This is a genomic window from Mobilicoccus pelagius NBRC 104925 (assembly GCF_000247995.1).
Lineage (GTDB): Bacteria > Actinomycetota > Actinomycetes > Actinomycetales > Dermatophilaceae > Mobilicoccus > Mobilicoccus pelagius.
Genome location: NZ_BAFE01000027.1, coordinates 115,344 through 198,366 on the forward strand (window position 1 = coordinate 115,344; position 83,023 = coordinate 198,366).

The window sequence follows — 83,023 nt, forward strand, 5'->3', positions numbered from 1 at the left end:
GCTCGGCGACCTCGCGCGTCGTCTCTCCTCGCGCCTGCGCGCCACGGCGGGGGGCCTGCGCGTCTCAGGACCGGCGGACGCACCCGTCCGTCGCATCGCCGTCCTCGGCGGTGCGGGCGACTCGCTCTTCGATGCCGTGCGGGCGTGCGACGCCGACGTGTACGTCACCTCCGACCTGCGACACCACCCCGCGCTCGAGGCGCGCGAAGAGGCCCGGGGCGGCACCCCGTACCTCGTCGACGGCGGCCACTTCGCGACGGAGTACCTGTGGCTCGCCGACGCCTCGCGTCGTCTGCGCGACGCCCTCGCCGGGCTCAGCGAGGCGGGCGCCGTCGTCGAGCATCACGTGAGCACGCTCGTCACCGATCCGTGGACGTTCACCGTCGGCGCCCGCGACCTCGCCGACCTCGACGCGGACGACGACACCGGCAACTCCGACGACCTCGCCGGGAATTGACCGGACTGCGTCGCCACCCGGCCTCGGACCGCCCGCACCGGAGCCATCCGAACCGCATCCCCGTCCGTCTCCCACGGACACGAAAGGACCCTTCGTGAAGGCCGACCCCGCCTCCCAGCTCCGCCTCCTCGACCTGCAGGAGGACGACACGCGCGAGGCGCAGATCGCGCACCGTCTCGCGACGCTGCCCGAGAACGCCGAGGTCGACGCCGTCACCGGCGAGCTCGCGGCGCTCGACGCCGAGCTCGACCGCGCCCGCGCGGAGGCCGAACAGGTGCGGCGCGAGGTCGCGGCGGCGGAGGCCGAGGTCACCCAGGTCCGCGAGCGGGCGACGCGCAACCGTGCCCGTCTCGACGCCGGCCAGGGGTCGGCGAAAGACCTCCAGGCCCTCACCCAGGACCTCGATTCCCTCGCCCGGCGCCAGGACGAGCTCGAGGAGGTCGAGCTCGAGGTCATGGAACGGGCGGAGGAGGCCGACGGGCGGGTCACCGCGCTCGAGACGGACCGCGAGCCGATCGTCGCCCACCTCACGGCGGCGAGGGAGGCCGCGGCCACCGTCACGGCGGTCCTCGACGCCGAACGTGCCCAGATCGCCGCCCGCCGTGCCGACCTCGCCGCGGGCGTCCCGGAGGATCTCCTCGCGCTCTACGAGAAGATCCGGGGTCTCTCGGGGACGGGGGCGGCTCCGTTGCGTCGACGCCAGTGCGAGGGCTGTCATCTCGAACTCGGACCGAGCGACCTCGCGCGGGTGGCCAAGGCCGCCGAGGACGACGTCGTCCGCTGCGAGGAGTGCCGTCGCATCCTCGTGCGCACGACGGAGTCGGGCCTGTGAGCGCGATGCGTCGTCTCGTCGTCGAGGCCGACGGCGGTTCCCGCGGCAACCCCGGCGTCGCCGGCTACGGCGCCCTCGTGCGCGAGGGCCGTTCGGTACTGCGGGAACTCGCGGCACCGCTCGGCAAGGAGAGCAACAACGTCGCCGAGTACACCGGCCTCATCGTCGGCCTGGGTGCGGCGCTCGAGATCGCCGCGGGCGAGCCCGTCGCGATCGACGTGCGGATGGACTCCAAGCTCGTCGTCGAACAGATGAGCGGACGCTGGAAGATCAAGCACGCCGACATGCAGCGGCTCGCGCGGGAGGCGCGGGCCCTCGTCGCCGACGTCGTGGCTAACGGCGGGTCGGTCGACTTCACGTGGATCCCCCGCGCCGAGAACAAGGCCGCCGACGCCCTCTCCAACGAGGGCATGGACGGTCGCCACGTCGACCGCACCCCCGGGGGTTCCGCGCCCGGGGGCTCCGGGGACGAGGACGACCCGGGCGAGGCGGCACCCCCGCCGGCCGGATGGCGTGAAGTGCTCACCCGGCGGTCGGGCGTGCAGGAGGGGGCCGCGACCACGGCCGGGACGGCCGAGCCCACTGGGGCGTCCGAGGCGACCGTGCACTCCGTCTCGGGAGGGGCGGAGGACGAGACGACTGCGATGACCGGGACGCCGGCTCCGACGGGCGCGGCGGCGACGCCGGCGGCGACCCCGGCGCCGGACCTCTCCCCACCGGTCCGCATCGCACTCGTGCGTCACGGTGTCACCGAATACACCCGGCAGGGGCGGCTCGACGGACGAGGTGGATCGGATCCGGCGCTCACCGCGGAGGGGACGGCGCAGGCCCGCGCGGCCGCCCGCGGCGTCGAGGCGTTCCTCGGCCGGGGGGGTGTCGTGCGGGTCGTCACGTCGTCGCTGCAGCGGGCGCGACAGACGGGGGCGGCCGTCGCCGCGACCCTCGGCGTTCCCGCCGAGGTGGAGGCCGACCTCGATGAGCTGTGCTTCGGTTCGTGGGAGGGGCGCACCGTCGCCGAGCTCACCCGCGAGGAGGTCGACTCGCTCCAGCGGTCCCGCACCGCCGAGGACGTGCCCCCGCCCGGCGGGGAGAGCTATACCGACCTCGCCGATCGCGTCCTGCCCGCGATGCGTCGTCTCGTCGACGAGCTCCGCGACGAGGCCGCCCGCACCGAGGCGGGGGGAGCACCGGCGGTGTCGCCGACGCTCGTCCTCGTCACCCACCGGGGCCCGATCGGCGTGATCCTCGCCGACGTCCTCGGCCTCCCGCGTCCGCACGTGTGGCGTCTCGCGACGGCGCCGTGCTCGCTCACGTCGATCCGCACGTGGCGTGACGGCGGTGTCGTCGTCGAGTTCGTCAACGACACTTCCCACCTGCGTTAACCCCGCCCGCAGGGAAGCGCGTCTCCTAGGCTGGACGCATGCCGCTCCCCAGCTACCGCCTCGCCGGTGACGACGCGACCCTCGAGGCGGCGTTGGACGCCGTCCGTACCGAGTTCGACGTGCCCACGGCGTTCCCGCCCGAGGTGGAGGCGGAGGCGGACGAGGCCGTGGATCGGGCGCGGGCCGCCGCAGCGGAGCTGCCGGACGCCACCGAGCTGCCGTTCCTCACGATCGACCCGCCCGGGAGCATGGACCTCGACCAGGCGATGCACCTCGAGGCCGACCGCGAGGGGTTCCGCGTGCGCTACGCGATCGCCGACCTCTCGGTCGTCGTGCGTCCCGGCGGGGCGATCGACGCCGAGACGCGCCGCCGCGGCCAGACGCTCTACCTCCCCGACGAGCGGGCCCCCCTGCACCCGGCCGTCCTCAGCGAGGGCGCCTGCAGCCTCCTGCCCGGGGAGATCCGCGCCGCGTACGTGTGGGACCTCCGCCTCGACGCGGTGGGTGAGCTCGTCGAGGCGCACGTCCGGCGGCAGCGTGTCCGCAGCGTCGCCCGATACGACTACGGGCAGGTCCAGGCCCTCCTCGACGGGCACGGCGAGGCCGTCGACCCCCGCACCGACGCGCAGCTGCCCCTCCTCGCCCGCATCGGCGAGCTGCGGGCCGTCGGCGAACTCGCCCGTGGTGGAGCGAGCCTCCAGATCCCCGACCAGGAGATCGACCGGGAGCCCGACGGCAGCTACCGCCTCTCGTTCCGTCCCCTCGTACCCGCCGAGGACCACAACGCCCAGATCTCCCTCCTCACCGGCATGGCCGCGGCCCGACTCATGCTCGACGGGGGAGTCGGCCTCCTCCGCACGATGCCCGAGCCCGCGGAGAAGGATGTCGCGCGGTTCCGGCGGCAGGCCGAGGCCCTCGGTCTGCCCTGGCCCGCGGACCTGTCCTACGGCGCGTTCCTCCGGACCCTCGACGGCTTCCGACCGCGCGATCTCGCACTGCTCCACGCGGCGACGGGCCTGTTCCGCGGAGCCGGGTACACCCCCTTCGACGGTGCCCCGCCCGAGCAGGATCGCCACTCCGCGATCGCCGCGCCGTACGCCCACGTCACCGCCCCGCTGCGACGACTCGTCGACCGGTTCGATCTCGCGATCTGTGAGGCGCTCGACGCCGGCGCCGAGGCGCCCGCCTGGGTGCGGGAGGCGCTGCCGGAGCTGCCACCCCTCATGTCCGACAGTGACCGGCGCGCCTCTTCCGTGGCCCGGGCCTGCACCGATGCCGCCGAGGCGGCCGAGCTCGCCCACCGCGTCGGGGAGACGTTCGACGCCGTCGTCGTCGAGGACCGTGGGGAGAAGGGGCTCGTCGTCCAGCTCGCCGACCCGGCCGTCGTCGGGCGGGCCGGCGGCCACGCCGATCTCGGCGCCCGTGTGCCCGTCACGCTGCGGGAGGCCCGCATCGCCGAGCGTCGGGTGCGCTTCGAGGTCGCCGCGCCCGGCAGCTGCGCCTGACCGACACGCTCCGGAGCGGAGACCGGTCCTCCGCGCGTACCGAGGCGCGGGAGGGGATCTCAGCCCAGGGTGGCGAGGATGAGGTCGGCGAGGGCGGCCGCGCCGCGGGGCGTGGGGTGGACGCCGTCCTCGACGTAGTCCTCCGCGTCCTTCGCCACACGGGCGACGAACTCGAACCACCGGACGAGTTCGATCGTCCCGTCAGCGGCGGCGCGTTCGAGGGCGAGGCCGAGGATCGCGCAGTTGCGCATGTCGGCCGATCGCGCCGAGGGGCGGCTCACGTACGGCGTGACCCAGACGAGACGGCGCTGTCCGACGATCGCGCGGGCCCGATGGATCTGCTCCTCGAGGTGCCAGGGGTCGAACACGTCGTTGCTCCCGCAGACGACGAGGACGGTGGGGGCGAGGCGACCCGCCGCGGCGGAGTCCGCGAGCCGGTCCAGGGCCGGGGCCGTGGGGCGCCCGTTCCAGACGTCGTGGGAGAGGGGGCGGGGGGAGAACCGCTCTCTCAGCACGGGGAGGAGACGAGCCCCGATCGAGTCGCCGAGGAGGTGGACCCCGTCACCGGCGGCGGCGGCCACGTCGGTCGCGGCATCGGAGGCGTCGTGGCGGGAGCGCCCCCAGTTGCCGAGCGCACCCGAACCGAACGGCTCCTGGGCCCGTGTGCCCGGTGGTGGCGGTGCGGGTGGGTGGGGGAGCCCGGCACCGCGGTGCGCCGCGGCGGCGGGCGGGGCGGCACTCGCGGTGTCACCGGCGACACGACCGGCGAGGAACGCGCCCGCGCCGAGGCCGCCGAGGAGCAGCACGGAACGACGCGACGCCCGGGGGTCGTCCTCCGGGAAGGTCGCGCGCCACGGGGCTCGCTCGATTCTCATCGTCCGCCCCATCGGCTGCCGGGAAGCGATCACAAGGAGTCCGGGAGACGAGTTTCCGCTGAGGCGAGGCGAATCGAGGGCGCATCGGCGTGCCTACCGGCGCGTCACCTGCCGGTCGGTGCGTCCCGGCGGGGGCGGGTGAGTCCCTTGAGGACGTGCGGTAGGGCCTCCCTCGCGAGGGCGAGGAGATCTTCCTCGCCTGCGAGCATGGCGTGCTCGATGGACCGCGAGGCGACGGCGACGACGGTCTCGGCGACGGTCTCGAGGGCGACGGCGGGTTCGAGGCCCAGTCGGGCGAATCCCTCGGCGAGGATGTCGTGGATGCGGGTTCGGGACATGCTCTCCGCCACCGCGCCGATGCGGGCGAACTCCGGTGTGCGCAGGGCGAGGAGCGTGATCTCCGCCTGGAGGAGGAACATCTCCCGGTCCGGGTCCTGGGTCGCGAGGATCGCCTCGATCGTCGCCTCGAGGGTGTCGCCGGGGCCGATGCGGGTACCGGCGTGCACGGAGTCGAACACCCGGTCCTGCTCGCGTCGGACGAGGGCGAGGACGATCTCGTCCTTGTCCGCGTAGTTGGAGTAGAAAGCACCGCGGGTGAAGCCGGCCGACTCGCAGATCTCCTCGACGCTCGCCCCGTGGAACCCCTTCGTCGCAACGACGTCACGGGTCGCGTCGAGGAGTCGGTCGCGCGTCGCCTGGCGACGGGTGGAGACCGGTTCGTTCCTCTGCGACGATGATTCGCGTGCCGGTCGCGTGGCCGCGCCGTCGTCTGCCGCCATGGGTGGGGCCTTTCGTGCGCACGGGGGACCTGCTGACGACTTCACGATACACAATCGTATCGAGTACAGTCGTGAATTCAATACGGTTCTGTATCGAGCCATGTCCGCGAGGAGCTGCACGTGTCGTCATCCCTGTTCGAGCTGGGGCGGTTCTGCTACCGGCACGCAGGCCGCGTCATCGGCGCCTGGCTCGTCGTCCTCGCGCTCCTCGGCATCGCGGCCGGAGTGATCGGCGAGGGGACGAGCGAGGTGTACGAGGTCCCCGGTTCGCAGGGGCAGGAGGCCCTCGACTCGCTCCAGGGGCGGTTCCCCGAGCTCAGCGGGGCGGCGGGACAGATCGTCGTCGTCGCTCCCGAGGGGCGGACGGCCACCGACTCCGGCACCCGCGCCGACGTCGACGCCCTCGTCTCCCGCCTCGAGAAGGTCGACGGCGTCTCCGAGGTCGCTGACCCCTACGACGACGGCATCGAGGGCGCTCTCAGCGACGACGGGCGCGCCGCGCTCGTCAACGTGCAGCTCGACGGGCAGGCCGTCGACGTCACCGACGAGACGCGCGACGCCCTCACCGACTCCGTCGGGCCGCTCCGCCGCAAGGGCTACACCGCGGAGGTCGGCGGGTCGGCGTTCATGTCCCCGCCGCCCACGATCTCCTTCCTCGAGGTCGTCGGTCTCGTCGTGGCGATGATCGTCCTCTACGTGATGTTCCGGTCGCTGCGGGCGGCCGCGTTGCCGCTCGTCTCCGCCCTCGCAGGGGCGGGCGCGACGGGGGCGGTCATCATGACGGTCACGGCCGCGGTCGACGTGCCCGGCACGGCGCCGCTCCTCGCGCTCATGATCGGTGTGGCCGTCGGCATCGACTACGCGTTGTTCATCCTCGCCCGGCACCGGGAACAGCTCGCGGGGGGCTCCGACCCGGAGGAGTCGGCGGCGCTCTCCATCGCGACGGCGGGCGGCGCTGTCGTGTTCGCCGGTCTCACCGTCCTCATCGCGCTCCTCGGTCTGTCGCTCGCGGGCCTGCCGTTCCTGTCGACGATGGGCGTCGCGGCCTCCGGCGGCGTCGCGATCGCCGTGCTCAGCGCGATCACCCTGCTGCCCGCGCTCATGGGGAGGCTCGGCGCCCGGCTGGTCCCGCGCGGGGCCCGCGACGGTGATGGGACGCACCACAGCCGCTGGGCACACGGGTGGGTCCGCGCCGTCACCGCCGCGCCGCTCGTCACCGTCGTCCTCGTCACCGCCGCGCTCGTCGCCCTCTCGGTGCCGGCGCTCGACCTGCGTCTCGCACTGCCCGACAACGGCTCGATGGCCCTCACGGAGTCCCCGCGCCGCGAGTACGACCTCGTCGCCGAGCACTTCGGCCCCGGCGACAACGGGCCGCTGCTCGTCACCGCCGACATCATCGACTCCGACGACCCCCTCGCCCTCATGGACGACCTGGAGGAGGAGATCGCGGCCGTCCCGGGCGTGGAACGGGTGACGCTCTCGACGCCCAACCGCAAGGCCGACACGGGCGTCGTCGTCGCGATCCCCGAGACGGGACCGACCGACGCGCGCACCGCCGACCTCGTCCGCGACCTGCGTGACCGCCTGCCGAGCCTCGAGAAGAAGTACGACACGAAGCTCGCCGTCACGGGCCACACCGCGATTCAGATCGACGTGTCCGACCGGCTGGCCAGGGCGACGCTGCCGTTCGCGCTCGTCGTCATGGGGCTCTCGCTGCTCCTGCTCACGATCGTCTTCCGGTCGCTGCTCGTGCCGCTCACCGCGACGCTCGGATTCGTCCTGTCGACGACGGCGGCGTTCGGCGTCATCGCGGGGGTGTTCGAGCACGGGTGGTTCTCCGACGTGTTCGGCGTGACGCGGCTCGGGCCCGTCATCAGCTTCATGCCGATCATCGTCATGGGCGTCCTCTTCGGCCTCGCGATGGACTACCAGGTCTTCCTCGTCTCCCGCATGCGGGAGGCCCACGTGCGCGGCGCCTCGCCCAAGGACGCCGTCGTGCGGGGGTTTACGTCCTCCGGACCCGTCGTCGCGGCGGCCGCCGCGATCATGGTCGCCGTGTTCGCGTCGTTCGTCCCCCACGGCGACGCCAACCTCAAACCCATCGCGCTCGGACTGGCCGTCGGCGTCCTCCTCGACGCCTTCGTCGTCCGCATGATCTTCATCCCCGCCGCCCTCGCGCTGTGCGGGCGGCACACGTGGGAGTTCCCGGCCGTGCTCGACCGGACGCTGCCCCACATGGACGTCGAAGGAGGTGTCGTGCACGACCATCTCGAACGCAACCGTGAGGTGCGGGAGCACCCGAACCGGGTCGTCGAGGCCCGCGGCGTGACGATCCGCGGCGGTCGGGGCGTCGTCGTCTCCGATCTCGACCTCGCGTTCGACGAGCCGGGCGTGTGCCTTGTGCAGGGGCCCGACGGGTCGGGGAAGACGTCGATCCTCCTCGCCCTCGCGGGGCGGATGCCGTTCGAGCAGGGCGTCGTCGAGGTCGCGGGGTACCTGCTCCCGGAGCAGGCCGCGGCGGTTCAACGCCGGGTGGCCCTCGCCGAGATGCACGGCATCAACGACCTCGACGACGCCCTCACCGTGGCGGGGCACATCGCCGAGCGCCTCAGCGCCCGCACGCTCATGCCGTGGGCGCGGCGCCGCGACATCGACCGCGTCATGAATCGGTTCACGGCGGCCCTCGTCGCGGCGCGAGAGGTGAAGGGGGCCGTCGTCCCGCGCACGCAGATCGACCCCACGTGGTACGTCGGCGACCTCAACAGCGTCGAGCGCGAGCTGCTCGGCGTCGTCCTCGCGCTCGTCGAGCAGCCGCGGGTCCTCGTCCTCGACGAGAACGGCGAACTCCGTTCCGAAGCGGACCGGTGGGCCGTCGTCGCGGGCGTCGGCCACCTCGTGCGGTCCGCGCGCGAGACGGGCCAGACGGTCTCGGTCATCGGCGCCTCGACCGAGCCCATGGCCCGCGAGCACATCGCCCACCTCGCCGGTGTCCCGGTCGAGGAGGTGACGATCGTCGAGGTCGGCCGCCACCAGGTCGGTGGCGACGCCGAACCGCGCGGTGCACGGCGTCCGGTGACCGCGCCCGCCCCCGGCGTCGGCCCCGGCGCCGGTGCCGCCTCCGGGGCGGCGTTCGGGACCTGGTCCGACTTCTGGGAGGGGCGGGGCGACGATCCCGCAGCAGAGGGCCGACGACGCCCGGCCCCGGAGGAGGCGCCCGCCGCGGCGGCATCCGGGGACGCCACTCCCGGAAATGCGGGGGACCTCCCGCGTGTTGACGAGGGGGGCGACACGCGTCGTCACGAGGGATTCGACACGGCCACGAGGCCGTTCACCGGAACGCCCCTCGTCCACGTCCACGACACCCGCGAGGAGGGCTCCGACGAGGCGCCCACCCGCGTCGTCCACACCGTCCACGGCATCCCGGACGCCACCCGCGTCCACGACGTCCCGGCCGGGTCCGCTCCGGAGGCGGAGGCCGGACAGCCCGTCCACGGCGGCGACGCCCACGGCGACGAGGCCGCTCCGGACGACACGCACGACCACTCACCGAAGGTGACGCCCTGATGTCCTTCCTCCCGTCCCTCTCCAGCGCGGAGTTCCGACGATTCTCCGGCTCCTGGTTCAGCCGCATCGTCCTCGTCGCGATCATCACCGTGCCGAGCCTCTACGGTGGCCTCCTCGTGTGGGCCAACCGTGACGTGACGACGCACCTCAACGGCATGTCCGCCGCCGTCGTCAACAACGACGAGATGGTCGAGATCACGGGCGACGACGGCAAGAAGCAGCCGGTCATGGTGGGTCGTCTCGTCGCGTCCAAGCTCACGACGAGCACCGACAAGCAGAATCTCGACTGGGAACTCACCGACGCCGACACCGCCAGCAAGGGGCTCGAGGACGGCACGTACTACGCCGTCCTCACGATCCCCGAGGGTTTCTCGTCGGCCGCGGTGTCGACGCAGGACGCCGACGGGGTGCGTGCAGCGACGATGGACCTCAAGACGAACGATGCGGTGAGCTACCTCTCGGGCAACATCGCCTCGACGATCGGGCGTGTCGTCGCCGGTGAGGTCGGCAACCAGCTCAGCGAGCAGTACCTCGACAAGGTGTACGTCGGTCTCAACACCGTGAAGAAGAGCCTCACCGACGCCGGCAACGGCGCGGGCAGGCTCGCGAAGGGCTCGAAGGACCTGTCCTCGGGCGCCGGCCAGCTCGACCAGGGCACCGAGCGACTCACCGTCGGCCTGTCCGACCTCGCGAACGGCGCCGACAAGCTCGCCGCCGGCACGGGCGACCTCTCGGGCGGCATCGGTCGTCTCTCGAGCGGCGCCGGTGACCTCGCCGACGGCGCGGGGACCCTCGCGAGCGGCAACACCCAGCTCGCCCAGGGTCTCGGCCAGCTCGAGTCGTCGACGGCGGCCCTGCCTCAGCAGGTGGGGCAGCTGTCGGCCGGTGCGAAGAAGGTCGCGGACGGCAACCGTCAGCTCGCCGACGGCGCCACGAAGTTGAGCGACGGGCTCAAGCGGGCGCAGGCGCCCGTGTCCCAGCTCCCCACGCAGACGAAGGCCCTCGCCGACGGCGCGACGAAGCTCGCCGACGGCGCCACCGCCCTCGGCAAGGCCGGGCAGCAGCTCACGCCCGCCGCGGGGCAGCTCACGACGGGTGCGGCCGGCCTGCGGGCCGGCGCCGACAAGCTCGCGGACGGCGCGGACCGCCTCTCCGCCGGCACGAAGACCCTTGCGACCGGCGCGCAGGACCTGTCCGCCGGGGCGACGAAGGCCTCCGAGGGGGTCGGGCGGTACACCGGCGCGGTGTCCCAGCTCGCCGCCTCGTGCGAGAAGTCGGGTGCGGCTCCCCAGTACTGCGAACAGCTCGCCGCCGTGGCGGCCACCGGGCCGCAGCTCACCGAGGGCAGCGACGCGGTCGCGACGGGCGCGCAGCGTCTCGCCGTGGGCGCGGCTCCCCTCGCCAAGGGCGCGGGTGACCTCGCCATCGGTGGGCAGGCCCTCGCCGACGGTGCCGTGAAGTTCGCCGACGGCGCGACGAAGTACGCCGACGGCGCCACCCGTCTCGCCGACGGTGCGACCCGCCTCGGCACGGGCGCGACGCCGCTCCGCGACGGGCTCACCAAGCTTGCCGACGGTATCCCCGCCCTCGCCAAGGGCATCGGTGACGCCTCGACGGGTGCCGACCGTCTCGCCACGGCGACGGGCCAGCTCGCCACCGGCTCGGAGAAGCTCTCGGCCGGACTCGACAAGTTCGCCGCGGCCACCCCGCAGCTCGTCGGTGGCATCCAGCGAGCCTCCACCGCGGCCGACCAGCTCGCGCAGGGCGCGACGAAGCTCTCAGCCGGGGCGACGCAGCTCTCCACCGGTGCCCGCAGCGCGGCGCAGGGCGCGCAGAAGCTCGACGACGGCGCCAGCAAGCTCGCCAAGGGCACCGCCGACGCGCAGGACGGCGCAAGCAAGCTCAACGACGGCACCGGCAAGCTCGTCGACGGCAGCAAGGAGCTCGCGAAGGGCAGCGACGAGCTCGCCACCGGTCTTCAGGACGGTGCGAAGAAGGCGCCGTCGTACTCGAAGAACGACCGCGAAAAGCTCGGCGAGGTCGTCGCCGACCCAGTGCGTGCCGACGTGAGCCGCATCAACGCCGTGCCCGGTTACGGTCACGGACTCGCGCCCTACTTCATGGCGATCGGCCTCTGGGTCGGCGCGATGGGCATGTTCTTCGTCATCCGTCCTCTTCCCAAGCGGGCCATCGCCTCGACGGCGGCGTCGTGGCGGGTCGCCCTCGCCGGGTACGCCACGCCGGCGCTCCTCGGCATCTGCCAGGCGATCCTGCAGGTGCTCGTCGTCCGGTACTGGGTCGACCTCGACGTGGCGCACCTGCCGGCGCTGTTCGCCCTCGCGGTGCTCACGTCGCTCGCGTTCATCGCGATCAACCAGGCGCTCGTCGCGGCGCTCGGCACGAAGGGACGGTTCGTCGCGCTCGTCCTCGTCGTGCTGCAGCTGTCGGCGGCGGGGGCGACCTACCCGATCGAGAGTTCGCCGGAGTTCTTCCAGAAGCTCCACCCGTGGCTGCCGCTCACGTACGGCGTCAACGCGTTCCGGTCGCTCATCGCCGGTGGTGGGCTGCACGTCGGCCCCGCGGTCGCCTCGCTCACCGCGTGGATCGTCCTGTCGGGCGCGGTGACGATCTACGCGGCGCGGTCGCAGCGCACGTGGACGCCGCAGCGTCTGCGTCCGCACCTCGCCCTCTGATCGGGACGGCATTCGGCGGGGTCACCCCGTCGGTGCCCTGTCGACACGGAGCCGTCGGTCCCCTCGCGGGGTCGGCGGCTCCGTCGTGTCACCGCCGGGGCGCGCGCCCCGGGTCCTGCGGGGTCGGGCGTGCGGCGTGCGGGTGGTGAGCGGGGGAGTGGCGGGCCGGTAGACTCGCGCGTGGATGAGTCGGCCAGGCGGTCGCGTCGGCACCTTCGGGTGTCGCCGAGGAACGTCCGGGCTCCACAGGGCAGGGTGGTGGCCAGCAGCCACCCGGGGTGACCCGCGGGACAGTGCCACAGAAAGCAGACCGCCCACGAACCACCCGTACGCGGGGAGGCGTGGGTAAGGGTGAAACGGTGGTGTAAGAGACCACCAGCGCCCCCGGTGACGGGGGCGGCTCGGTAAACCCCACCCGGAGCAAGACCAGACAGTGTGCGTTCGAGGGCTGCCCGCCCGAGCACACGGGTAGGTCGCTCGAGCCGTGCGGCAACGTACGGCCTAGATGGATGGCCGCTCAACGACAGAACCCGGCGTATCGGCCGACTCATCCACCCACCCCTTCGGACATGCCCCGGCACCGGTGACGACCGTCCCGGACAGCAGGCGCGGGGGTCGACGGCCCTCCCCGCCCCGGGTCGCGCTCCGCACTGCTCTCGCCGCCGAGTGACGTCGGTGTGCCGAGGCATGTGCCCACGTTCGCCGTCCGCCGTCGACCACGGCGTCCTCGGCGGTCATGCACGCATGTAGGTAGACAGCCTGACTAGTTAGCCGTACGATCTAGTCATGGCCGATCAGACCTGGCCCGGGGACTGGCTCCGGGGACCGCTCGTCCTCGCGGTGATGCGGATCCTCCTCGACGGGCCCACCTACGGGTATGCGATCGGGACCCGGCTCGAGGAGGCCGGGCTCGGGTCGATCAAGGGCGGCACGCTCTACCCGCTCCTCAGCCGGCTCGACGCCTCCGGGCTCGTCGTCACGCAATGGGAGCAGGGAGAGGGCGGGCCCGGCCGTAAGTACTTCGAGCTCACGCCGGAGGGCCGCGCAGACTTCGCCGCTAGATCGGCGCAGTGGTGCGAGTTCGCCCGGCTCACGACGACATTCATCGGAGAAGCAGGATCATGAACCACAGCGACACCGACACCCGCCGGTGGATCGACGACATGGTCGTCGAACTCCGCCTCCGCGACGTCAAGGGCGCCGCCATCGGCGACGCGGTCGCCTCCGTCGAGTCCCATTGCGCCGACAGCAGCGAGACACCCCGCGAGGCGTTCGGCGACCCGAGGGAGTACGCCGCGTCCCTCACCTTCCCCCAGGAGGATCGCACCGGCGACACCATCCGCGAATGGGCCACCGTCATGGCGCCCGTCGTCGTCGGCCTCGCCGGGTTCTCCCTCACCACCGGAGCCGTCACCGCGCTGCTCGAAGGCGAGGGGGTCCCCGTCACGTGGGGCGGGATCGCCGCCGCGGTGTTCCTCGTCGTCGCGGTCGCCCTGCTCGTCCGGTATCTGCGGGCGCTCCTCGACCACGGCATCGGCGGGGCGCTCGCCCTCGGCGGCACGATCGCCATCGCCGCGATGTTGCCGGTCCTGTGGCGCGACCCGGCGTTCGCCCTGCCCGCCACGGTCGCCGGTATCGGTGGCCTCGTCCTCCTCGCGGCCTCCGTCGTCCTCGGGCGACGCGCCCGCAGGCTCGACGACCCCGTCGTCGACCCCGTCGACCGCAGCGACCGCTATGCCTCCAGGCGGCCCGTCCTGTCCACGCTCGTCACAGGGGAGTGGATGTTCGTCACGGCGACGATCGTCCTCTCGCTCGTCCTCTGGGTGCTCCACGCGACCCTCGCCTGACCGACGCACCCGACACGCCTGCGCGGACGACGGAACCCGTCACCGATCCGCCCCGGTGTGCTCGGGTGCGGCGCTGCGCGGTCGACAGGAGGGGCATGAGAGCAGCCGCCCCGTCGTCGCCCGAGAACGCCGACACCTCAGCCCCGCTCACCCTGAGCGACGTCGTCGACGTCGACGAACGCGTCGCGGTCGGCGGCGAGGCCGTCCCGACGCACGTCCGCTTCGTCCTCGGCTTCGACCGGGCCCCGAGCGAGGACGAACTCGTCGCCGTCGCCGACCTCCTCGCACCCTTCGACGTCGTACAGAGCGTGACCCCCGACGGGGTCGAGATCGTCACGGCCAACCGAGACGAACCGGCCCGCCAGGTGCCCCACATCAAGGACACCGTCTCCCGCGCGAGCGAGGAGGCGCAGCGTCGCGAGGCCGCCTGCGCCGAGCAGGAGGCCGCGAAGGAGGAACGCTCCGGCGGACTTCGCGAGGAAATCGGCGCCGTCGTCGACGGCGCCTGAGGCTGCCGGCCGAGCCGCGCGCGGTGTGCTCAGCCGAACTGCAGCAATCCGAGTCGCTGGGCGGCGTCGGCGGCGAGCAGGAGGCCGACGATGCCGAGGACCCAGCCGAGGATGTCGTCGGCGTTGCGGTCGAGCCACGTCCCGAGCCGCCGCAGGAGCGGGTCGAGGGCACGGCGAGCGACCAGGCGGAGCGCGAGGAGGGCGAGCGCGGGGGCGACCATGGCGAGGACGTACGCGAGGAGCACGCCGGCGACGGTCACCGGCCCGGGGTGTGCCGCGGCGATGATCCCCACGGCCGCCAGATAGGGCAGCATCGATGCGGCCTCCACGAGCCCCGCACCGAGGGCGACCGCGACGACGACCCGCGCGCGCGGCCGGTCGTCGACGAGGGCGGCCTGCCACCTCTCCCGCCGGGTCGGGCCCGTCTCGACCCCCGAGGCGGCGCGGCGTGCCGTGCGCCGGCGGGTGGCGTTCCCGTCGACGGTCCAGCTGAGCGCGAACAGCGTCACGCCCGCCGCGAGTTGGGCCCACCCGAGCACGGGCAGGTCGGCGACTCCCGCGAGTGTGCGGGTGAGCATGTCCGCCCCGCCGAGGAGGAGGAGGCCCAGCGCCCAGTAGAACCCGGCGAGGGTCGCGAGGAAGAGCAGGAATGCCCGCACGTGGACGCGCTCGCGGGCGAGGAGGAACACCGGGATGCCCAGGGTGCCGAAGCTCGTGCTGTCGACGAGGGCGAGGCCTGCGAGGGGCACGAGGTCGGTGGGGGTCATCGGAGCCCCCCGGCGGTTTTGGCACGGCTGTGTGAAAACATGGCCGCACAGTTGCATGAGAAAGGGTCGCAGTGCAAGTGTGCGAGAATCCGGTCGTGCCCAAGATCGTCGACCACGCCGCGCGCCGCGAGGAACTGGCGCGGTCCGTCTGGGCGCTCGTCGGCCGCGAGGGGATCGAGGCCGCCACGGTGCGTCGCGTCGCGGCCGAGTCCGGCTGGTCGATGGGCGCGGTGCGGCACTACTTCGCCACCCAGCAGGAATTGCTCGCCTTCGCGGGCGAGATCATGGCGCAGCGGGTGGGGGAGCGCATCGCCGGGCTCTACGCCGGTGTCGACGCGCGAGACGCCGGGCCGCGGGCGGAGCGTCTCGACCGGGCGTGCCTGGTCCTCGAACAGTTGCTGCCGATGGACGAGGAACGCGCCGTCGAGGTCGTCGTGTGGCTCGCGTTCATGACGCGCGCCCGCACCGATCCAGGACTCGACGGGCTGCGGCAACAGGGGTGGGCCGGCGAGCGGTTCGTGTGCCGATCGGCCGTCGCCGACGCGTGCGGCCTGCCGCTGCCGACCTCGCTCGACGCGCGCCTCGACGGCGCGGGGGAGGAGGCCGTCGACCGGCTCCAGGTCGGCGTCGAGGGCCTGTCGCTCATCGCCTCGACCCATCCCGAGCACTGGCCCGCCGACGCCCAACGCGCCGCGATGCGACGAGTCCTTCTCGACGCCTGCCGCGAGATCGAGAGGGGCGCCTGAGGCCCCCACCACTTCCCGACCCAGATCGCAGCCGGGGAAGCGGCCCGGCGGTCGCCGTGCCGAGCCCTCACCTCATCCTCGCCCGGTGGCCCGGTGGCCCGGTGGCCCGGTGGCCCGGTGGCCCGGAGGTTCGTGAGCCGAAGGGATGTCGGTGCGCGGTGTCAGGGTGCTCCGCATGGCAGGCGGATACCCCAATCGCGGCGCGCTCGGCGTCCCCATCGGTGATCGGAGCCCCGGCGCGTCGGGAAGCTCCGGTGCGTCTCGGCCACCCGCTTCGCCGACCGCCGCCGGCGCTGCTCCGAGTCGCCCCGCGGTGCCGTCGAGGTCGGCCCGGCCTGCGACGTCGGTCCCGCCGCGGCGGCGCCCGTTCGTGTTCGTCGGTGCGGAGGGCGCCCCGGGGCTCGTCGTCGAGCAACGGCGCACGGAGTCGGGCTGGCAGGTGCTCGTCGCGCTGGTCGACACGACGTCCGACGGTGGATCAGGCCTGGCCGTGCGGTGGTTCGACGCCTCCCACCTACGGCCCGCGGGCACCTCGGCGGCAGTCGACACGCCGGGGGAGCCTGCCGACACCGCCGCCGGGACCTCCCGTCCCCCGGGTGCGGCGCGCGATCGGCGTTCCTAGGGTGGCGGTATGACGATGCGAACAGAGACAGACAGCATGGGTGCCCTCGAGGTGCCTGCCGACCGCTACTGGGGCGCGCAGACGCAGCGCAGCATCGGCAACTTCCCCATCGGACGCGACACGTTCGTGTGGGGCCGCTCGATGATCCGCGCGCTGGGGCACCTCAAGCTGGGTGCGGCCCGCGCCAACCGCGAGCTGGGTGAGCTCTCCGCCCTCGACGACACAGCGCTCGACGCGCTCGAGCAGGCCGCCCGCGAGGTCGTCGCAGGCGACCTGGACGAGCACTTCCCGCTCGTCGTGTTCCAGACGGGTAGCGGCACGCAGTCCAACATGAACACCAACGAGGTCATCTCCAACCGCGCCATCGAGATCCTCGGCGGCGAGATGGGCTCCAAGAGCCCGGTCCACCCCAACGACCACGTCAACCGCGGCCAGAGCAGCAACGACACGTTCCCGACGGCCATGCACATCGCCGTCGTGCTCGACCTGCACGAGTACCTCTACGACAACGCGACCAAGCTGCGCGACACGCTCGACGCCAAGGCGAAGCAGTTCGCCGACGTCGTCAAGGTGGGTCGCACGCACCTGCAGGACGCCACCCCCATCACGCTCGGCCAGGAGATCAGCGGCTGGGTCGCGCAGCTCGACTTCGCCCTCGCCGGTGTGCGTGAGGCCGAGAAGGGTGTGCTCGCCCTGGCCATCGGCGGCACCGCGGTCGGCACGGGCCTCAACGCGCACCCGGAGTTCGGTGAGCTCGCGGCGAAGAAGATCGCCGAGGAGACCGGCCACGAGTTCCACCAGGCCGACAACCTGTTCTCCTCGCTCGCGGCCCACGACGCGCTCGTCGCCCTGAGCGGCGCGCTGCGCGTGCTCGCGATGGCGTCGATGAAGATCGCCAACGACGTGCGCTGGCTGGCCTCCGGCCCCCGCAACGGCATCGGCGAGATCACGATCCCCGAGAACGAGCCGGGCAGCTCGATCATGCCGGGCAAGGTCAACCCGACCCAGTGCGAGGCGCTGACGATGGTCGCGACGCGCGTCTTCGGCAACGACGCCACCGTCGGGTTCGCCGGCAGCCAGGGCAACTTCGAGCTCAACGTGTTCAAGCCGGTCATGGCGCACGCGGTCATGGAGTCGATCCGCCTGCTCGGCGACGCGTTCGGGGCGTTCACCGACCACTGCGCCGTCGGCATCGAGCCCAACACGGAGCGCATCGAGGACAACCTGTCGCGCAACCTCATGCAGGTCACGGCCCTCAACCCGCACATCGGGTACGACAAGGCCGCGAAGATCGCGAAGAAGGCCCACAAGGAGGGCACGACCCTCAAGGAGGCCGCCCTCGCGCTCGAGTTCCTCACCGAGGACGAGTTCGACGCCTGGGTCGTGCCGATGGACATGACCCACCCGCGCACGGTCGACACGGAGGGCTGAGACGTGGCCGATCCCATCAAGGATCCGGAGCTGTACGAGAAGCTCCGCGAGGAGGGCAACTCCAAGAGCAAGTCCGCGGCCATCGCGAACGCGGCCGCGAACACCTCCCGCGAGCACGTCGGCCGCAAGGGCGGCAAGGCAGGCTCCTACGAGGACTGGACCGTCGAAGAACTGCGCGATCGCGCGCGGGAACTCGACGTCGAGGGCCGGTCGACGATGACGAAGGACGAACTCGTCGAGGCGCTCCGGAACACCTGACCGGGCGCCGGGCGAGGACGACCGCGGAGGCGGGGCGCGTGATGCGTCCCGCCTCCGTGCGTCTCGTGGTGCCCACCCCGCCGGGCCGACGTCAGGGGCGCGTGGCGTCGACGGTGGCGCGGGAGTCCGCCTCGACCGTATCGGTCCTCGCCGTCCGCACACGGCGGTCGGCGACGAGGCTCGTCACCGTCGTCACGGCGAGGGCGCCGACGATGACGCCGAGCGAGGCGAGCGTCGGCACGGTCGGCACCTCCGGCCACACGCCGTGCGCCCAGTGGAGGACGAGCTTGACGGCGATGAACGCGAGGATCACGGCGAGGCCGTACCCGAGGTGCCGGAGCCGCCCGAGCGCGCCCTCGAGCACGAAGTAGAGCGCGCGGAGGCCGAGGAGCGCGAACGCGTTCGTGACGAACACGAGGTAGGGGTCGCCGGTGATGCCGTAGACGGCGGGGACCGAGTCGACGGCGAAGACGACATCGGTGCCGAGGATGGCGATCGCGACGAGCCCCAGGGGGGTGAGGGCGCGGCGTCCGGCGTCACGGACGGTGAGGCGAGCCCCGCGGTAGTCGTCGGTGACGGGCACGAACCGGCGCGTGAGGCGGACGATCGGGAGCTGGTCGACGTCGACGGAGTGACCGCCCTGGTGCGCGTCCCGCAACACGCCCCACGCGGTGACGAGGAGGATCACGCCGAAGAGGAGGAACATCCACGAGAAGCGTGCGATGAGGGCGGCGCCGACGGCGATGAAGACGGCGCGGAGCACCAGCGCCCCGATGATCCCGATGAGGAGCACCCGCTGCTGCAGCACCCGCGGCACGGCGAAGGCCGAGAGGACGAGGATGAAGACGAAGAGGTTGTCGACCGAGAGCGACTTCTCGACGAGGTAGCCGGTGAGGTACTCGAGCCCGGTCTCACCGCCGTGGGCCCGCCACAGCCAGGCGCCGAAGAGCAGGGGGAGGGCGAGGTAGAAGACCGACCAGCCGACGGCCTCCCTCATCGTCACCTCGTGGGGGCGGCGGGTGAGGGCGACGTCGAAGGCGACGAGGCCGAGGATGCCCGCGAGGGTGATCGCCCAGAGGGTGGGGTCGGCGATGGTGGTGACGCCGGTGGTCGGCGGCGCCGCGGAGGACAGGGGCGCGGCGGGCAGGGTGGACGGAAGGGGGGTCATGCACTCCTCGCATCGTGGTCGACGGTGCGAGGTCTCCTCCACCCGGATCGGGCGTGCGCCGAACGGGACGTGTGGTCCCGCGCAATGACCGGCGGCAGCTTGACGGAGTACTCCCCTCGGGAGTTCTCAGCCTAGAAGAGCGGTGGGGGACGCGTCAACCACCGACGTCAGCGTTCGGCGCGGCCCCGGCGCCAGTACGCCACGGCGTCGAGCAGTGCGCGCTCGACGCCCGCCTCGGTGAGGAGGTGCGTGCGCAGCGTCGTCACCGCCTCGGCCTCGGCGCCCACCCAGACGACGACGCCGGGCCCGGCGGTGCGCAGGTGGGGTGCGAGGCGGCCGACGAGTTCCCCGGTGTCGCCGTCGTGCTCGGAGTGCAGCCACCACGTCACGTCGGTCGTCGCGGGGGAGGGGAGGTCGATCTTCTCGGCCTCGTCGGCGACCTCGACGTGGACCTCGGCGGAGGCACCGGCGGGGAGCTGCGCGAGGATCTCGCGGAGCGCGGGCAGGGCCGTCTCGTCGGCGACGAGGAGGTAGCGCGTGTGGCTCGGGTCGAGGTGGAACTTGCCCATCGGCCCGGAGAGCACGAACTCGTCGCCCGGCTCGACGCGCTCGACCCAGCGTCCGGCGATGCCCTCGCCGTGGCGGACGAGGTCGATGGCCGCGGTGCCCGCGGCGGGATCGAGGTCGCACAGGGTGTAGGTGCGGCGGCGGCGACGCGCCCCGGCGTACTCCTCGGACTCGACGCCCTCGGGCCCGAACGTGCGCCCCTCGGGCAGGACGATCGTCGCGCGCTGGGCCGGGCTCACCGACTCGACGCCGACGAGGTCGTCGCTGCGGAACCGCACCCGCCGCAGGCGGGGCGTGAGGTCGACGACCTCGGTGACGACGCAGAGCCGCGGCGCCCCGGAGCGACGCATCGACCCGTGGCCACGGGCGGACGTGGACGGATCACCAGGACGTGGCACGAGGTCTCCCTTCGTCGGACCCGGCCGCGCTCTGCACACCGACGCGTGCCCGGGAGTGGAACTCGCCGATGGTACGGGCTCCCGCGGAGGTGAACGAGCTGCGCACCCCCGAGACGATACGGTCGAGGAGGTCCTCGACGCCTCCGGCGGTGGGGTCGAGGTACATGCGCGAGCTCGAGATGCCCTCCTCGAAGAGTGCGGACCGCGCCCGGGCGGACGACGACTGCTCCTTCGTGCGGGCACGGACGGCGCGGCCGACACCGACCCTGACGATGTCGGCGTCGCCCTCGGCGAGATCGTGGGTGCTCTCGGCGGCGACGACGTTGCCCGCGGCGACGGGGATGCGGCGACGGGGACGGGGCAGCCGGTGCGGGCCTCATGGGCGTCTCGAACCGCGACGGCGGCGGCGAGCGCGTCGAGCATCTTCTCCTGGCGGCCGTGGGCCGTGTCGACGACGAGGACGTCGACGCTCCCGGCGAGGAGTCGCTCCGCGCGTCCCGAGACGTCACCGTTGATGCCGACGGCCGCCCCGAGCACGAGTCGCCCCTCGGGTCGAGGGAGGGGGGAGGGGGGAGATCGCCGAGCGGAGGATGCCGGTGCGGGTGAGGACATCGACGAGCCGGTCGTCCTCGAAGACGGGCGCGAGGCCGAGGTGGTTCGACTCGAGCGCCCCGTACGCCTCGTCGAGGTCGACGCCGGCGAGGAGGGTGAAGAGGTTGCGCCGCAAGACGTCGGCGACCGTCGCGTACCGGTCGACCTCGTGGCAATCGCGTTCGGTGACGAGGCCGACGGGCCGGTGGTCCGCATCGACGACGAGGGCCGTGCGGTGCGTGCGTTTGCCGAGGAGGGAGAGCGCGGTGGCGATGGGATCGTCCTCGGTGACGACGATCGGGGCCACGAACGGGCGGGCGCCTGGTCGGCACCCGCCCCTTCGTGGGGCTTTCGTCGGCATGGGTCGACCGGCCGACGGGAGCGCAGGATCAGCGTCCGGGCCGGCCGGCCTTCTGCGTCGCGATCCACGCCGCGCCGATGATCCCCGCGTCGTTGCGCAGGGTGGCGGGGACGATGGGCGTACGGATGTCGAGGAGCGGCAGGTACTTGTCGGACTTCTTGGAGATACCGCCGCCGATGACGATCAGGTCGGGCCAGAAGAGGTTCTCGACGTGGCGGAAGTACCGCTGGAGTCGCTTGGCCCACTTCTCCCACGAGAGGTCGTCGGCCTCGCGGGCGCCGTTGGAGGCGCGCTTCTCCGCGTCGTGGCCGTCGATCTCGAGGTGGCCGAGCTCGGTGTTGGGCACGAGGATGCCGTCGACGAAGAGGGCGGACCCGATGCCGGTGCCGAGCGTGACGACGAGGACGGTGCCCTGGGCTCCGCGACCGGAGCCGTACTGCATCTCGCCGACACCCGCGGCGTCGGCGTCGTTGAGGAGGTGGACGGGGCGGCCGAGCGCCTCGGTGAGCATCGCGCCGGCGTCGGCGCCGATCCATCCCTTGTCGATGTTGGCGGCGGTGTGGACGACGCCACCGGAGGTCACGGCGGGGACCGTGACGCCGACGGGGCCGTCGCCGCACTGCGACTCGAACTCGCCCGCGATCTCCTTGACGATCTTGATGACCGCCTTGGGGGTGGACGCGCCCGGCGTCTCGATGCGGATCCGGTCGGCCGCGAAGGAGCCGGTCTCGAGATCCACCGGGGCTCCCTTGATGCCGCTGCCGCCGATGTCGATACCGAGCGGGAGGGGGCTGCGGGTCATAGGTCGTGACTCCTCGATCGTGGACGTGAGGCGAACAGGATAGGTCGGCAAGGTGACGAGACGTGCCGTCGTCGTCGTCAAGCGGTCCGGCGCGCTCGGCATCGAGCCGCGCGGGCGCGAGAGTTGCTCTGCCCGAACGGGTTCCATCGGCTTCGTCCGGAGACGTGATGCCGACCACGCGGACCCCCCGGAGGGGGTGTCGATCCCCGAGCGCCGGTCCTCGACGGGCGGCCCGGTCGTGTCCGGTGCGTACGGAGGTGGCGGCCGTCAGTCGACGAGCGTGAGGACCTCCGCGCCACGCTCGGTGACGAGGAGGGTGTGCTCGAACTGGGCCGAACGACGACCGTCGGCGGTGAGCGCCGTCCAGCCGTCGTCCCACTCGGTCGTCTCGGGCGTGCCGAGGTTGAGCATCGGCTCGATCGTGAACGTCATGCCGGGCTCGATGATCGTGTCGTACCCGGGCGCGGCGTCGTGGTGGGGGATGACGAGCCCGGTGTGGAACGCGGTGCCGATGCCGTGGCCGGTGTAGTCGCGGACGACGCCGTAGCCGAACCGCTTGGCGTAGCTCTCGATGACGCGGCCGATGACGTTGATCTGACGGCCCGGCATGACGGCCTTGATGCCACGGCGCAGGGCCTCCTGCGTGCGTTCGACGAGGAGGTGGGACTCCTCGTCGACGTCACCGACGAGGAACGTCGCGTTCGTGTCGCCGTGGACACCCCCGATGTAGGCGGTGACGTCGATGTTGACGATGTCGCCGTCGGCGAGGGGACGGTCGTCGGGGATGCCGTGGCAGACGACCTCGTTGACGCTCGTGCAGCACGACTTGGGGTAGTGCCGATAACCGAGGGGAGAGGGGTAGGCGCCCTCGCCGATCATCGACTCGTGGGCGATGCGGTCGAGCTCGTCGGTGGTGACGCCCGGCGCGACGGCCGCTCCGGCGGCCCCTAGGGCCCGTGCGGCGACCTTGCTCGCGTGCCGCATCGCCTCGATCGTGGCGGCGTCCTTGACCTCACCGTCCGTGTACGGCGCGGGCGCGTCCCGGTCGACGTACTCGGGGCGGGGGATGGAGGCGGGGACGGGGCGGCGTGGGCCGACACGGCCGGGGGTGATGGCGGGGCTGGGCATGGGCTCCACTGTAGGCGGACCCTCCGACACGGTGTTCGCCCTGTTCCCGCGCCCCTCGCGGCCTACAGTGGCGGGACGAGTTCGCATCACGAGAGGCGGGATCCCCATGTCGTTCTGGTTCAACATCAAGACGCATCAGGTGGAGGACGACGAGCACACCTCCCCGAAGGAGAACCTCCTCGGCCCCTACCCCACGCGGGAGGCGGCGCAGAACGCCCTGCAGAGCACGGCCGATCGTACCGCGGCGTGGGAGGAGGAGGAGCGTCTCGAGCGCGAGGCGAAGGAGAAGGAGAAGGAGTTCTGACCCGGCGCCGCGGCGACGCGGCGAGCGAGCCGGTCGAGGTGACCGGACTCGGTGCGGCCGGTGAGGACGCCCACACCGGCAGAACGTGCGAGACGGCCGACGGGCCTGCCCCCATCGTGGGGCAGGCCCGTCTCGCGTCGGAGGGGTCAGCGTTGGACGAGGCGGTCGAGCGCCGTCTCCCAGCGTCGGGTGAGGGCCTCGCGGTCGGCGGAGGCGTCGAGATGCTCGTGGCGGAGGGTGAGCAGGCTGCCGTCACCCTCGTTCTTCATCCGGAGGTCGACGAGGGTGGCGGGCGCGTCGTCGTCGGCGTGCCAGGAGACGCGGATCTGCTCCTCGGGGTGGTAGCTGCGGGTGACGCCGTACGTACCATCGGCGGCACGCCAGGGGTCGCCCTTCCCACCGAGCATCGCGCCCTCGCCGAGGAGGGCCTCGATGCCCTCCCTCTTCGTGAGCCGTGCCCAGACCTCACCCACCGGGTGGGCGACCTGCCGGACGACCTCGACCGCGTCGTCGCCTGCGGGCGTCGCCGCCTCCGTGTCGTGCTGAAGAGACATGGGACCTCCTCGTTGACGTCCCGTCGAGGCCATCCCTCGACGGGGACTTGCTCGTCCCCCCACGAGACCATCCCGGGGGGTCCCCAGTCCATGACCTTGGGCCCGCTTTTCCGCAGGAGGCTGCGATTCCCGGCGCTCCGACGCCCTGCCGTGTCCGTCGGCGACGCCGGGAGGGTGTCGGCCGGCGTCGGCCGGAGCGGGAGCCGGTCCGCCTACGATGTGCGGGCCGAGGAGGTGGTGGGATGAGTCCCGTGCCGGCCCAGATCGCGCGGCCGTGGGGCGAGGTCGCGCTTCGCGCGCTCGCGGTCGTCGTCGTGTCGACGCTGGCGTCGGCGGGGGTCGCCGTCCTCGCGTTCGGTGAGGTGGGGGACCTGTCGGGCCGGGGGCTCGACCTCCTCGCCCTCCTCGCCTTCGTCCTCCTCGTCGTCGCGGGCACGACCGCCGTCCACCACCGCACCCGGCGCGGCGCGGTGTGGCGGGGGCGCGCCGCACGGTGGTGGTTCGCCGGGCTCGTCTCCCTCATGACGGTCTTCGCCGTGGCGGTCGTCGCCGTGGTCACCGCGTTCCTCGTCCCTGCCGGCCCCAAGGATCCCGGGGCGGGCACCTCGACGCTCGACGTCGCGTTCCTCGTGGGGCTCTTCCTCCTCGCGTTCACCGGCCTGCCCGCGTGGACGTTCTTCATGGGTGCGGCGGTCGGCCCGCCCGCCCCGGCCGAGCCGGGTGGGCCGGACGAGCCGCGATCCGCACGTCGTTCCCAGGACCCGGGCTCGCCGACCCGCCGCGGGTGATGAGGCAGGATTGCCCCATGGACCGGCAACAGGAATACGTGCTGAGGGCGATCGAGGAACGTGACATCCGGTTCATCCGGGTCTGGTTCACCGACGTCGTCGGCACGCTCAAGTCCGTGGCGGTGGCCCCCGCCGAGCTCGAGAGCGCGTTCGAGGAGGGGCTCGGCTTCGATGGGTCGGCGATCGAGGGCTTCTCGCGCATCACCGAGTCGGACATGCTCGTCAAGCCCGACCCGGCGACTTTCCAGGTGCTGCCGTGGCGCGGCCAACCTCCCGTCACGGCACGGATGTTCGCCGACATCCACACCCCCGACGGTTCCCCGAGCCCGGGCGACCCGCGTCAGGTGCTGCGACGGGCGCTCGACAAGGCCGCCGACATGGGGTTCACGTTCTACACCCACCCCGAGATCGAGTTCTTCCTGTTCGAGCCCCCGATCGTGCCGGGGGAGGCGCCGCGACCCATCGACCAGGCGGGCTACTTCGACCACGTCGCCGACAGTCGCGGCCAGGATTTCCGCCGCGAGGCCATCGGGGTCCTCGAATCCATGGGCATCTCCGTCGAGTTCAGCCACCACGAGGGTGCGCCCGGCCAGAACGAGATCGACCTCCGCTACGCGGACGCCCTGTCGACGGCGGACAACATCATGACCTTCCGCACCGTAGTCAAGGAGCTCGCCGCCCAGGCCGGCTGCTACGCCTCCTTCATGCCCAAGCCCCTGTCGGGCCACCCGGGATCGGGCATGCACACCCACCTCTCCCTCTTCGAGGGAGAGAACAACGCCTTCTACGAGGCGGGCGCGCCCTATCAGCTCAGCCGTATCGGTCGCCAGTTCATCGCCGGTCTGCTCCGCCACGGCGCCGAGATCAGCGCGGTCACCAACCAGTGGGTCAACAGCTACAAGCGACTCTGGGGCGGCGGCGAGGCGCCGGCGCACATCTGCTGGGGCCACAACAACTCGAGCGCGATGGTGCGGGTGCCCCTCTACAAGCCGGGCAAGGAGAACAGCTGCCGCATCGAGGTGCGCACGCTCGACCCCGCCTGTAACCCCTACCTCGCGTTCGCCGTCCTCCTCACCGCGGGGCTCGCGGGCATCGAGAACTCCTATGAGCTGCCCGACGAGGCCGAGGACGACGTGTGGCGTCTCACCGACGCCGAACGGCACGCCCTGGGGATCCTCCCCTTGCCCTCCTCGCTCGACGAGGCCATCGGGGCGATGTCGCGGTCCGAACTCGTCGCCGACGCGCTCGGCGAGCACGTCTTCGACGTGTTCCTCCGCAACAAGCGCCGCGAGTGGACCGACTATCGCGCCCAGGTCACGCCGTTCGAGCTCGAGCGGCTCCTCCCGCTCCTCTGATGGCGGGGCGTCCGGAGTCCACGACCGGCCTGTTCGCCAGGCTGGGGTTCGACGACACCCGTCGGGCGCGGTCGTTCGCGTCCTCCCCGGTCCTCGCGGAGCTCGTCGATCTCGACCACGACGCCACGGGGCTGCTGCAGGCGTTGGCCCGCACGGCCGAGCCCGACCTCGCGCTCGCCGCGCTCGTGCGACTCCTCGAGGCCGCCCAGGTCGCCGGGACCATGGGGGTCACCGACCGTTCGGGTCGGCCTGCCGGGCAGGCGGGCGGGATCGATCTCCCTGCGCTTCGGTCGGTCCTCGCGGCCGCGGGGGAGGAGCGGAGTCGCCTCCTCGCCGTCCTCGGCGCCTCCGCCGCGCTCGGGGACCACCTCGCCCGCCACCCCGAGCAGTGGCGGGAGTGCACGACGCCCGGCACGCTCGACGCGGCCGCGCGGGTCGCCGACCTCGTCACCCGCGTCGGGCCCGACGCGCGGGGGGAGACGCCCGGCCCGGACGCCCTGCGGGTCGCCTACCGGGCGCAGCTGCTCGGCATCGCCGCCGTCGACCTCTCCGCCGAGGACCCACTCGCCGTCTTCACCACGACGGCGGGGGCACTCGCCGACCTCGCGTCGGCCGCCCTCGAGGCCGCCCTCGTCCTCGCTGCCGAGGAGCACCCGGACGACGCGGCTCGGTGCCGCCTCGCGATCATCGGAATGGGTAAGTGCGGGGGGCGCGAGCTCAACTACATCTCCGACGTCGACGTCATCTTCGTCGCCGAACCGCCTTGTCATGCGGAGGAATCCGGCGACGCTCGGCGACCGCTCGACGGCGCCGTCGAGCGTGTCGAGGAATCCGACGCGATCGCCTCGGCCACCCGACTCGCCACGACGACGATGCGCATCTGCTCCGGTCACACCGCGGAGGGGACGCTGTGGGAGGTCGACGCCGCCCTGCGCCCCGAGGGCAAGCAGGGCCCGCTCGTCCGCACCCTTGCGAGCCACGAGGCGTACTACCGGCGGTGGGCGAAGACGTGGGAGTTCCAGGCACTCCTCAAAGCCCGCGTCGTCGCCGGGGACGCCGAGGTGGGGCAGGCCTACCTCGACCTCGTCTCGCCGATGGTCTGGCAGGTCGCCTCCCGCGACCACTTCGTCGAGGACGTCCAGGCGATGCGGCTGCGCGTCGAGGCCCACCTGCCACGCGCCGAGGCCGACCGCGAGATCAAGCTCGGCGTCGGTGGTCTCCGCGACATCGAGTTCAGCGCACAGCTCCTCCAACTCGTCCACGGCCGCACCGACGAGACGCTCCGCTCGCCCCGCACCCTCGACGCGCTCGACGCCCTCGAGAAGGGTGGGTACGTCGCCCGTGAGGACGCCAACCGTCTCGCCACGGCGTACCGGTTCCTGCGCTGCCTCGAGCACCGGATCCAGGTCCACAAGATGCGGCGCACCCACCTCATGCCGACCGGCGAGGCGGATCTGCGGCGTCTCGGTCGATCCATCGGTCTGCGTACCGAGCCCGCGAAGGCCGTCGTCGCGCGTCGTCACGAGGTGACCCTCGAGGTCCGCCGGATCCACGAATCCCTCTTCTACCGGCCGCTGCTCGCCGCAGTCGCCCGTCTCTCCGACGACGAGGCGCGGCTCACCCCCGACGCCGCCCGCGACCGGCTCGCCGCCCTGGGCTACCGGGACCCCAAGGGGGCGCTGCACCATCTCAGGGCGCTCACGACGGGCGCATCGCGTACCGCGGCGATCCAGCGCACCCTGCTGCCCGTCATGCTCGGCTGGTTCGCCGAGGAGGCCGACCCCGACGCCGGGCTCCTCGCCTTCCGGCAGGTGAGTGAATCCCTCGGTCGCACACCGTGGTACCTCAAGATGCTCCGCGACGAGGGGCGGGCGGCCGACCGGCTCGCCCATGTCCTCGCCCGCAGCCGGTACGCGGCCGACCTCCTCGCCCACGCCCCCGAGTCCGTGCGGATGCTCGGAGAGGCCACCGGTCTGCATCCCCGCAGCCGCGAGGCCGTGCTGCGCACGATGCGCAGCGCCGTCTCCCGCAAGGACGACGCGGGATCGGCGATGCTCGCCGCGCGCGTCGTCCGACGTCAGGAGCTCTTCCGCATCGCTCTCGCCGACCTCGTCGGCGAACTCACCCTCGACGAGGTGGGTGTCGGTCTCACCGACCTCACCGAGGCGCTCCTCCAGGTGGCACTCGAGGTCGCCGTGCACAAGACGGAGGACGACCGCGGTCGCCCCGTCCCTGCGGATCTCGCCCTCGTCGGCATGGGGCGTCTCGGCGGCCGGGAGATGGGTTACGGCTCCGACGCCGATCTCGTCGTCGTCCACCGTCCCCACGAGGGCGCCGACCCGGCCGACGTCACCGCCGCCGTCGGGGCTGTCGTCCAGGAGCTCCGCCGTTCGACGCGTGCGCCCGGCCCCGGCCCCGCGATCGAGGTCGACCTCGACCTGCGGCCCGAGGGCAAGAACGGGCCCCTCAGCCGCACGATCGAGGGCTACCGGACGTACTACGCGCGCTGGTCCGACGCCTGGGAGCACCAGGCGCTCCTGCGAGCCCGCCCTGTCGCCGGCGAGCCCGAGCTCGGGGAGGCGTACGTCGAGATGGCCGACGCGGTGCGGTACGCACCCGACGTCCTCGCCGGATCGGCGCTCAGGGACATCCGGCGCCTCAAGGCACGCATGGAGGCCGAGCGCCTGCCCCGCGGCGCCGACCCCAAGACCCACCTCAAACTCGGCCGCGGTGGACTCTCCGACGTCGAGTGGACGGTGCAGCTCCACCAGCTCCGCCACGCGCACGCCGTCCCCGACCTGCGCACGACATCCACCCTGCCCGCTCTCGCGGCCGCCGTGGAGGCGTCGCTCGTCGACGCCGGTGACGCGGAGGCTCTTTCGGAGGCCTGGAGACTCGCCTCCGCCATCCGCAACGCCTCCGTGCTGTGGCGGTCCCGCAACACCGACACCGTCCCCGGCAGTCTCCGCGACGCCGAGGCGGTTCATCGCATCCTCGGCGGGCCGCCCGGCAGCGGCGTCGAACTGGGGGAGCGGTACCGCCGCGTCGCCCGCCGTGCCCGGGGCGTGACCGAACGACTCTTCTACGGCCAGGGGTAGGCCGCCCCCTACCGCCGCCCGGCGGCGCGCCCCACCCGGCTCGGCTGGGGGAGGCGGGTGTCGGTGTGGCACGGTGGACCGACGACGAACGCCGGGCCGACGCAACGCGCGCCCGAGGAAGACGAGGTGAGCATGCCGATCAGGGTGTACCTGCTCGACGACCACGAGATCGTGCGGCGCGGCCTGCGAGAACTCCTCGAGCTGGAGGACGACCTCCAGGTCGTCGGGGAGTCCGGCTCGGCCGAGGAGGCCGCCCGACGCATCCCCGCGCTGCGCCCGCACGTCGCCGTGCTCGACGCGAGGTTGCCCGACGGCTCCGGCATCGAGGTGTGTCGCACCGTCCGTGCGCTCGACGAGAACATCGCCGGGCTCATCCTCACCTCCTTCGACGACGAGCGTGCCCTCACCGCGGCCGTACTCGCGGGGGCGGCCGGCTACCTCCTCAAGGACATCCGCGGAGCCGACTTCGTCGACGCCGTCCGCCGCGTCGCCGCGGGCGAGAAGCTCATCGCCGAGACGGACGTCGAGGACGTCCAGGAGCGCATCGCCGGCACCGAGTCGGGCGATCCGCGGCTGCGGAGCCTCACCCCGCAGGAACGCCGCATCCTCCTCCACGTCGCGAAGGGCATGACCAACCGCCAGATCGGGGCCGAGCTCTTCCTCGCCGAGAAGACCGTGAAGAACTACATCACCGCCGTCCTCGCCAAGCTCGGCATGGAGCGACGCACTCAGGCGGCCGTGTTCGCAGCCACCCATGCCGACGAGCTCGACGAGCGCCCGCCCCGCTGACGGGTCGCTTCGTCGACGCCCCCGCGCGACGTGCCGACGGGCCTGCGGTCGGCGTCGCGAGGCTTCTACGATCCGTGCCGGGACGGGGCCGAGATCGCCCTCCAGGCCCGCCTGCGGGGCGACGCCGTAGGTCCGAGGACCTTCGACCCTTGGCCCGCGGTGCGATCCGGGAGAGCCTGTCGGCATGACTCGTGGCCTCTCGGACAGGGCAGGCGGGGCGCATCAGCCCGCCCTCGACGTCGTCGCCGGCCTCGTCCCCGGATCCGCGGCCGCGCACGTCGCGCGTGCCGCCGTGCGCGAGGCCGCCGCCCGCGGCGCCCGGGTCCGGTTCGTCCAAGTGCTCGAACCCGCCGCGAGCGAGGCCGAGCGGGACGACAACGGCGCGAGCACCTTCGCCGCGGCCCTCAAGGCGCTGCGCGAGACGAGCCGCGTGCCCGTCTCGTTCGAGATCGCCGTCGGCGAACCGGGAGAGGTCCTCTCCGAACGCAGCCGGAGCGCCGGGCTCCTCGTCATCGGCGACGACGACGGCTGCTCGCGCTCCGACGTGGTGCGTTACTGCCGGGCGCATGCCGGCTGTGATGTGCTGTGTGCCGCCCCCGCGACGGCCGGCGCAGGTGGTGGACGCGCACCGGGCAGGTGCTGATCAGGACGTCCGGAGCAGCCCCGGTACCCTGACGGGATGACCGACCCGGATCCCGCCAGCGGCCCGGCCCTCCCGGGCTTTCCCGCACCCTCGATGCTCGACCTCGAGGACCTGCTCGCCGAGATCCGCACCCGGGCACAGGGTGCCAGCCTCTTCCAGACCCGTCTCGCCTCGCTCCTCGACGCCGTCGTCGCGATGAGCAGCGAACTCGACCTCAAGGTCGTCCTCTCCCACGTCGTCGAGTCGGCGTGCGCCCTGCTCGACGCCCGCTACGGCGCCGTCGGCGTCGTCGACCCGGCGGGTGGGCACCTCGTCGAGTTCGTCCAGTGCGGCATGCCTGCCGAGGTGGTCGCCCGCCTCGACCATCCGCCACGCGGGGAGGGTGTCCTCGGCCTCCTCCTCGACGACCCGGTGCCGCAGCGCATCGCCGACCTGTCCGCCCACCCGTGCGCCGTCGGCTTCCCTCCGGGCCACCCGCCGATGACGTCGTTCATCGGCGTCCCCATCCGCGTGCGCGGGATCGTCTTCGGCAACCTCTACCTCACGGAGAAGTCCGGCGGACGCCGGTTCACCGGGGATGACGAGTCCGTCCTCGTCGCCCTCGCCGCAGCCGCCGGCATCGCCGTCGAGAACGCCCAGCTGTACCGGCGGGCCCGTCGGGCCGAGGCGTGGTCGAAGGCCGTCGGGGAACTCACCCAGACGCTCCTCGAGGGGCGCAACGAACGCTCGACGCTGGCCCGCACCGTCAAGCACGCCCGCGAACTCGGCGAGGCCGAACTCGCCGCGCTCCTCGTGCCCGACCCCGACGGTGGGCTCGTCGTCCAGGCCGTCGACGCCGTCGGCAAGGGACTCGGCCTCCGTGGCCGCGTCCTCACCGACCATCGGTGGCGTCTGCTCATGGCGAGCCGCACCCCCGTCATGCTGCGGGTCGAGGAGGGGGACGTCGGCGGGGGGGAGCTGTCCGACCAGGTGCGCACCCCGGCCGATCTCGACGGGCCGGCGACCACCGCGGTCGTTCCCATGGCCGTGGGCGAGGTCGAGGTGGGTCTCATCCTCCTCAGCTGGGGCGTCGACGCTCCCGTCGACGTGGGGGAGACGATGGACCTCCTCACCGGGTTCGCCGACCGCATGGCCCTCGCGATCGAGGCCGCCCGCGCCCAACGCCACCGCTCGCAGGCCGTGCTCCTCGAGGACCGCGACCGCATCGCCCGCGACATGCACGACCACGTCATCCAGCGTCTCTTCGCCGCCGGACTCACCCTCCAGGCGGTGAGCCGCCACGCGGAGGGAAAGGTCGCCGACCGGGTCGAGTTCGTCGTCGACGAGCTCGACCTCGCCGTCAAGGACATCCGCTCGGCGATCTTCGAGCTGCACCACGGGTTCCCCCAGGGCGGCCTCGGGCCGGAGCTCGAGTCCGTCGTGGAGAAGGCGACGGTCGCGTTCGGATTCGTGCCCGACGTCGCGTTCGAGGGACGACTCTCCGACATCTCCGACGACCTCGTGCCCGACGTCGTCGCCGTCGTCCGCGAGGCACTGTCGAACGTCGCCCGCCACGCCCGCGCCACGGACGCGCGCGTCCGGGTCGTCAACACCGGCGACGACCTCGTCGTCACCGTCGTCGACAACGGCGTGGGCCTGCGGCAGGATGCCGACCGCAGCGGTCTCGCGAACCTCGCCGGTCGCGCCGCCCGCCACGGGGGCACGTTTTCGGCGATGTCGACGCAACCCTCCGGCACCCTGCTCCGATGGTCGGTCCCGCTCGGCATCGACGCCGAGGCTCGTGCCGGCGGCGTCGTGCCCGACGCGGCCGCTGAGTAGGGTCGCTCCATGACCGCGACGACCGACGCCCGCATCGGCTCGACCGTCCAGGAGCTCCGCGAACGCCGGGGCCTCACCCAGGTCCGGCTCGCCGAGGCGATGTCCGCCCGCGGGCACGCCTGGCACCAGCAGACGGTCGTCAAGACGGAGAAGGGACTGCGCCCGCTACGCCTTACCGAGGCGTGCGACCTTGCGTCGGTGCTTCATGTCGAACTGCCGGTGCTCGCCGGGCTCGAGGACACCCGCACCGCCCATCTCGAGATGCGGGGCCACCTCGACCGTGCGGAGGAGGCGGAGCGCGCCCTCGCTGCCGCCGAGGCGGCGGCGGAGGCCGCACGTGCCTCCCTGCGGATCGCGGCCCGCGGCGTCGACGACCTCCCCGCCGACCTGTCCGCTCGCGTCGAGGCGCTGCTACCCGAGGCGAGGACCCGAACCGCTCGCGAGGTGCCCGCAGACTTCTCACACCGGCCGTTCCCGGCCGCCGAGGACCGCAGCCCGGCGGGTAGCGCGGAGACGTCCACGGAGTGAGACGGAAGGGTGTCGGATGCGCGGACGTAACCGTCCGCCGCCCAACCGATCTCGGGGCCTCGTGTGCGTCCACAGCGAGAACGACGAGACCGCGCCGAGCGCGGCTGCGATGCTGGTCACGGCGCACGGCCTCCTGAACCGACGCCGTACTCGGGTAGACGACATGCCCTCCACCCAGGTGGCCGGAGGGCATGTCGTTCCCTCTCCGGGGAGAGAGATCGTCGGCCTCACCGCCGGGGGCGTTCCGCCACCCGCCGTGAGGCCGAGGACGTCACCAGCGCAGGAGCGCCAGGCCCGCCGCCATCCCGCCGCCGAATCCGGCGAGGAGCACGAGGTCGCCCGAGGAGAGCCTGCCCGCACGGGCCGCATCGTCGAGCGTGATGCCGACGGAGGCCGCGCCCGTGTTGCCGTACCGGATGACCGTGTCGTGCATCTCCGCGTTCGTGAGCTTCAGCGCCGGGAGCAGCTCGGTGAGCATGAGCCCGTTCGCCTGGTGCGGCACGAAGTGGTCGACCTCATCGGGGGAGACCCCCGCGGAGGCGAGGAAGTCCGCGACGAGGGGCGGCAGCTGCCGGAGGACGAACTCCTTGACCGCCCGGCCCTGCATCGTGAAATATGCGAGCCCCGTCTCGTGGTGGCGATCCTCCATGGGCAGGCGGCTCCCGCCGGCCGGGACGATGATCCGGTCGTTGAGGTCACCGAACGTGTGCAGTTGCGTCGCGACGACCCCGTGGCAGGAGTCCTTCGACGGACCGAGCACGACCGCCCCCGCGCCGTCACCGAAGAGGACGACCGTGCGGCGGTCCTCCGGGTTGAGGATCCGCGAGTACACGTCCGCGCCGATGACGAGGGCGTACCCGCCGCCCCCGGCGATCATCCGGGCCCCCACCGCCATGGCGAAGACGAACCCGCTGCAGACGGCGTTCATGTCGAACGCGGCGGCGTTCTGCGCCCCCAGCGCCTCCTGCACGTACACGGCCGTCGGCGGCTGTGGGTGGTCCGGAGACGACGTCGCGACGATGATCGTCGTCAACTCCGCCACCGCCACCCCGGACGCCTCCACGGCCTGCCTCGCCGCCGCGATCGCCAGATCCGACGTGGCCTGCTCGTTCGCCACCCACCGGCGTTCCTTGATGCCCGTCTTCGACGTGATCCACTCGTCGTTCACACCGGCACGACGACCCACCTCGTCGTTGTCGACGACCCGGTCCGGCACGTACGCGCCCGTACCCCACACAGCGATGTTCATCTCGACCTCCTTCGGCCCCCAGTCTCCCAGCAACCGCTACCCGTGGGTAGGGAGCGAGGGTGAGACCGACCACAACACCCCACATGCGAGAAAGGCGGTCTCGGATCACCGGATCCGACACCGCCCCTCGCCACGACCCACCCCGGCATCAGATGTCACCGACCCACTCCGGCATCAGATGTCGTACCGATTGTCGCCACTGACCCGGAGTGGGCGGTGGCAGGATGCTCGCTGCGCTGCGCTCCTACCACCGCCCACTCCGGGATCAGATGTCGTAGTACATCTCGAACTCGTACGGGTGCGGCCGCACCCGAAGCGGCGCCACCTCGTTGTCCCGCTTCCACTCGATCCACGTGCGGACGAGGTCCTCGCTGAACACATCGCCCTCGAGCAGGAACTCGTGGTCCTCCTCCAGCGCGTTCAACACCTCCTCGAGCGTGCACGGCACCTGCTCGATCTCCGCGTGCTCCTCCGGAGGCAGCTCGTACAGGTCCTTGTCGATCGGCTCCGGCGGCTCGATCCGGTTACGGATACCGTCGATGCCCGCCATGAGCTGCGCCGCGAACGACAGGTACGGGTTCGCCGACGGGTCCGGGATGCGGAACTCGATGCGCTTCGCCTTCGGCGACGCACCCGCCACCGGGATCCGGATGCACGCCGACCGGTTCCGCGCCGAGTACACGAGGTTCACCGGCGCCTCGAAGCCCGGCACGAGACGGTGATAGGAGTTCGCCGTCGGGTTCGTGAACGCGAGCAGCGCCGGCGCGTGCTTGAGCAGACCACCGATGTACCAACGGGCGAGATCCGACAGTCCGCCGTAACCCTGCTCGTCGTAGAACAGCGGTTCGCCGTCCTTCCACAACGACTGGTGCGTGTGCATGCCCGACCCGTTGTCCCCGAACAGCGGCTTCGGCATGAACGTCGCGCTCTTGCCGTAGTTCCAGGCGACGTTCTTGATGACGTACTTGAACTTCATCACGTCGTCGCCCGCACCGAGCAGCGTGTTGAAGCGGTAGTTGATCTCCTGCTGGCCGGCCGTGCCGACCTCGTGGTGGCTGCGCTCGACCTCGAGGCCCACGTCCGCCATCTTCAGGCACATCTCGTCACGGACGTCGGCGAAGTGGTCCACCGGCGGCACCGGGAAGTAGCCGCCCTTGAACGCCGTCTTGTAGCCGCGGTTGCCGCCCTCCTCCTCGCGCCCCGTGTTCCACGCCGCCTCCACGGAGTCGAGCTTGTAGAACGTCGACTGCGGCGAGCACTCGAACCGGATGTCGTCGAAGACGTAGAACTCCGCCTCCGCCCCGAAGAACACCGTGTCGGCGATGCCCGTCGACCGCAGGTAGGACTCCGCCCGCGCCGCGATGTTGCGCGGGTCCCGCGAGTACGGCTCGTCCGTGAACGGGTCGACGATCGAGAAGTTCATGATGAGTGTCTTGTGCTCACGGAACGGGTCGACGAACGCCGTCGTCACGTCCGGCACGAGCTTCATGTCGGACTCGTGGATCGCCTGGAAGCCACGGATCGAGGACCCGTCGAACGCCTGACCCTCCGTGAAGAAGTCCAGGTCCATGGTTCTCGCCGGGATGTTGAAGTGCTGCATGACACCGGGCAGGTCGCAGAAACGGATGTCGACGAACTCGACACCCTCCTCCTCGATGTACGCGAGAACCTCTTCAGGGGTGGTGAACACGGCATCTCCTCGATGATCCGGACGTCGGGCGGCCCGACGTCGACGTCACCCCGAGGCTATCGAGTCGCCGTTAAGCGCCCGTCACCGCCGTGTTTCGGCCATGTTTCGCGTCGCGGCGCGGCCGGTAGGCTGACGGCATGATCGACCGTCGTGACATCGGCTCCTGGCTCTCCGGACCCCCGGTCGACGTCGACCCCGACACCTATCCCGGCGACCGCCTCGGCCTCCCCGAGGACGGCCCCGGCTCCGTCGCACCGTTCACGCGCCGCGTCCCGGCACTCCTCGTCGACGGCGTCGTCTGCCAGCTCATCGCGATGGCGTTCCTCGGATACCGGCAGGGCGCGGGCGGGCTCGGCGTGTTCCTCCCCACCCTCGTCTTCCTCCTCATGCACGTCCTCATGGTCGGCACGGGTGGCTACACGATCGGGCACCGCCTCCTCGGCCTGCGCGTCGTGCGCGTCGACGGGGGCTGGGCCGGGCCCGTCGCTGCCCTCGTGCGCACACTCGCCCTGGCAGTGCTCGTCCCCGGCCTCATCTACGACCGCGACCAGCGCGGCCTGCACGACCGGTTCGCAGGCACCGTCCTCGTCCGCACCCGCTGACGCACGGCCGCCCAGTCACGCACCACACGCACGACACGCACGACAGGCACCGCGACGACGAACGCCGCACCCCTGGCCGGGGATGCGGCGTTCGTCGCGTCGGTCGGGGCCGGTCAGCGGAACTGGCCGCCCCGCCCCATCGAGCGGACCCGGGTGGGGTCGATGCCCTTGGGGATCGGAGGACGCTGCGCGCCGAGGGCCCGCAGACGACGGTCGACCTCGGTGACCTCGGTCTTCGTGAGCGACTTCGGCAGCCGGGACATCTTGCGGACGACGTCGCGCGGGGCGACGACCTCCTCGCCGGTCTTGGGGTTCGGGTCGCCGGTGCCGATGCGGTACAGCGTGACCGGCACGTTCGGCGTGAGCCGGTTGACCTTGCGGCGCTCCGCGAGAAGAAGCTTGGAGGCGCGACCCGTCGGGCCCTCCCCGATGAGGACGACGCCGGGGAGACCCACCGCGCGGAACACCATCGCGGCGTCCTGGAAGTGGCTGCCGCGGCCGCCCTCCACGGCGACGGGCTCCTCGCTGTAACTCCACCCGCGACGCAGCCCCTGGAGGACGGCCCCACCGGCGCCGGGACGACCCTCGAGCGTGCTGTAGGCCGCCCGCTCGGCACGCCGCGTGAGGAAGATGAACGCGGCGAGGATCCCCAGCGGGAGGAACACGAACGCGAGGTAGATCGGTCGGCCGATCGCGAAGCCGATGAGCAGACCGAGCAGCGTGATCCCCAGTGCGATGCCGAGGAGCTTGCCGAGGATCTGGGGGTCGTCGTGCTTGGCGAGGGCGTAGATCTGCCGCAGCTTCTCGAACCGCTGCTTCTTGGGGGCCTCGACGGCGGTCGAACCGCCGCCCTTGCGAATGCGGGCCATCGTGTGGTCCTGCTCCTTGGGTCGGTGGGTCAGCGGGAGGTCGACGACGCCGCGTGACGCGTGAGGAGGCTCGAGGCCTCCTGGCGGGCGGGCTCGTCGGCGCTCTTCTCGAGGTGGGCGAGGTGCTCGGGCAGGGGACGCCCGGCGCGACGCATCGCCTGCGCCCACAGGCGCCCGGCCCGGTAGGAGGACCGGACGAGCGGGCCGGCCATGACCCCGAGGATCCCGGTCTCCTCCGCGTACTCCGACCACGTGATGAACTCCTCGGGCTTCACCCACCGGTCGATCGGGTGGTGCAACGGCGAGGGGCGCAGGTACTGCGTGATCGTGAGGATGTCGCAACCGGCGTCGTGGAGGTCGCGGATGGCCTGGGCGATCTCGTCCTCCGTCTCACCCATGCCAAGGATGAGGTTCGACTTCGTGACGAGGCCTTCCTCCTTGGCCATCGTGATGACCTTGAGGGACTTCTCGTACGTGAACGCCGGGCGGATCTTGCGGAAGATCCGCGGCACCGTCTCGAGGTTGTGCGCGAACACCTCGGGGCGGGCGTCGAAGACCTGCCCGACGAGCTCGGGCTTGGCCCCGAAGTCGGGCGGGAGGATCTCGACGCCGGTGTTCGGGTTGAGCGCGTGGACCTCGCGGATGGTGTCGGCGTACAGCTTGGCCGCGCCGTCGGGAAGGTCGTCACGGGCGACGCCGGTGATCGTCGCGTACCGCAGGTTCATCTGTCGGATCGACTCGGCGACCTTGCGGGGCTCCTCCTGGTCGAGCGGACCCGGGCGGCCCGTGGCGATGTCGCAGAAGTCGCAACGCCGGGTACACGTGTCACCGCCGATGAGGAAGGTGGCCTCCCGGTCCTCCCAACACTCGAAGATGTTGGGGCAGCCGGCCTCCTGGCACACGGTGTGCAGGCCCTGGCCCGACACACGCTTGTTCATCGCGGCATACTCCGGACCCATCTTGGCGGTGGTCCGGATCCACGACGGCTTGCGCTCGATGGGCGTCTCGGCGTTGCGGGCCTCGACGCGGAGCAGCCGGCGACCCTCTGGTGCGACGGTCACGACGTCTCCTTTCGTGATGGGGCTCCCAGCGTACTCGTGGGAGGTGTGGGGGTCCGCCACGTCATGGACACACGTCCGGGACGTGGCGGGGTGTCCGAGGCGGCGGGATCGCCGGCCCGGGCGGGGATCACGCCGACGCCTGCTCCTGGGCGGTGGTCTCGTGGTGGGACACCAGGTCGAGCACGCGGTCGAGGTGCTTCTTCGCGAGGGGGAGGACCTCCGCGACCGTGACGTCGCGGCCGAGTTCCTCGGAGAGGTTGGTGATGCCCGCGTCGGCGATGCCGCACGGGACGATGACCTGCCCCCAGGACAGGTCGCAGTCACAGTTGAGGGAGAACCCGTGCATCGTCACCTCGTGGCTCACGCGGATGCCGATGGCGCCGATCTTGCGCTCGGGGCGGGTGTCGTCGGTGGCGATCCAGACACCGCTGCGGCCCTCGACACGGCCCGCCTCGACACCGAGGTCGGCGCAGACGCCGATCATGGCGTCCTCGAGCCGCCGCACGTGGGCGACGACGTCGACCGGGCCGGGCAGGTGGACGATCGGGTAGCCGACGAGCTGGCCGGGACCGTGCCACGTGATCTTGCCGCCGCGGTCGACCTCGACGACGGGGGTGCCGTCCAGCGGGCGCTCGTGCGGCTCGGTGCGCTTGCCGGCGGTGTACGTCGGCGCGTGCTCGAGCAGGAGGACCGTGTCGGGCAGGGTGCCCGCGACGACGGCCTCGTGGACCTCCCGCTGGCGCTCCCACGCCTCGACGTAGTCGACGAGGTCGGGGGCGAAACCCATCTCTTCGTACCGCAATCCACTCACTCCTTGTCACGCGTGACGAGCCACTGCGCCGCCGTCTCCCCGGTGGGGGAGGCGAAGGTGAAACCCGAGTCGAGGAGGACGTCGGGTCGGACCCGTTGACTGCCGAGGATGTCGTCGGCGAACTGCCCGAGCATCGCACGGAGCGCGAACGCCGGTGCGGGCAGGACCGCCGGTCGGTGGAGCTCCTCGCCGAGGAGCGCCATGAACTCGCCCTGGCGCACCGGGTCGGGCAGGGCGATGTTGACCGGACCGGTGATCTGCGGGTGGTCGACGAGCCACAGCAGGGCCGAGACCTCGTCGTCGAGAGTGACGAGCGGCCACCACTGTTGCCCGTCGCCGAGGGGCCCGCCGAGCCCGAGGCGGGCGAGCGGGAGGACACGCTCCATGGCCCCGCCGTCGGGGGAGAGGACGATACCGGTGCGCGCGAACGCGACCGGGACACCCGCCTCCCGGGCGGGGCGCATCTCGGCCTCCCAGGCGCGCACGACGTCGGCGAGGAACCCCTTGCCCGCCGTGCTCGTCTCGGTGAGGAGCTCCTCGCCGCGGTCGCTGCCGTAGATGCCCACGGCCGAGCCGCTCACGACGCGGACGGGCCGGTCGAGGGTGAGCACGGCCTGGGCGAGCGTACGCGTGCCGTCGATGCGGGACCGGCGGATCGTCCGGCGGTACTTCGCCGTCCACCGCTTGTCGCCCACGCCCGCACCGGCCAGGTGCACGACGGCGTCGACGTCGTCGAGCACCGTCGGGTCGAGGGGCGCGCCCGGGATCCACTCACGCTCCGCCGACGACCGTGCCTGTCGACGGACGAGGTGGACCACCCGGTCACCCCGCGCGGCGAGTCGTTGCGACAGGACCGAGCCGATGAGGCCCGAGGCCCCCGTGATCGCCACTCGCATGTCTTCTCCCTTTCGTTCCCGGCCGTTCCGACGACGGCCACGGACCTCACCCGGGGGCGATACCGCTTCGACGCCGCTCCGGTTCCCCCGCGCCACGAGGGCGGGAACCGTCCCGAACGCCTCCGGGCGCGCGACGGGGCGGTGAGGGTTCCTCACCGCCCCGTCGACGCCTCATCGAGGTCAGACCTCGAACGCGCCCTCCTCGAGACGCTGCTTGAGCGCCGTGAGGAACCGGCCCGCGTCCGCACCGTCGACCACGCGGTGGTCGTAGGTGAGGACGAGGTACTGCATGTGGCGGATCGCGATCGAGTCGTTGCCGTACTCGTCCTGGACGACGACCGGACGCTTGACGATCGCGCCGGTGCCGAGGATGCCGACCTGCGGCTGGTTGAGGATCGGCGTGTCGAGCAGCGAACCGTTGCTGCCGATGTTGCTGATCGTGAACGTGCCGCCGCCGAGTTCGTCGGGGGTGACCTTGTTCGTGCGGGTGCGCTCGGCGAGGTCGGCGACCTTGCGGGCGATGCCCGCGATGTTGAGGTCACCGGCGTCACGGATGACCGGCACGAGCAGGCCACGGTCGGTGTCGACCGCGATGCCGAGGTGCTCGGCACCGTGGAAGACGATCTCCTCGCCCTCGACGCTCGCGTTGAGCATCGGGAACGCCTTGAGCGTCTCGACCGTCGCGAGGGCGATGAACGGGAGGTAGGAGAGCTTGACGCCCTCGCGCTTCTCGAACTCGGCCTTGTTGCGGGCGCGGAGCGCGGCGACGCGCGACATGTCGACCTCGACGACCGCGGTGAGCTGCGCGGAGACCTGCAGCGACTCGACCATGCGCTGGGCGATGACCTTGCGCAGACGGGTCATCTTCTGGCTCGTGCCGCGCTTGTCGGACGGCTGCGGAACCGTCGTCGGAGCGGGGGCGGAACCGGAGGACGCGGCCGCCGGCTTCTCCTCGGCCGCGGGGGCCGGGGCGGACTGCGCCTTCTTGGCCTCCTCGGCGGCCTTGGCCGCGTCGAGGACGTCCTGCTTGCGGATCCGACCGCCGACACCCGTGCCCGTGAGGGTCGAGAGGTCGACGCCGTTGTCGGCGGCGAGCTTGCGGACGAGCGGGGTGACGTAGCTGGATGCGTCCGTCTCCTCGGCCTTGGCGGGAGACTCTTCGGTGGAGGAGGGCTTCTTCGCCGGGGCGGAGGACCTCTCCTCCTTCTTGGGCTCTTCCTTCGGCTCGTCCTTCTTAGGAGCCTCGTCCTTCTTCGGCTCCTCCTTCTTCGGAGCCTCTTCCTTCTCCTCCGGCTCGGCCGGGGCCTCCTCCTCGGCGGGCTCGTCGGCGGCGTCGTCGCCACCGGCCTCGCCACCGATGATCGCGAGGTCGGCGCCGACCTCGACCGTCTCGTCCTCCTGGACGAGGATCTTCGTGAGCGTGCCCGCCACGGGGGAGGGGATCTCGGTGTCGACCTTGTCGGTGGACACCTCGAGGAGCGGCTCGTCGACGGCGACCTCGTCGCCCTCGGACTTCAGCCAACGGGTGACCGTGCCCTCGGTGACGGACTCGCCGAGCGCCGGCATCGGGACCTTCTCGCCGCCGCTCACGTCGCCGCCGGAGGACTTCTTGGGAGCCTCGGCCTTCTTGGGCTCGTCGGACTCGGCGGACGGGGTCGTGGGGGTCTCCTCCGCGGTCTCCTCCGACTCCGGCTGCGCGCCGTCCTCGTTCCTCTTCTCCTCGGTGTCGCTCTCCTCGGCGGAGTCGTCGGAGTCGTCGCCCTCGACGTCGGAGGCGTCACCGATGACGGCGAGCTCGGCGCCGACCTCGACGGTCTCGTCCTCCTCGACGAGGATCTTCGTGAGGGTGCCCGCCACCGGGGAGGGGATCTCGGTGTCGACCTTGTCGGTGGAGACCTCGAGCAGCGGCTCGTCGACCTCCACGGAGTCGCCCACGCTCTTGAGCCAGCGGGTGACGGTGCCTTCGGTGACCGACTCGCCCAGAGCCGGCATGGTCACGCGTTCTGACATTTCTCGTGTCTCCTCGGGTGTGCGGTGTTGTCGCGAGTCTAGAAGAGGACGGCGCGTCAGGTGTGGGCGGCCGGTGCCTCATCGGCGGGTCGGGGCACTCCGGAGCGGATTCGGGTGCTCCGGAGCACCCCCGGGTGGGTGTCGCGGGGGCGACGGGCCGACACGGGTGTGCGGCCCCGTCGGTCAGGGGTGGGCGTGGAGGGGCTTGCCGGCGAGGGCGAGGTGGGCCTCGCCGAGCGCCTCGTTCTGGGTGGGGTGCGCGTGGATGAACTGTGCGACCTCCTCGGGCAGGGCCTCCCAGCCGACGATGAGCTGGGCCTCGCCGACCTGCTCGCCCATGCGGGCGCCGATCATGTGGATGCCGAGCACGGGGCCGTCCTTGCGGCGGACGACCTTGACGAAGCCGCTCGTCGCGAGCATCTGGGACTTGCCGTTACCGCCGAGGTTGAACTCGACGGTGGAGACGGCGTCGGCGCCGTGGAGCTCGACGGCGGCGGCCTCGCTGAGGCCGACGGAGGCGATCTCGGGGTCGCAGTACGTGACGCGGGGGATCGAGGACTCCACGAGCGGTTCGACGGGGAGACCGGCGATGTCCTCGGCGACGAGGATGCCCTGGGCGAAGCCGCGGTGGGCGAGCTGCAGGCCGGGGACGATGTCGCCGACGGCGTGGACGCCCTCGACGTTCGTGCGGCAACGCTCGTCGGCGAGGACGAAGCCGCGCTCCATCGTCACGCCGATCTCCTCGTAGCCGAGCCCGGCCGTGACGGGTCCGCGGCCGACGGCGACGAGGAGGAGGTCTGCCTCGATGCTCTCGCCGGACTCGAGGGTGACGGTGACGGCGTCGTCGGTCTGGGTGGCGCCTCCGAAGCGCACGCCCGTCTTCGCGACGATCTTGCGCTTCTTGAAGGCGCGCTCGAGAGTTTTGGAGATCGCCTCGTCCTCGAGGGCGACGAGCCGGGGCAGGGCCTCGACGATCGTCACCTCGGCGCCGAACGAGCGGTAGACCGAGGCGAACTCGCAGCCGATGACGCCGCCGCCGAGGACGACGACGCGCTTCGGCACGGTCTCGAGCGCGAGGGCCTGCTCGCTCGTGAGGATGCGGCCGCCGATTTCGAGGCCGGGGAGGGTCTTCGACGTGGAGCCGGTGGCGAGGACGAGGTGTGCGCCCTGGAGGCGGCGGCCGGCGACCTCGACGGTGTCGCGGGCGACGACCTTGCCGGTGCCCTGGACGTACGTGATGCCGCCGGCCTTGACGAGCCCCTGGAGGCCCTTGTGGAGGCGGGCCACGACGCCGTCCTTGTACTTGAGCACACCCGGCATGTCGATCGCGTCGAACGACGCCTTGACGCCGAACTTCTCGCTGTCCCGGGCCGAGTCGGCGATCTCGGCCGCGTGCAGGAACGCCTTCGTGGGGATGCACCCGCGGTGAAGGCACGTGCCGCCGAGGAGGTCCTTCTCGACGAGGGCGACGCTCTTGCCGAGCTGCACGGCCCGCAGCGCGCAGGCGTAACCGCCGCTGCCGCCGCCGAGGATGACGATGTCGAAGGTCTCGGGGGCCGAGGTCGGGTCGGTCATGCGGGCGGCTCCTTGTGGGGGCGCGGCGTGCGCGGCGGGCGGGGACGTCGCCGTGGTGCCGGCGACGACGTCGGCGCCCGTGTCGGCGCCGACGTGGGCATCCTCCCATGTCGCACCGGTCGGGGTGCCGTTTCCCGAGGTGAGGGGCCGGTTCCGTGACACACCTCGGGAGTCGCCCGGGTGGAGGGTGGCGAGGGTCCGTCGGTGGCGGCCCGCGCGGTCACCGCCGTGCCGCGGCGGCCGCCCTGTCGAGGAGCGGCCCGGCGACGGCGGGTGCGGCGGCGGGGGAGAAGTGCGACCCGTCGGGGCGGGCGAGGAGCGTCGTCACCGGCGCGGGGAGGGTGGGGTGCACCTGCGGCGTCTCCGGGGCGGGCACGGGGGGGCCGGTGGGGAGCCGGTCGTCGCAGGGGACGGCGGCGTCGCGGCAGTAGACGTCGTCGATGCCGACGACCCGGATGCGCGCGTCACGCGCGGCGACCTCGGTGACGAGGTCGTTCCAACGACGCCGGAGGTCGTCCTCGAACCACAGCCGGTGGAGGAACGGGTCGCACCGGCCGGGGGTGCAGCGCGAGGCGAGGCCCACGCCCGGACGGTCGGTGAGGACGACGACGAGGGTCGCGCCGCGGGACGTGAGGCGGGCGGAGTCGGCGAGGAAGGAGGCCCGCTGGGCGGCCCAGAACTCGGGGGTGCCGGCGCGGAGGACGCGACCGTCGTCGCCGAGCCGGTCGGCGAGTTCGTACCGGGACCACCAGAGCACGATGCCGGGGTCGTAGGTGGTGACCGCGGCATCCTGCGTCGCGCGGACCTGGTCTGCGCACGCGCCGTCGGCGAGGAGGCGGCCGTCGGAGCCGAGGGCGGGGACGGTGAGGGCGGGGCATCCGCCCCGGGCGGCCTCGACGACCGTGAGGCCGCGGGCCGTGCCGGCCTCGCTGAGGGCCGGGGTGAGCCGCCGGGCGACGCTGTCCCCGACGACGAGCACGGTGCTCCGCTCGGCCGCCGCGGCGGGCAGCGACCCGGACAGCGGGTTGAGGCGGCTCACGGCGGTACCGCCGAGGAACGTCGAGAGGACGAGGACGCTCGCGATCGACCCGGCCGCGACGGGGAGGAGCCTGATCGGCGCGAGACGGGTGAGGACACCGGTGCGAACCGGCACCTCGACGAGGTGGTAGCTCAGGGAGGCGAGCAGGACGGCGCCCGTCGCGACGAGGGCGGCGCGCAGCACGTCGAACCCCGTCTCGGGGGCGAGCCACACGGTGAGCGGCCAGTGCCACAGGTAGATCCCGTACGAGATGCGGCCGAGGTAGGCGAGCGGGGCGAGGCCGAGCGTGCGGGCGACGACGTCGCCGTTGCCGCCGGCGGTCGCGGCGGCGACGAGGACGGCGCAGGCGATGGAGAACGCGACTGCACCGCCGGCGAAGTAGGCGGGGGCGGGGCCGCCGAGTGTCGCGACGCCGACGCCGAGCCCGACGAGCCCGGCGACCATGAGCCCGACGTGGTGTCGGACGACGACGCGTTGCACCCGCGCGCGGGTCATGAGCGCTGCGGCGACGGCACCGACGAGCGGTTCGAAGATCTTCGTGTCGGTACCCATGTAGGCGCGTTCGGGCGCGGCGGGGTCGTAGAGCCACCAGAGCCCGACCGCCGACGCGGCCGTGAGGACGAGGGCGGTGACCCCTGCCGCGAGGACGACGGCCTGCCGTCGCCGACGGTCGCCCTCGACCCGGGAGGACGAGTCGAGCGGACGCCCGGCCGGGGCCGTGGCCGCCGCGGCACGATGCCACGCGAACGCTCCGACGAGGCCGAGGAGGAGCGGCCAGACGACGTAGAACTGCTCCTCGACCGCGAGCGACCACACGTGGAGCAGCGGGGAGGAGGTGCCGTCGTCGGTGAAGTATCCGGCGGAGCCGATGAAGCGCCAGTTGCCGACGTAGAGGAGCGACCACAGGGCGTCGGCGCCGATCGACGGGCGGCGGAACGGGGGTGCGAGGGTCGTCGCCCAGACGACGACGGCGAGGATCACGAGGAGGACGGCGGGCATGAGGCGGAGAGCGCGACGCGCCCAGAACCGGCCGAGGTCGATACGCCCCGTCGCCGAGAGCTCCCTGAGGAGCAACGTCGTGATGAGGAACCCGGAGAGGACGAAGAAGACGTCGACGCCGAGGTACCCGCCGGAGAACCCCGGCACGCGCAGGTGGAACGCGACGACGAGGAGGACGGCGATCGTCCGCAGCCCGTCGAGGGAGTCGACCCGCGACCCGCCGCGCGCGCTCACGCCGCGGCCCCTGGCCCGGCTCCGACGTCTCGCCGCATCTCGCTGCTCCTCGACCGTGACTTCCCTGGACCACGGGCCGGCCGGCGGGAGCGTCACCGGCGCCGGTGGGTAGGACCCGACACGGCGCGCGGGGAGCCCGCGACGGGACCCGTCGGGTGACCCATCGTCAGGAGGGCGGTTCTCCTGAGCGATCGCCTTGCGGGGGTGAGGATTTGGGGAGTGCTCGGGTGACCGACGGCCCCGGCTCCGCACGGGGCGGAGCCGGGGCCGTCGAGATGGTGCAGGGTGCCGCCCGGAGGGGGCGACGTCGTGGATCAGTCGCGGGAGCGGGCGTAACCGCGGGCGAACTCGACGAGGGTGGGCACGCCGAAGCCGGTGGCGCCCTTGCCGGTGTAGCCCCACGTGCCGCCTTCGTTGAACGAGGGGCCGGCGATGTCGATGTGGCCCCACGGCTGCGTGCGCGCGGGGTCGTCGTCGGTGGGGGAGGCGAACTCGCGGAGGAACGCGGCGGCGACGAGCGTGCCCGCCGTGCCAGCCTCACCGATGTTCTTCATGTCGGCGACGGTGCTGTCGAGGTGGCTACGTACCTCCTCGGCGATGGGCAGCGGCCACACGGACTCGCCCGCGTCCGCGGCGGCCTGGGCGAGGGCGCCCTGCAGCTCGTCGTCGTTGGCGAGGATCGCGGCGGTGCGCTTGCCGAGTGCGACGATCTGCGCACCGGTGAGGGTGGCGATGTCGACGATCGCGTCGGGGCGGGATTCGGCGGCGAGGGCGATGCCGTCGGCGAGGACGAGGCGGCCCTCGGCGTCGGTGTTGAGGACCTCGACGGTGAGGCCGCCGCGCTGCGTGATGACGTCGCCGGGACGCGTGGCCGACCCGCTCGGCATGTTCTCGGCGAGGCACAGGTAGCCGGTGACGGCGACGGGCAGCTCGAGCTCGGCGACGGCGAGGACGGCGGCGGCCACGGCCGCGGCGCCACCCATGTCGGACTTCATCGTCATCATCGAGGCCGGCGGCTTGAGCGAGAGGCCACCGGAGTCGAACGTGATGCCCTTGCCGACGTAGGCGAGGGAGGCGACGGCCTTGCGGGGCGAGTACGTCATCGTGACGAGACGCGGGGGACGCACCGAGCCCTGCCCGACGGCGATGAGACCGCCGAAGCCGCCTGCGGCGAGCTTCTTCTCGTCCATGACCTCCACCTTGACGCCCTTGCCGGCGGCCTTCTCGACCAGCTCGGCGAACGACTGCGGGTAAAGCTCGTTGGGGGCGGTGTTGACGAGGTCACGCGTGAAGCACTGGTGACGCGCGACGATCTCGGCCTCCTCGACGGCCTTCGAGAGGTCGGAGGCGGAGACACCGGGGGCGAGGGACTTCTTGCCGGCGACGAGGGTCGCGGACACGAGGGGGGCCTCGGCGGCGGCCTGCGCCTTGGCGCCACGGTGGGCGTCGAAGCGGTAGGAGCCGAGGACGAGGCCGGCGGCGACGGCCGCGGTGTGCTCGGGCGTCGCGACGGGGAGGGCGACCGCGGCCTCGCCGTGACCGGTGAGGGTACGGGCGGCGGCGCCGGCGGCGCGGCGGACGGCCTCGTGGGTGGGCTCCTCACCGGCCGGGACGGAGCCGAGGCCCGTGACGACGACGACACGAGCGGCGACCTTGGGCACCCCGGTGAGGGTGCGGACCTCGTCGGCCTTGCCGGTGGCCTTGAGCGCTCGGAGGGACTCCTCGAGGTGGGAGATCGCGGCGCCCGGCAGCGTGTCCGCGCCGACGAGACGGGGGGCGGCCATCATGCCGGACGCGGGCGCGCTGAAGACGACGAGCGCGTCGGCCCGGGCCGATTCGGGTGCGGTGGTGGCGAAGGCAAGCTTCACGGGGTCCTCCTGGGGTCGGGTGCGACCCGGCGGGTACCGGGCGCGGGGCACGTCCCGGACGGTCGGGCGCGGGTGGGGCCCGCGGATCCTCGGTGCCGAGGTGGGCCCTGGTCCTCCTGGGCGCGGCGGCGCCGGGACGAGTGGGGCGGGTTCGTGCCAACACCGAGAATAACGAGGGGTGAGGCGTCTACGGTGGCCGTATGACAGAGACCGACCTTCTCACCTCACCGCTCCACTCCCGTCACACCGCCCTCAGCGCCAAGATGGCCGACTTCGGTGGGTGGCTCATGCCCATCGAGTACCCCGGTGGCGGCGTGCTCAAGGAGCACGAAGCGGTGCGCGAGCGTGTCGGCATCTTCGACGTCTCGCACCTCGGCAAGGCCGTCGTGCGCGGCCCGGGTGCCGCCGACTTCTGCAACTCGTGCTTCACCAACGACCTCCGCAAGGTGAGCCCGCCCAAGGCGCAGTACACGATGTGCTGCGACAAGGAGACGGGCGGCGTCGTCGACGACCTCATCCAGTACTACAAGTCGGAGGACGAGGTCTTCCTCATCCCGAACGCTGCGAACACGACAGAGGTCGTGCGCCGCATGCGCGAGGAACTGCCCGAGGGCCTCGAGCTCCTCAACCAGCACAAGGAGTACGCCGTCATCGCTGTCCAGGGCCCCCGCTCGGACGAGGTGCTCCAGGCGCTCGGCCTGCCCACCGGCCACGAGTACATGAGCTTCGACTCCACCGAATGGAACGGCAAGCCGCTCACCGTCTGCCGCACCGGTTACACGGGCGAGAAGGGCTACGAACTCGTGCCCCGCTGGGAGGACGCCGAGGCACTGTGGGACGCGCTCGTCGAGGCGATGAAGCCGTACGACGGCATGCCGTGTGGTCTCGGCGCGCGCGACACGCTGCGCACCGAGATGGGGTACGCCCTCCACGGTCACGAGCTGTCGATGGACATCACGCCCAACATGGCCCGCGCCGGTTGGGCCGTGGGCTGGAACAAGGACGACTTCTGGGGCAAGGACGTCCTCGCGGCGCAGCGTGCCGAGAAATCCTGCCCCCTGTCGTGGGGCCTCCTCGTCGAGGGCCGTGGCATCCCCCGTGCAGAGTGCGTCGTCAAGGACTCCGAGGGCAAGGAGATCGGTGTCGTCACCTCCGGCACGATGTCGCCGACGCTCCGCAAGGGCATCGCTCTCGCGCTGCTCGACCGTGGCGTCAAGGAGGGCGACTCCGTGACGATCGACGTCCGCGGCCGTGAGGTCGCCGCCACCGTCACCAAGCCCCCGTTCGTCGAGGCGGGCGTGCACGACTGATCTCGCGGTCGATCGGTCTCGGAACGAGACGAACGGGCGGGCTCCTCATGGGGGCTCGCCCGTTCGCGTGTCCGCGAAGCGGTCGGGAGGGTAGAGGACGGCGGCGTCGTGGAGTCGCTCGGTGAGCGGGTGCCGTCTCACTCGCGGGGTAGGGTGAGGCCTCCCGCCCGCCCGCCGGTGGATGGCCCCCACCTACGCCGTCGCACAAGGAACCGTCATGCGTCCCGTCGCTGCTCTTCTCGTCCTGCCGTTCCTCACCCTCGCCGGCTGCGGAGCGCCCACCGATGGCGGGGGTGCACAACCCGGGGGCACCGGCGCCGCCACGAGCACGGTGAGCGACTGCCGCAAGGACGCGCTCAAGGTGCGCACGCCGGGAAAGCTCACGATCGGCACCGACACCCCGGCCTATGCGCCGTGGTTCTCGGACGACGACCCGAGCAACGGCAAGGGATACGAATCGGCGGTCGCCCACGCGATCGCCGACAAGCTCGGCTTCGCGAAGAACGAGGTCGCGTGGGTCGACGTCCCCTTCAACACCGCCGTCGCGCCGGGGCCGAAGGGCTTCGACCTCGACCTCAACCAGATCTCCATCAGCGAGGACCGTCGCCAGGCCGTCGACTTCTCCTCCGGGTACTACGACGTCCGCCAGGCTGTCGTCACCTACAAGGGGTCGCCGCTCGAGGGCAAGACCGGGGTCGCCGATCTCGCGGGCGCGAAGCTCGGCGCGCAGGTGGGCTCGACCTCGTACGCCGCGATCACGTCCCAGATCGAGCCCACGACGCCCCCCAACGTCTTCGACACGAACGACCTCGCCGTCCAGGCCCTTAAGAACCGGCAGATCGACGGCATCGTCGTCGACCTGCCCACGGCGTACTACATGATCGGTGCACAGCTCGACGGCGGGATCATCGTGGGCCAGTTGCCCGAGGGTGACGGGACCCCCGACCAGCTCGGGGCCGTCCTCGACAAGGGGTCGCCGCTCACGGGCTGCGTGTCGCAGGCCGTCGACGCTCTGCGCGTGGACGGCACCTTGAGGAAGCTCGAACAGCAGTGGCTCGCCGGGCAGACCGCTCCCGAGCTCCACTGATCCCATGAGCTCCGTTCACTCCGGGGGTCCGGAAGACGCGTCCGCCGCCACGAGCGCGGACTCGTCCCTCTCCGACGAGGGGTGGGCACCCTCGACCCACCAGCGCGAGCGCACCGCTTATCGGCGCTCCCGCGCCGTGCGGTCCGCAGCGGTGTCCGCCGCGAGCACGGTCGCCGTGGTCGTCGCGCTCCTGTGGGTCCTGACGAGTTCGCCCGGGTGGCCGCGCGTACGCTGGACCTACTTCGATCTCGACAAAGCCGTCGCGTCGTTCCCCGCCGTGCTCTCCGGCCTGTGGCTCAACGTGCGGATCATGGTGATCTGCGGGATCGCGATCTTTGTCCTCGGACTCGTCATCGCAGTCCTCCGAACGCTGCGCGGAGCGGTCACGTACCCGCTGCGTCTCGCCGCGACGATCTATGTCGATCTGTTCCGCGGTCTTCCGCTCATCCTGGTCCTCCTGCTCCTCGGCTACGGCGCCCCTGCTCTCCGCCTCTCGGGGCTGCCGACGAGCGTCCTGTTCTGGGGCTGCGTCGCTCTCGTGCTGAGCTACTCCGCCTACGTCGCGGAGGTGTTCCGTGCCGGAATCGAGTCGGTGCACCCCTCTCAGCGTGCTGCGGCGCGCTCACTGGGTCTCACCTATGGGCAGACGTTGCGACACGTCGTCGTCCCCCAGGCGATCCGCCGCGTGCAGCCTCCGCTTCTCAACGACCTCGTGTCCTTGCAGAAGGACTCCGGGCTCATCTCCATCCTCGGCGTCGTCGACGCAGTCAGGGCCGCGCAGATCGAGACGGCCAGCGATTTCAACTACACCCCGTACGTCGTCGCCGGGCTGTGCTTCATCGCCCTCACCGTGCCCATGGCCCGGTTCACCGACTGGGTCGCTCGACGTCAGGGCTACCAGGGAGCAGGAGGTCATCTGTGAGCAGGTCGGCGAACACCCCTGGCGGGCAGCGTGACTCGGCGACCGGTCCGACCGGAGGGGCGAGGGAGACGGAGGAGCCGCTGCTCACCCTCCGCGGGGTGCGCAAGTCGTTCCCGGGTCGGCGGGGTGCCGAGCGCCACGTGGTGCTGCGGAGCATCGACCTCGACGTCCACGCGGGGCAGTGCGTCGTGCTCATCGGTGGGTCGGGCTCGGGCAAGTCGACGTTGCTGCGATGCGTCAACCTCCTGGAGGTCGTCGACGACGGCGTCATCACCCTCGAGGGCCGGGAGATCACCGACCCGCGTGTGAACGCCGATGAGATCCGGTCCCGCATCGGCATCGTGTTCCAGGGCTACAACCTCTTTCCGCACCTCTCGGTGCTCGACAACATCACGCTCGCGCCGGTGCGCGTCCACGGCCGGTCGAAGGCGGAGGCGAGGGAGACCGCCCGGGACATGTTGGAGCGGGTCGGTCTCGCCGAGAAGGCGGACGCCCGGCCCGACGACCTCTCCGGCGGGCAGCAGCAGCGCGTCGCGATCGCGCGGGCGCTCGTCAACCACCCCCGGCTGTTGCTCCTCGACGAGGTCACCTCGGCGCTCGACCCGGAGCTCGTCGGCGAGGTGCTCGACCTGCTGCGCGACCTCGCCGACCAGGGCATGACGATGATCCTCAACACCCACGAGATGGGCTTCGCCCGCCAGGTCGCCGACGTCGTCGCCCACCTCTCGGGCGGTGTCATCGCCGAGATCGGCACGCGCGCGCAGGTCATCGACGCCCCGCAGACCGAGGCGACCCGACGCTTCCTGTCCCGCCTCCACGCGTAGGGGGCGTCGGCGTTCGGGGCACGCCCCCTGTCCGGAGGCATCGGGTCGGTTCGGCCGGGGCGCGCCCTGGCCCGGTGCGTGGGCGCGGTTCACTCTCTCCGCGTGATCCATCCGATGCGGGGTGCATTGCCGACGGGTGAGCCGTCGGAGCGACGCCAGTGGACGCCGTGGTCGTCGACGAGGTGGCCTTGGCGGTGGACGACGGTGTGGTGATGCCGGCACAGCAGGGCGATGTCGGGCAGGTCGGTGGTGCCGCCGTCCGCCCAGTGGCGGATGTGGTGGCCGTCGCACCAGACAGGTGGGGCCTGGCAGCCGGGGTAGGTGCAGCCCTTGCCTCGGAGGGCGAGGGCGATGCGCTGGGAGGGTGACGAGGCGGGTGCGACGTCCGGGGACGAGAGCTTACCCGCGGCCACCCAGGACGGCGGGCAGGACCTCCGCGTCGCAGGCCAGGGTGCGGACCTCGGCGGCGGTGAGGGTGGTGTCCAGGTGGGTGGCGACGCTGCCTGTCGCGGCGGTGAGGTCGGCGAGGGGCCGAACGCGCGGTCCGACATGACGTACCCCTGCGGGCAGATGTCGGTCCATGACGACCGGGGGACCGGAGGCGAGGACAAACCCCTGTGACCCTGGCGGTCACGGCAGGGGCAGCAGCTGTCCCGTCACCACGGCTGCGGCGACGGTGAGGGCGCAGGCGCAGGAGATCTCGACTGCGGCGCCGAGGACGTCGCCGGTGATGCCGCCGAGGCGGGTGACGCAACGACGCACGAGCAGCGCCGTCGCGACCACCGGTGTGAGGACGATCAGGGGTGCACCCCACCACGGTCCGCCTGCGGCGGCGAGCCCGAGGGCTCCGACGACGGCGAGGAACAGTCCCGCACCGGCCGCGGCCGGGCGGGAGACGCTGCCCGCGACGGTGGCGCCCAGGCCGCCGGGCCGAGCGGACGGCACACCCCGCATGCAGGCCAGGGCGAGGGAATACCGCGAGGCGCACACCGCGAGCAGGCCGAGGACGACGACCCGCGCGAGCGCCGCCGGGGCGAGGACGAACAACGCCTCACCGGCGGTCACCTGGAGGAGCAGCACCAGGGCGATGGCCGCGGCGCCGCTCGGGCCGACGTCACCGGTCTTCATCACCTGCAGGGCGCGGTCACGGTCGTAGCTCGCCGAGAGCCCGTCGGCGGTGTCGGCGAGGCCGTCGAGGTGCATGGCCCGAGTGGCGAGACACATTCCCGCGACCGCGACGACGGAGAGCACCAGCGGCAGGAGCGCCGCCGATGCGACGACCGCGCACACGATCCACACCGCGGCCACGGGCAGCGCCGCGACGGGAGCGAGGAGCATCGCGGCACCCGCGACCCGGCGATCGATCCGCGAGGGCGGACGCACGGGCACGGCGGTGAGCGTCCCGACGGCCATGCGCCATCCGTCGACGAGCAGCGGCGCGGCGGGCGGGTTCTCGGCGTTCGTGATCTCGGCGTTCGTGATCTCCGTGTTCGGGTTCTCGGCGCTCATCGTTCCGTCCTCGTCGCGAGGAAGTCGTCGATCCGTGGTGTGGGGGAGAGGTCGAGGACGCGCCCGGCGACGACGAGGAGCACCTCGTCGGCGAGGGCGGCGACCGCGGCGTTGGTGCGGCCGAGCTCGTCGCGGAACAGTCGCCCGGAGGCCGTGGCGGGGACGACGCCGAGTCCGACCTCGTTGCTGACGAGCACGACTTCGCAGCGGTATTCGCGGAGTGCGGCCAGAAGATCGTCGCGTGCGTCGGCGATGGCGGCGTGGGCGCGAGGCCGGTCCTCCCAGGCGCCGGCGTCGTCGACGACGCGGGTGAGCCACGTGCCCAGGCAGTCGACGAGCACGGGATCACCCGGCGTCCGGAGCACACCCGCGACGTCGCCGGTCTCGACGGTGGTCCATGACGGACCTCTTCGGGCCTGGTGGGCGGCGACGCGGTCGGCCCATTCGGCGTCGGCCGGGTTCATGGGGTCGGGCACGGGGCCGGGGGCGACGTAGCGGGCTCGCCGCCCGCGGAGGAGGCCCTCGGCGAGGACGCTCTTGCCGCTGCGGGCACCGCCGAGCACCAGGGTGATCACGACGCCTCACCCCGCACGAGGGACCGCGTTCGGGGAGGACGGGGCTCGGGAGACGCGGACGCGGGGTCGACGCGCCGGGGTGATCCGGCGCGTCGACCCCGCGCGGGTCGTGACAGAAGGGTCATCAGCCCCGCTGGCCGCGGCGGCGACGCATCATCCACGCCATGGCGCCGATGGCGATCGCACCGACGGCGGTGAGGGCCCACCACATCGTGTTCGCCTGGGACGGGTCCTGGCTCACCTCACGCTCGGGGTCGACCGGATCGGAGGTGCTCTTGAGCTCGACGGGCGTCTCGGAGCCCGCGGGCGTGGTGGGGGTGGAGGTGTCCGCGGGCATCGACGCGGCGACGACGGATACGCCCGCCGGGGCGGAACCGGGCGGGAGGGCCTGGGCCGGAGCGGAGACGGCCGTGGCCGCCAGTGCCCCCGCGGCGACCGCGAACGAGAGGCGCTTGAGGGAGATGGGACGGGTCATGGCGGGTGACACCCCTTTCGCACACGCGGGCGGTGAACCGTCCCGGTCGCATGCCTCGACGAACCTGGTGGACGGATCCGGGCGGGTGGTCCGACTCGCCGCGTCGCGGCTCGCGGTCGGGGCCGGAGGCGTTCCGCCTCCCGCGTCGTCTCCGTGCTGTGCCTGCACGTTCCCATCGTGGACGGCCGTTCGCAACCGGACGCGCCGGGCCTGACAGACTGGCCGACGTGAATCTCCCAGCGCGGACGCTCGGCCTCACCCTCGGATACGCGGCGGACCTGCGGTTCGGCGACCCGCGGCGGGGGCATCCCGTCGCCGCGTTCGGGAGCGTGGCCGGGCGGTTGCGCGGGCACCTCGGCCCGGAACGGTCGGGACGGGGACGTCGGGGCCACGGCGTCCTCTACACGAGCGCGCTCGTCGGGGGAAGCGTGGCCCTCGGGGCGGCCACCGAACGTCTGGCGCGCGGCCACCGGGCCGCCGAGACCCTCCTCGTCGCCGCCGCGACGTGGGCCGTGCTCGGGGGGACGAGCCTCGCCCGAGAGGGCGCGACGATGGCAGGCCTCCTCGACGACGCGGGGCGCACGGGCGACCTCGCCCCCGCCCGGGCGCGACTGTCGCACCTGTGCAGTCGTGACGCCACCGACCTCACCGACGACGAGATCGCCCGTGCCGCGGTGGAGTCCCTCGCCGAGAACACCTCCGACGCCGTCACCGCGCCCCTGTTCTGGGGTGCCGTCGCCGGGGTGCCCGGACTCCTCGGCTACCGCGCGGCGAACACCCTCGACGCGATGGTCGGCTACCGCACCCCGGAACTCCGCGAGTTCGGTTGGGCCTCGGCTCGGTTCGACGACCTCGTCAACCTCGCCCCGGCCCGGCTCACGGCGGCGCTCACGTGTGTCCTCGCCCCGCTCGTCGGTGGCCGTCCCGCCGAGGCGTGGCGCATCTGGCGTCGCGACGCGGCGGGGCATCCCAGCCCCAACGCCGGTCCGGTCGAGGCGACCGCGGCGGGCGCGCTCGGACGACGCCTCGGCGGTGCGAACACGTACGCAGGGGAGACCGAGGACCGCGGGCGACTCGGCGACGGCCCGCCGCCCGGCACCGCCGATCTGCCTCGCGCCGTGCGGCTCTCGCGAGCGGTCTCCCTCGGCTCGGTCGTCGTGTGCGCCGTGCTCGCCCTCGTGCCGACCCGCGCCTCCCGCGCCACCTCGACACCGACCCCGACCCCGACTCCCCAGGAGATGCCCCGATGACCGGTCTGCTGCTCGCCGGGACGACGTCCGACGCCGGCAAGAGCCTCCTCACCGCGGGGATCTGCCGCTGGCTCGTGCGGCGGGGTGTGCGCGTCGCCCCGTTCAAGAGCCAGAACATGTCGAACAACTCGATGGTCTGCCCCGACGGCGCCGAGATCGGTCGTGCGCAGTGGGTGCAGGCCGTCGCCGCGCGGGTCGTGCCCGAGGCGGCGATGAACCCCGTCCTCCTCAAGCCGGGCTCGGACCGCCGCAGCCACGTCGTCCTCCTCGGGCAGCCGCACGGTGAACTCGGCACGGGGGAGTGGGCGACGGGCCGCCGCGAACTCGCCCGCGCCGCCTTCGCCGCGTACGAGGACCTCGCCTCCCGCTTCGACGTCGTCGTCGCCGAGGGCGCGGGCAGCGCCGCCGAGGTCAATCTCCGCTCCGGGGACTACGTCAACCTCGGCCTCGCGCGGGCGATGGGCCTGCCGGTCGTCGTCGTCGGCGACATCGACCGCGGGGGTGTCCTCGCGGCGATGTACGGCACGTGGGCGCTCGTCGACGAGGCCGACCGGGCCCACTTCGCCGGCTGGATCGTCAACAAGTTCCGCGGTGACGTCGACCTCCTCCGACCCGGTCTCGAGATCGTCACCGAACGCACCGGCCTGCCCGTCCTCGGCGTCGTGCCGTGGCTCGAGGGGGCCTGGCTCGACGGGGAGGACGCGCTCGCCCTCGGTGGATGGTCCCGCGCCGTCGACGCCCACGAGGCCGCGGCGGGCACGCTCCGCGTCGCCGTCGTGGGGCTCCCGCGCCTGTCGAACGCGACCGACGTCGACGCCCTCGCCGCCGAACCCGGTGTCGACGTCACGGTGACCGCCGATCCCGCCGTCGTCGCGGGCGCCGACCTCGCCGTCCTGCCCGGCAGCCGCGCCACACTGAGCGATCTTCGCTGGCTGCGGGAACGCGGTCTCGACGAGGCCGTGGCCGCCCGAGCTCGCCGTGGGGCGCCCGTGCTCGGCATCTGTGGCGGCTACCAGATGCTCGCGGAGCGCATCGTCGACCCGAGCGGTGTCGAGGCCGCGGGCGGCGAGCGCGAATCCGCCGGTCTCGGCCTTCTGCCGACCCGTGTCGACTTCGGCGAGGAGAAGGTCCTCGGCACCCCCGTGGGCGCGTGGCACGGCCACGAGGTTCGGGCCTACGAGATCCACCACGGTGTCGCCTCGCTCGTGGCCGACGCCACGTCCGATGACGGGAGGGACGATGGGTTCCGGGAGTCGGTGGCGCCGTTCCTCGACGGCTGGCAGCAGGGGGCCACGTACGGGACGACGTGGCACGGCGCGTTCGAGAACGACGACTTCCGTCGCGCGTTCCTCACCGAGGTCGCCCACCGCAGCGGCAGCGGCTTCGAGGTGTCCACGTCCGCACCGGGATTCGCCGCCCGGCGCGAGGCGATGATCGAACGCCTCGGCGATGCCGTCGAGGAGCACCTCGACACCGACGCCCTCCTCGCCCTGCTCGGACTCTGAGCCCCGCATCCCCCGGCGACGGGCGGAGGTGATCCCGGGCCCGTGTCGACGACCCGGGGGGGGGTGTCATCCCCGCACGCACCCCGGCCCGCACCGGGAGTTCCGGTGGGGGCCGCGGCGTGGGGACCGTGGGGGAGGCGTCAGACGCCGAACTCGGCGTCCTTGAGTTCGGCGACGGCCTGCTCGGTGCCCTCGAACCGCAGGTCGGCGACGGAGCCGCGACCGAAGGCGAAGAGGACGAACTCGCTCGGGACGCCTTCGAGGACGACGGTGCCCTTCTTCGTCGGGCCCTTGACGGAGTGACGTCCGTGCTCGGCGGAGAGGAGGACGACGCCGACGGGGGAGCGGCGGAAGAGGAGCTGCCCGGCCTGCTTGAGGCGGGCCCACAGCGCGGCCTGGGTGTCGGCGGAGACGGCACGGGCCTTCGCCGGGCTCCAGTCCGGGGCGGCGCGGAGGACGTCCTCGTGGTGGACGAAGAACTCCGCGAGGTTGATCGCGTCGTCGACGGCCGGGACGCGCGTCGGGTTCCACCCGGGCGGGCCCTCGCGGACCATGTCGACGAGGGCGGTCCACTCCTGCGCGGCGTAGGAGTCCTGCACGCGCTGGGTGTGCTCGGCGAGCGCGGGCATGAGCACCCCCGGCAGTGCGTCGGGTCGGCGTTCGCGGACGACGAGGTGAGCGGCGACGTCGCGGGTGCGCCACGGGGAGCACAGCGTCGGCGCGTCGGGGCCGACGTCGACGAAGGTGGCGCACAGGGCTTCGCGTTCGAGTTGGGCGAGTCCGGTCATGGGCCCCATCATCACAGCCGAGTCCCGCACCGGCGAGTCCATCTGCGACGCGAGCGGTGCGCGTCGGCGCACGCGGCGGCCCCGTCGCACACGACACCTCCGGCGCCGAACGTCGCTGCGGCCGTACTCCTGGCCGGAGTACGGCCGCAGCAGCTCTTTCCGCGCGACACGCGGACGGGTCTACTCGGGGTGAGGCTCAGGGACGAGAGCGGTCGTCCAACCGCGCGGTGACGCCCTGCCGGTCGAGCTTGGTGGCGGCGATGCCGGCGCGCCGGCGTTCGGCGGCGGTGGCGTGACGTCCACCGGGGGCGTCGACGGAGCGCTGCAGGGTGCCACGAGAGTCGAGGATCGCGTTGCGGACGAGAGAGGCGGTCCCGTCGGTGAACGCACGGAAGTTGGGCTCGAACGAGAACGCGGTGACGCGCCCCTGCCCGACCTGCTCGTCTACGAGGGCGGTGCTGCTCGCGATCTCCTCGATGCCCTTGGCGAAGCCCGAGACGGCCCAGGCCGGCGAGTCGGCGCGCGGGTAGGAGAGGACGACCTCGCCACGCCCGGCGGTCATGATCGGGTCGGCCTCGTACATCGTCCACACGTCGGATCCCGCGCCCTTCATGAGGGGGCCGCTGCGAGGGGCGGTGGCCCGCACGAGAGCACCGGGAATCTCGTTGGCCGGGTTCTTGAGGACCGCGGACGAGAGCCCTGCGAGCGCGGCGTACTGCGTGCCGCCCTTCCACGTGACGAGGCGACCGCCGTCGCGTACCCAGGTCGCGAGCGCGGCGTTGCGTTCGGTGCCCATGGCCGCGTTGAGTGCCTTGCCGTCGATGTTCGGCACGAGGAGCACGTCGAGCCCGGCGAGGGTCGAGGCGGTGATCTGCGAGGCCTGCAGGGTCGTCGAGGGGATCCGCCAGTCCGACCTCAGCCGCCACTGCAGCCAACCCGTGCTCTGGTTGGGGTTGAACGGACTGGCCGAGGCTGTGAGCACTCCGACGTTCGGCAGCCCGGCCGGCAGTGCGGCACGCGGCACCGAGACCCGGGGCGTGGGCGTCGTGCGCATCGCCGGGACGACCGGCGCGGAGCCGGCGGAGACGTCCTGCAGCAGGGGCATCGACCAACCGGAGACATCGTAGAAGTACGGGAAGGGAACGTAGGTGTCCTCGCCGAGCATCGCCTGGATCCAGTGCTTCTGGCCCTGCGCCATCGGGATCCAGTAGCTCCCGGCGGGGACGACGGTCGTGGCCGCGGGCTTGCCGTAGGCCTTGAAACCGGGCACGTGGGCCGGGGCCTGCAGCGTGTGCACCTCGACCCCGTCCTGCTGCAGCCGGGAGACGAGGGTTGCGACCTCGCGCCGTCGGCCCGGGTCGTCGTTGCGCACGAAGTACCCGCAGACCCGCACGTCGGGCACGGCGCGCTGCACCGTGTTGCCGGGGTTGTCGACGTGGTTCGGCTGCAGGGTGCACGCCCGGCCCTGGGCCTGCGCCTCGACGAACTGCTGGTGGTACTCGGTGTTGATGCGCTGACGGGCGCGGGCGGTGGCACGCAACGCCGTGATGCCGGCCATGAAGTGCTTGTCGACCTGGTCGGCGAACGGCGCGGCCTGGCCCACCTCGTGGGTCATGCCAGCGGCCCCGTGGCGCAGCACGGGGTAGGTGTCGCCGTAGCCGGGGTAGAAGAGGTCGAAGCCCGCCTGCCAGGTCTCGTAGGCGTAACCCTTGGTGCGGAACGCCTCCGCACTCGCCTTGCCTGCGATGTCGTCGACCCAGCCGAGCGGCTGACGGGCGGTCTCGTGGAAGATCGGGTCGGCGTTCGGCGGGAAGTAGTAGCCCTTGCCGCCCATGCCGTGCTGGTCGACGAACACGTGTGGCGGGAACTTCGCCAGCAGCGCCTGCTTGGCTCGGGTCTCGGGCTGGGTGCGGGCGAACCAGTCGCGGTTCATGTCGAACGCTGCGGCGTTCGCGCGGGTGTTCGCGTTGCGTCCGTCGGGGTTCTGGATGGGCACGACGACGACGAGGGCGTTCGCCAGCACGTCGGTCGCACCGCAGTCGGTGCGGTCGGCGAGCTCGTGGATGAGGCGCATCTCGGCGTCGGTGGAGGCAGGCTCGTTGCCGTGCACGTTGCCGGCGACCCAGAGGATCAGCGGACTGCGCGCTGCGATCGCCGCGGCCGTGGCGGCCGGCGTGCGCGGGTTCCGCAGCGCCTCCACGTCGGCGGTGATGCGGCCGGACTGCGCGGCCGACAGCACGTCAGGGCGCCCGACGAGCGCGTACTTCAGCGGCGCGCCCGTCGCGGTGCGGCCGAAGGTGCCGACCGTGACCTTGTCGCTGGCCAGGTCCACCTGGTTCAGATAGCGGTACACCTGGTCGACGCTCGCCTTGCGGGTGCCGAGGTCGAAGCCGAGCGACGAGGAGGGGGTGGGCACCTTGCCGGCGAAAACCGGGGTCTCGGAGCAGGCCCGAGTCGGCGCTGCGGGTGCGGCCGACGCGGGCGGCGTCACCGTGGGGGTGGAAGGGGCGGCCGCGGCCGGAAGACCGACGGCGAGTGAACCCGTGAGGGTGATCGTGCCGAGGGCGGCGGGGAGAAGGGGACGGATGGACATGGGGCGACTCCGTGATCGGCCGGGCACACGCGGGTGCCACGAGAACGACGTTTCGCTCTCGTTGAAAGCCGATGATAGGCAACGGAGTTCGTCTCATCCGGGAAGTGACGCCACCGCCCGTCATCGGTTGTCGGGGGCACCCGGCACAATGCGGGGCGTGATGACACACCCTTTGCCACCCGAGGCCGCCGGCCGGCTCCGACGCGACGCCGCGGGTCTCGTGGCCGCCGTGATCCAGCAGCACGACACCGGTGAGGTGCTCATGCTCGGCTGGATGGACGACGAGGCGCTCCACCGCACGCTCACGACCGGGCGGGTGACGTTCTGGTCGCGCAGCCGCCAGGAGTACTGGCGCAAGGGCGACACCTCGGGGCACCGCCAGCACGTGCGGTCGGTCGCACTCGACTGCGACGGCGACGCGCTTCTCGTGCGGGTCGATCAGGAGGGCGCCGCCTGCCATACGGGCGAGCGCACGTGCTTCTTCACCGACCTCGGCGCCGCCGTCGACGGCGGGTCCGACCCGCGCGACGGGGAGACGGGCACGGCCGAGGACGAGCGGGGAGGCTGGGCATGAACGCCCCGCAGGGCGCCCGCCCCGGTGCGGCCGAGCTCGGGGCGACCTGGCCGGACCTGCCGACCTTCCTCGACCTCGCGCGCGAACGGAGGATCATCCCGGTCGTCCGGCGTCTCCTCGCCGATGCCGAGACCCCCGTCGGCATCTACCGCAAGCTCGCGAAGGACCGGGTGGGGTCGTTCCTCCTCGAGTCGGCCGAGCACGGCGGGGTGTGGTCGCGATACTCGATCGTCGGCGCCGCGAGCTCGGCCACCCTCACCGAGTGCGACGGGGAGGCGACGTGGCTCGGCACCCCGCCCGTCGGTGTCCCCAGCGGTGGGGACCCCCTCGAGGCGTTGCGAGACACGGTCGCGATGCTCGCCACCGAACCGCTGCCCGGGATGCCGCCGCTCACCGGCGGGCTCGTCGGCATGATCGGCTACGACGCGGTGCGCCGGTGGGAGTCGGTCCCTGACGAGAACCCCGACGACCTGCGCCTCCCCGAGCTCGCGATGATGCTCACGACCGACCTCGCCGTCCTCGACCACGCCGACGCCACCGTGCTCCTCGTCGCGAACGCGATCAACGTCGACGGCCGCCCCGAGCATGCCGAGGAGGCGTACACCGACGCCGTCGCCCGCCTCGACCGGATGACCGACGACCTCAGCGCCCCCGCCCCGAGCACTGTCGCGACGATGCACCGCCCGACCCCCGAACCCCGGTCGACGACGACGGAGGCCGGGTACCTCGAGATCGTCGAGGCGGGCAAGGAGGCGATCCGCGCGGGCGAGGTGTTCCAGGTCGTCCTCTCGCAACGCTTCGACGTGCCGTGCCCCGCGGACGCCCTCGACGTCTACCGCGTGCTGCGCGTGTCGAACCCGAGCCCGTACATGTACCTCCTGCGTCTGCAGCGGCCGGACGGCACGCCCTTCGACGTCGTCGGTAGCAGCCCGGAGGCGCTCGTCAAGGTCACCGGTCGGCACGTCATCACGCATCCCATCGCCGGCTCGCGTCCCCGCGGGGCGACACCCGAGGAGGACCGCGCCCTCGAGGACGAGCTCCGCGCCGACGAGAAGGAGTGCGCCGAGCACGTCATGCTCGTCGACCTGTCCCGCAACGACCTTCAACGGGTCTGCGAGGTGGGCAGCGTCGAGGTCGTCGAGTTCATGGACGTCCGTCGGTACAGCCACATCATGCATCTCGAGTCGACCGTCGTCGGCGATCTCGAGGAGGGCCGCACCGCCTACGACGCGCTCGCCGCGACGTTCCCCGCGGGTACCCTGTCGGGAGCGCCAAAGCCCCGGGCCCTCGCCCTCATCGACGAGCTCGAGACGACCCGACGCGGCGTCTACGGCGGCGTCGTCGGGTACCTCGACGTCCACGGCGACCTCGACATGGCGATCGCCATCCGTACGGCCGTCATCGGCGACGGCCGCGCCTACGTCCAGGCCGGGGCCGGCATCGTCGCCGACTCCCGTCCCGAGGCCGAGTACGCCGAGACCCACCACAAGGCCGCCGCGGTCCTGCGGGCCGTCGCGGCCGCGTCGACGTTGGAGGCGCCGTGAGCACCGCAGGAACGAGCGGGGACGGACACGTCTCCCAGGGGTGGACGGCTTGCGCGACGCGGGGTCGCATCGTGCTCCTCGCCGCAGCGGGGGCCCTCCTCACCCTCGGTGCGACCGTGCCCGTGTGGGTGACCGCGCGCCTCGTCGACGCCGCCGGCACGACGTCTCTCCCCGCGGCCGGCGCCGAGAGCAGCGGGATCGTCATGCCCGTCGCCCTCGCGGCAGCGGCGGGGGCGTTCGCCCTCACCCTCGTCGACGGGTGGCTGCGACGCGTCGTCGCGGCCGTCGTCGTCGCGTGCGGGATCGGGATCGTGCTCGGCTGCGCCGCCGTCCTCGTGGACCCGATGGCCGCCGTCGCCGCGCCGGGCGTCGTCCCCGTCTCGGCGGTGACGGGCGTGGCACCGTGGCTCGCGCTCCTCGGCGGACTGCTCGTCTCCGCCGGTGGGCTGCTCGCGTTCGTCACCGGCGGTCGGTGGACGCCTCGCCCCGCCCGCCGCGCCGACGGCACCGCCGGGCGTCGCCCCTCCCGTGAGGCGCCGGTGCTGAGCGACTGGGACGCCCTCTCCGAGGGGGACGACCCCACCTGACACGCCCGCTCGCAGCGGGGGCGGCCGTGGGCCACGATGCCCCCCGGACCGGCACTCATCCGCGCCCGACCCGGGAGTGCCTCGGCTCGCCGGGGCGACATGCCACCGATCGATCGGGCCGCCTGCTCACACCTGCATCGCCGGGCCTGTCACAATGTGCCCGAGACGTATCCGCGGCGGGACGCCCACGAGGGCCCTCCGACGCGGCCACCCTTCGCACCGAGACGACCTCCGAGGAGCACACACGCATGGCCGAGTCACACGGAAACAGCCCCGCCGCCTGGACGGGGGTGGCCATCATCCTCGTGGCCAGCGCGCTCATCTGCTTGGGCATCATGTTCGACAAAAGCCTCCTCTGGGGCGGCGGCATCCTCGGCATCGTCCTCGGCGTCGCCGCCTGGGTCGGTCTCCAGAAGGCCGGTCACGGCGAGCACTCGCCGCGTGCCGACAGGCCCGCGCACGAAACGGCCACCTCCGAGGACGAGCGTGACCACCACCACCGCGCCGACGACGCGACGGGCACGCAGGTCCGCCGCTGACCCTCACTCCCGACGGCACGCCCGCTGTGTCCCACGGGCAACCCGCGTCGCGACGCGACGACGGGGGCGGTTCCTTCACGTGAAGGAACCGCCCCCGTCGTCGTGTCGGGTGGGGCCGCCGGTCAGGTGCGGTTGCCGGCCTGACCGGTGTCGACGCCCCACTCCTCGAACCTCTTCTCGATGCACTGCTGCTGCTGCGTCTCCGAGGGCAGCGAGGCGCAGTCGGTGAACTGGGAGCCGAACTTCAGCAGGGCGCCCGAGAAGAGGATGTTGAAGAGGAGGGCGAGCGCGCCGAGGACGAGGCCGGTGATCGCAAGGCCGCGACCGGCGCCGGTGCCCTTGCGGACCTTCGACAACGCCACGATGCCGAGGACCACGGCGACGAGGCCGAGGATCGAGGCGAGGAACGGCACCCAGCCGAGGAGGAAGGCGATGACGCCGAGCACGAGCGCGGCGATGGCCGTGCCCTGGCTCAGACCGCGGCCGGGCCCCGCACCGTAGGGGCTGCCGTACGCACCGGGGTGGCCCTGGGCAGGCTCACCGTAGGCGGGCTGACCGTACTGCGACTGCGCCGCGGCGTGCTCGGAGTACGACGGAGCACCGTGCGAGGGGGCGCCCGCGGACTCCGGATACGCGGACCCGCCGTAGTTCTCCGGACGCGATCCCTCCGGGGTGGAACCCTGCGACCAGGTCTCACCGGGACGCGCGGCACCCTGCGGGTCGTTCCAGGCGGAGGAGCCGGAGTCGTCCGGGTTCCTCGAGCCGTACTGATCGGACATCGTCACTCCTGACGTCATGGTGTCGTGCGAACGCGTCTCACCCTACGGGGAGAGCGTCCGGGGGTGTGGCGACGCGGGGGAGCGGCGGGTTTGTGTCCCTGGCGGGTGCTGCGCTTAGCCTGGCGGGGTGGCAACGGTTCTCGACGAGATCATCGACGGCGTCCGTGAGGACATGGAGGCCCGCACGGCCCGTGTCCCGCTGGAGGCGTTGAAGGAGCGCGCCTCACGCGCCGTCCCGGCCCGCGACGCGGCCGCGGCACTGCGTGCCCCCGGCGTCTCGGTCATCAGCGAGGTGAAGAGGTCCAGCCCGAGCAAGGGTGCCCTCGCGATGATCGCCGACCCCGCGTCGCTCGCCGCCGACTACGAGGCGGGCGGCGCCTCCGTCATCAGCGTCCTCACCGAGCGGCGCCGGTTCGGCGGCAGTCTCGAGGACCTTCTCGCCGTCCGGGCGGCCGTCGACGTGCCCGTCCTCCGCAAGGACTTCGTCGTGACCCCCTACCAGGTGTGGGAGGCACGGGCGTTCGGCGCCGACGTCGTCCTCCTCATCGTCGCCGCGCTCGACCAGCCGGAGCTCGTCGGGCTGCGGGAACGTGTCGAGTCCCTCGGGATGACGGCCCTCGTCGAGGTCCACGACGAGGAGGAGACGGATCGTGCCCTCGACGCCGGTGCCACGGTGATCGGCGTCAACAACCGCAACCTCCGCACGCTCGACGTCGACCGGAACACGTTCGCCCGTGTCGCGCCGCGGATCCCCGAGGGCATCGTGCGCGTCGCGGAGTCCGGCGTCCGGGGCCCCCACGACGTCCTCGAGTTCGCCCGGGCCGGGGCCGACGCCGTCCTCGTGGGGGAGTCCCTCGTCACCGGTGGCGACCCGAAGGCCGCCGTCGCCGATCTCGTCGCGGCCGGTGCCCACCCGGCCCTCCGCGCGGGGAGCTGAACCGCCGGGCGCGGGGAAGGACGCCGACGCGCCGTGCCGTCCCAGGCGGGTGCGACACGTTCCCGTCGGTGGAACCCCACCGCCCACACGTGCGTTCACCTGGCACACTGCACCTCGCACCCGTCCCCGACCGCCCCACGAAGGATCCCCGATGACCGCACCAGACACGCCCGGTCGCTTCGGCGGCTTCGGCGGCCGCTACGTGCCGGAGGCGCTGGTCGCCGCACTCGAGGAGCTCGACCAGGCCCGGCTCGAGGCCGCCGACGACCCGGAGTTCCAGGGCCGCCTCGCCGCGCTCCACCATGACTACACGGGACGTCCGAGCCCCCTCACCGAGGTGCGGAGGTTCGCCGAGCACTCCGGCGGCGCGCGCGTGTTCCTCAAACGTGAGGACCTCAACCACACGGGCTCCCACAAGATCAACAACGTCCTCGGCCAGGTCCTCCTCACCGAGAAGATGGGCAAGCGACGCATCATCGCCGAGACCGGTGCCGGTCAGCACGGCGTCGCCACCGCCACGGCCGCGGCGCTGCTCGGGCTCGACTGCGTCGTCTACATGGGGGAGCGCGACACCGAGCGCCAGGCCCTCAACGTCGCCCGCATGCGGCTCCTCGGCGCCGAGGTCGTCCCCGTCACGCACGGCAGCCGCACCCTCAAGGACGCGATCAACGAGGCGATGCGCGACTGGGTGACGAACGTCGAGGACACGCACTACTGCATCGGCACCGTCACCGGCCCGCACCCGTTCCCCGAGATGGTGCGCGACTTCCACTCGGTCATCGGCATCGAGGCGCGCGAGCAGATGCTCGAGTGCGTGGGCCGGCTGCCCGACGCGGTCGTCGCCTGCGTCGGTGGCGGGTCCAACGCGATGGGCATCTTCAGCGGGTTCCTGAAGGACGACGGGGTCCGACTCCTCGGCATCGAGGCAGGGGGGCAGGGCGTCGCCTCTGGCCGTCACGCGGCCCGGTTCGAGGGCGGTGTCCCGGGCGTCCTCCACGGCGCGTCGACGTATGTCCTCCAGGACGAGGACGGGCAGACGATCGAGTCCCACTCCGTCTCCGCCGGTCTCGACTACCCGAGCGTCGGTCCCGAGCACGCCCACCTCCACGACGTCGGCCGCGCCGAGTACGTGAGCGCCACCGACGACGAGGCGATGGAAGCGTTCGCGCTCCTGTGCCGCACCGAGGGGATCATCCCCGCGATCGAGAGCGCCCACGCGCTCGCCGGGGCGCTGCGCCTCGGCCGCGAGCTCGGCGAGGAGGCGACGATCCTCGTCAACCTCTCCGGCCGCGGCGACAAGGACGTCGACACCGCCGCCCGTTGGTTCGGGCTCGTGAGCGGTGAGGAACTCGTCGAGGCCGAGGCGCTGCGCGCCGAGGAACCGGTCGAGGACGTGGAAGGGAGCGGATGGTGAGCGGCGCGATCTCCGAGGTGTTCGCACGGACCCGGGCCGAGGGCCGGGGCGCGCTCGTCACCTACCTGCCCGCCGGCTACCCGACCGTCGAGGGCTCCCTCGCCGCGATGCGCACGCTCGTCGAGGCGGGCGCCGACATCGTCGAGGTCGGCGTGCCCTACAGCGACCCGCTCATGGACGGGCCGGTCATCCAGACCGCCGCCCACGTCGGCCTCGCCGGTGGCGTGCGTCTCTCCGACACGTTCCGCGCCGTGCATACGATCGCGGACGCGGGCGGCGTCGCCGTCCCGATGACGTACTGGAACCCCGTCCTGCGCTACGGCATGGACCGGTTCGCGCGTGACCTCGCCGAGGCGGGCGGTTCCGGTCTCATCACCCCCGACCTCACGCCCGACGAGGCGGGGGAGTGGCTCGAGGTCGCCGCCGGTCACGGCATCGATCCCGTCTTCCTCGTCGCACCGAGCAGCACCGACGAGCGTCTCGCGATGACGTGCGCCGCCTGCCCGGGCTTCGTCTACGTCGCCTCGACGATGGGCGTCACCGGCGCCCGCACGAGCGTGGGGGAGGGCGCGAAGGTCCTCGTCGAGCGGGCCCGTACCGTCACGGACGTCCCGCTCGCCGTCGGACTCGGCGTCTCGACCGCCGACCAGGCCGCCGAGGTCGCGTCCTTCGCCGACGGCGTCATCGTCGGCTCCGCGCTCGTCTCGTGCCTCGAGCCGCGTGACGGGGACGATGAGAGTGCGCCGCTTGACCGGTTGCGCGCCCTCACCGAGGACCTCGCCGCCGGCGTGCGCAGGGGACGCCGATGAACGGCGCCCACACTCCCGGTGGCGCCCCCGCGGGAACGGGCACCGACACGCGACCCGCAGGAGGCGGCGCCCCTCGCCGCCCGCACGGCGCCGCGTCGTGGATCGGCCTGCTCGCCCGACTCGTCCTCGGCGGCACCCTCCTCGCGGCCGGGCTCCTCAAGATCGGCCACCCCCGTGCTGCGGCGCGGGCCGCGCAGGCCTACCAGATCCTCCCGTTCGACGTCGCCGGCATGGTCGGGCTCGCCCTGCCCGTCGTCGAGATCCTCCTCGGGGCGCTCCTCGTCCTCGGCCTCTTCACTCGGACGGCGGCCCTCCTTGGGATGCTGCTCCAGCTCGTGTTCATCGCCGCCATCGCCTCGGTGTGGGCGCGCGGCATCGCGATCGACTGCGGCTGCTTCGGCGACGGCGGCCCCGTCTCCGCGGGTCAGACGCAGTACGGCTGGGTCATCGCCCGTGACGTCGGGCTCGCCCTCTGCGGGCTGTGGCTCGTGCTCCGGCCCCGCGCCCCCTTCAGTCTCGACGCACGACTGTCTCCCGAAAGGACCCCTGCATGAGCACCGCCGCGAACGGCCCCGTCGACCGGAGCGACCGCCAGGCCAAGATCCAGGCAGCCGCCCCCAAGGAGAGCAAGCTCAAACCGATCCTCGCGATCATCATCGGGCTCCTCGCCCTGGCCGCGATCGCCGCGGCCGTATGGTTCGGGGCGCGCAAGGACGACACCGCGGCGACGGCCGGCCGCCCCGCCGGAGCCGTCTCCGACACCGGCGGCATCATGCTCAACGCGAAGGACCCGGGCGCCGGCGTGCCCACCCTCGACATCTACGAGGACTACCAGTGCCCCTACTGCGGGTACTTCCACGACAGCCTCGGCAAGACCGTCGACGAGCTCGCCGCGTCCGGCAAGGCCAAGGTCGTCGTCCACCTCAAGACGTTCCTCGACGACGGCATCCCCGGCGAGAAGTCGCTCACGGCCGCCAACGCGTCGGCGTGCGCGTCCGACATCTCCCCGCAGGCCTTCGCCAAGGTCCACGACGGCATCTTCGCCGCTCGCCCCGAGAAGGAGGGCGACCCGTGGCCCGACATGACGTTCTCCGACGTCGCGACGAAGGCCGGGATCACCGGTGAGCAGAAGAAGACGTTCGACTCCTGCGTCAAGAACACGACGTACCGCTCCTACCTCGGCAAGGTCGAGGACCAGTCGACCAAGGACGGCGTCAACGGCACCCCGACGTACCGACTGAACGGCAACGACATCGACCTCGAGCCGTACGTCGACCCGGCGACGAAGCTGCCCGCGCCCGAGGCGCCGGCGCTGCTGCGCAAGGCCGTCGAGGACGCGTCGAAGAAGTGATCGCCGCGATCCCGAGCCCCGAGCAGGCGGTCTGGCACCTCGGGCCGTTCCCGGTGCGTGCCTACGCGCTCTGCATCCTGGCCGGGATCGTCGCCGCCCTCCTGTGGACGGGGCGGCGCCTCGACGCGCGAGGGGCACGACCCGACGCGGTGTGGGACATCGCGATCTGGGTCGTGCCCCTCGGCATCGTCGGAGGCAGGCTCTACCACGTCCTCACGACGCCCGGGCCGTACTTCGGCCCCGGCGGCAACCCCGTCGACGCCCTGAAGATCTGGCACGGCGGCCTCGGCATCTGGGGGGCCGTCGCCCTCGGCGCCCTCGGCGGGTGGATCGGCTGCCGGCAGACCGGAACCTCGTTCCGCGACCTCGGCACCGCCATCGCCCCGGCCCTGCCCGTCGCCCAGGCCATCGGTCGCTGGGGAAACTGGTTCAACAACGAGCTCTACGGCGGCCCGACGACCGCCCCGTGGGCGCTCGAGATCCACTCCTGGGACGCCTCCCGGGGCCAGGCTGTGCGCGACGCCGCGGGGAACGCCGTCGTCCTCGGCACCTACCACCCGACGTTCCTCTACGAGTCGCTGTGGTGCCTCGTGATCTCCGGTCTGCTCGTCCTCCTCGAACGGCGGGCCCACCCGCGCCCGGGGCAGCTCTTCGCCGCATACGTCATGCTCTACACGCTCGGCCGGGGTGTCATCGAGACCCTCCGCATCGACGAGGCCCAGATCGTGCTCGGCCTCCGCCTCAACGTGTGGACCTCCGTCCTCGTCTTCCTCCTGGGCGCGGCCCTCTGGTGGTGGTGGGGCCGGACCCGCGACCCGCATCCGACGGTCGCCGATCGCGCGGCGGCCTGACCCGCCGGAGCCGTCTCCGGGCACGACACACCTCCCACGGGGTCGCCCCTCTTCCGGGGCGGCCCCGTCGTCGTCGTGGGGGAGGCGACCGGTGCGACATCGCCCAGGTATGCGTCCACATGTCGAGACCCACGGGTGCTATCTCGAATTCTGAGACGGTGCCTATCTCATGGCGAGACGCAGGTTTACTCTCTCGTCACTGGCCATCGTCGTCCAGCACACGGCGCCTCGCCCCACCACCATTGCGGTCCAGGGGGTTCCGGGACGCCGCTCCGCTCCCGGCTCGTCCTCCCCGCGAGGCGTGCGGGATCGGCTCCCACCCTCCTCGGCCCCGGCCGAGACGCCTCCAAGGACGGTGAGACATGCCTCCTGCGTTCTCCGCACTCCCGGCCGCCCAGGGTCTGTACGACCCGGCGCGCGAGCGTGACGCCTGTGGTGTCGCGATGGTCGCGACGCTGCGCGGCACCCCCGGGCACGACATCGTGCAGCACGGCCTCCAGGCCCTGCTCAACCTCGACCACCGCGGCGCGACCGGCGCGGACCCCGACGTCGGGGACGGCGCGGGCATCCTCACGCAGATCCCGGACGCGTTCCTCCGCGAGGTCGTCGAGTTCGACCTGCCGCAGGCGGGGCACTACGTCATGGGGACGGCCTACCTGCCGCAGGACCCCGACGAGGCCGCCGAGGTGCGCGAGGGCATCGCCCGCATCGCCGGGGAGGAGGGGCTGACCGTCCTCGGTTGGCGTGACGTCCCGATCGACACGACCGGGATCGGGCAGGCCGCGCTCGACGTGGCTCCGACATTCGCGCAGGTGTTCCTCGCCCCCGACACCGCGGGCGTCAAGGGGCTGCCACTCGAGCGGCGCGCGTTCTGCCTCCGCAAGCGGGCCGAGCGGGACCTCGAGGTGTACTTCCCCTCGCTGTCGTGCCGCACGCACGTCTACAAGGGCATGCTCACGCCGAGGCAGCTCACGACGTTCTTCCCCGACTTCTCCGACCCGCGCATGGCGAGCGAACTCGCGCTCGTCCACTCCCGGTTCTCGACGAACACGTTCCCCACGTGGACCCTCGCGCACCCGTTCCGCCTCATCGCGCACAACGGTGAGATCAACACGGTCAAGGGCAACCGCAACTGGATGAGCGCCCGCGAGTCCCGCCTGAGCACGGACGTGTTCGGCGGCGACCTCTCGCGACTGTTCCCCATCTGCACGCCCGGCGCGTCGGACTCGGCGAGCTTCGACGAGGCCCTCGAACTCATCCACCTCGGCGGTCGCTCGCTGCCGCACGCGGTGCTCATGATGATCCCCGAGGCGTGGGAGAACCACGCGGAGATGGACCCGGCCCGTCGCGCGTTCTACGAGTACCACTCGATGTTCATGGAGCCGTGGGACGGCCCGGCGAACGTCGCGTTCTCCGACGGGCGCCTCGTCGGCGCGGTCCTCGACCGCAACGGCCTGCGTCCGGGGCGCTACTGGGTCACAGACGACGGCCTCGTCGTCCTCGGGTCCGAGGCGGGCGTGCTGCCCGTCGAGCCCGAGCGCGTCAAGCAACGTGGCCGGCTCAAGCCGGGCCGCATGTTCCTCGTCGACATCGAGCAGGGGCGCATCGTCGGCGACGACGAGGTCAAGGCAGCCCTCGCCGCGGAGCACCCGTACGAGGAATGGTTGAAGGAGGGCGTCGTCCACCTCGCCGACCTGCCCGAGCGGGAGCACATCCTCCATTCGCCCGGATCGGTCGCGCGTCGTCAGCAGACGTTCGGCTACACGCAGGAGGAGCTCCGGCTCATCCTCGGCCCGATGGCCCGCAGCGGTGCCGAGGCGCTCGGTTCGATGGGGACGGACACGCCCATCGCCGTGCTCTCGGAGCGTCCGCGCCTCGTCTTCGACTACTTCACCCAGCTCTTCGCGCAGGTGACGAACCCGCCGCTCGACGCGATCCGCGAGGAGATCGTCACGTCGATCGGCTCCGTCCTCGGCCCGGAGGGCAACCTCCTCCGGCCCGGCCCGGAGCACGCCCGGCAGATCACCGTGCCGTTCCCCGTCATCGACAACGACGACCTGGCGAAGATCGTCCACCTCGGCGAGGACGTCTTCGGCGAGGTGCAGGGCGAGCGGCTCACCGTCGTCGTCAAGGGGCTCTACGACGTCGCCGGGGGAGCCCCCGCGATGAAGAAGCGCCTCGAGATGATCTTCCAGGAGGTCTCCCTCGCGATCAGCCGGGGCGCGCGGTTCATCGTCCTCTCGGACCGCGACTCGGGCCCCGACCAGGCGCCGATCCCGTCGCTGCTCCTCACCGCGGCGGTGCACCACCACCTCGTCCGCGAGAAGACCCGCACGGACGTCGGTCTCATCGTCGAGTCCGGCGACGTGCGCGAGGTCCACCACGTCGCGCTCCTCATCGGGTACGGCGCGGCCGTCGTCAACCCCTACCTTGCGATGGAGTCCGTCGAGGACCTCGTGCGTCGGGGTGGGCTGCCCGGCGTCGCGGCCGAGGACGCGGTGCGCAACCTCATCAAGGCGCTCGGCAAGGGCGTGCTCAAGGTGATGTCGAAGATGGGCATCAGCACCGTCGCCTCCTACCGCGGTGCGCAGGTGTTCGAGTGCATCGGGCTCTCCCAGGAGGTCGTCGACGCCTACTTCACGGGCACGACGAGCCAGCTCGGCGGCGTCGGTCTCGACGTCATCGCCGAGGAGGTCGCCGCCCGTCACGCCGTCGCCTACCCCAAGGACGGCATCAGCCCGTCCCACCGGGTGCTGCCCGTCGGCGGGGAGTACCAGTGGCGTCGCGAGGGCGAACCCCACCTCTTCGACCCCGAGACGGTGTTCCGCCTCCAGCACTCGACGCGGGCGCGTCGCTACGACATCTTCAAGCAGTACACGCAGCGCATCGACGACCAGAGCCGTCGTCTCATGACGCTGCGAGGCCTCTTCACGTTCAAAGAGGGCGTCCGCCCGCCGGTGCCGATCGAGGAGGTCGAGCCGGTCTCCGAGATCGTCAAGCGGTTCTCCACCGGCGCGATGAGCTACGGCTCGATCAGCCAGGAGGCCCACGAGACCCTCGCGATCGCGATGAACCGTCTCGGCGGCAAATCGAACACCGGTGAGGGCGGCGAGGACCGCGAGCGGCTGCTCGACCCCGTGCGTCGCAGCGCGATCAAGCAGGTCGCCTCCGGCCGGTTCGGCGTGACGAGCCTCTACCTCACCCACGCCGACGACATCCAGATCAAGATGGCGCAGGGCGCCAAGCCCGGTGAGGGCGGTCAGCTGCCCGGCACGAAGGTGTACCCGTGGGTCGCGCGCACCCGGCACAGCACGCCGGGCGTCGGCCTCATCAGCCCGCCGCCGCACCACGACATCTACTCGATCGAGGACCTCGCCCAGCTCATCCACGACCTCAAGTGCGCCAACCCCAACGCGCGCATCCACGTCAAGCTCGTCTCCGAGGTCGGCGTGGGCACGGTCGCGGCGGGCGTGAGCAAGGCGCACGCCGACGTCGTCCTCGTCTCGGGTCACGACGGCGGTACGGGCGCCTCGCCGCTCACCTCGCTCAAGCACGCCGGCGCGCCGTGGGAGCTCGGCCTCGCCGAGACGCAGCAGACCCTCGTCCTCAACCGGCTGCGGAGCCGCATCGTCGTCCAGACGGACGGTCAGCTCAAAACGGGTCGTGACGTCGTCATCGCCGCGCTCCTCGGCGCCGAGGAGTTCGGCTTCGCCACGGCACCGCTCGTCGTGAGCGGGTGCGTGATGATGCGCGTCTGCCACCAGGACACGTGCCCGGTCGGCATCGCGACGCAGAACCCCGAGCTGCGCGAACGGTTCTCGGGCAGGCCCGAGTTCGTCGAGACGTTCTTCGAGTACATCGCGGAGGAGGTGCGCGAGCACCTCGCCGCGCTCGGGTTCCGCGCGATCCAGGAGGCCGTCGGCCAGGCGGGTCTCCTCGATACCGCCGACGCCGTCGCCCACTGGAAGGCCTCCGGTCTCGACCTCGCACCCCTCCTCGTCGAGGCCGTGCCCGACGACGGTTCGACGCGGTACTGCAGCGAGGGTCAGGACCACGCCCTCGGCGAGTCCCTCGACGTCGACCTCATCGCCCAGGCGCGTGCCGCGATCGACGGCGGTGACCCCGTGGAGATCTCCGCGACGATCCGCAACGTCGACCGCACCGTGGGCACGATGCTCGGCCACGAGGTCACCCTCGCCCACCCCGACGGTCTGCCCGACGGTCACATCACCGTCGAGTTCACGGGCGAGGCGGGGCAGAGCCTCGGCGCGTTCGTCCCCGCGGGTGTCACGCTCCGCCTTCTCGGCGAGGCCAACGACTACGTCGGCAAGGGCCTCTCCGGCGGGCGGATCGTCGTCCGTCCCGCGCCCGGTTCGCCCGTGGCGGCGGAGTCGAACATCATCGCCGGCAACGTCGTCGGTTACGGCGCGACGAGCGGGGAGATCTTCCTCCGCGGCCAGGCGGGGGAGCGGTTCTGCGTCCGCAACTCCGGCGCCACCGCCGTCGTGGAGGGCGTCGGCGACCACGGCTGCGAGTACATGACCGGAGGCCGCGTCGTCGTCCTCGGCGAGGTCGGTCGAAACTTCGGCGCCGGCATGTCCGGCGGTGTCGCCTACGTCCTCGACCTCGACGACCGACGCGTCAACGGTGAACTCGTCGACGTCCTGCGTCTGCGTGACACCGACGAGCCCGTGCTCCGCGAGCTCCTCGAGCGTCACGTCACCGAGACCGGGTCGGCCGTCGCCGCCGGGCTCCTCGCCGACTGGCAGGCCGCCCGCGCGCGGTTCTCGCTCGTCCTCCCGCGCGCCTACCAGCGCGTCCTCGACGTCCGCGAAGAGGCGGCGTCACAAGGCCTTTCCCCCGACTCCCCGGACGTGTGGGAGCGCATCATGGAGGTGACCCGTGGCTGACCCCCAGGGCTTTCTCAAGCACCGTGAGCGGGCGCTGCCCGCCCGTCGTCCCGTCCCCGTCCGCATCAAGGACTGGCGGGAGGTCTACGAGGAGCAGGCCGAGGGCGAGCTCCGCGACCAGGCGAGCCGCTGCATGGACTGCGGGATCCCGTTCTGCCACAACGCGTGCCCGCTCGGGAACCTCATCCCGGAGTGGAACACGTTCACGTGGAACGGTCGCTGGCCCGAGGCGATCGAGCGCCTCCACGCGACGAACAACTTCCCGGAGTTCACGGGCCGCCTCTGCCCGGCGCCGTGCGAGTCGGCCTGCGTCCTCGGCCTCAACCAGCCGCCGGTGACGATCAAGCAGGTCGAGGTAAGCATCGTCGAGAAGGCGTTTCACCTCGGCCGGGTGGAAGCGATCGTCCCCGAGCGTCTCTCGGGGCGCACGGTCGCCGTCGTCGGCTCCGGTCCGGCCGGTCTCGCCGCCGCGCAGCAGCTCACCCGGGCCGGGCACACCGTCGCCGTCTTCGAACGGGCCGACAAGGCGGGCGGCCTGATCCGCTACGGCATCCCCGAGTTCAAGATGAAGAAGTCCGTCCTCGACCGCCGTCTCGCGCAGATGCGCGCCGAGGGCACCCGGTTCCGCACCGGCATCGAGATCGGCGTCGACATCACCGCGGAGGACCTCCGGCGCCGCTACGACGCGGTCGTCCTCGCCATCGGTGCCACGGTGCCGCGCGACCTGCCCGTCCCGGGGCGGGAGCTCGACGGCATCCACCAGGCGATGGACTACCTGCCCCAGGGCAACCGCGCCGCGCTCGGCCAGGAGGTCCCCGGGCAGATCCTCGCCACCGGCAAGGACGTCGTCGTCATCGGCGGCGGCGACACCGGCGCCGACTGCATCGGCACCGCCCACCGCCAGGGCGCGCGCTCGGTGACGAGCCTCGAGATCATGCCGATGCCGGGGGAGGAGCGCTCCGAGGCGCACCCCTGGCCGACGTACCCGATGCTCTACCGCGTGGCGAGCGCCCACGAGGAGGGCGGCGACCGCGTCTACTCCGTGAGCACGAAGGAGTTCCTCGGCGAGAACGGCCACGTCACCGGCCTGCGCCTCACCGAGGTGCGCTTCGAGGACGGCCGACCCGTCGAGGTCGAGGGCAGCGAGCGGGTCCTGCCGGCCCAGCTCGTCCTCCTCGCGATGGGCTTCCTCGGCCCGCAGGGCACCGGGCTCGTCGATCAGCTCGGGCTCGAGAAGGACGCGCGGTCCTCGCTCGTGCGCGACGCGAACTTCATGACGAGCGTCCCCGGCGTCTTCGTCGCCGGCGACGCGGGCCGCGGCCAGTCGCTCATCGTGTGGGCGATCGCCGAGGGACGCAGCGCGGCGGCGGGCGTCGACGCCTGGCTCACCGGCACGTCGACCCTGCCGCGCCCGATCGCGCCGGAGGACCGCCAACTCGTGGCCTGACCTGCGAGGATGTGCTGAGCTGGCCCCTCGTTTGCGCAACGTTCACCCCGCGGCCCCCCGTCATCGACCGATCCGATGCGGGGGGTCGCGGGCGTGCCGCCTACCATGGGAGGCATGCGTCGCGCCAAGATCGTCACCACCCTGGGCCCTGCCGTCAACACCAAGGAGGACATCCGTCGCCTCGTCGATGCAGGTATCGACGTCGCCCGGATCAACCGCTCGCACGGCTCCTACGAGGAGCACGAGCAGTCCATCCGTTGGGTGCACGAGGCCGCCGCCGAGTCCGGGCGCGCCGTCGCCATCCTCGTCGACCTCCAGGGCCCCAAGATCCGTACCGGCCGCTTCTCCGGTGGCCCCGTCCACCTCGCGGTGGGCGACACCTTCACCATCACCACCGACGACATCGATGGTGACTCCGAGCGCGTCTCGACGACGTTCAAGGGTCTGCCCGACGACGTCAAGGTCGGCGACATCCTCCTCATCGACGACGGCAAGATCACGCTGCGCGCCACGGAGGTCACCGACACCGACGTCAGGTGCGTCACCGTCGAGGGCGGCACCGTGAGCAACAACAAGGGCATCAACCTGCCCGGCGTCGCCGTGAGTGTCCCCGCCCTCTCCGAGAAGGACGAGGAGGACCTCCGGTGGGCGCTGCGCGTCGGTGCCGACTGGATCGCCCTGTCCTTCGTCCGGGACGCCTCCGACATCACCCGGGTCCACGAGATCATGGCCGAGGTCGGCCTCGTCCGCCCGGTGCTCGCCAAGATCGAGAAGCCGCAGGCCGTCGCCAACCTCGCCGACATCGTCCGCGCGTTCGACGGCATCATGGTCGCCCGTGGTGACCTCGGCGTCGAGATGCCGCTCGAGGAGGTGCCGCTCGTGCAGAAGCGCGCCGTCGAGCTGGCCCGCCGTGACGCCAAGCCGGTCATCGTCGCCACCCAGGTGCTCGAGTCGATGATCGAGAACTCCCGTCCCACCCGCGCCGAGGCCTCCGACTGCGCCAATGCCGTCCTCGACGGCGCCGACGCGATCATGCTCTCCGGCGAGACGAGCGTGGGCGCGTGGCCGATCCTCGCGGTGCAGACGATGGCCCGCATCATCGAGAACACCGAAGACCACGGCCTGTCCCGCATCCCCCCGCTGGGCACGACGCCACACACCACCGGTGGTGCCGTCACCAAGGCTGCGGCGGAGATCGGCGACGAGCTCGACGCGAAGTACCTCGTGACGTTCACGACCTCGGGTGACTCGGCCCGTCGCATGTCGCGCGTGCGTCCGACGCTGCCGATGCTCGCCTTCACGCAGAAGCCGCACACGCGTCGCCGCCTCGCCCTCACGTGGGGGATCACGGCGTTCAACCTCCCCGAACTCGAGGACACCTCCTCGATGATCGCCTCGGTCGACCGTGTCCTCCTCGAGCAGGGTCGCTGTGCGCACGGCGACACGATCGTCGTCGTCGCCGGCCGCCCCCACGGCGTGCCGGGCTCGACGAACGCGCTGCAGGTACACCGCGTCGGCGGGCTCGCCGACTGATCCACGACGTTCCTCCGCCGCTCGTCGCCCGACACCTGGGCGGCGAGCGGCGGTGTCACCCGGAGGGGCCGCGCGGGTAGACTGGGCGGGCCTCCACGCCGGGGTGGTGGAATGGCAGACACGGAGCACTCAAAATGCTTTGGGCGAAAGCCCGTGCGGGTTCAAGTCCCGCCCTCGGCACCACAGCACGCGAGCGGCCCGTCCTCCGATCACAGGGAGGGTGGGCCGCTCGTCTGTCGCGGCCCCCGTGGTCGGCTCTGCACGTTTGCGCACGAACCCCGTCCGGGCAGCGCCGTGGCGAGCGAGGGTCGTATCGTGGACGCGTGACTTCAACGGAGAACCCCAGCGCCGCCGTGCCCGACAACATGCGGATCGTCATCGCGGAGGACGAGGCCCTCATCCGGCTCGACCTCGCGGAGATGCTGGAGGAGGCCGGGTATGAGGTCGTCGCCCAGGTCGGCGACGGGGCCGCGGCCGTCGAGGCCATCCGCGAGCACCGCCCCGACCTCGCGATCATGGACATCAAGATGCCCGAGATGGACGGCCTCACCGCGGCGAAGACCGTGGGGGAGGAGAAGATCGCCCCGGTCGTCATGCTCACCGCGTTCAGCGACAAGGACCTCGTCGAGCGGGCCCGTGACGCGGGCGTCATGGCCTACGTGGTCAAGCCGTTCTCCATCGACGACCTCCGCCCCGCCATCGGCATCGCCCGCTCCCGGTGGGAGGAGTGGCACGCCCTCACCGCCGAGGTCGCCGACCTCGCCGACCGCCTCGAGACCCGCAAGGTCGTCGACCGCGCCAAGGGCATCCTCATGAAGCAGCTCAAGCTCTCCGAGCAGGACGCGTTCCGCTGGATCCAGAAGACCGCCATGGACCGACGCCTCGGCATGAAGGAGGTCGCGGAGGCCGTCATCTCCGGCCTGCCGCAGAAGTAACCCCAAGACCCGGTTCCGCCACGCGGGCCGCCACCCCTCACCGGGGAGGCGGCCCGCAGGCGTCGTGGGGCAGTCCACCGGGGCGCGTCGCCTGCGTCCTCGGGGCCGTCGACGCGTCAGGGCGTCGACACGCGACCATTCACGGTGGAGGGCGTCGTCGGAGGCGTCGGGTGCGGCGCTCTCCGCCCCGCAGGCCGCGCGCGCGAAGCCGACTGCGACATGGCCTCGGCGGCGGCCGGGCCGGTCACGTCGATGCCCGCGTGGGCGAAGCTGACCGTCACGGCGTCGAGGAGTGGCGACAACGGTACGCTCACGCGCAGGCGCCACAGGACCCGCCCTCGGGTCGGCCCCGCCTCGAACGTGCCGCCGAGCAGGCGGGTCCGTTCGCGGAGGCTCTCCAGCCCTACTCGGTTGGACGGTGAGCGCGGCTCGGCCGCGGCGGTGCCGAGTTCACTGTCCACGATGGTCACGAGGTCGCCTCCCTCCTGCCGCACGGTGATGCCGCAGGAGGCGCCGTCGGGGGAGTGCTTGAGGATGTTGGTCACACCCTCACGCACGGTCCGCGCGGCCAGGGCGTCCACGGTGGCGGGAACGACCTCGGGCAGTTCGACGAGAACGCCGACAGACCTCCCCGTGGCGCGGATGTCGGCGGTGGCCCGGTCGAGGGAGTCGACGAGTCCGGGATCCACGGTGGTGGGGGTCGTCTGGGCGAGCCCGTCCTCCCGCAACGCCCGAAGGAGTCGGTGCACGTGGTCGAGCCCCTCGCTCGTGGCGCGCTCGATCTCGCGGCGGGACAGCGACCGGTCCTCTGGGGTGGTCTGCTGGTCGAGCAGGGTCTGGTGGACTCGAGCGCTGTTCAATGCGCGGGCGATCCCGTCGTGCAACTCGGTGACGAGCGCGGCGCGTTCCAGCCGCCGGCTCTCCTTCTCCTCCGCCAGACGCGCCTCGGCGAGTGCCTGGGCGCGGCGGTGGCGCTCGAGCGCCTCGTGGATCGCGAACCCGACGCCAACGAAGATGAGCGGGGGCAGGGGGAGATCGATGATGTCGGCGATGAGCTCGCCGGGTCGCATCGAGATGGCGGCCGCGGACCAGAGCAGCGTGACCAGCACCATCACCGCGGCCCGGCGTCGATCGCCCCGAAGACCACAGGCGAGCAGAAGCGCCGACGCGGTGACGATGCCGTAGACGAGCACGCCGGTGAGGAGCGTCATGACCAGGCAGCCGGTGGCGAGAACCATCGTGACGACCCCGGTCGGCCGACGCAGCATAGCCGTGACGAACGCCAACCAGAGGACATCGCCCATCAGCTGCTCGACCCCGCGGCCAGCCGTGAGATTGTCCCAGATGGAGTACACGCCGACGACGACGCAGTAGGCCCACAAGACCCAGGCGAGACAGGACCGCACCGACACCATGGTCGGCCGGAAGGACCCCGTCATCGAACCGGCCCGGCCTCGACGCCCGGGTCGACCTCATCGGCACCCTGCAGCGGGCACAGGATGGGGAGCTGTCGACACCATGGCGGCAACTGATCCGTACCGCCCCCATCCACCGGCATCGGCGTGGTCGATGCGATCGTGGTGGCGGCAGCCACCACGGCCGCCATCTGCCTGAACCGTCTCTGCATCGTTCGCTCCCTCGCGCGCGGATTCGACCACGTGTCCATCCCGCCGGGTGACGGGAAGGCGACAGCGGCACGCCGCCACCTTCGAGGGTGGCGTGCCGCTACGGTAGCCCGTGGAGGTGGCCCGGTGGAGAAGAGAATTCGCGTGTTGGTGGTCGACGACGACACGGCGCTGCGGCGGGCGTGGGCGGCGATCTTCTCTCAGGCCGCACGGTTCGAGCTCGTGGGTGACGTGGCGAACGGGGCCGACGCCGTGGAGTTCTGCCGTGGGCAGTGTCCCGACATCGTGCTCATGGACGTGCGTATGCCGGGGATGACGGGGCCCGAGGCGACGCGGGTGCTCCGCTCGCTCGACCCGCCTCCGGTGGTGATGGCGTTCTCCAACGTGGGCGATGTCGCAGGGATCCGTGACATGGAAGCGGCCGGGGCGGAGGGGTACCTGGTGAAGAGCCTCACCCCCGCGTTCGTCATGGCTGCGATCGAGGAGACCGTGGCGGGCCGGGGTGTGCTCACGGCGGGTCACAGCCCGGCCGCGTCACTGCCGATCCCCGCGTCACCCGCGGCGACACCCCCCGGTCGAGCGGCGTCGGAGCGAGCACCCAAACTCACCGACGCCGAGCAGGCGGCGTTGGACTGCCTCGCGCGCGGCCTGTCCAACGCCGCCATCGCCGACGAGCTGTACGTCACCGAGGCGACGGTCAAAACCCGCCTCAACCGGGTCGCGGAGAAGCTGGGCGTCCACGGGCGCGTCAGTGTCGTCGTGCGAGCCATGCAACTGGGGTTGGTGCAGATCGAACCGGACGAATGAGGACGGCCGGTCCTGCGCTCGGCAGTCGTCAACGAATCGTTCGATTCGGTTTCTCGGTGGGGCGAGCGCTTCACGCTCGTTTTGTCGCCGAACGATTCTGTTCACGGCGGGTGCGGGGCTCGTAGAGTCGTTCCTGCATGGGGGGAATCGAGGATGCATCGACGTCAGGAAGGAACGATCATGAAGATCTCACGAATGGCTGTGGCGGTGGCGTGCGCGACGACGTTGCTCGGTGGAGTGGGTGGCGGTGTCGCGATGGCGGCCGATGGCGACCCGTCGCCCGCGGCGCCGACGGATCTGCCGTCGCCCACGACGAACGCGCCGAATGCGTTGTTCGGCGAGTGTGGCCGCGTCGGTGTGCTCTGCATCCAGGACCTGGGGAATGGCCGACTCGGTCGGATCAGTCAGGACAACGCCGACTGGGGCAACCTTGCCGGATGGGACTGGCGGAACCAGGCCGACTGATTCTACAACAACAACCCCGATAACCAGGTGTCGGTGTACTCCGAGCGCTTCAGGGGCGGGACGCACTTCACGATCTCTTACGGACAGACGGCTCCTTCGAAGTACAAGAACTTCGGCCAGTCCAACTACTGGCGCGGCTAGGCTAACCGAGGGCTGCATGCGGGCCCGTGTCCTCTTCCAGGGCGCGGGCCCGCGCCACCGGTACATCATAGGGCTGGAGAGGTGTATGAGATTTTTTCGGATCGTCAGCGTAGGATTGGCTCCTTGGGTGTTGCTCACCGGCTGCAATTCTGGAGGCGGATCCACGCCGGCCGTGCCGACGTCGGCAGCCGCGACGGCAGTCCTGCCCGGCGAGCGCGAGGCATTCGGTGGCTTGTTGGGGGAGGCCGACGAGGCGGGCCGAGTCTTGCGGCTGGCGGAGGGGAAGAAGACCGCCGAGTGCATGAAAGAGCGGGGCTTCCGCTACACGCCGCACGAGCCGGTCGAGACGACCATGCCCTCCAGCGCCCGACGGGGTGATGTCGCGACGGCCCGCAAGTACGGTTACGGCTTGTCACCGAGATTGAAGCAAGGTCTCGACGAAGCAGCGAACGCGGCTGACCCCAAGCGCGGTGCTAACTACGCGGGCATGGACAATGTTCAGGTTCGGGCGTGGGCCCGCGCCCTGGGTGGCCCCGTCCCGGGGGATCCGGACTTTGAAGAGGGGCGGGTGTCGGTGGAGGGCCCGGATGGGCCGAAGACGTTCAACAAGAACGGGTGCGTGGCGATCGCGCAAGAGGCCGTGCGGGGGGACAACGTCGCGTACATGCAGGCGGAGATGCGTGTCGAGTCGTTGACAGGCGAGGTGTGGTCTCGAATGGTGGCCGATCCCGAGTGGGCCGCAGCGCAGAAGCGCTGGAGCGCCTGCATGAAAGGGCGCGGGTATTCCTACTCCAAGGCGGATGACGCGTCGGACGACATCGTGCGGCGTCTTCGTGAGTCGCGGAACACAAAGGGCGCGGATGCAGCCAAACGGG

The 83,023-nt window shown here is 72.1% G+C and carries 73 protein-coding genes, 1 tRNA gene, 1 other RNA gene and 1 pseudogene (1 of these 76 running past the window's edge); 46 read left to right on the forward strand and 30 right to left on the reverse strand.

All coding sequences use genetic code 11. The annotated features are described in order from the left end of the window. The 4 genes from MOPEL_RS04725 to MOPEL_RS04740 all read left to right on the forward strand — a co-directional run. A protein-coding gene (locus tag MOPEL_RS04725; protein WP_009481715.1) for a Nif3-like dinuclear metal center hexameric protein crosses the window boundary here: on the forward strand, positions 1-457 show its 3' end. It extends 500 nt beyond the left edge of the window; 457 of the gene's 957 nt are visible here — the last part of the coding sequence; the start codon falls outside the window, past its left edge; it ends in the stop codon at positions 455-457. 94 nt (positions 458-551) lie between these two features. After that, positions 552-1,289, forward strand: coding sequence for a zinc ribbon domain-containing protein (locus MOPEL_RS04730; protein ID WP_009481716.1), 738 nt, complete (start codon positions 552-554; stop codon positions 1,287-1,289). Between the two features lie 5 nt (positions 1,290-1,294). After that, positions 1,295-2,671, forward strand: a complete 1,377-nt coding sequence (locus MOPEL_RS04735) for a bifunctional RNase H/acid phosphatase (protein ID WP_083841743.1) — start codon at positions 1,295-1,297, stop codon at positions 2,669-2,671. A 38-nt stretch (positions 2,672-2,709) separates the two neighbouring features. Further along, positions 2,710-4,176, forward strand: a complete 1,467-nt coding sequence (locus MOPEL_RS04740; RefSeq protein WP_009481718.1) for an RNB domain-containing ribonuclease — start codon at positions 2,710-2,712, stop codon at positions 4,174-4,176. Positions 4,177-4,235: 59 nt separating this feature from the next. Here the strand turns inward: MOPEL_RS04740 and MOPEL_RS04745 are convergent, their stop codons facing one another. Continuing rightward, positions 4,236-5,051 (reverse strand): GDSL-type esterase/lipase family protein, encoded by an 816-nt coding sequence (locus tag MOPEL_RS04745; RefSeq protein ID WP_009481719.1) that lies wholly within the window; start codon positions 5,049-5,051, stop codon positions 4,236-4,238. A gap of 104 nt (positions 5,052-5,155) precedes the next feature. Further along, on the reverse strand, positions 5,156-5,830 hold the full coding sequence (locus MOPEL_RS15735) for a TetR/AcrR family transcriptional regulator (protein WP_009481720.1): 675 nt from the start codon (positions 5,828-5,830) through the stop codon (positions 5,156-5,158). Between the two features lie 120 nt (positions 5,831-5,950). Here MOPEL_RS15735 and MOPEL_RS04755 point away from each other — a divergent pair, with 120 nt between their 5' ends. The 6 genes from MOPEL_RS04755 (at position 5,951) to MOPEL_RS04775 (ending at position 14,443) form a co-directional block, all read left to right on the forward strand. Further along, positions 5,951-9,394 (forward strand): MMPL family transporter, encoded by a 3,444-nt coding sequence (locus MOPEL_RS04755; RefSeq protein WP_009481721.1) that lies wholly within the window; start codon positions 5,951-5,953, stop codon positions 9,392-9,394. Continuing rightward, complete coding sequence (locus MOPEL_RS04760; protein WP_009481722.1) at positions 9,394-12,087, forward strand: YhgE/Pip domain-containing protein; 2,694 nt, start codon at positions 9,394-9,396, stop codon at positions 12,085-12,087. The genes MOPEL_RS04755 and MOPEL_RS04760 overlap by 1 nt, the downstream gene beginning before the upstream one ends. A 185-nt stretch (positions 12,088-12,272) precedes the next feature. Further along, an RNA gene (rnpB, locus tag MOPEL_RS15755) (RNase P RNA component class A) lies at positions 12,273-12,641 on the forward strand. A gap of 232 nt (positions 12,642-12,873) precedes the next feature. Then, positions 12,874-13,212, forward strand: a complete 339-nt coding sequence (locus MOPEL_RS04765; protein ID WP_009481723.1) for a PadR family transcriptional regulator — start codon at positions 12,874-12,876, stop codon at positions 13,210-13,212. After that, complete coding sequence (locus MOPEL_RS04770; RefSeq protein ID WP_009481724.1) at positions 13,209-13,934, forward strand: hypothetical protein; 726 nt, start codon at positions 13,209-13,211, stop codon at positions 13,932-13,934. The genes MOPEL_RS04765 and MOPEL_RS04770 overlap by 4 nt, the downstream gene beginning before the upstream one ends. Before the next feature lie 95 nt (positions 13,935-14,029). Next, positions 14,030-14,443 (forward strand): hypothetical protein, encoded by a 414-nt coding sequence (locus MOPEL_RS04775; RefSeq protein ID WP_009481725.1) that lies wholly within the window; start codon positions 14,030-14,032, stop codon positions 14,441-14,443. 29 nt (positions 14,444-14,472) lie between these two features. On the opposite strand, the gene MOPEL_RS04780 is transcribed toward MOPEL_RS04775, so the two are convergent. After that, on the reverse strand, positions 14,473-15,210 hold the full coding sequence (locus MOPEL_RS04780; protein ID WP_009481726.1) for a GAP family protein: 738 nt from the start codon (positions 15,208-15,210) through the stop codon (positions 14,473-14,475). Positions 15,211-15,305: 95 nt separating this feature from the next. Between MOPEL_RS04780 and MOPEL_RS04785 the strand changes: the two genes are divergently transcribed. The 3 genes from MOPEL_RS04785 (at position 15,306) to MOPEL_RS04800 (ending at position 18,267) form a co-directional block, all read left to right on the forward strand. Then, positions 15,306-15,956 carry a TetR/AcrR family transcriptional regulator gene (locus MOPEL_RS04785; protein ID WP_169316279.1) on the forward strand — a complete coding sequence of 217 codons (651 nt, stop codon included), beginning with the start codon at positions 15,306-15,308 and terminating at the stop codon, positions 15,954-15,956. A gap of 631 nt (positions 15,957-16,587) precedes the next feature. Beyond that, complete coding sequence (gene fumC / locus MOPEL_RS04795) at positions 16,588-18,009, forward strand: class II fumarate hydratase (protein ID WP_009481729.1); 1,422 nt, start codon at positions 16,588-16,590, stop codon at positions 18,007-18,009. 3 nt (positions 18,010-18,012) lie between these two features. Beyond that, a complete protein-coding gene (locus MOPEL_RS04800) occupies positions 18,013-18,267 on the forward strand; it encodes a DUF7218 family protein (RefSeq protein WP_009481730.1) in 255 nt (84 codons plus the stop codon). 91 nt (positions 18,268-18,358) lie between these two features. Here MOPEL_RS04800 and MOPEL_RS04805 read toward each other — a convergent pair whose 3' ends face one another. The 7 genes and pseudogenes from MOPEL_RS04805 to map all read right to left on the reverse strand — a co-directional run bounded on the left by MOPEL_RS04805 (position 18,359) and on the right by map (position 23,282). Then, positions 18,359-19,435 (reverse strand): TerC family protein, encoded by a 1,077-nt coding sequence (locus tag MOPEL_RS04805; RefSeq protein ID WP_009481731.1) that lies wholly within the window; start codon positions 19,433-19,435, stop codon positions 18,359-18,361. Positions 19,436-19,602: 167 nt separating this feature from the next. Beyond that, positions 19,603-20,400 (reverse strand): siderophore-interacting protein, encoded by a 798-nt coding sequence (locus MOPEL_RS15740; RefSeq protein WP_141631183.1) that lies wholly within the window; start codon positions 20,398-20,400, stop codon positions 19,603-19,605. Beyond that, positions 20,384-20,566, reverse strand: a complete 183-nt coding sequence (locus MOPEL_RS19075) for an IMP dehydrogenase (protein WP_009481733.1) — start codon at positions 20,564-20,566, stop codon at positions 20,384-20,386. Before MOPEL_RS19075 ends, MOPEL_RS15740 begins: the two co-directional genes overlap by 17 nt. A gap of 299 nt (positions 20,567-20,865) precedes the next feature. Next, a pseudogene (locus tag MOPEL_RS18385) lies at positions 20,866-20,937 on the reverse strand (hypothetical protein); the annotation flags it as partial. Next, entirely contained in the window at positions 20,906-21,298 is a 393-nt protein-coding gene (locus MOPEL_RS18390; RefSeq protein WP_009481734.1) for a CBS domain-containing protein, read from the reverse strand. The pseudogene MOPEL_RS18385 and the gene MOPEL_RS18390, both read right to left, overlap by 32 nt. Before the next feature lie 82 nt (positions 21,299-21,380). Continuing rightward, entirely contained in the window at positions 21,381-22,154 is a 774-nt protein-coding gene (gene ppgK / locus MOPEL_RS04820) for a polyphosphate--glucose phosphotransferase (protein WP_009481735.1), read from the reverse strand. Between the two features lie 267 nt (positions 22,155-22,421). Then, positions 22,422-23,282: a type I methionyl aminopeptidase gene (gene map, locus MOPEL_RS04825; protein ID WP_009481736.1), complete on the reverse strand. Its 861-nt coding sequence runs from the start codon at positions 23,280-23,282 to the stop codon at positions 22,422-22,424. Positions 23,283-23,388: 106 nt separating this feature from the next. Between map and MOPEL_RS04830 the strand changes: the two genes are divergently transcribed. Beyond that, positions 23,389-23,586, forward strand: coding sequence for a hypothetical protein (locus MOPEL_RS04830; protein ID WP_009481737.1), 198 nt, complete (start codon positions 23,389-23,391; stop codon positions 23,584-23,586). A gap of 146 nt (positions 23,587-23,732) precedes the next feature. Here the strand turns inward: MOPEL_RS04830 and MOPEL_RS04835 are convergent, their stop codons facing one another. Beyond that, positions 23,733-24,140 (reverse strand): SRPBCC family protein, encoded by a 408-nt coding sequence (locus tag MOPEL_RS04835; protein ID WP_009481738.1) that lies wholly within the window; start codon positions 24,138-24,140, stop codon positions 23,733-23,735. A gap of 242 nt (positions 24,141-24,382) precedes the next feature. On the opposite strand from MOPEL_RS04835, the gene MOPEL_RS04840 reads away from it, so the two are divergent. From MOPEL_RS04840 to MOPEL_RS04870, 7 genes are all read left to right on the forward strand, one after another. Continuing rightward, positions 24,383-24,928: a hypothetical protein gene (locus MOPEL_RS04840; protein WP_040632914.1), complete on the forward strand. Its 546-nt coding sequence runs from the start codon at positions 24,383-24,385 to the stop codon at positions 24,926-24,928. Positions 24,929-24,945: 17 nt separating this feature from the next. After that, complete coding sequence (locus MOPEL_RS04845; protein ID WP_040632915.1) at positions 24,946-26,283, forward strand: glutamine synthetase family protein; 1,338 nt, start codon at positions 24,946-24,948, stop codon at positions 26,281-26,283. After that, positions 26,283-29,381, forward strand: coding sequence for a bifunctional [glutamine synthetase] adenylyltransferase/[glutamine synthetase]-adenylyl-L-tyrosine phosphorylase (locus MOPEL_RS04850; protein ID WP_009481741.1), 3,099 nt, complete (start codon positions 26,283-26,285; stop codon positions 29,379-29,381). Before MOPEL_RS04845 ends, MOPEL_RS04850 begins: the two co-directional genes overlap by 1 nt. Before the next feature lie 132 nt (positions 29,382-29,513). Continuing rightward, positions 29,514-30,170, forward strand: a complete 657-nt coding sequence (locus MOPEL_RS04855; RefSeq protein WP_009481742.1) for a response regulator — start codon at positions 29,514-29,516, stop codon at positions 30,168-30,170. Between the two features lie 184 nt (positions 30,171-30,354). Continuing rightward, a complete protein-coding gene (locus MOPEL_RS04860) occupies positions 30,355-30,813 on the forward strand; it encodes a universal stress protein (protein ID WP_009481743.1) in 459 nt (152 codons plus the stop codon). 36 nt (positions 30,814-30,849) lie between these two features. After that, positions 30,850-32,631, forward strand: a complete 1,782-nt coding sequence (locus tag MOPEL_RS04865) for a sensor histidine kinase (RefSeq protein ID WP_009481744.1) — start codon at positions 30,850-30,852, stop codon at positions 32,629-32,631. Positions 32,632-32,640: 9 nt separating this feature from the next. Continuing rightward, entirely contained in the window at positions 32,641-33,159 is a 519-nt protein-coding gene (locus MOPEL_RS04870; RefSeq protein WP_009481745.1) for a helix-turn-helix transcriptional regulator, read from the forward strand. A gap of 271 nt (positions 33,160-33,430) precedes the next feature. Here MOPEL_RS04870 and MOPEL_RS04875 read toward each other — a convergent pair whose 3' ends face one another. Further along, positions 33,431-34,408: a 3-oxoacyl-ACP synthase III family protein gene (locus MOPEL_RS04875; RefSeq protein WP_009481746.1), complete on the reverse strand. Its 978-nt coding sequence runs from the start codon at positions 34,406-34,408 to the stop codon at positions 33,431-33,433. Between the two features lie 265 nt (positions 34,409-34,673). Continuing rightward, positions 34,674-36,098 (reverse strand): type I glutamate--ammonia ligase, encoded by a 1,425-nt coding sequence (gene glnA / locus MOPEL_RS04880; RefSeq protein WP_009481747.1) that lies wholly within the window; start codon positions 36,096-36,098, stop codon positions 34,674-34,676. Between the two features lie 137 nt (positions 36,099-36,235). Here glnA and MOPEL_RS04885 point away from each other — a divergent pair, with 137 nt between their 5' ends. Beyond that, positions 36,236-36,700 carry an RDD family protein gene (locus tag MOPEL_RS04885; protein WP_009481748.1) on the forward strand — a complete coding sequence of 155 codons (465 nt, stop codon included), beginning with the start codon at positions 36,236-36,238 and terminating at the stop codon, positions 36,698-36,700. A gap of 113 nt (positions 36,701-36,813) precedes the next feature. On the opposite strand, the gene MOPEL_RS04890 is transcribed toward MOPEL_RS04885, so the two are convergent. From MOPEL_RS04890 to MOPEL_RS04925, 8 genes are all read right to left on the reverse strand, one after another. Beyond that, a complete protein-coding gene (locus MOPEL_RS04890) occupies positions 36,814-37,569 on the reverse strand; it encodes a DUF4191 domain-containing protein (RefSeq protein ID WP_040632917.1) in 756 nt (251 codons plus the stop codon). 29 nt (positions 37,570-37,598) lie between these two features. Then, positions 37,599-38,630 carry a lipoyl synthase gene (gene lipA / locus MOPEL_RS04895; RefSeq protein ID WP_009481750.1) on the reverse strand — a complete coding sequence of 344 codons (1,032 nt, stop codon included), beginning with the start codon at positions 38,628-38,630 and terminating at the stop codon, positions 37,599-37,601. Positions 38,631-38,757: 127 nt separating this feature from the next. Then, positions 38,758-39,432: a lipoyl(octanoyl) transferase LipB gene (gene lipB / locus MOPEL_RS04900; RefSeq protein WP_009481751.1), complete on the reverse strand. Its 675-nt coding sequence runs from the start codon at positions 39,430-39,432 to the stop codon at positions 38,758-38,760. A gap of 5 nt (positions 39,433-39,437) precedes the next feature. After that, the gene (locus MOPEL_RS04905; RefSeq protein WP_040632919.1) at positions 39,438-40,337 is read right to left on the reverse strand and encodes a TIGR01777 family oxidoreductase; all 900 of its coding nucleotides are present in this window, start codon (positions 40,335-40,337) and stop codon (positions 39,438-39,440) included. Positions 40,338-40,517: 180 nt separating this feature from the next. Next, positions 40,518-42,347, reverse strand: a complete 1,830-nt coding sequence (gene sucB / locus MOPEL_RS04910; protein WP_009481753.1) for a 2-oxoglutarate dehydrogenase, E2 component, dihydrolipoamide succinyltransferase — start codon at positions 42,345-42,347, stop codon at positions 40,518-40,520. 183 nt (positions 42,348-42,530) lie between these two features. After that, positions 42,531-43,922 carry a dihydrolipoyl dehydrogenase gene (gene lpdA / locus MOPEL_RS04915; RefSeq protein ID WP_009481754.1) on the reverse strand — a complete coding sequence of 464 codons (1,392 nt, stop codon included), beginning with the start codon at positions 43,920-43,922 and terminating at the stop codon, positions 42,531-42,533. A 220-nt stretch (positions 43,923-44,142) separates the two neighbouring features. Further along, positions 44,143-46,194, reverse strand: a complete 2,052-nt coding sequence (locus MOPEL_RS04920; RefSeq protein WP_009481755.1) for an acyltransferase family protein — start codon at positions 46,192-46,194, stop codon at positions 44,143-44,145. Between the two features lie 314 nt (positions 46,195-46,508). After that, a complete protein-coding gene (locus MOPEL_RS04925) occupies positions 46,509-48,062 on the reverse strand; it encodes a leucyl aminopeptidase (protein ID WP_009481756.1) in 1,554 nt (517 codons plus the stop codon). 200 nt (positions 48,063-48,262) lie between these two features. On the opposite strand from MOPEL_RS04925, the gene gcvT reads away from it, so the two are divergent. The 4 genes from gcvT to MOPEL_RS04945 all read left to right on the forward strand — a co-directional run bounded on the left by gcvT (position 48,263) and on the right by MOPEL_RS04945 (position 52,205). Beyond that, positions 48,263-49,372, forward strand: coding sequence for a glycine cleavage system aminomethyltransferase GcvT (gene gcvT, locus MOPEL_RS04930; RefSeq protein ID WP_009481757.1), 1,110 nt, complete (start codon positions 48,263-48,265; stop codon positions 49,370-49,372). A 217-nt stretch (positions 49,373-49,589) separates the two neighbouring features. After that, positions 49,590-50,459, forward strand: a complete 870-nt coding sequence (locus tag MOPEL_RS04935; protein WP_141631185.1) for an ABC transporter substrate-binding protein — start codon at positions 49,590-49,592, stop codon at positions 50,457-50,459. Between the two features lie 4 nt (positions 50,460-50,463). After that, the gene (locus MOPEL_RS04940; protein ID WP_009481759.1) at positions 50,464-51,381 is read left to right on the forward strand and encodes an amino acid ABC transporter permease; all 918 of its coding nucleotides are present in this window, start codon (positions 50,464-50,466) and stop codon (positions 51,379-51,381) included. Next, positions 51,378-52,205, forward strand: a complete 828-nt coding sequence (locus MOPEL_RS04945) for an amino acid ABC transporter ATP-binding protein (RefSeq protein WP_009481760.1) — start codon at positions 51,378-51,380, stop codon at positions 52,203-52,205. Before MOPEL_RS04940 ends, MOPEL_RS04945 begins: the two co-directional genes overlap by 4 nt. A gap of 89 nt (positions 52,206-52,294) precedes the next feature. Here MOPEL_RS04945 and MOPEL_RS04950 read toward each other — a convergent pair whose 3' ends face one another. The 5 genes from MOPEL_RS04950 to MOPEL_RS04970 form a co-directional block, all read right to left on the reverse strand. Further along, positions 52,295-52,618: an HNH endonuclease signature motif containing protein gene (locus MOPEL_RS04950; protein ID WP_040632921.1), complete on the reverse strand. Its 324-nt coding sequence runs from the start codon at positions 52,616-52,618 to the stop codon at positions 52,295-52,297. Then, positions 52,605-52,787, reverse strand: coding sequence for a hypothetical protein (locus MOPEL_RS18090; RefSeq protein ID WP_040632923.1), 183 nt, complete (start codon positions 52,785-52,787; stop codon positions 52,605-52,607). Before MOPEL_RS18090 ends, MOPEL_RS04950 begins: the two co-directional genes overlap by 14 nt. 48 nt (positions 52,788-52,835) lie before the next feature. Beyond that, positions 52,836-53,714: an adenosylcobinamide-GDP ribazoletransferase gene (locus MOPEL_RS04960; protein WP_009481762.1), complete on the reverse strand. Its 879-nt coding sequence runs from the start codon at positions 53,712-53,714 to the stop codon at positions 52,836-52,838. Then, positions 53,711-54,289 carry a bifunctional adenosylcobinamide kinase/adenosylcobinamide-phosphate guanylyltransferase gene (locus MOPEL_RS04965; protein WP_009481763.1) on the reverse strand — a complete coding sequence of 193 codons (579 nt, stop codon included), beginning with the start codon at positions 54,287-54,289 and terminating at the stop codon, positions 53,711-53,713. Before MOPEL_RS04965 ends, MOPEL_RS04960 begins: the two co-directional genes overlap by 4 nt. A gap of 124 nt (positions 54,290-54,413) precedes the next feature. Beyond that, positions 54,414-54,764 (reverse strand): hypothetical protein, encoded by a 351-nt coding sequence (locus MOPEL_RS04970; protein WP_009481764.1) that lies wholly within the window; start codon positions 54,762-54,764, stop codon positions 54,414-54,416. 227 nt (positions 54,765-54,991) lie between these two features. On the opposite strand from MOPEL_RS04970, the gene MOPEL_RS04975 reads away from it, so the two are divergent. Both MOPEL_RS04975 and MOPEL_RS04980 read left to right on the forward strand, forming a co-directional pair. Next, positions 54,992-56,014 carry a cobalamin biosynthesis protein gene (locus MOPEL_RS04975; RefSeq protein ID WP_009481765.1) on the forward strand — a complete coding sequence of 341 codons (1,023 nt, stop codon included), beginning with the start codon at positions 54,992-54,994 and terminating at the stop codon, positions 56,012-56,014. Continuing rightward, on the forward strand, positions 56,011-57,519 hold the full coding sequence (locus MOPEL_RS04980) for a cobyric acid synthase (RefSeq protein ID WP_009481766.1): 1,509 nt from the start codon (positions 56,011-56,013) through the stop codon (positions 57,517-57,519). The genes MOPEL_RS04975 and MOPEL_RS04980 overlap by 4 nt, the downstream gene beginning before the upstream one ends. A gap of 140 nt (positions 57,520-57,659) precedes the next feature. Here MOPEL_RS04980 and MOPEL_RS04985 read toward each other — a convergent pair whose 3' ends face one another. Beyond that, positions 57,660-58,307 carry a TIGR03085 family metal-binding protein gene (locus MOPEL_RS04985; protein WP_040632925.1) on the reverse strand — a complete coding sequence of 216 codons (648 nt, stop codon included), beginning with the start codon at positions 58,305-58,307 and terminating at the stop codon, positions 57,660-57,662. A gap of 196 nt (positions 58,308-58,503) precedes the next feature. After that, a complete protein-coding gene (locus MOPEL_RS04990; protein WP_009481768.1) occupies positions 58,504-60,900 on the reverse strand; it encodes a M14 family zinc carboxypeptidase in 2,397 nt (798 codons plus the stop codon). A gap of 160 nt (positions 60,901-61,060) precedes the next feature. Here MOPEL_RS04990 and hisI point away from each other — a divergent pair, with 160 nt between their 5' ends. The 4 genes from hisI (at position 61,061) to MOPEL_RS05010 (ending at position 64,144) form a co-directional block, all read left to right on the forward strand. Continuing rightward, positions 61,061-61,474 (forward strand): phosphoribosyl-AMP cyclohydrolase, encoded by a 414-nt coding sequence (gene hisI / locus MOPEL_RS04995; RefSeq protein ID WP_245544719.1) that lies wholly within the window; start codon positions 61,061-61,063, stop codon positions 61,472-61,474. Next, the gene (locus MOPEL_RS05000) at positions 61,471-63,018 is read left to right on the forward strand and encodes an anthranilate synthase component I (RefSeq protein ID WP_009481770.1); all 1,548 of its coding nucleotides are present in this window, start codon (positions 61,471-61,473) and stop codon (positions 63,016-63,018) included. The genes hisI and MOPEL_RS05000 overlap by 4 nt, the downstream gene beginning before the upstream one ends. Continuing rightward, positions 63,015-63,605 (forward strand): Trp biosynthesis-associated membrane protein, encoded by a 591-nt coding sequence (locus MOPEL_RS05005; RefSeq protein WP_009481771.1) that lies wholly within the window; start codon positions 63,015-63,017, stop codon positions 63,603-63,605. Before MOPEL_RS05000 ends, MOPEL_RS05005 begins: the two co-directional genes overlap by 4 nt. Before the next feature lie 248 nt (positions 63,606-63,853). Further along, positions 63,854-64,144: an HGxxPAAW family protein gene (locus MOPEL_RS05010; RefSeq protein WP_009481772.1), complete on the forward strand. Its 291-nt coding sequence runs from the start codon at positions 63,854-63,856 to the stop codon at positions 64,142-64,144. 122 nt (positions 64,145-64,266) lie between these two features. Here MOPEL_RS05010 and MOPEL_RS05015 read toward each other — a convergent pair whose 3' ends face one another. Further along, entirely contained in the window at positions 64,267-64,923 is a 657-nt protein-coding gene (locus tag MOPEL_RS05015) for a DUF4190 domain-containing protein (protein ID WP_009481773.1), read from the reverse strand. Positions 64,924-65,050: 127 nt separating this feature from the next. Between MOPEL_RS05015 and trpC the strand changes: the two genes are divergently transcribed. The 11 genes from trpC (at position 65,051) to MOPEL_RS05070 (ending at position 79,110) form a co-directional block, all read left to right on the forward strand. Then, the gene (trpC, locus tag MOPEL_RS05020; protein WP_009481774.1) at positions 65,051-65,860 is read left to right on the forward strand and encodes an indole-3-glycerol phosphate synthase TrpC; all 810 of its coding nucleotides are present in this window, start codon (positions 65,051-65,053) and stop codon (positions 65,858-65,860) included. 151 nt (positions 65,861-66,011) lie between these two features. Then, the gene (trpB, locus tag MOPEL_RS05025; RefSeq protein ID WP_040632929.1) at positions 66,012-67,274 is read left to right on the forward strand and encodes a tryptophan synthase subunit beta; all 1,263 of its coding nucleotides are present in this window, start codon (positions 66,012-66,014) and stop codon (positions 67,272-67,274) included. Further along, a complete protein-coding gene (gene trpA / locus MOPEL_RS05030; RefSeq protein ID WP_009481776.1) occupies positions 67,268-68,083 on the forward strand; it encodes a tryptophan synthase subunit alpha in 816 nt (271 codons plus the stop codon). The genes trpB and trpA overlap by 7 nt, the downstream gene beginning before the upstream one ends. Then, positions 68,080-68,637 carry a MauE/DoxX family redox-associated membrane protein gene (locus MOPEL_RS05035; protein WP_009481777.1) on the forward strand — a complete coding sequence of 186 codons (558 nt, stop codon included), beginning with the start codon at positions 68,080-68,082 and terminating at the stop codon, positions 68,635-68,637. The genes trpA and MOPEL_RS05035 overlap by 4 nt, the downstream gene beginning before the upstream one ends. After that, positions 68,634-69,434, forward strand: coding sequence for a DsbA family protein (locus MOPEL_RS05040; RefSeq protein ID WP_009481778.1), 801 nt, complete (start codon positions 68,634-68,636; stop codon positions 69,432-69,434). Before MOPEL_RS05035 ends, MOPEL_RS05040 begins: the two co-directional genes overlap by 4 nt. After that, positions 69,431-70,285 carry a prolipoprotein diacylglyceryl transferase gene (gene lgt, locus MOPEL_RS05045; RefSeq protein WP_009481779.1) on the forward strand — a complete coding sequence of 285 codons (855 nt, stop codon included), beginning with the start codon at positions 69,431-69,433 and terminating at the stop codon, positions 70,283-70,285. The genes MOPEL_RS05040 and lgt overlap by 4 nt, the downstream gene beginning before the upstream one ends. Positions 70,286-70,647: 362 nt before the next feature. Beyond that, positions 70,648-75,195 (forward strand): glutamate synthase large subunit, encoded by a 4,548-nt coding sequence (gene gltB / locus MOPEL_RS05050; RefSeq protein ID WP_009481780.1) that lies wholly within the window; start codon positions 70,648-70,650, stop codon positions 75,193-75,195. Continuing rightward, positions 75,188-76,642 carry a glutamate synthase subunit beta gene (locus tag MOPEL_RS05055; protein WP_009481781.1) on the forward strand — a complete coding sequence of 485 codons (1,455 nt, stop codon included), beginning with the start codon at positions 75,188-75,190 and terminating at the stop codon, positions 76,640-76,642. The genes gltB and MOPEL_RS05055 overlap by 8 nt, the downstream gene beginning before the upstream one ends. Positions 76,643-76,756: 114 nt before the next feature. Beyond that, positions 76,757-78,175, forward strand: a complete 1,419-nt coding sequence (pyk, locus tag MOPEL_RS05060; protein WP_009481782.1) for a pyruvate kinase — start codon at positions 76,757-76,759, stop codon at positions 78,173-78,175. A 97-nt stretch (positions 78,176-78,272) separates the two neighbouring features. Beyond that, a tRNA-Leu gene (locus MOPEL_RS05065) sits at positions 78,273-78,358 on the forward strand. 182 nt (positions 78,359-78,540) lie between these two features. Next, positions 78,541-79,110 carry an ANTAR domain-containing response regulator gene (locus tag MOPEL_RS05070; RefSeq protein WP_040632994.1) on the forward strand — a complete coding sequence of 190 codons (570 nt, stop codon included), beginning with the start codon at positions 78,541-78,543 and terminating at the stop codon, positions 79,108-79,110. A gap of 116 nt (positions 79,111-79,226) precedes the next feature. Here MOPEL_RS05070 and MOPEL_RS05075 read toward each other — a convergent pair whose 3' ends face one another. Further along, positions 79,227-80,516, reverse strand: a complete 1,290-nt coding sequence (locus MOPEL_RS05075) for a sensor histidine kinase (protein WP_169316280.1) — start codon at positions 80,514-80,516, stop codon at positions 79,227-79,229. Positions 80,517-80,672: 156 nt separating this feature from the next. On the opposite strand from MOPEL_RS05075, the gene MOPEL_RS05085 reads away from it, so the two are divergent. The 3 genes from MOPEL_RS05085 to MOPEL_RS17575 form a co-directional block, all read left to right on the forward strand. Beyond that, the gene (locus MOPEL_RS05085; protein WP_083841740.1) at positions 80,673-81,542 is read left to right on the forward strand and encodes a response regulator; all 870 of its coding nucleotides are present in this window, start codon (positions 80,673-80,675) and stop codon (positions 81,540-81,542) included. Between the two features lie 180 nt (positions 81,543-81,722). Then, positions 81,723-82,007 (forward strand): hypothetical protein, encoded by a 285-nt coding sequence (locus tag MOPEL_RS05090; protein WP_009481787.1) that lies wholly within the window; start codon positions 81,723-81,725, stop codon positions 82,005-82,007. A gap of 268 nt (positions 82,008-82,275) precedes the next feature. Further along, the coding region (locus MOPEL_RS17575; protein ID WP_009481788.1) for a hypothetical protein at positions 82,276-83,023 on the forward strand (748 nt) is incomplete at its 3' end.

Bases quoted from the DNA above. Each gene is read 5' to 3' on its own strand.
- gcvT (WP_009481757.1), top strand. From the start codon at position 48,263: ATGACAGAGACCGACCTTCTCACCTCACCGCTCCACTCCCGTCACACC.
- MOPEL_RS05015 (WP_009481773.1), bottom strand. From the start codon at position 64,923: ATGTCCGATCAGTACGGCTCGAGGAACCCGGACGACTCCGGCTCCTCC.
- MOPEL_RS04940 (WP_009481759.1), top strand. From the start codon at position 50,464: ATGAGCTCCGTTCACTCCGGGGGTCCGGAAGACGCGTCCGCCGCCACG.
- MOPEL_RS05000 (WP_009481770.1), top strand. From the start codon at position 61,471: ATGAACGCCCCGCAGGGCGCCCGCCCCGGTGCGGCCGAGCTCGGGGCG.
- MOPEL_RS05090 (WP_009481787.1), top strand. From the start codon at position 81,723: ATGAAGATCTCACGAATGGCTGTGGCGGTGGCGTGCGCGACGACGTTG.
- fumC (WP_009481729.1), top strand. From the start codon at position 16,588: ATGACGATGCGAACAGAGACAGACAGCATGGGTGCCCTCGAGGTGCCT.
- MOPEL_RS05070 (WP_040632994.1), top strand. From the start codon at position 78,541: ATGCGGATCGTCATCGCGGAGGACGAGGCCCTCATCCGGCTCGACCTC.
- MOPEL_RS04775 (WP_009481725.1), top strand. From the start codon at position 14,030: ATGAGAGCAGCCGCCCCGTCGTCGCCCGAGAACGCCGACACCTCAGCC.
- MOPEL_RS04935 (WP_141631185.1), top strand. From the start codon at position 49,590: ATGCGTCCCGTCGCTGCTCTTCTCGTCCTGCCGTTCCTCACCCTCGCC.
- MOPEL_RS04870 (WP_009481745.1), top strand. From the start codon at position 32,641: ATGACCGCGACGACCGACGCCCGCATCGGCTCGACCGTCCAGGAGCTC.
- MOPEL_RS04905 (WP_040632919.1), bottom strand. From the start codon at position 40,337: ATGCGAGTGGCGATCACGGGGGCCTCGGGCCTCATCGGCTCGGTCCTG.
- MOPEL_RS04835 (WP_009481738.1), bottom strand. From the start codon at position 24,140: ATGTCTCTTCAGCACGACACGGAGGCGGCGACGCCCGCAGGCGACGAC.
- MOPEL_RS05040 (WP_009481778.1), top strand. From the start codon at position 68,634: ATGAGCACCGCCGCGAACGGCCCCGTCGACCGGAGCGACCGCCAGGCC.
- trpB (WP_040632929.1), top strand. From the start codon at position 66,012: ATGACCGCACCAGACACGCCCGGTCGCTTCGGCGGCTTCGGCGGCCGC.
- MOPEL_RS04830 (WP_009481737.1), top strand. From the start codon at position 23,389: ATGTCGTTCTGGTTCAACATCAAGACGCATCAGGTGGAGGACGACGAG.
- MOPEL_RS04770 (WP_009481724.1), top strand. From the start codon at position 13,209: ATGAACCACAGCGACACCGACACCCGCCGGTGGATCGACGACATGGTC.
- MOPEL_RS04960 (WP_009481762.1), bottom strand. From the start codon at position 53,714: ATGAGCGCCGAGAACCCGAACACGGAGATCACGAACGCCGAGATCACG.
- MOPEL_RS15735 (WP_009481720.1), bottom strand. From the start codon at position 5,830: ATGGCGGCAGACGACGGCGCGGCCACGCGACCGGCACGCGAATCATCG.
- MOPEL_RS04890 (WP_040632917.1), bottom strand. From the start codon at position 37,569: ATGGCCCGCATTCGCAAGGGCGGCGGTTCGACCGCCGTCGAGGCCCCC.
- MOPEL_RS04885 (WP_009481748.1), top strand. From the start codon at position 36,236: ATGATCGACCGTCGTGACATCGGCTCCTGGCTCTCCGGACCCCCGGTC.
- MOPEL_RS04990 (WP_009481768.1), bottom strand. From the start codon at position 60,900: ATGTCCATCCGTCCCCTTCTCCCCGCCGCCCTCGGCACGATCACCCTC.
- MOPEL_RS04760 (WP_009481722.1), top strand. From the start codon at position 9,394: ATGTCCTTCCTCCCGTCCCTCTCCAGCGCGGAGTTCCGACGATTCTCC.
- MOPEL_RS04855 (WP_009481742.1), top strand. From the start codon at position 29,514: ATGCCGATCAGGGTGTACCTGCTCGACGACCACGAGATCGTGCGGCGC.
- MOPEL_RS04970 (WP_009481764.1), bottom strand. From the start codon at position 54,764: ATGACCCGTCCCATCTCCCTCAAGCGCCTCTCGTTCGCGGTCGCCGCG.
- map (WP_009481736.1), bottom strand. From the start codon at position 23,282: ATGCCCAGCCCCGCCATCACCCCCGGCCGTGTCGGCCCACGCCGCCCC.
- hisI (WP_245544719.1), top strand. From the start codon at position 61,061: ATGACACACCCTTTGCCACCCGAGGCCGCCGGCCGGCTCCGACGCGAC.
- MOPEL_RS04740 (WP_009481718.1), top strand. From the start codon at position 2,710: ATGCCGCTCCCCAGCTACCGCCTCGCCGGTGACGACGCGACCCTCGAG.
- lpdA (WP_009481754.1), bottom strand. From the start codon at position 43,922: ATGACCGACCCGACCTCGGCCCCCGAGACCTTCGACATCGTCATCCTC.
- MOPEL_RS04980 (WP_009481766.1), top strand. From the start codon at position 56,011: ATGACCGGTCTGCTGCTCGCCGGGACGACGTCCGACGCCGGCAAGAGC.
- MOPEL_RS04735 (WP_083841743.1), top strand. From the start codon at position 1,295: ATGCGTCGTCTCGTCGTCGAGGCCGACGGCGGTTCCCGCGGCAACCCC.
- MOPEL_RS04875 (WP_009481746.1), bottom strand. From the start codon at position 34,408: ATGAACATCGCTGTGTGGGGTACGGGCGCGTACGTGCCGGACCGGGTC.
- MOPEL_RS04985 (WP_040632925.1), bottom strand. From the start codon at position 58,307: ATGACCGGACTCGCCCAACTCGAACGCGAAGCCCTGTGCGCCACCTTC.
- MOPEL_RS05035 (WP_009481777.1), top strand. From the start codon at position 68,080: ATGAACGGCGCCCACACTCCCGGTGGCGCCCCCGCGGGAACGGGCACC.
- MOPEL_RS04745 (WP_009481719.1), bottom strand. From the start codon at position 5,051: ATGAGAATCGAGCGAGCCCCGTGGCGCGCGACCTTCCCGGAGGACGAC.
- MOPEL_RS18090 (WP_040632923.1), bottom strand. From the start codon at position 52,787: ATGGACCGACATCTGCCCGCAGGGGTACGTCATGTCGGACCGCGCGTT.
- ppgK (WP_009481735.1), bottom strand. From the start codon at position 22,154: ATGACCCGCAGCCCCCTCCCGCTCGGTATCGACATCGGCGGCAGCGGC.
- MOPEL_RS04780 (WP_009481726.1), bottom strand. From the start codon at position 15,210: ATGACCCCCACCGACCTCGTGCCCCTCGCAGGCCTCGCCCTCGTCGAC.
- MOPEL_RS04860 (WP_009481743.1), top strand. From the start codon at position 30,355: ATGACTCGTGGCCTCTCGGACAGGGCAGGCGGGGCGCATCAGCCCGCC.
- sucB (WP_009481753.1), bottom strand. From the start codon at position 42,347: ATGTCAGAACGCGTGACCATGCCGGCTCTGGGCGAGTCGGTCACCGAA.
- MOPEL_RS04765 (WP_009481723.1), top strand. From the start codon at position 12,874: ATGGCCGATCAGACCTGGCCCGGGGACTGGCTCCGGGGACCGCTCGTC.
- MOPEL_RS19075 (WP_009481733.1), bottom strand. From the start codon at position 20,566: ATGTACCTCGACCCCACCGCCGGAGGCGTCGAGGACCTCCTCGACCGT.
- MOPEL_RS05010 (WP_009481772.1), top strand. From the start codon at position 63,854: ATGGCCGAGTCACACGGAAACAGCCCCGCCGCCTGGACGGGGGTGGCC.
- MOPEL_RS04865 (WP_009481744.1), top strand. From the start codon at position 30,850: ATGACCGACCCGGATCCCGCCAGCGGCCCGGCCCTCCCGGGCTTTCCC.
- MOPEL_RS04845 (WP_040632915.1), top strand. From the start codon at position 24,946: ATGGACCGGCAACAGGAATACGTGCTGAGGGCGATCGAGGAACGTGAC.
- pyk (WP_009481782.1), top strand. From the start codon at position 76,757: ATGCGTCGCGCCAAGATCGTCACCACCCTGGGCCCTGCCGTCAACACC.
- gltB (WP_009481780.1), top strand. From the start codon at position 70,648: ATGCCTCCTGCGTTCTCCGCACTCCCGGCCGCCCAGGGTCTGTACGAC.
- MOPEL_RS04805 (WP_009481731.1), bottom strand. From the start codon at position 19,435: ATGACCCCCCTTCCGTCCACCCTGCCCGCCGCGCCCCTGTCCTCCGCG.
- MOPEL_RS04840 (WP_040632914.1), top strand. From the start codon at position 24,383: ATGAGTCCCGTGCCGGCCCAGATCGCGCGGCCGTGGGGCGAGGTCGCG.
- trpA (WP_009481776.1), top strand. From the start codon at position 67,268: ATGGTGAGCGGCGCGATCTCCGAGGTGTTCGCACGGACCCGGGCCGAG.
- MOPEL_RS04850 (WP_009481741.1), top strand. From the start codon at position 26,283: ATGGCGGGGCGTCCGGAGTCCACGACCGGCCTGTTCGCCAGGCTGGGG.